General features: G+C 69.4%; 97 protein-coding genes and 2 tRNA genes (2 of these 99 running past the window's edge). 47 read left to right on the forward strand and 52 right to left on the reverse strand.

The window, feature by feature from the left end; translation table 11 throughout:
- The 11 genes from ACMGFH_RS00260 to ACMGFH_RS00310 all read left to right on the forward strand — a co-directional run.
- On the forward strand, positions 1-298 hold the final stretch of the coding sequence (locus ACMGFH_RS00260; protein WP_415380773.1) for a Glu/Leu/Phe/Val family dehydrogenase. The gene continues 959 nt to the left of window position 1, outside the view; only the last 298 of its 1,257 coding nucleotides appear in the window; its start codon lies beyond the left edge, outside the window; the stop codon is at positions 296-298.
- A gap of 274 nt (positions 299-572) precedes the next feature.
- Positions 573-5,108 carry a glutamate synthase large subunit gene (gene gltB, locus ACMGFH_RS00265; RefSeq protein ID WP_415380774.1) on the forward strand — a complete coding sequence of 1,512 codons (4,536 nt, stop codon included), beginning with the start codon at positions 573-575 and terminating at the stop codon, positions 5,106-5,108.
- 215 nt (positions 5,109-5,323) lie between these two features.
- Positions 5,324-6,544 carry a winged helix-turn-helix transcriptional regulator gene (locus ACMGFH_RS00270; protein ID WP_415380775.1) on the forward strand — a complete coding sequence of 407 codons (1,221 nt, stop codon included), beginning with the start codon at positions 5,324-5,326 and terminating at the stop codon, positions 6,542-6,544.
- 311 nt (positions 6,545-6,855) lie between these two features.
- Positions 6,856-7,782, forward strand: a complete 927-nt coding sequence (gene dapA / locus ACMGFH_RS00275) for a 4-hydroxy-tetrahydrodipicolinate synthase (protein WP_415380776.1) — start codon at positions 6,856-6,858, stop codon at positions 7,780-7,782.
- Complete coding sequence (dapB, locus tag ACMGFH_RS00280) at positions 7,779-8,543, forward strand: 4-hydroxy-tetrahydrodipicolinate reductase (RefSeq protein WP_415380777.1); 765 nt, start codon at positions 7,779-7,781, stop codon at positions 8,541-8,543. The genes dapA and dapB overlap by 4 nt, the downstream gene beginning before the upstream one ends.
- A 60-nt stretch (positions 8,544-8,603) precedes the next feature.
- Positions 8,604-9,434 carry a 2,3,4,5-tetrahydropyridine-2,6-dicarboxylate N-succinyltransferase gene (locus ACMGFH_RS00285; RefSeq protein WP_415380778.1) on the forward strand — a complete coding sequence of 277 codons (831 nt, stop codon included), beginning with the start codon at positions 8,604-8,606 and terminating at the stop codon, positions 9,432-9,434.
- Between the two features lie 10 nt (positions 9,435-9,444).
- Complete coding sequence (locus ACMGFH_RS00290; RefSeq protein ID WP_415380779.1) at positions 9,445-10,242, forward strand: hypothetical protein; 798 nt, start codon at positions 9,445-9,447, stop codon at positions 10,240-10,242.
- Between the two features lie 107 nt (positions 10,243-10,349).
- Positions 10,350-11,264, forward strand: coding sequence for an ATP-binding cassette domain-containing protein (locus ACMGFH_RS00295; RefSeq protein ID WP_415380780.1), 915 nt, complete (start codon positions 10,350-10,352; stop codon positions 11,262-11,264).
- Positions 11,261-12,070, forward strand: a complete 810-nt coding sequence (locus tag ACMGFH_RS00300) for an ABC transporter permease (RefSeq protein WP_415380781.1) — start codon at positions 11,261-11,263, stop codon at positions 12,068-12,070. Before ACMGFH_RS00295 ends, ACMGFH_RS00300 begins: the two co-directional genes overlap by 4 nt.
- A complete protein-coding gene (locus ACMGFH_RS00305) occupies positions 12,067-12,885 on the forward strand; it encodes an ABC transporter permease (RefSeq protein ID WP_415380782.1) in 819 nt (272 codons plus the stop codon). Before ACMGFH_RS00300 ends, ACMGFH_RS00305 begins: the two co-directional genes overlap by 4 nt.
- A 285-nt stretch (positions 12,886-13,170) precedes the next feature.
- Positions 13,171-14,847 carry a hypothetical protein gene (locus tag ACMGFH_RS00310; RefSeq protein ID WP_415380783.1) on the forward strand — a complete coding sequence of 559 codons (1,677 nt, stop codon included), beginning with the start codon at positions 13,171-13,173 and terminating at the stop codon, positions 14,845-14,847.
- Positions 14,848-15,016: 169 nt separating this feature from the next.
- Here ACMGFH_RS00310 and ACMGFH_RS00315 read toward each other — a convergent pair whose 3' ends face one another.
- Positions 15,017-16,378 carry an aryl-sulfate sulfotransferase gene (locus ACMGFH_RS00315; RefSeq protein ID WP_415380784.1) on the reverse strand — a complete coding sequence of 454 codons (1,362 nt, stop codon included), beginning with the start codon at positions 16,376-16,378 and terminating at the stop codon, positions 15,017-15,019.
- A gap of 310 nt (positions 16,379-16,688) precedes the next feature.
- Here ACMGFH_RS00315 and ACMGFH_RS00320 point away from each other — a divergent pair, with 310 nt between their 5' ends.
- Together ACMGFH_RS00320 and ACMGFH_RS00325 are read left to right on the forward strand one after the other, a co-directional pair.
- Positions 16,689-17,465 carry a YihY/virulence factor BrkB family protein gene (locus ACMGFH_RS00320; RefSeq protein ID WP_415380785.1) on the forward strand — a complete coding sequence of 259 codons (777 nt, stop codon included), beginning with the start codon at positions 16,689-16,691 and terminating at the stop codon, positions 17,463-17,465.
- A gap of 453 nt (positions 17,466-17,918) precedes the next feature.
- Positions 17,919-19,226: a hypothetical protein gene (locus ACMGFH_RS00325; RefSeq protein WP_415380786.1), complete on the forward strand. Its 1,308-nt coding sequence runs from the start codon at positions 17,919-17,921 to the stop codon at positions 19,224-19,226.
- A gap of 71 nt (positions 19,227-19,297) precedes the next feature.
- Here ACMGFH_RS00325 and proS read toward each other — a convergent pair whose 3' ends face one another.
- Entirely contained in the window at positions 19,298-20,752 is a 1,455-nt protein-coding gene (gene proS / locus ACMGFH_RS00330; protein ID WP_415380787.1) for a proline--tRNA ligase, read from the reverse strand.
- Between the two features lie 466 nt (positions 20,753-21,218).
- Between proS and pdhA the strand changes: the two genes are divergently transcribed.
- Complete coding sequence (pdhA, locus tag ACMGFH_RS00335) at positions 21,219-22,355, forward strand: pyruvate dehydrogenase (acetyl-transferring) E1 component subunit alpha (protein WP_415380788.1); 1,137 nt, start codon at positions 21,219-21,221, stop codon at positions 22,353-22,355.
- Positions 22,356-22,426: 71 nt separating this feature from the next.
- A complete protein-coding gene (locus ACMGFH_RS00340; RefSeq protein ID WP_415380789.1) occupies positions 22,427-23,860 on the forward strand; it encodes a hypothetical protein in 1,434 nt (477 codons plus the stop codon).
- Between the two features lie 25 nt (positions 23,861-23,885).
- Here the strand turns inward: ACMGFH_RS00340 and ACMGFH_RS00345 are convergent, their stop codons facing one another.
- Positions 23,886-24,422, reverse strand: coding sequence for a hypothetical protein (locus tag ACMGFH_RS00345; protein ID WP_415380790.1), 537 nt, complete (start codon positions 24,420-24,422; stop codon positions 23,886-23,888).
- A 247-nt stretch (positions 24,423-24,669) separates the two neighbouring features.
- On the opposite strand from ACMGFH_RS00345, the gene ACMGFH_RS00350 reads away from it, so the two are divergent.
- The 4 genes from ACMGFH_RS00350 to ACMGFH_RS00365 all read left to right on the forward strand — a co-directional run bounded on the left by ACMGFH_RS00350 (position 24,670) and on the right by ACMGFH_RS00365 (position 29,600).
- Positions 24,670-26,589, forward strand: a complete 1,920-nt coding sequence (locus ACMGFH_RS00350; protein ID WP_415380791.1) for a beta-CASP ribonuclease aCPSF1 — start codon at positions 24,670-24,672, stop codon at positions 26,587-26,589.
- 200 nt (positions 26,590-26,789) lie between these two features.
- A complete protein-coding gene (locus ACMGFH_RS00355; RefSeq protein ID WP_415380792.1) occupies positions 26,790-27,209 on the forward strand; it encodes a disulfide bond formation protein B in 420 nt (139 codons plus the stop codon).
- A gap of 64 nt (positions 27,210-27,273) precedes the next feature.
- Positions 27,274-28,260, forward strand: coding sequence for an aldo/keto reductase (locus tag ACMGFH_RS00360; protein WP_415380793.1), 987 nt, complete (start codon positions 27,274-27,276; stop codon positions 28,258-28,260).
- Positions 28,261-28,409: 149 nt separating this feature from the next.
- Positions 28,410-29,600, forward strand: coding sequence for a carboxylate--amine ligase (locus tag ACMGFH_RS00365; protein ID WP_415380794.1), 1,191 nt, complete (start codon positions 28,410-28,412; stop codon positions 29,598-29,600).
- Positions 29,601-29,770: 170 nt separating this feature from the next.
- Here ACMGFH_RS00365 and ACMGFH_RS00370 read toward each other — a convergent pair whose 3' ends face one another.
- From ACMGFH_RS00370 to ACMGFH_RS00390, 5 genes are all read right to left on the reverse strand, one after another.
- Positions 29,771-30,799 carry a hypothetical protein gene (locus ACMGFH_RS00370; RefSeq protein ID WP_415380795.1) on the reverse strand — a complete coding sequence of 343 codons (1,029 nt, stop codon included), beginning with the start codon at positions 30,797-30,799 and terminating at the stop codon, positions 29,771-29,773.
- A gap of 275 nt (positions 30,800-31,074) precedes the next feature.
- Positions 31,075-32,508, reverse strand: coding sequence for a hypothetical protein (locus ACMGFH_RS00375; protein WP_415380796.1), 1,434 nt, complete (start codon positions 32,506-32,508; stop codon positions 31,075-31,077).
- A 113-nt stretch (positions 32,509-32,621) separates the two neighbouring features.
- Positions 32,622-33,854: a glycosyltransferase family 4 protein gene (locus ACMGFH_RS00380; RefSeq protein WP_415380797.1), complete on the reverse strand. Its 1,233-nt coding sequence runs from the start codon at positions 33,852-33,854 to the stop codon at positions 32,622-32,624.
- A 98-nt stretch (positions 33,855-33,952) separates the two neighbouring features.
- On the reverse strand, positions 33,953-35,212 hold the full coding sequence (locus ACMGFH_RS00385; protein WP_415380798.1) for a glycosyltransferase family 4 protein: 1,260 nt from the start codon (positions 35,210-35,212) through the stop codon (positions 33,953-33,955).
- A gap of 168 nt (positions 35,213-35,380) precedes the next feature.
- Complete coding sequence (locus ACMGFH_RS00390) at positions 35,381-36,676, reverse strand: nucleotide sugar dehydrogenase (protein ID WP_415380799.1); 1,296 nt, start codon at positions 36,674-36,676, stop codon at positions 35,381-35,383.
- A gap of 220 nt (positions 36,677-36,896) precedes the next feature.
- On the opposite strand from ACMGFH_RS00390, the gene ACMGFH_RS00395 reads away from it, so the two are divergent.
- From ACMGFH_RS00395 to ACMGFH_RS00405, 3 genes are all read left to right on the forward strand, one after another.
- Positions 36,897-38,408: a right-handed parallel beta-helix repeat-containing protein gene (locus ACMGFH_RS00395; protein ID WP_415380800.1), complete on the forward strand. Its 1,512-nt coding sequence runs from the start codon at positions 36,897-36,899 to the stop codon at positions 38,406-38,408.
- A 413-nt stretch (positions 38,409-38,821) separates the two neighbouring features.
- Complete coding sequence (locus ACMGFH_RS00400; protein ID WP_415380801.1) at positions 38,822-40,861, forward strand: right-handed parallel beta-helix repeat-containing protein; 2,040 nt, start codon at positions 38,822-38,824, stop codon at positions 40,859-40,861.
- A gap of 389 nt (positions 40,862-41,250) precedes the next feature.
- Positions 41,251-42,747, forward strand: a complete 1,497-nt coding sequence (locus ACMGFH_RS00405) for a right-handed parallel beta-helix repeat-containing protein (RefSeq protein ID WP_415380802.1) — start codon at positions 41,251-41,253, stop codon at positions 42,745-42,747.
- A 45-nt stretch (positions 42,748-42,792) separates the two neighbouring features.
- Here the strand turns inward: ACMGFH_RS00405 and ACMGFH_RS00410 are convergent, their stop codons facing one another.
- On the reverse strand, positions 42,793-44,106 hold the full coding sequence (locus ACMGFH_RS00410; protein WP_415380803.1) for a sulfatase: 1,314 nt from the start codon (positions 44,104-44,106) through the stop codon (positions 42,793-42,795).
- 283 nt (positions 44,107-44,389) lie between these two features.
- Between ACMGFH_RS00410 and ACMGFH_RS00415 the strand changes: the two genes are divergently transcribed.
- From ACMGFH_RS00415 to ACMGFH_RS00430, 4 genes are all read left to right on the forward strand, one after another.
- A complete protein-coding gene (locus ACMGFH_RS00415; RefSeq protein WP_415380804.1) occupies positions 44,390-45,814 on the forward strand; it encodes an oligosaccharide flippase family protein in 1,425 nt (474 codons plus the stop codon).
- A gap of 321 nt (positions 45,815-46,135) precedes the next feature.
- Positions 46,136-47,065 (forward strand): glycosyltransferase, encoded by a 930-nt coding sequence (locus ACMGFH_RS00420; RefSeq protein ID WP_415380805.1) that lies wholly within the window; start codon positions 46,136-46,138, stop codon positions 47,063-47,065.
- Entirely contained in the window at positions 47,062-49,092 is a 2,031-nt protein-coding gene (locus ACMGFH_RS00425) for a hypothetical protein (RefSeq protein WP_415380806.1), read from the forward strand. Before ACMGFH_RS00420 ends, ACMGFH_RS00425 begins: the two co-directional genes overlap by 4 nt.
- 4 nt (positions 49,093-49,096) lie before the next feature.
- A complete protein-coding gene (locus ACMGFH_RS00430; protein WP_415380807.1) occupies positions 49,097-50,104 on the forward strand; it encodes a DUF1616 domain-containing protein in 1,008 nt (335 codons plus the stop codon).
- 51 nt (positions 50,105-50,155) lie between these two features.
- Here the strand turns inward: ACMGFH_RS00430 and ACMGFH_RS00435 are convergent, their stop codons facing one another.
- The 3 genes from ACMGFH_RS00435 to ACMGFH_RS00445 form a co-directional block, all read right to left on the reverse strand.
- The gene (locus tag ACMGFH_RS00435) at positions 50,156-51,064 is read right to left on the reverse strand and encodes an endonuclease III domain-containing protein (RefSeq protein WP_415380808.1); all 909 of its coding nucleotides are present in this window, start codon (positions 51,062-51,064) and stop codon (positions 50,156-50,158) included.
- Between the two features lie 71 nt (positions 51,065-51,135).
- Entirely contained in the window at positions 51,136-51,624 is a 489-nt protein-coding gene (locus ACMGFH_RS00440; RefSeq protein WP_415380809.1) for a DUF371 domain-containing protein, read from the reverse strand.
- Positions 51,625-51,732: 108 nt separating this feature from the next.
- Positions 51,733-51,894 carry a hypothetical protein gene (locus ACMGFH_RS00445; protein ID WP_274324071.1) on the reverse strand — a complete coding sequence of 54 codons (162 nt, stop codon included), beginning with the start codon at positions 51,892-51,894 and terminating at the stop codon, positions 51,733-51,735.
- Positions 51,895-52,113: 219 nt separating this feature from the next.
- On the opposite strand from ACMGFH_RS00445, the gene ACMGFH_RS00450 reads away from it, so the two are divergent.
- The 3 genes from ACMGFH_RS00450 to ACMGFH_RS00460 all read left to right on the forward strand — a co-directional run bounded on the left by ACMGFH_RS00450 (position 52,114) and on the right by ACMGFH_RS00460 (position 56,656).
- Complete coding sequence (locus tag ACMGFH_RS00450; protein ID WP_415380810.1) at positions 52,114-53,976, forward strand: hydrolase; 1,863 nt, start codon at positions 52,114-52,116, stop codon at positions 53,974-53,976.
- A gap of 258 nt (positions 53,977-54,234) precedes the next feature.
- Positions 54,235-55,125 (forward strand): coiled-coil protein, encoded by an 891-nt coding sequence (locus ACMGFH_RS00455; protein ID WP_415380811.1) that lies wholly within the window; start codon positions 54,235-54,237, stop codon positions 55,123-55,125.
- A 217-nt stretch (positions 55,126-55,342) separates the two neighbouring features.
- Positions 55,343-56,656, forward strand: a complete 1,314-nt coding sequence (locus ACMGFH_RS00460; RefSeq protein WP_415380812.1) for a PQQ-binding-like beta-propeller repeat protein — start codon at positions 55,343-55,345, stop codon at positions 56,654-56,656.
- Between the two features lie 21 nt (positions 56,657-56,677).
- On the opposite strand, the gene ACMGFH_RS00465 is transcribed toward ACMGFH_RS00460, so the two are convergent.
- The 12 genes from ACMGFH_RS00465 to ACMGFH_RS00520 all read right to left on the reverse strand — a co-directional run bounded on the left by ACMGFH_RS00465 (position 56,678) and on the right by ACMGFH_RS00520 (position 70,602).
- Complete coding sequence (locus ACMGFH_RS00465) at positions 56,678-57,571, reverse strand: CBS domain-containing protein (protein WP_415380813.1); 894 nt, start codon at positions 57,569-57,571, stop codon at positions 56,678-56,680.
- Between the two features lie 328 nt (positions 57,572-57,899).
- On the reverse strand, positions 57,900-59,090 hold the full coding sequence (locus ACMGFH_RS00470) for a DHH family phosphoesterase (protein WP_415380814.1): 1,191 nt from the start codon (positions 59,088-59,090) through the stop codon (positions 57,900-57,902).
- 146 nt (positions 59,091-59,236) lie between these two features.
- Positions 59,237-60,142: an SDR family oxidoreductase gene (locus ACMGFH_RS00475; protein ID WP_415380815.1), complete on the reverse strand. Its 906-nt coding sequence runs from the start codon at positions 60,140-60,142 to the stop codon at positions 59,237-59,239.
- A gap of 1 nt (position 60,143) precedes the next feature.
- Positions 60,144-60,566 (reverse strand): DUF5791 family protein, encoded by a 423-nt coding sequence (locus ACMGFH_RS00480; RefSeq protein ID WP_415380816.1) that lies wholly within the window; start codon positions 60,564-60,566, stop codon positions 60,144-60,146.
- A 20-nt stretch (positions 60,567-60,586) separates the two neighbouring features.
- Positions 60,587-63,835, reverse strand: a complete 3,249-nt coding sequence (locus tag ACMGFH_RS00485) for a hypothetical protein (RefSeq protein ID WP_415380817.1) — start codon at positions 63,833-63,835, stop codon at positions 60,587-60,589.
- A complete protein-coding gene (locus ACMGFH_RS00490; RefSeq protein ID WP_415380818.1) occupies positions 63,832-64,719 on the reverse strand; it encodes a hypothetical protein in 888 nt (295 codons plus the stop codon). The genes ACMGFH_RS00485 and ACMGFH_RS00490 overlap by 4 nt, the downstream gene beginning before the upstream one ends.
- A complete protein-coding gene (locus ACMGFH_RS00495; RefSeq protein ID WP_415380819.1) occupies positions 64,710-65,102 on the reverse strand; it encodes a hypothetical protein in 393 nt (130 codons plus the stop codon). The genes ACMGFH_RS00490 and ACMGFH_RS00495 overlap by 10 nt, the downstream gene beginning before the upstream one ends.
- A complete protein-coding gene (locus ACMGFH_RS00500; protein WP_415380820.1) occupies positions 65,080-65,556 on the reverse strand; it encodes a hypothetical protein in 477 nt (158 codons plus the stop codon). Before ACMGFH_RS00500 ends, ACMGFH_RS00495 begins: the two co-directional genes overlap by 23 nt.
- Before the next feature lie 34 nt (positions 65,557-65,590).
- Positions 65,591-67,372: a type II secretion system protein gene (locus ACMGFH_RS00505; protein ID WP_415380821.1), complete on the reverse strand. Its 1,782-nt coding sequence runs from the start codon at positions 67,370-67,372 to the stop codon at positions 65,591-65,593.
- Positions 67,369-69,303 carry an ATPase, T2SS/T4P/T4SS family gene (locus ACMGFH_RS00510; RefSeq protein WP_415380822.1) on the reverse strand — a complete coding sequence of 645 codons (1,935 nt, stop codon included), beginning with the start codon at positions 69,301-69,303 and terminating at the stop codon, positions 67,369-67,371. The genes ACMGFH_RS00505 and ACMGFH_RS00510 overlap by 4 nt, the downstream gene beginning before the upstream one ends.
- A gap of 27 nt (positions 69,304-69,330) precedes the next feature.
- Positions 69,331-69,867 (reverse strand): hypothetical protein, encoded by a 537-nt coding sequence (locus ACMGFH_RS00515; RefSeq protein WP_415380823.1) that lies wholly within the window; start codon positions 69,865-69,867, stop codon positions 69,331-69,333.
- A 3-nt stretch (positions 69,868-69,870) separates the two neighbouring features.
- Positions 69,871-70,602 (reverse strand): hypothetical protein, encoded by a 732-nt coding sequence (locus ACMGFH_RS00520; protein ID WP_415380824.1) that lies wholly within the window; start codon positions 70,600-70,602, stop codon positions 69,871-69,873.
- A gap of 80 nt (positions 70,603-70,682) precedes the next feature.
- Between ACMGFH_RS00520 and ACMGFH_RS00525 the strand changes: the two genes are divergently transcribed.
- Both ACMGFH_RS00525 and ACMGFH_RS00530 read left to right on the forward strand, forming a co-directional pair.
- Positions 70,683-71,768 (forward strand): tubulin/FtsZ family protein, encoded by a 1,086-nt coding sequence (locus ACMGFH_RS00525; protein WP_415380825.1) that lies wholly within the window; start codon positions 70,683-70,685, stop codon positions 71,766-71,768.
- Between the two features lie 109 nt (positions 71,769-71,877).
- Positions 71,878-72,171 carry a DUF5789 family protein gene (locus ACMGFH_RS00530; protein ID WP_415380826.1) on the forward strand — a complete coding sequence of 98 codons (294 nt, stop codon included), beginning with the start codon at positions 71,878-71,880 and terminating at the stop codon, positions 72,169-72,171.
- A 252-nt stretch (positions 72,172-72,423) separates the two neighbouring features.
- Here the strand turns inward: ACMGFH_RS00530 and ACMGFH_RS00535 are convergent, their stop codons facing one another.
- Together ACMGFH_RS00535 and ACMGFH_RS00540 are read right to left on the reverse strand one after the other, a co-directional pair.
- A complete protein-coding gene (locus tag ACMGFH_RS00535; RefSeq protein WP_415380827.1) occupies positions 72,424-73,566 on the reverse strand; it encodes an acyl-CoA dehydrogenase family protein in 1,143 nt (380 codons plus the stop codon).
- A 65-nt stretch (positions 73,567-73,631) separates the two neighbouring features.
- Positions 73,632-74,522 carry a winged helix-turn-helix domain-containing protein gene (locus tag ACMGFH_RS00540; RefSeq protein ID WP_415380828.1) on the reverse strand — a complete coding sequence of 297 codons (891 nt, stop codon included), beginning with the start codon at positions 74,520-74,522 and terminating at the stop codon, positions 73,632-73,634.
- Between the two features lie 153 nt (positions 74,523-74,675).
- Between ACMGFH_RS00540 and ACMGFH_RS00545 the strand changes: the two genes are divergently transcribed.
- Positions 74,676-75,668 carry an aldo/keto reductase gene (locus ACMGFH_RS00545; protein WP_415380829.1) on the forward strand — a complete coding sequence of 331 codons (993 nt, stop codon included), beginning with the start codon at positions 74,676-74,678 and terminating at the stop codon, positions 75,666-75,668.
- Between the two features lie 270 nt (positions 75,669-75,938).
- On the opposite strand, the gene ACMGFH_RS00550 is transcribed toward ACMGFH_RS00545, so the two are convergent.
- Both ACMGFH_RS00550 and ACMGFH_RS00555 read right to left on the reverse strand, forming a co-directional pair.
- Complete coding sequence (locus ACMGFH_RS00550; protein WP_415380830.1) at positions 75,939-77,288, reverse strand: hypothetical protein; 1,350 nt, start codon at positions 77,286-77,288, stop codon at positions 75,939-75,941.
- Positions 77,289-77,368: 80 nt separating this feature from the next.
- Entirely contained in the window at positions 77,369-78,229 is an 861-nt protein-coding gene (locus tag ACMGFH_RS00555; RefSeq protein WP_415380831.1) for a 3-hydroxyacyl-CoA dehydrogenase family protein, read from the reverse strand.
- Between the two features lie 277 nt (positions 78,230-78,506).
- On the opposite strand from ACMGFH_RS00555, the gene ACMGFH_RS00560 reads away from it, so the two are divergent.
- A complete protein-coding gene (locus ACMGFH_RS00560; protein WP_415380832.1) occupies positions 78,507-79,313 on the forward strand; it encodes a class I fructose-bisphosphate aldolase in 807 nt (268 codons plus the stop codon).
- The gene (locus ACMGFH_RS00565) at positions 79,310-80,197 is read left to right on the forward strand and encodes a class 1 fructose-bisphosphatase (RefSeq protein WP_415380833.1); all 888 of its coding nucleotides are present in this window, start codon (positions 79,310-79,312) and stop codon (positions 80,195-80,197) included. Before ACMGFH_RS00560 ends, ACMGFH_RS00565 begins: the two co-directional genes overlap by 4 nt.
- Before the next feature lie 21 nt (positions 80,198-80,218).
- Here ACMGFH_RS00565 and ACMGFH_RS00570 read toward each other — a convergent pair whose 3' ends face one another.
- On the reverse strand, positions 80,219-82,720 hold the full coding sequence (locus tag ACMGFH_RS00570; protein WP_415380834.1) for a hypothetical protein: 2,502 nt from the start codon (positions 82,718-82,720) through the stop codon (positions 80,219-80,221).
- 174 nt (positions 82,721-82,894) lie between these two features.
- On the opposite strand from ACMGFH_RS00570, the gene ACMGFH_RS00575 reads away from it, so the two are divergent.
- Entirely contained in the window at positions 82,895-84,730 is a 1,836-nt protein-coding gene (locus tag ACMGFH_RS00575) for an acyl-CoA carboxylase subunit beta (RefSeq protein WP_415380835.1), read from the forward strand.
- 184 nt (positions 84,731-84,914) lie between these two features.
- Here ACMGFH_RS00575 and ACMGFH_RS00580 read toward each other — a convergent pair whose 3' ends face one another.
- Together ACMGFH_RS00580 and ACMGFH_RS00585 are read right to left on the reverse strand one after the other, a co-directional pair.
- Positions 84,915-85,196: a hypothetical protein gene (locus ACMGFH_RS00580; RefSeq protein ID WP_415380836.1), complete on the reverse strand. Its 282-nt coding sequence runs from the start codon at positions 85,194-85,196 to the stop codon at positions 84,915-84,917.
- Between the two features lie 427 nt (positions 85,197-85,623).
- A complete protein-coding gene (locus ACMGFH_RS00585) occupies positions 85,624-85,842 on the reverse strand; it encodes a hypothetical protein (RefSeq protein ID WP_415380837.1) in 219 nt (72 codons plus the stop codon).
- Between the two features lie 111 nt (positions 85,843-85,953).
- On the opposite strand from ACMGFH_RS00585, the gene ACMGFH_RS00590 reads away from it, so the two are divergent.
- Entirely contained in the window at positions 85,954-86,901 is a 948-nt protein-coding gene (locus tag ACMGFH_RS00590; RefSeq protein ID WP_415380838.1) for a nucleoside hydrolase, read from the forward strand.
- Positions 86,902-87,099: 198 nt separating this feature from the next.
- On the opposite strand, the gene ACMGFH_RS00595 is transcribed toward ACMGFH_RS00590, so the two are convergent.
- From ACMGFH_RS00595 to ACMGFH_RS00625, 7 genes are all read right to left on the reverse strand, one after another.
- Positions 87,100-87,174: transfer RNA gene (locus tag ACMGFH_RS00595), tRNA-Val, on the reverse strand.
- A 186-nt stretch (positions 87,175-87,360) separates the two neighbouring features.
- A complete protein-coding gene (locus tag ACMGFH_RS00600; protein WP_274324979.1) occupies positions 87,361-87,606 on the reverse strand; it encodes a ribbon-helix-helix protein, CopG family in 246 nt (81 codons plus the stop codon).
- Positions 87,607-87,698: 92 nt separating this feature from the next.
- Positions 87,699-88,340 (reverse strand): hypothetical protein, encoded by a 642-nt coding sequence (locus tag ACMGFH_RS00605; protein ID WP_415380839.1) that lies wholly within the window; start codon positions 88,338-88,340, stop codon positions 87,699-87,701.
- 414 nt (positions 88,341-88,754) lie between these two features.
- Positions 88,755-88,828: transfer RNA gene (locus ACMGFH_RS00610), tRNA-Ile, on the reverse strand.
- Between the two features lie 128 nt (positions 88,829-88,956).
- On the reverse strand, positions 88,957-89,523 hold the full coding sequence (locus tag ACMGFH_RS00615; protein ID WP_415380840.1) for an FxsA family protein: 567 nt from the start codon (positions 89,521-89,523) through the stop codon (positions 88,957-88,959).
- 88 nt (positions 89,524-89,611) lie between these two features.
- Positions 89,612-91,054, reverse strand: coding sequence for a cytochrome P450 (locus ACMGFH_RS00620; RefSeq protein WP_415380841.1), 1,443 nt, complete (start codon positions 91,052-91,054; stop codon positions 89,612-89,614).
- Positions 91,055-91,151: 97 nt separating this feature from the next.
- Positions 91,152-92,291, reverse strand: a complete 1,140-nt coding sequence (locus tag ACMGFH_RS00625; protein ID WP_415380842.1) for a complex I subunit 1/NuoH family protein — start codon at positions 92,289-92,291, stop codon at positions 91,152-91,154.
- Positions 92,292-92,443: 152 nt separating this feature from the next.
- Here ACMGFH_RS00625 and ACMGFH_RS00630 point away from each other — a divergent pair, with 152 nt between their 5' ends.
- The 3 genes from ACMGFH_RS00630 (at position 92,444) to ACMGFH_RS00640 (ending at position 94,711) form a co-directional block, all read left to right on the forward strand.
- The gene (locus ACMGFH_RS00630; RefSeq protein WP_415380843.1) at positions 92,444-93,013 is read left to right on the forward strand and encodes an AAA family ATPase; all 570 of its coding nucleotides are present in this window, start codon (positions 92,444-92,446) and stop codon (positions 93,011-93,013) included.
- Between the two features lie 13 nt (positions 93,014-93,026).
- Entirely contained in the window at positions 93,027-93,446 is a 420-nt protein-coding gene (locus tag ACMGFH_RS00635; protein ID WP_415380844.1) for an RNA-binding domain-containing protein, read from the forward strand.
- Positions 93,447-94,081: 635 nt separating this feature from the next.
- A complete protein-coding gene (locus ACMGFH_RS00640; protein WP_415380845.1) occupies positions 94,082-94,711 on the forward strand; it encodes an HAD family hydrolase in 630 nt (209 codons plus the stop codon).
- A gap of 27 nt (positions 94,712-94,738) precedes the next feature.
- Here ACMGFH_RS00640 and ACMGFH_RS00645 read toward each other — a convergent pair whose 3' ends face one another.
- The 3 genes from ACMGFH_RS00645 to ACMGFH_RS00655 all read right to left on the reverse strand — a co-directional run bounded on the left by ACMGFH_RS00645 (position 94,739) and on the right by ACMGFH_RS00655 (position 98,286).
- The gene (locus tag ACMGFH_RS00645; RefSeq protein WP_415380846.1) at positions 94,739-95,848 is read right to left on the reverse strand and encodes a molybdopterin-dependent oxidoreductase; all 1,110 of its coding nucleotides are present in this window, start codon (positions 95,846-95,848) and stop codon (positions 94,739-94,741) included.
- Between the two features lie 74 nt (positions 95,849-95,922).
- Positions 95,923-97,023: a glycosyl transferase family 2 gene (locus ACMGFH_RS00650; RefSeq protein WP_415380847.1), complete on the reverse strand. Its 1,101-nt coding sequence runs from the start codon at positions 97,021-97,023 to the stop codon at positions 95,923-95,925.
- Positions 97,024-97,110: 87 nt separating this feature from the next.
- Positions 97,111-98,286 (reverse strand): MFS transporter, encoded by a 1,176-nt coding sequence (locus tag ACMGFH_RS00655; RefSeq protein ID WP_415380848.1) that lies wholly within the window; start codon positions 98,284-98,286, stop codon positions 97,111-97,113.
- Between the two features lie 146 nt (positions 98,287-98,432).
- Here ACMGFH_RS00655 and ACMGFH_RS00660 point away from each other — a divergent pair, with 146 nt between their 5' ends.
- Positions 98,433-98,603: an HVO_0758 family zinc finger protein gene (locus tag ACMGFH_RS00660; RefSeq protein WP_274325010.1), complete on the forward strand. Its 171-nt coding sequence runs from the start codon at positions 98,433-98,435 to the stop codon at positions 98,601-98,603.
- Positions 98,604-98,692: 89 nt separating this feature from the next.
- Here the strand turns inward: ACMGFH_RS00660 and ACMGFH_RS00665 are convergent, their stop codons facing one another.
- Positions 98,693-99,784 carry an aldo/keto reductase gene (locus ACMGFH_RS00665; RefSeq protein ID WP_415380849.1) on the reverse strand — a complete coding sequence of 364 codons (1,092 nt, stop codon included), beginning with the start codon at positions 99,782-99,784 and terminating at the stop codon, positions 98,693-98,695.
- A 95-nt stretch (positions 99,785-99,879) separates the two neighbouring features.
- Between ACMGFH_RS00665 and ACMGFH_RS00670 the strand changes: the two genes are divergently transcribed.
- The gene (locus ACMGFH_RS00670; RefSeq protein ID WP_415380850.1) at positions 99,880-101,214 is read left to right on the forward strand and encodes a DUF6298 domain-containing protein; all 1,335 of its coding nucleotides are present in this window, start codon (positions 99,880-99,882) and stop codon (positions 101,212-101,214) included.
- Between the two features lie 31 nt (positions 101,215-101,245).
- On the opposite strand, the gene ACMGFH_RS00675 is transcribed toward ACMGFH_RS00670, so the two are convergent.
- Positions 101,246-101,527 (reverse strand): PadR family transcriptional regulator, encoded by a 282-nt coding sequence (locus ACMGFH_RS00675; RefSeq protein ID WP_415380851.1) that lies wholly within the window; start codon positions 101,525-101,527, stop codon positions 101,246-101,248.
- Between the two features lie 113 nt (positions 101,528-101,640).
- Here ACMGFH_RS00675 and ACMGFH_RS00680 point away from each other — a divergent pair, with 113 nt between their 5' ends.
- Entirely contained in the window at positions 101,641-101,916 is a 276-nt protein-coding gene (locus ACMGFH_RS00680) for a hypothetical protein (protein ID WP_415380852.1), read from the forward strand.
- A 20-nt stretch (positions 101,917-101,936) separates the two neighbouring features.
- Here ACMGFH_RS00680 and ACMGFH_RS00685 read toward each other — a convergent pair whose 3' ends face one another.
- Positions 101,937-102,713 (reverse strand): methionyl-tRNA formyltransferase, encoded by a 777-nt coding sequence (locus tag ACMGFH_RS00685; RefSeq protein ID WP_415380853.1) that lies wholly within the window; start codon positions 102,711-102,713, stop codon positions 101,937-101,939.
- 74 nt (positions 102,714-102,787) lie between these two features.
- Here ACMGFH_RS00685 and ACMGFH_RS00690 point away from each other — a divergent pair, with 74 nt between their 5' ends.
- The 4 genes from ACMGFH_RS00690 (at position 102,788) to ACMGFH_RS00705 (ending at position 105,473) form a co-directional block, all read left to right on the forward strand.
- Entirely contained in the window at positions 102,788-103,381 is a 594-nt protein-coding gene (locus ACMGFH_RS00690) for a hypothetical protein (protein ID WP_415380854.1), read from the forward strand.
- Between the two features lie 132 nt (positions 103,382-103,513).
- Positions 103,514-104,680, forward strand: coding sequence for a thiolase domain-containing protein (locus ACMGFH_RS00695; protein WP_415380855.1), 1,167 nt, complete (start codon positions 103,514-103,516; stop codon positions 104,678-104,680).
- Positions 104,677-105,063 carry a Zn-ribbon domain-containing OB-fold protein gene (locus ACMGFH_RS00700; protein WP_415380856.1) on the forward strand — a complete coding sequence of 129 codons (387 nt, stop codon included), beginning with the start codon at positions 104,677-104,679 and terminating at the stop codon, positions 105,061-105,063. Before ACMGFH_RS00695 ends, ACMGFH_RS00700 begins: the two co-directional genes overlap by 4 nt.
- 71 nt (positions 105,064-105,134) lie before the next feature.
- Positions 105,135-105,473, forward strand: a complete 339-nt coding sequence (locus ACMGFH_RS00705) for a DsrE family protein (protein ID WP_415380857.1) — start codon at positions 105,135-105,137, stop codon at positions 105,471-105,473.
- Position 105,474: 1 nt separating this feature from the next.
- Here ACMGFH_RS00705 and ACMGFH_RS00710 read toward each other — a convergent pair whose 3' ends face one another.
- From ACMGFH_RS00710 to ACMGFH_RS00730, 5 genes are all read right to left on the reverse strand, one after another.
- Positions 105,475-105,693, reverse strand: coding sequence for a hypothetical protein (locus ACMGFH_RS00710; protein ID WP_415380858.1), 219 nt, complete (start codon positions 105,691-105,693; stop codon positions 105,475-105,477).
- Positions 105,694-105,739: 46 nt separating this feature from the next.
- Entirely contained in the window at positions 105,740-107,554 is a 1,815-nt protein-coding gene (locus ACMGFH_RS00715; RefSeq protein WP_415380859.1) for a rhamnogalacturonan lyase, read from the reverse strand.
- A gap of 129 nt (positions 107,555-107,683) precedes the next feature.
- Positions 107,684-108,637 (reverse strand): alpha/beta fold hydrolase, encoded by a 954-nt coding sequence (locus tag ACMGFH_RS00720; RefSeq protein WP_415380860.1) that lies wholly within the window; start codon positions 108,635-108,637, stop codon positions 107,684-107,686.
- 114 nt (positions 108,638-108,751) lie between these two features.
- Positions 108,752-109,924 carry a methylmalonyl Co-A mutase-associated GTPase MeaB gene (gene meaB, locus ACMGFH_RS00725; protein ID WP_415380861.1) on the reverse strand — a complete coding sequence of 391 codons (1,173 nt, stop codon included), beginning with the start codon at positions 109,922-109,924 and terminating at the stop codon, positions 108,752-108,754.
- Entirely contained in the window at positions 109,921-110,340 is a 420-nt protein-coding gene (locus ACMGFH_RS00730; protein WP_415380862.1) for a cobalamin B12-binding domain-containing protein, read from the reverse strand. Before ACMGFH_RS00730 ends, meaB begins: the two co-directional genes overlap by 4 nt.
- 128 nt (positions 110,341-110,468) lie before the next feature.
- On the opposite strand from ACMGFH_RS00730, the gene ACMGFH_RS00735 reads away from it, so the two are divergent.
- Complete coding sequence (locus ACMGFH_RS00735; protein WP_415380863.1) at positions 110,469-111,128, forward strand: DUF420 domain-containing protein; 660 nt, start codon at positions 110,469-110,471, stop codon at positions 111,126-111,128.
- A 342-nt stretch (positions 111,129-111,470) separates the two neighbouring features.
- On the opposite strand, the gene ACMGFH_RS00740 is transcribed toward ACMGFH_RS00735, so the two are convergent.
- The 3 genes from ACMGFH_RS00740 to ACMGFH_RS00750 form a co-directional block, all read right to left on the reverse strand.
- Positions 111,471-112,262 (reverse strand): ABC transporter permease, encoded by a 792-nt coding sequence (locus ACMGFH_RS00740; RefSeq protein WP_415380864.1) that lies wholly within the window; start codon positions 112,260-112,262, stop codon positions 111,471-111,473.
- Positions 112,259-113,200, reverse strand: a complete 942-nt coding sequence (locus ACMGFH_RS00745) for an ABC transporter ATP-binding protein (protein WP_415380865.1) — start codon at positions 113,198-113,200, stop codon at positions 112,259-112,261. The genes ACMGFH_RS00740 and ACMGFH_RS00745 overlap by 4 nt, the downstream gene beginning before the upstream one ends.
- A 310-nt stretch (positions 113,201-113,510) precedes the next feature.
- A protein-coding gene (locus tag ACMGFH_RS00750) for a polymer-forming cytoskeletal protein (RefSeq protein ID WP_415380866.1) crosses the window boundary here: on the reverse strand, positions 113,511-113,904 show its 3' portion. 782 nt of this gene lie beyond the right edge of the window; 394 of the gene's 1,176 nt are visible here — the last part of the coding sequence; the start codon falls outside the window, past its right edge — the gene reads right to left on this strand; its stop codon occupies positions 113,511-113,513.

Consider the following 113,904-nt stretch of genomic DNA (forward strand, 5'->3'; position numbering starts at 1 on the left):
GATCACCCCCAAGGGCGACGACGTGCTCGAAGACAAGGACGTCATCATCGTGCCGGACATCCTCGCCAACGCCGGCGGCGTCACCGTCTCGTACTTCGAGTGGGTCCAGAACCGCCAGCGCTTCTACTGGGACGAGGAGACCGTCAACGAGCGCCTCGAAGACATCACCGTCGAGCAGTTCTGGAACCTCGTCGAGGCCTACGAGGAACACGACCTGCCGAGCCTCCGCGTCGGCGCCTACGTCGTCGCCATCCAGCGCGTCCTCGACGCCGCCGAACAGGCCGGCACCTGGCCGTAGCCCGCGACCGACACTTTCGCGTTCGTCGACTTCGTCCGAGCCGTTTTGTTTTAATCTGCGTTTCCGATCGTTCGGTCGGCATTCTCGCCTCGGAGCTAAGCTTATATCGCATCGGCCCGACTTTCCGATAACTACGATCAGGTACCGTGTCTATCCTGTTCGTTCGTGAGATAATACGTGCCAAAGGGTGTTAATACACCTTAGTGTGGATATAACGGTCATATAGTCTATCAGGCCAAGCGTTTTATCGGGGTGTCGGGTAGCACCCAAGCACATGAGCGGATTCTCTCGTGACGACGGGGACCACCGGCTGGCGGACCCGGCCGACGCGCGGTCCAACTGCGGCGTCGGGGTCGTGATGGACCTCGACGGCGACGGTGGGCACTGGGTCCTCTCCGACGGACTCGAACTGCTGGAGAACCTCGAACACCGCGGCACGACCGGGGCCGAGGAGTCGACGGGCGACGGCGCGGGCGTCATGATCCAGACGCCCCACGACTTCTTCGCCGACGAGGTCGACGCGGGTCTCACTCCCGGCGAGTACGCCGTCGGTTCGTTTTTCCTCCCGAGCGACGACGCCGACGCGCGCGACGAGCTCGAGTCGATCGTCGAGTCGCAGTTCGCCGACGAGGGCCTCGACGTGCTGGCGTGGCGGACGGTCCCGACGGACAACGCCGAACTCGGCCAGACGGCGCTCGACTCCGAACCGGAGGTCGTTCAGGCGTTCGTCGAGTCGGCCGACGGACTGACCGGCGACGAGTTCGACCGGCAGCTCTACACCGCCCGTCGCGTCCTCGAAACGCACGTCGAAGAGACCGAGCCCGCGGGCCACGAGCGCTTCTACGTCGTCTCGCTGGACGCCGACACCGTGGTCTACAAGGGCCTGCTCAAGGGCGAGCAGGTCGCCGACTACTACCCCGATCTGACCGACGAGCGCGTCGACACCACCTTCGCCATGGTCCACGCCCGCTTCTCGACGAACACGCTCGGCGCGTGGCACCTCGCCCACCCCTACCGCGGTATCATCCACAACGGCGAGTTCAACACCATCCAGGGGAACATCAACTGGATGCGCGCGCGGGAAACGGACCTGGACTCTGACGCGTTCTCCGACGTGGACAAGCTCAAACCGATCATCGACGACCCCGAGCAGTCCGACACCGCGAGCGTCGACAACGCGCTCGAACTCCTCATGCTCGAAGGCCGCGACCTGCCCCACGCGCTCCGGATGCTCATCCCCGAGGCCTGGCGCGGCGAGGCCAACGACGTGACCGGTGGCCGCCGCGACTGGTACGACTATCACGCGTCGCTCGTCGAGCCGTGGGACGGCCCCGCGCTCGTGGCCGCCACCGACGGCGACCGCGTCGGCGCCGTCCTCGACCGCAACGGCCTGCGACCCTGCCGCTACGACGTGCTCACCGACAACACGCTCGTCATGGCCTCGGAAGCAGGGGCACTCGACACCGACCCGGCCGAGATCGAAGAGCGCGGACGCCTCCAGCCCGGTCAGCTGTTTCTCGCCGACCCCGACGAGGGCCGGGTCGTCCCCGACGACGAGGTGTTCGAGGACCTCACCGACGAGAAGTACGGCGAGTGGGTCTCGGAGAACCAGATCGACCTCGCCGACATCAACCCCGAGGACGACAACCTACCCGCCCACGAGTTCGACGAGCTGCGGGCCTACCAGGCCCAGTACGGCTACACGTACGACGAGGTCGACCACCTCATCGAGCCGATGGCCGAGAAGGGCAAGGACCCCGTCGGGTCGATGGGCGACGACACGCCCCTCTCGGTCCTCTCGCAGTTCAACCGCCCGCTGTTCACCTACTTCAAGCAGCTGTTCGCGCAGGTGACCAACCCACCGCTGGACTACATCCGCGAGGAACTGGTCACCTCGCTGGAGTCGCGGCTGGGCTACCAGCGCAACCTCCTCGACGAGTCGCCCGAGCACGCCCGCCAGCTGGTCGTCGATTCGCCGATCCTGACCGACCAGCAGACCGAGGCGATCCGCGACCTAGACGAGAACGGCATGTCCTCGGCCATCGTCGACATCAGCTACGACCCCGACGACGTCGACCTGCGCGAGGCCGTCGAGGCGGCCCGCGAGGAAGCGTCGGACGCCGCGACCGAACACGACGTCATCGTCCTCTCGGACCGCGACGGAGGTGCCGACCGCGTCGCCATCCCGAGCCTCCTCGCGGTGGGTGGCATCCATCACCACCTCGTCCGCAACGGCCTGCGCAACCACGTCGGCCTCGTCGTCGAGTCCGGCGATCCGCGGACGGTCCACCACGTGGCGACGCTGGTCGGCTACGGCGCGGGCGCGGTCAACCCCTACCTGGCCTACCAGACCATCGAGGACCTCGTCGCCGGTCCCGACGGCGCAGAACTCTCGATGGCCATCGACGCCTACGTCAACGCGCTGGAGGACGGCCTCCTGAAGACGATGGCGAAGATGGGCATCTCGACCGTCGAGAGCTACCAGGGCGCCCAGATCTTCGAGGCGGTCGGCCTCTCCTCGGACTTCATCGCGGAGTACTTCGAGGGGACGGCCAACCGCACCGAGGGCATCGGCCTCGAAGAGATCGAGGAGGACCTGCTCGACCGCCACGAAGTCGCCTGGGGCGAGGACCCGGACCTGGAACGCCAGGGCGAGTTCGAGAACCGGACGGGCGGCATCCACCACCAGTGGAACCCCGACACCGTCGGCAAGGTCCAGCAGGCGGTCCGCACCGGCGACTACGAGCGCTACAAGGAGTTCGCCGCCGAGATCAACGAGCAGAACGAACAGCTCCAGACGCTGCGCGGCCTGCTGGAGTTCGACTCGGACCGCGAGCCGGTCCCCATCGAGGAGGTCGAACCCGTCGAAGACATCGTGAAGCGCTTCGAGACGGCCGCGATGAGCCTGGGGAGCCTCTCCCCGGAGATGCACGAGAACAACGCCATCGCGATGAACCGGCTGGGCGCCCACGCCAACACCGGCGAGGGCGGCGAACCGCCCGAGCGCTTCGGTACCGAGAAGAACTGCAAGACCAAGCAGGTCGCCTCGGGCCGCTTCGGCGTTACCAGCCACTACCTCTCGGAGGCCGACGAGCTCCAGATCAAGATGGCACAGGGATCCAAGCCCGGTGAGGGCGGGCACCTCCCCGGCAAGAAGGTCAACGAGATGATCGCCCAGATCCGCTACGCGACGCCGGGTGTCGGCCTCATCTCGCCGCCGCCGTTGCACGACATCTACTCCATCGAGGACCTCAAGCAGCTCATCCACGACCTCAAGGCGTCCAACCCGGACGCCGACGTGAACGTCAAACTCGTCGCCGAGGACGGTATCGGTACCATCGCGGCCGGCGTCGCCAAGGCCAACGCCGACAAGGTCCACATCTCGGGCCACGACGGCGGGACCGGTGCGTCGCCCAAGACCTCTATCAAGAACGCGGGTCTGCCGTGGGAGCTCGGCCTCGCCGAGGCCAACCAGATGCTCCGCGCGACGGGCCTGCGCTCGCGCATCGAGGTCACCTCCGACGGCGGCATGAAGACCGGCCGCGACGTGGCCGTCGCCACCCTGCTCGGCGCGGAGGGGTACGCCTTCGGGACCGCGTCGATGGTCACCTCCGGCTGCGTGATGGCCCGCCAGTGCCACGAGAACACCTGTCCGGTCGGCGTCGCCACGCAGAACGAGAAGCTCCGCGACCGCTTCCCCGGCGAGCCCCAGCACGTCATCAACTACATGACGTTCGTCGCCCAGGAACTGCGGGAGATCATGGCCGAACTCGGCTTCGAGACCGTCGACGAGATGGTCGGCCGGCCCGAGGTGCTCGCCCAGCGGACCGACGTGAGCCAGCCCAAGGCGAAGAAGGTCGACCTCTCCGGGGTCATCGCCGAGCCCGCGGGCGACGACGACCGCTACAAGACCCGCGAGCAGACACACGACGTCGCCGACGCGCTGGACTGGGACCTCATCGAGGAGGCCGAGCGGGCGCTCGAATCCGGTGAACCCGTCGCCGTTTCGACGGAAGTAGACAACGTCAACCGCGCGGTCGGCGCGACGCTCTCGAACGAGGTCTCCGCGCGCTACGGCGGCGAGGGGCTGCCGGACGACACCGTCGACGTGCGCCTGGAGGGGACCGCCGGCCAGTCTTTCGGCGCGTTCCTCCAGCACGGGATCACGATGGATCTCGTCGGCACGGCGAACGACTACGTCGGCAAGGGGCTCTCAGGCGGGAAGCTCCTCGTCCGGACGCCCGAGAACGCCAACTACGCGGCCGAGGAGAACGTCGTCATCGGCAACGTCGCCCTCTACGGCGCGACCCAGGGCGAAGCCTACGTCAACGGCATGGCGGGCGAGCGCTTCGCCGTCCGCAACTCCGGCGTCAAGGGCTGCGTCGAGGGCGTCGGCGACCACGGCTGCGAGTACATGACCGGCGGCGCCATCGTCGTACTGGGCGAGACGGGCAAGAACTTCGCGGCCGGGATGTCCGGCGGCGTCGCCTACGTCTACGACCCCGACGGCGGGTTCGCCCGGAAGGCCAACACGGGGATGGTCTCGATCGATCCGACGCTGGACGAACGCGACCGCGAGATGATCACCCGCCTCGTCGAGAACCACGCCGAGTACACCGACTCCGAGCGCGCCCGCGACCTGCTCGACGACTGGGACGCGGAGCTCGCGAACTTCACCAAGGTGCTGCCCGACGCGTACGCCGAGATCATCGAGGAGCGCGAGAGCGCGGACGTCCGCACCGATCTGCCGGCCCCCGCCGCACCGGCCTCGGACACCGGCGTCCCCAGCCACGGCCAGGCCGACGACTGACGATCCAGTCGGTCGCTATTACTTCTCTCCGCTCTGCCGGATCGAACTACGGATTCTCTCGCCACTCCGGGTATACTGTGCTGACGAGTAGGATCTCTACTTTCTCTGGTTCCGGTTAGATGGAGATCGGAATTAATTAGTCCGTAGTCATTTGATGTTTACATATTTACTTGAAACGGAAGTTCTATACGAGAGCGCTAACTGTAGTATAAACAATGAGTAGCGCGGACCGCGGACGCGACCAGCCGCGAGCGATGATTCACAGGCGGATCCTCGACGTCGCGGCCTCTGACCCGGAGGCGTCGCTTGAGGCCATCGCCGACGAGGTCAGCGGCGCGTCGCCGACGCTCGTCGAGCGCGTCCTCGACGAGTACGGCGACCCCGGCAATGAAACCGATTCCACCGGGGGGCACGGCGATGCGGTCGGTTCTCCCGAGTACGACGGCGCCGGCGGCCACGTCACAGCCGACGGCGCGTCGAGCGACGCGAGCGATTCCGACGACACCGCCGCTGCACCGGACGACACCTCCACTGCCACGGGCGAGACCGCTACTACCGCGGACGACACTTCCACCGCCTCGGACGACAGCGCTACTACCACGGACGATACCGCGATGGGCACTGACATCACGACCGAGACCGATGCAGAGACCGCCACTATTGACAACGCTTCGACGGGCGAGACCCTCGCGGACGAAAACACCGACACTGGCGGTGGAGTCGACAACGAGGAACCCGCTACGGACGATGCTGCCATTGCTGGCGACGACACGGCGACCACGGACGACACGGCGACCACGGACGACGATTCGCGCGAATCTGACGCTCCGCCGGAGATCCAGTCGCTGTCGGACAAGCAGCGTCGGACGCTCAGGGCGCTGTACGAGCGCCCGGACGCCTCGCAGGGCGACCTCGCGGAGGAACTCGACGTCACGCGAGCGACGGTCTGTCGCCGGCTCAACGCGATCCCGGGATTCGAGTGGAGCGACAGGCGCGCCTTCGCCGAGTCGGTCTTCGGCGACGAGCAGGTCGCGAGCCGTGAGGAGCAGTCGACGACGCCGGAGAGGGACAAACGAACGGTACCGACCGCCAGCGAGACCGACACGGAGTCGCCGATGTCCGCCGAGTCCACGGGTTGCGACGCGGAGTCGGCGCCGACGCGGGCGGTCGCTCGCCGCGAGTCCGGGCCGGGCGCCGGCGGCGGTGACCCCGGTACCGAGGACGCGGCGCCGGCCGGGACCACCGACCGTCGACTCGCCGCCGTCGAGGACCGGCTGGCGTCGATCGAGTCGCGGCTGGACGACACCGAGGCCGAGGCGGGAGCAGCGCTGTCGCTCTCGCCGGCGCTCGCGCACAAGGTCGTCCACGCCTGTCTGGAGTCCGATCGACTGACCGAAGAGGAGGAACTGGAAGTCCTCCGGTCGCTGATGGAGTGAGCGAGGAGCGCTCGTCCGCAACCACTAAGTCACTCGCTGTCAGTCTCTCGCGTATGTTCCACGCCGGAGTCACGGCCGCAGTCGCCGACGAGCCCGGCGTGTCCGCCGATTCTCCGAAACGCAAACGGTCGTGAGCGGCTCCCGGCGAGCGTGGCGTCCTCGTCGCGGGCCGGCCCCCGGCCGTTCGCACTGCTCGCGGGTCGCGCTTCGCGCTCCCCGCTCACAATCGAGGCGCTCCCTCGCTGGTCGCGCCTCGCACCCGACGACCGATCCCGGGTAGCCTATCACCCACCGACGCGAACTCAACCCCAATGACGACGTTCCAGTTCCGCGGCGTGTACCCCGCGATGTGCACGCCGTTCCACGACGACGGCGGCATCGACTTCGAAACGCACCGACGCGACGCCCAGCGGCTCGAAGCCGCGGGCGTCGACGGCCTCGTCCCCTGCGGCTCGACCGGCGAGTCGGCGACGATGACCCACGACGAACACATCGAGGTCGTCGAAGCGGTCATCGACGCCGTCGACGACGTGCCAGTCATCGCCGGCTCGGGCTCGAACAACACCCGCGAGGCCCTGTCGCTCTCCCGGCGCTCGGCCGAGGCCGGCGCGGACGCGCTCCTCCTCATCTCGCCGTACTACAACAAGCCCGAACAGCGCGGCTTCGTCGACCACTACGAGCGGATCGCCGACGAGGTCGACCTGCCACAGATCGTCTACAACGTCCCCTCGCGCACCGGGCAGAACATCGAGCCCGAGACGGTCGAGGAACTCGCCCAGCATCCGAACATCCAGGGGTACAAGGCGGCCAGCGGCGACATGGGACAGATCAGCGAGATCATCGAACGGACGCGAGACACCGATCTGGACGTGCTCTCGGGCGACGACGGGATGACCCTGCCGATGATCTCGGTGGGTGCGACGGGCGCGATCAGCGTCGCGGCCAACGTCGAACCCGAGCGGACCTGTGCGATGGTCGGCGCGGCGCTCGCAGGTGACTTCGAGCGCGCTCGCGCGATCCACCACCGTCTCGGCCCGCTGTTCCGCGAACTGTTCGTCGAGACCAATCCCATCCCGGTCAAGGAAGCGATGCAGATCCGCGGCTACGGTCCGGCGCGGATGCGCTCGCCGCTGACTCGTCTGTCCGAGGAGTACCGCGACGACCTCGAAGCGGTGCTCGACGACCTGGAAGCCGAAACCTTCGACTACGAGGACGAGTACGCCGAACTAGAGCGATGACGACGGCAATCGCGGTCAACGGCGCGGCGGGACGGATGGGTCGGACGGTCATCGAGACGGCGGCCGAACGCGACGACGTGGAGGTCGTCGTCGGCTTCCACGCGAGCGACGCCGGCGAGGTCGACGGGGTTCCGGTCGTCGGCGCGGCGAGTGTTCCGGACGCGCTCGCCGAGTACGACCCCGACGCGGTCGTGGACTTCTCGACGCCCGAGGCCGCGCTCGGTATCGTCGACGCCTGCGTCGAGGAGGACGTCGCCCTCGTCGTCGGGACGACCGGTTTCGACGCCACGGGGTTCGACGCGCTCGAAGCGGCCAGCGACGAGATTCCCGTGCTGAAGGCCACCAACTTCTCGCGCGGGATCCAGGTACTCCTCCGGACGGTCACGGAAGCCGTCGGCGCGCTGGAGGGGTACGACCTCGAACTGATGGAGACCCACCACAACGGCAAGGTCGACGCGCCTTCCGGGACGGCGAACACCATTCTCGAAACCATCCAGGAGGAGCGGGACGTGGAACCGGTCTACGGGCGCGAGGGCCACGCCCCGCGCGAAGCGGACGAGATCGGCGTCTTCGCCCGCCGCGCGGGGGATGTCCGCGGCGAGCACGAACTCGTCCTCGCCGGCAACGACGAGGTGGTCTCGCTCTCGCACCGCGCCGAGGACCGCGCCGTTTTCGCTGCCGGGGCGCTCGACGCAGCCGTCTGGCTCGCCGACGAGGGCGACGGCTGGCACGAGTTCGACGAGGTCATCGACGCGGACTGACGGAGCCGACCGGACTCCAGACCACGGTCGCTATTACGGCGGAGCGTGAACGGCCGTCCAATGAGTCTGCAAGCCGATATCGAGGACCTCTGGGCGAAGAAGCAGGACGGCCTGACGGCCGCCGACGCGACCGACGACCACCTCGCGACGCTGGAGGCGTTCCTCGCCGCGCTCGAAGCCGGCGAGGTCCGCGCCGCCGAGAAGGGTAGTGATGGATGGGAGGCCAACGAGTGGGTCAAGCAGGGCATCCTCCTGAATTTCGGCCTGCGCGAGACGGAGGCCCGCGAGTACGGCGACGTGACCTACCACGACGTGCTCCCGCTGCGCGAAACGGGCGACCTCGCCGAGCGCGGCACCCGCAACACGCCTGACGGGACGGTCATCCGTCGCGGTGCCTACGTCGGCAGCGACGCCATCCTCATGTCTCCGGCGTTCGTCAACATCGGCGCCCACGTGGGGGACGGCACGCTTGTCGACTCCTGCGACACGGTCGGCTCCTGCGCGCAGATCGGGTCGGACGTGAAACTCGGCGCGAACACGCTCATCGGCGGCGTGCTCGAACCGGTCGAGGACGCGCCTGTCATCGTCGAGGACGGCGTCTCGCTGGGCGCTGGCTGTCGCGTCACCTCGGGGTTCGTCGTCGGCGAGAACTCGGTCGTCGGCGAGAACACCCTGCTCACACCTCGGATCCCGGTCTACGACCTGGTCGAGGAAGAGGTGCTCTACGGCGAACTCCCGCCGGAGCGCCGCGCGTTCACTCGCTTCGTCGAGTCGTCGGTCTCGGACCACGACCTCATCGACGGCGGCGCGTACAAGCCGGCGGTCGTCGCCACGAGCGTCGAGGAAGAGACGTTAGAGGCGACCGAGCGCGAGGACGCGCTGCGGGAGTAGATCGACTCCATTGACTGTCGTCCTCTGCGGTGTCGGCGCCGACACCGGCAACGTCCGGCCCGTTCCCCGGGTGGGCACCGACGGTCGGTTCGAGTACGTTCCCATCCCCGAGAAAGGCGCGACGAGCGAGACGGCCACCTACGGGACCCTCGGCTGTCGACACCGGGACGGGCCGCTCGCGGACCTGCTCGACGGTATCCGCCCGGGGAGCGACGGCGAGTGGATCACCGACCCGGAGGCGATCCGCGACCGGCCGGTCCACCGCGACCCCAACTTCGAGGCGCTCACCTACGGCGAACCCCGGCCGGGCTACGTCGCGGCACTCCGCGCCCTCGAACCGGGCGACGCAGTGGCCTTCTACGGCGGTTTCCCGGGTCCCGACTCCGAGTACAAACACCGCTACCTGTTCGGGTACTTCACCGTCGCCGAGTCGCCCGTGGTCGTCGACCCGGAGGCGGACGACGCGGAGAAAGCGACGCTGCTGGACGAGCACCCCGGAAACGCTCATGCCAAGCGCTTCGCCGAACACGGTGACCTGTACGCTCACGACGTGGATCTCACGGAGCGACCGCGGTCCGTGGTGATCGTCCCGGGACGCGAACCCGGCGGCCTGCTCGACCGGGCGGTCCGACTGAGCGACAGTCGGCACGGCCCGAACTACTACATGGACGAGGCGGTCTCGGAGGTGCTGCGCCCGCAGTCCGGGGGCGACCGGGGCGCTCACCTCGGCGGATTCAAGCCGGCCGTCCGGTGTGACGTCGACAGCCAGACGTTCGCCGCGTTCGCCCGTGGAGAGTCGTCGGTCTGAGCGACGCCGTCCGGGACGGATCGTCGTGCGATGCGGTGAGATCGACGAGTTGCTGGCCCTGAAATTCTTCTCTCGGTATTAATACCCCGGTGGCACAGTACACGGACATGGTAGCTATCGATGCGGACGAGGTAACGAAGCGGTACGGGACGGAGACGGCGCTGGACCGTCTGGACCTGACCGTCGAGGAAGGGGAGACGTTCGGCTTCCTCGGGCCCAACGGCGCCGGCAAGTCGACGTTCATCAACGTCCTCCTCGACTTCGTGAAGCCGACCGAGGGGTCCGCCGAGATATTCGGACACGACTGCCAGGGCGACGGCACCGCGGCGCGCGGGCGGATCGGCGTCCTGCCGGAGGGCTACTCGGTGTTCGAGCGGCTCACCGGCCGCCAGCACATCGAGTACGCGATGCGCACGAAGGACGCGGAGGCCGACCCCAGCGAGATCCTCGATAGGGTCGGGATCCTCGACGACGCCGACCGCGAGGCCAGCGACTACTCGAAAGGGATGGCCCAGCGGCTGGTGCTCGGGATGGCGCTCGTCGGCGAACCGGACCTGCTCCTGCTGGACGAGCCGAGCACGGGGCTGGACCCCAACGGCGCCGCGGAGATGCGACAGATCCTCCGCGAGGAGAACGAGCGCGGCGCGACCATCTTCTTCTCCAGCCACATCCTCGAACAGGTCGAGGCGGTCTGTGACCGCGTCGGCATCCTCCAGGACGGCGAACTCGTCGCCGTCGACACCATCGAGGGCCTCCGGGAGTCGCTGGGCGGCGGGACGAAACTCGTGATCACGCTCGACCGACTGGAGGACGGCGTCCTGGGCAGGATCGAGTCCGTCGCGGGCGTCGAGACCGTGGTCGCACAGGACGAGTCGACGATCGAGGTCACGTGTACGAACGACGCGAAGATGGACATCCTCGTCGAGTTGCACGACGCGGGCGTCGACGTGGTGAACTTCCGGACCGAGGAGGCCTCGCTCGAGGACATGTTCATCGAGTACACCGGGTCCGGTCAGCGATGACGTGGCGTTCCGTCGCCCGCCAGGACGGTGCGCTCACGGTCGGCGCGCAATCGGTCAAGATCCTGCTCGGGCTGGTCGGCTTCGCCGTCGTCCTCGCCGGCTACCTCTACCCGGTGATCGGGACTGAACCGTACACGACCGCGCGGTTCCCGGGGTTCGTGCAGGGGATACTGACGACGCTGGTCCCGTTCGTCGGCATCCTGCTCGGCTACAACGCGGTCGTGAGCGACCGCGAGTCGGGGGCGATCCGGCTCGCGCTGTCGCTCCCGCAGAGCCGCTGGGACGTCGTCCTCGGGAAGTACGTCAGCCGGACCGGCGTCCTGGCCGGGACGCTCGTCGCAGCGCTCGCCGTCGCTGGCGCGCTGGTCGTCTACCCGTTCGGCGAGCTCGCGCTCGGTCGGTTCCTGGTCTTCGTCGCTCTGGCCGTCGCGTACGGCGCTGTCTGGTGCGGGATCGGGGTCGCCGTCTCGCTCGCGGTCGCGACCAAGCGGCGCGCGCTCGTCCTCGGGTTCGCGCTCCTGTTCCTGTTCGTCCTGATGTGGGACACGCTCGAACGGGCGCTCGCGCTCGGACTGAGCGCCGCTGGACTGGCCGATGAGGGCCTGCCAGGCGCCGCGGAGTTCGTCTTCGCGCTCGAACCCGGTCGCGTCTTCACGCGCGCCACGGCCGGGCTCGTCGACCCGAGTCGCAGCGCCGGTGAGGCGTGGTATCTCGGCGAGTGGGTCGCGCTCGCCCTGCTCGCGCTGTGGGTCGTCGGGCCGCTCGGACTCGCGTACGCGCGCTTCGCCGGGAGGGATCTCTCGTGAGCTGGACCGACGTCGCGCGGAAAGACGTCAGCGACGCCGGCCGGTCGAAGACGATCTGGCTGCTGTTCGCGCTGCTGACGGCTCTCTCGGTCGGCTACGCGTTCGGTCACTCCTACCTGGGGGCCGCGTCGTTCCCGGCGTTCCTGAACGGGCTCACCGGCGTGGTCGCCGCGGTCCTGCCCATCGTCGCCCTGCTGCTGGGCTACAAGTCCATCTCCGACGACCGGGACAGCGGGAGGCTGTTCCTCGCGCTGTCGTTCCCCTGTTCTCGGCGGGACCTCGTCGTCGGGACGCTCGTCGGTCGGACCGTGGTCTTGCTCGCGCCGACGCTCGTCGCGCTCACCGCGGCCGGGATCGTCGGCGCGGTCCGCTACGGGACGGACGGGGCGGCGCTGTACCCGTGGTTCCTGTTCGCGTCCGCGCTCTACGGGGTGGCGTTCCTCGGCACCGCGATCGGTCTCTCGATGTCGACGACGGCCGACCGGTGGATCACGTTCGGCGCCTTCGGCGGATACATGCTCGCCGTGAACCTCTGGGGGACCGTCCACTCCGTGGTCATGCTCTTCCTCCACCGGTTCCAGTTCGCCGTCCTGAGCGACATGCCCGACTGGGCGTTGCTGTTCCGGCTGTTCGGTCCCGGCGAGTCGTACGGTCGCCTGATCCGAGCCGGGTTCGACGTCGACCGGTCGGCGCGCTACGTGGCCGACGGCGTTCCCGTCTACGTCGACTGGTGGGCGGCGATCGCGATCCTCGCCCTCTGGACGGCCGTCCCGCTCGCGGTCGGCTACTACCGGTTCAGGGACGACGATTTATAACCCTCGAACCGGACTCCGGCGGAAACGCGGACTTCGCGGACTGTTGACGGCGCATGCGGTTCGCGAAGCGGGTGTCAGAATAGAGGGCTTACGGGAGCAGCGAGACCGATATCGGGGATGGTCCGAGGATGCGTCTCGGTGCGGATCCGCTGGAGGGGTCGCCCGCCCCGTTCTGCGGGAACGGCCGGCTGAAGCGCCAGTTCTATTTTCACACCGATCGCCGCAGGAGGACGTTACTCGACCTCACGGGCCATTAACAATTGGTGATTCGCGCGGCGTTCAACCATGGAACGCGTCGCCTCGCCGCGACTCGCGATGGTCGTACTCCTGAGCGTCGCCGCGCTCGGCGGAGCAGCCGTCGCGACCGGAGCGGTCTCGACGATCGGACTGAGCGGCGACGGAACCGCCGTCTCCGACGGCGGTTCCGCGTCCGCGGACGGCCCGCTGTCCCTGCTCGCCACGGACGAACCCGACGGAGAGGAGGACGAACGGGAAAGAGAGGACGACGAAGACGAAGATGACGAAGACGAGCGCGAGCGCGACGATGACGGGGGCGATGAAGACGACGAAGAGGACGAAGACGAGGAGGAAGAGGAACGGGAAAGAGAGGACGAAGAAGACGAGGACGAGGACAAGGAGGAAGATGAGCGCGAGCGCGACGATGACGGAGACGACGAAGAGGAGGACGAGCGGGACGGTGACGAACGAGATGGCGATGACGATGAGAACGACGAAAGTGGCTGGTGGGACGACGACGAGAGCGACGACGGAAGCGAAGCGACGACGACGGATCCACCGACCGCGACTCCGAACGCCACGATAACGCAGGCCCCCACGGCGACGGCGACTGAGACGCCAACGTCGGTTCCGACTGAGACGCCCACCCCGACTAAGACGCCCACTCCGACTGCCACTCAAACGGCGACGGCAACGCAGACCGCGACGCCGTCGCCGACGGCTACGCGGACACCAACGCCGTCGGAGACGCAGACCGCGACCTCCACTCCGACGGAGACGCGGACTGAGACACCGACCCCGACCTCCACACCGACGGAAACGCAACTGTCGACCCCGTCCCCGACGGAGACGTCAACACCGTCGCCGACGGAGACGCCGGCGGCGACTGACACGCCGACGGTGACGCCGCGAGTAGGCGCCTCCACGGAGGCGGCGACGGCCACTCCGGCCCCCGACGAGACGGCGACGGAGTCGTTCGAGATCGTCCGGACGCGACTCAGCGAGCGGACGGTTACCGCCGACGACTCCGTGGTGGTCGAGGCGCGAGTGACGAATCGGGGCGACCGGGCCGAACGGGAACTCGTCACGCTCCGCGTCGACGGAGAACTCGTAGCGGCGAAGGGGATCAGGCTCGACGCGGGCGAGTCAGACCTGCTCACGTTCGAGCGGTCGTTCGACGGGGTGGGCGACCACGCGCTCGCCGTCGACGGGACGGAGCTCCCGACGGTGACGGTGGTCGAATCTGACGCCGTCAGCGGCTCACCGACGGCTCGGAATCGGACGGCCGTGCCGGCGAGCGGGGAACTCGCCCCCAGGTCCGGGGACGTCGACGTGGTCGCCGCGAGCGGGCTCGCCGACTGGGTGCGTACCGGGTACAACGCGTCCGTCGAGGCCACGCTGGTCAACCGCGGCAACCGGACGGCGCTACACACCCTGTCGGTCGCGGTCGACGGTCGGCCGGTCGCCAACGAGACGGTCCGGGTCCCGCCGGACGCTCGGAGGAACGTCTCCGTCGAGTTCCCGGCGGTGGAGGGAGACGTGACCGTGAACGACGCCGAGGCGGGCTCGCTGACCGTCGGGACAGCGCGTGACGGTGCCACGAAGTCCGAGACGGAATCGACGAGCACCGAGGGGCCCGGCTTCGGGTTCGCTGCGGTCGCGGCGGCGTTCGTCGTCGGTGCGCTGGCCGTCCAGGCGGCTCGCTCGGGCGGTCGGAACGAATGAACTGCCCGTCGATCGGCTCACAGTTCCCGCGATATCGAGAGCTACCGCGGCGTCACTCGGAATCGGTTCCGCCATCGCGCCGGGACTGACCGGTCCGTCGCGTTTCGGCCGTCCCATCCGGAGGATCGGCGCGGGACGAGACCGATGGAAGCGCACTGTCGACCCAGAATTACCGGCTCTCGCGTATCGATATCGGGGATCGAACGACCACGCTGTGTCGTCGGATCCACAGTTCCATGCCCGCCCAGGAGAGGACGAGTCCGAGTATCCCGACGGAGACGACGACGTCGGAGAACGACATCCAGATGGGCTTGACGAACCCGACCGCGCCGTTGATCTCGTGGGGGAGGACGCTCCGTACTCGCTGGGACATCGTCGGCGACTCCGTCCGAGTGATGGAGACCGACTCGAGTCCGAGGGACTTCGCGCTTTCACCGCCGGTGCTCTCGTCGCCGGTCTCGAACCGCTCGGCGTCGTAGACCGACTTCGATTCGATCTGCCAGACGATGTCCCCGGACTGGTTCACTTCGAGGACGCGGCCCCCGTTGGAATCGACGATCAGGGTGTTCCCGTTCGGGAGCCTGTCGGCGTCTCGCGGCCAGTCCGCTTCACCGTCGCTCCACTCCCACGTTTGCTCCCAACCGCCGTCCTCGCGCTGGTACTCGACGATCCGGTCGTTCTCGCTGTCCGCGACGAGAACGGCGGGGCCCCCACGCGATTCGGGGATGTAGTCGGGATTGTGCTGCTCGTAGAGCACGTCGTAGTCGTTCTCGGCCCCGAGCGTCTGGTTCTCCAGCAGCCCGGTCCCCTGCTCCAGGAAGACGACTTGGTCCTGATTACGGAGACTGACCATGAATCGGCCGTCCGGTAAGACCTCGACGTCGTTGACGTGCGTCCAGTCTTCGGGATACGGCCCGCCGCCGCTGATCGGGAAGTCGGTCTGTGCCTCCCACTCCCATTCGATCTCTTCTGTCGTCTCGTTGAGAACGAATACTCGGTCGTAGGCGATGTCCGCGACCAGGAGTCTGTCCTCGTCGATGCGGTCGACGTCGTGGGTGTTGTCCCCCACTCTCCGCGGCGCGACCGACCGGTGCAGTCGCGTGGTCTCCCCCGTCGAGAGGTTCATCTCCTCGATGACGCTGATCGTACACTTCGTGGTGGCGCCGCAGGCGTCCTTCCCGACGTGGTTCGCCGCGACGTACAGGACCGTGTGACTGGTCCCTTCGACGGGGTCGACGTCGTGATACTCGTCGTAGGTGTTGTTGTACCGGAGGAGCGTCCCGTTCGGCCGGAACGCCGTGATCGCGTCGCCCGGCTGATCGCCGAAGCCCTGGCCGGCGACCACGGTGATGTTCTCGGTCGGCGGCGCGATCTGGTCCCGCTCGTCCATCGAGAGGTCGCTCTGGTCCTTTGCAGCGGACGTGGCCGATTCGCCGGCCGTCACGAAACTCGCCCCGAGAAACACGAGTCCCACGACGATGCCCAGAGCAAAGCCGATCCGTACTGTCGAACGCCGGGACAGTTCTGCCATTCGTGTACGCGTGAATCGCTTACCGAAATAAGCCCTCCTATCGGCACTCAGTCATGAGGCCCGAGAGTTCGCCCGTGAGTGTCCGCTCGAACACCGAGCGGCGTTCGAACAGCCCTGTCCGACGAGTCCGTGCCGGCGAACCGACTGAGGGGGGTCGTTTCGTCCGGTCGCGGTCGCCTGTGTGACGGATATCGAACGCGAGGGGGCTTCTACGGCGAATTCATCCGGTTACCCTACGGCTCGCCACCGACAGAGAGACGCTTTCCTGCGCCAGCCTCGGTTTCAACCGAATAGAGCCGCTACGAGAGGTATGTCGACAGTTCGCTCCGTCGTCGAGCTCGCGCGTGACCGAAATCTCACGTTTCTGGCGGCGGGGATCGCGTACTACGGATTCGTGTCGATCATCCCGCTGATCCTGCTCGCCGTCGTCGTCGCGTCGGCCGTCGGGGGTGAGGCGCTGGCCGATCAGGTGACGAGCATGCTCGAACAGCAACTCTCCGCCTCGGGCGCGGAGACGGTGTCGCAGACGCTGACCAACACCACCGGACGCGGGGCCGCATCCGTAGTCGGCCTGGTCACGCTGACGTGGAGCGCCCTGAAGCTCTTCCGCGGTCTCGACCAGGCGTTCGACGAGGTGTACACGGACGAGGTCGAGGCGTCGCTGCTCGAGCAGGTCCGCGACGCCCTCGTCGTCATCGTCGGTATCGCACTCGCCGTCGGATTCGTCGTCGCCGTCGGCGTCGCGCTCTCGGTGCTATCGCTGGAGATCCCGTTCGTCAACGTGCTCGGGACGGTCGTCCTGATCGCCGTGCTCGCGCTGGCGTTCCTGCCGATATACTACGTGCTCCCGCCGGTCGAGGTGTCCGTGAAGGGGGTGCTGCCGGGCGCGGTCGTCGCGGCGGTCGGGTGGGTGCTGCTGCAGATCGGGTTCCGGATCTACGCGTCCGGCGCAGACCGGTTCGCGGCCTACGGCGTGATCGGAGCCGTGCTGCTGTTCGTCACCTGGCTGTACTTCGCCAGCATCGTCGTGCTGGTCGGTGCGGCGGTGAACGCCGTTCGAGGGGGGACGGCGATACGAACGTCGTAATCTCCCCGAAGACGTCCGCGACGGCACCACCGGGATCGAGTCGCCGTCTCCGGGGTGATCAGCCCCTACGACCGCGACGACCATGACGACCGCGACGACCTCACCGCGGTCGCCAACACGGCTTCGCCCGCCGTTCGACGCACGCCCCTGTCGGCCGACGGCACGAACGGCGCTATCGGGACGGCATCCGGGGAGCCGCGCTCGAGTAAGGCGTTTTCCGGGTGGCGCGTCGGATCGGGCGTCAAAACCGCTCAAGCGGTGAATTAGGGAGTGGCGATCGGAGCGTAGATGGTCGTTGTCTGGCCGTATTCCATCCCCTATCGTTCGTCCGTTCCGGTAGTCCGTCAACAACTAACACGGACCCGTGCAATCTGGCGATCACGGCATGGCTAAAACACTGTCAGAGAGAGACGGCCAGCGACGGCGCTCCGATCCACTCCGACGAGACGAGGTATGACGCACGAGATCGCTCCCCCGACGACAGCGTCATCGGTGATCGAGTGTGACGTGACACCGCCCGACCGGCTCCGTCGGTTCTTCACTGGAGAGCGCTTCCGCGTCGAGTACGACGTCGACGTCTCCGACGTGCCACCGTCCATCTCGGTGATCCCGGCGCTCGCGCAGGTCTGTCCGGTGGCGTGGGCGAACGGTGCCGACGTGTCGGTACCGGTCGTGGACGCCCGATTTCTGCGCGCGCTCGAAGAAGTCCGAGACGCGTTGGTCGAGATGTACCCCGCGTTCATGGAGGGCGGAGAGATCCGCGCCGAGAAGGTCGTCGACACGCGGCGAGAGCGCGATCCGGCGTCGTTCGAGGGCGAGGGACTGCTGTTCAGCGGCGGCGTGGACTCGGTGGCGAGTTACGTCCGCACGCGGGACGCCGATCCGACGCTCGTCAGCGTCCAGGGCTGGGTCATCGGCGACGACCAGGACGAGCGCTGGGAGAACGTGCGTGGCCAGATCGCTCGGTTCGCCGACGAACACGGGGTCGAAGACCGGTACGTTCGGTCGAACATGCTGTCGTTCCTGGACACGCGGATGCTCCAGGCGCACTACCAGCGGTACGTCGACGGCGCGTGGTACAGTTCCGTCGGTCACGGACTCGGCCTCCTCGGCCTGACAGCGCCCCTCGCCTACAAACTCGGACTGGGGACCGTCCACATGGCCGCGACCCACACGGAGGAGTTCGCCGAGCCGTGGGGGTCGCACCCGAAGATAGACAATCGGGTCCGCTGGGGGCACACGGAGTGTCACCACGACGGCTACGAGTTGAGCCGACAGGAGAAACTCGAACTCATCGCGGACTACGTCCGTTCGGAAGACGTGGACCTCACCCTCCGGACGTGCACGGAATCGGACGCGGGAGCGAACTGCAACGAGTGCGAGAAGTGCTACCGGACGATGTGTGGACTGCTCCTGGCGGGCCTCGACCCAAACGACTTCGGATACGAGACGTCCCCGGAGACGTTCGAGGCGATCCGCAGCGGGTTCGAGCGCGGGGCGTTCACCATGGGGGCGGACGAGCGGTTCATGTGGCGAGACGTGCAGGGCCACATCGACCTCGATCAGGCGTTCCCCGTCGCGGGCGCGACGGAGTTCTTCCGCTGGCTATCGACGGCGGACGTCGATTCGTTCGTCGCCGACTCGAATCCGCCCGTCCACCACGACGTCCTGCAGGCGCTCGCGCGTAACGTCCCCTATCCCGTGTACGCCGCGCTCGCTCCCGTGTACGAGAAGGGCGCGGCGAAGGCGAGCGGGAACTGACGCCGATCGCCGGAACGGAGTCCGCGTCGGTTCGAACCACGGTGTCCCGAAAACGGACGGACCGGTCGACGTCAGTAGGTCTTTGCCCAGTACGCGGTCTCTTCGGCGTCCTCGCCGCAGATGGCGCACTCGTCGTGGACGGGCTCCTCGTCGCGGTCGAGGGGGACCATCGCGATCTCGGCGGCGATGGCCTCCTTGATGGGCTCCTCGCAGTCCTCGTCGCCGCACCAGCCGGACTTGACGTAGCCACCGTGCTGGCCGATGGTGCCGAGGATCTCCTCGCGGGAGTCGGCCTCGCGGATCTCGCCCTCCAGGGTCTCCTCGGCACTGGCGTACAGCTTCGCGAAGACGGTGTCGAGGTGGTCCTCGACGGTGTCGGCCACGTCCTCGCGGCTCTCGACGACGGTCTCGCCGTCGGGACGGTGGTTCATCGTCAGTTCCTCGTCCTCGACCTCGTTGGGGCCGACCTCGATGCGGAGCGGGACGCCCTTGAGCTCCCACTCGTTGTACTTGAAGCCGGGATTGCGGTTGTCGCGGTCGTCGAGGTGAACGCGGACGCCCTCCTCGTCGAGTTCCGCGGCGACGTCGGCGGCGTACTCGACGACCTCGTCCTGGTTGTCCTCCTGCCAGATGGGCACGATCACGACCTGCTCGGGCGCGAGCGCGGGCGGGAGCACGAGGCCCTGCTCGTCGGAGTGGGTCATGATGAGCGCGCCCATCGAGCGCCACGAGAGGCCCCACGAGGTCGTGTGGGCGGTCTGCTCCTCCTCGTCTTCGTCGCTGTAGGTGATGTCGAACGCCTCGGCGAAGGAGGTGCCGAGGTAGTGGGAGGTCCCGCCCTGGACGGACTTCCCGTCGGGCATCAGCGCCTCGACGGTCGTCGTGGTGTGGGCGCCGGGGAACTTGTCGTGTTCGGGCTTGCGACCCTTCAGCACCGGCATGGCGAGCACGTCCTCGTAGAGTTTCTCGTACTGGTCGAGGCGGGTCATCGTCTCGTCCCAGGCGCCGTCCTCGTCGGCGTGGGCGGTGTGGCCCTCCTGCCAGAGGAACTCCTTGGTGCGGAAGAACGGCTTGGTCTCCGTGGCTTCCCAGCGGACGACAGAACACCACTGGTTGAGTCGCATCGGGAGGTCGCGGTGGCTGCGCACCCAGTCGGCGATGAAGGGGGTGATGATGGACTCGCTGGTCGGGCGGACGGCGAGGCGCTCTTCGAGCTCGTCGTAGCCGCCGTGGGTCACCCACGCCACTTCGGGGTCGAAACCCTCCACGATGTCTTTCTCCCGTTCGAGATAGCTCTCGGGGATAAAGAGGGGGAAGTAGGCGTTCTGGACGCCGGTGTCTTTGAACCAGCCGTCGAGGTGGTCCTGAATGCGTTCCCAGACGGCGTAGCCGCGCGGGCGGGTGACGATGAATCCGCCCATCGGGGCGTAGTCGGCCATCTCCGCCTTCTGCACGACTTCGGCGTACCACTCGCCCGTCGAATGCTCCTTGCTCTCGGTTATCCCGAGCTCTTGCTCGCCGCTCATTACCGGGAAATCGCCGAGCGCGTTCTTGAACCTGACGAAGCCCCGGTTCCCTCTCGCACACCGACCGCCGACCGGACGGTCGAGCGCTCCCGCCACCGGCCACTTCGACCGGCGGTGGCGGTCGCGAAATGCGGACGTTCGTGCGGTGTGGTGCGGAATCTCACACAATTATTAAGTGTAAATGGCGCCTCGCTTCACGTATGTCTTCCGCCAGTGCTGCGCGGACGGCGTCTGCCCCGGCTTCCGAGCGATCCGGTGCGGTTCGCCCGCGGTTCCGTACATGGCTGGCGGATTCTTTCGCAGTTCGACACTCGACAGACCGCTGACGGCCGTCTCAGCGACGCGCCCGGATAGCGCGTCGTCTCGCCCCGCCGCCGAACCGAACCCCGACAGATCGCGTTGCGCCGTGGGGACTCCCATTCGCGCGCTCGCGACCCACGACTGCGGACTCAACGAACGACCCACCATGAGCACGATACGAGACACCGATCTGGTACGGACCAACGATTACGCGGAGGAGACCGGCGAAGTCCGCGTCCTCGACGAGGACGGGCACCTCCTCCCGGACGCGACGGTGCCCGACCTCTCGGACGAATCGCTCGTGACGATGTACGAGGCGATGCGGACCGCCCGCCGCTTCGACGAGCGGGCGGTGAGCTGGCAGCGCCAGGGCCGGCTCGCCACCTACGCGCCGATGAGCGGCCAGGAGGCCGGACAGGTCGCGAGCACGCTCGCGCTCGCCGACGACGACTGGGTGTTCCCCACCTACCGCGAGCACGCGGTCCGGCTGGTCGCCGGGTTCAACCTCCCGGACGTCCTCCGCGGGCTCATGGGCGCCGAACTCCCGAGCGGCTCGGCGGGCGGACCGACCGTCGCGCCCGAGGCCATCCCGATCGCGACGCAGCTCCCGCACGCGACCGGCGCGGCGATGGCCGCTCGCCACCGCGGCGACGAGTCGGTCGCCCTCTCACATTTCGGCGACGGCGCGACCTCGGAGGGCGACTTCCACGAGGCACTCAACTTCGCCGGCGTCTTCGACGCGCCCACGGTCTTCCTCTGTCACAACAACCAGTGGGCCATCTCCGTCCCGCGGGCGCGCCAGACCGCGAGCGCGACGCTCGCCCAGAAGGCTCGCGCCTACGGCTTCGAGGGCGTCCGCGTCGACGGGATGGACCCGCTGGCGGTCTACTCGGTCGTCCGCTACGCCCGCGAGAAGGCGCTCGACCCAGACCCGGAAGACCTCCGCCCGACGCTGATCGAGTCCGTCGAGTACCGCTACGGCGCTCACACCACCTCGGACGACCCGGACGCCTACCGGGACGACGACGAGGTGGACTACTGGCGCGAGCGCGACCCGATCGACCGTCTGGAGACGTTCCTCGTCGACACCGGCCGGCTCGACGAGGAGGAAGTCGCGGCTGTCGGCGACAGGGTCGACGAGCGGGTCGGCGACGCCATCGAGGAAGCCGAGTCGCGCGCCGCGCCCGACGTCGACGACCTCTTCGAGCACGTCCACGACGAGCTCCCGTCACGAATGGCCGACCAGCGCGAGCAGTTGCGTCGGCTCCGGGAGCGCCACGGCGACGCGCTCCTTCGGGAGTAAGCTGCCGGCGGGCGCGCCGCGACCCGCGATCGGGGCAAGACTCTTGTTGAATGGCGAACCAGTCGGCCCGTATGTCGTCCCGTCGGAGGCTCGCTGCCGCGATACTGCTCGTCGCCGGGCTCGCGCTGCTGTCGGGGTGTAGCGGACCGGCCTCCAGGCAGGAAGTCATCTGTCACGGCTGCGTCGATGTCGTCGAGGAGGTCGCCGACGGGTCCGGCGCGACCGCCGTCGAGGAGAGCGCAACGCACGTTCACCTCCGGGCGAGCGGCGACGCGCGGTTCGTCGCCCGGATGACTATCGGCAACCGCGACGGGATCAACGGAACGACCGCCGAGCGAGTCGTCGAGCGGCTGCGAGCGAACGAACGCGACAGCGACCGTTCCAGGGCGGCGTTCGAGCGGCTGGATCTAGAGGCCCGGGTCGAGGGCGACGAGGTCGTCGTCACCTACTGGGTCGAATCGATGACGGAGCGACACTTCGGAGCCGTAGTCGCAGACCGGTTTTTCCGCGCCGGCGGCGAGGCGCGGTCGGACGAGATCGACCGAGCGCCGTTCCGGATCGGGACTGACCGTCTCGTCGTCCACGGCCCCGACGGAACGACGCCGCTCGTCGACGTTCCGGGCGCGGCAGTTCAGGGTGATCGCGTCGTCTGGAACGGCGACGAGATGTCGACGCGCACCTACCTCGTGTTCGGCGACAGCGGCAGTCAGGTCCACGGCCGGGCGGCCGTCGCCGCGACCGTCTTCGGCTGGGCGGGGCCGCAAGCCTTCGACCCGTCGTTCGTTCCGGTCCTCGTTCTGGCGACGCTAGCCACCGCGTTCGCGTACAGCTACCCGCGACGAGTCGAGACCGGCTGGCGTCCGGGCGACGACTGGCTGTTCAAGATGCTCGTGCCGGGAGCGTTCGTGCTCCCGATCGGCGTCGTACTGCTCTGGCTGACACCGTCGCCGGGTCTCACCGTCGCGGTCTTGCTGTCGGCCGTCGCGGGGATCTGGCTGGCGGCGCGGTCGGTTCGGTCGCGATTCGGCACGGACGAAGCCGGGACTCGGGCTGAAGCCGGCGGACAGCCGGCTACTGTGACCGCACGGTCCCAGACGCCGGCCGTCAGGCGCTCGATAGGGCAGCGGATCGCCGACGGCGAGTTCTTCGAGCGCGGCGACGTCTTCGCCGTGATCGCGTCGGTGGCGACCGTCGCCGCGGTCACCGCGGTCGTCGCCGCGGACTTCAGGGGCACCTACGCCGGGTCCGCCAAGATCGCTGCCGCGCTCCTCCCGTTCGTCGCGTTTTCGGCGCTGGGATATCTGGCCGCGGATCGGCGCCGAACCGCCCACCGCGCCGTCGCGGTCGTCGCCGCGGCGGCGGGACCGTGGCTGTTCCAGTTCGCGTCGACCGTTGAGGGGGGCGATCTCCTGACCGGTCTGGCGGCGATGCTACTGCTCCCTCTCGGGTATCCCGTGGGGGCCGTCGTGCTGTTCTACGCCGCTCTGTGGTTCAGTACGCGATAGCTGGCCGGGCGAGCGTTCGAGAGTTTCAGTCCGTGACCGCGAACGGGCTCTCGCTCTCGCGCCACTCCCAGCCGGGGAGTCGCGTCTGGAATCCCGCGGCGAGCGCGGCGTCGAGGTCGTCGAGGCCGGCGGGGTCTCCGTCCCCGCCGCCGGCGGGCGGGTGTTCGTCGTCTTCGACAGCGGCCGGGCCCGCCTCGTCCTCGATTGCCACGTCCGCGTAGTGGAAAGTGGCTTCACCGAGCAGTCGCAGCGGCTGGGTCCCGGCGATCGTCCCCGCGAGTTCGCGGCCGAGGAGTTCGTCGACGACGAAGCCCGGATAGTCGCCCTCGACGTCCAGATCGCGCAGGAGGCCGACGAGCGCGGCGACGTTGACCGCGCGGTCGCCGTCGGCGAACACCTCGTCGACCTCCCGGCGGTACTGTTCGGCGTCGACGCTCGCCACGTCGGTGTCGAAGCGTTCGCCGAGTTCCACCCGTGTCGCGTTGATCAGCGCGACGACGACCGGCGCGCGCTCGCGGACCCACTCGCGCTCGGCGGCGACCACCGCAGGTGTCAGGCGCATACGGGCCGAACGCGTCGGAGCGTCTACTGTTTTGCGAAGGCTTTTATAACACCGGGGGATTAGACCGAGGTAAGCCGGTTTTCCGGACACTTCCGTGTAGGGTCCGGAGTGGACTACGCCAGTAGGAAAACCGACCTATGAATATTGTTTCCAGATCCCGGCAGGCACGCCATGACGATCGGGACGGTGAGCGCTCGAACGCGCACCGAGCCCGGTGGCCGGCCGGTCCGACCCTGTTTTCGCAGCTATGAGTCAAGTAGACAAGCAACTCGACGATATCAGAGCAGAGATCGAACAGGAAGTTCCGAACGAGATCTCCATCACGGAGGTCACCTACGAGGGTCCCGAGCTGGTGGTGTACACCCGCGATCCGAAGACGTTCGCGAGCAACGGCGACCTCATCCGCAGGCTCGCCTCGAAGCTCCGCAAGCGCATCACCGTCCGGCCCGACCCGAGCGAGCTGTCCGAGCCCGACGACGCCCGCGCGACCATCGAGGGGATCATCCCCGAGGACGCGGGCGTGACCGACCTCGACTTCCACCACGACACCGGCGAAGTCGTCGTCGAGGCACAGAAGCCCGGGATGGTCATCGGTCGCCACGGCTCGACGCTCCGGGAGATCACCCAGGAGGTCGGCTGGACGCCCGAAGTCGTCCGCACGCCGCCCATCGAGTCGGCGACGGTCAACAACGTCCGCAACTTCCTCAAGCAGGAACGGGACGAGCGGCGTGACATCCTCGAACGCATCGGCCGCCAGATCCACCGCGAGGAGATGTCCGACGACGAGTGGGTCCGCATCACGACCCTCGGCTGTTGCCGCGAGGTGGGCCGCGCCGCCTTCATCCTCTCGACGCCGGAGACGCGCGTCCTGATCGACTGCGGCGACAAGCCAGGCGCCGAGGACGAGGTCCCGTACCTCCAGGTTCCCGAAGCCCTCGGCTCTGGCCCGAGTTCGCTCGACGCGGTCGTGCTCACGCACGCCCACCTCGACCACTCGGCGTTCATCCCCCTCCTGTTCAAGTACGGCTACGACGGCCCCATCTACTGCACGGAGCCGACGCGTGACCTGATGGGCCTGCTGACGCTGGACTACCTCGACGTCGCCGCCAAGGAGGGCCGCGCCCCGCCCTACGAGTCCGAGATGGTCCGCGAGGCGATCAAACACTGCATCCCGCTGGAGTACGGCGACGTGACCGACATCGCGCCGGACATCAAGCTCACGCTCCACAACTCCGGGCACATCCTCGGGTCGGCCATCGCGCACTTCCACATCGGCGACGGCCTCTACAACGTCGCGTTCTCCGGCGACATCCACTACGACGACACGCGCCTGTTCAACGGCGCCGTCAACGAGTTCCCGCGGGTCGAGACGCTCGTCCTGGAGTCCACCTACGGCGGGCGCAACGACTACCAGACCGACCAGGCCGACTCCGAGCGCAAGCTCACGGAGGTCATCCGCGACACCGTCGAACGCGACGGCAAGGTCCTCATCCCGGCGTTCGCCGTGGGGCGGTCCCAGGAGATCATGCTCGTCCTCGAAGAGGCGATGCGCAACGGCGACATCCCCGAGGTACCGGTCCACCTCGACGGGATGATCTGGGAGGCGACGGCCATCCACACCACCTACCCCGAGTACCTCCGCGACGACCTCCGGGACCGCATCTTCCACGACGACGAGAACCCGTTCCTCGCCGACCAGTTCAACCACATCGACGGCGGCGAGGACGAACGCCAGGACGTCGCCGACGGCGGCCCGTGCATCATCCTCTCGACCTCCGGGATGGTCGAGGGCGGCCCGATCATGTCCTGGCTCCGCCACGTCGGCGGCCAGGATGACGGTACGATGGTCTTCGTCGGCTACCAGGCTCAGGGCACCCTCGGCCGTCGCATCCAGAACGGCTGGGACGAGATCCCCATCAACGACGGCGGCGGCCGCGCCGACACCCTCTCGCTGAACATGGACGTCGAAACCGTCGACGGCTTCTCCGGCCACGCCGACCGCCAGGGCCTCGAGAACTTCGTCCGGACCATGAACCCCCGCCCCGAGAAGGTCCTCTGCGTCCACGGGGACGAGTCCTCGACCCAGGACCTGTCCTCCGCGCTGTACCACGAGTTCAACATGCGCACCTTCGCGCCGAAGAACCTCGAGACGTTCCGCTTCGTCTAACGCCGCCGTCGCTTCTCTCCCCGTCCGACTTTCGTGGTGCATGTTTTCGCGACCGCTCCACCGCCGCACTCGTCGGCACCTGTCTGACCGTCCGTGGGTCGGTCAGCGGGCTGACCTGAGACGGGACGCGGCAGGGACCGCCTGCGCCGCGGTAGCGTCGACTCGGAAGTTCTTTTGAGGCGGCCCGCGAGCCGTCGACCGTGACCCGGCGCGTCATCGAACGGCTCGACCCGCACGCGCTGCTCGCGTTCGGCGCGCTGGTCGCCGCGGTCGCGACGGCCGGGAGCCTGTACTTCTCGCTCGGCATGGGGCTCGTCCCCTGCGACCTGTGCTGGTACCAGCGGGTCCTCATGTACCCCCTCGTCGTCGTGCTCGGCGTCGCGCTCCTCGAACGCCGGACCGGCGTCTACCGGACGGTCCTTCCCCTTTCGGTCGGCGGCGCGGCCCTCGCGGCGTATCACTCCTGGCTGCAGCTATCGTCGGCTGGCCGTTGTGCGTTCGACGGTGGCTGCGCCGCCGTGCAACTGCGCGTCGTCGGCCTGTCGATCCCGAACCTCTCGCTGATCGCGTTCGTCCTGATCACGGCGACCGTCGCGATGCTGTGGGCCGACAGGCGGTGACCGACGGCCGGAAGGCGCTTCCGGGACCCAACCGGTTAACACGCGGCCGTCACACTATGCAACCATGGAGTACGTGCGACTCGGCTCGACTGGACTGCAGGTATCGCCCATCTGTCTCGGGACGTGGCGGTTCGGACTCGAACACGAGGACAGCGGCGTCATGGAGACCGACCGCGAGGAGGCACACGAACTCCTCGACGCGCTGGAGGAGCGCGGCGGCAACTTCATCGACACCGCCAACGGCTACGGCGAGGGCCGCAGCGAGAAGTGGATCGGCGAGTGGCTCGACGAGCGCGACCGCGAGGACTACGTCGTCGCCTCGAAGTGCTACTGGTCGGACGTCTCCCGGTTCCAGGAGAACCTCTCGAAGAAGAACGTCCGCGCGGAGGTCGAGGGGTCGCTGGAGAAACTCGGCACGGACTACCTCGACCTCCTCTACCTGCACCGATTCGACGACGAGACGCCCATCGAGCACACGCTCCGGGCGGTCGACGACCTGATCAGCGAGGGGAAGGTCCACTACGTGGGCATCTCCTCCTGTGACGCCTGGAAGCTCACGAAGGGTCTCTGGCAGGCCGACGTGAACAACTACGAGGCGTTCACGGTCACCCAGCCCCAGTATTCGGCGACCTACCGTGACCCCGTCTCCGAGTACCTGGATGTCTGCGCCGACCAGGACATCGCGGTCTGTCCGTACTCGCCGTTGCACGGTGGCTTCCTCACCGGCAAGTACGAGCGCGTCGGCGACGGCGAGGTGAAGACGCCCGACGGCTCCCGCGGCGACCTCGACGAGCACTTCACGGACTGGTACCTCGACGACCAGGCCTGGGAAGTTCTGGACGAGATCCGCGCGGTCGCCGACGAGGTCGACGCGACGCCCGCCCAGGTGTCGCTGCGCTGGCTCATGGACCACGAGCGGTTCACCTGCGTCCCGATCGTCGGCGCGCGGACCGTCGACCAGCTCGACGAGAACCTCGACGCCATCGAGGTGTCGCTCTCCGACGACCAGTGGTCGCGTATCGACGACGCGACCGAGGCCGACGAGGCCTGACCGGTCCGCCGACCGGAACTCGCCGCTGGATTCGGTGGGAATCGACGCGGGGGTTCGGCGCGAATCGACGCGGATCGGTGCAGTAGGCGAACACTTCTGCCGTTCCAGCGGTCTATACTAACGGCACGGTCGCGTGAATCGGCGAGCAGATGAGTATCGATCCTGCAGACGGGCCGCGGTCGGTTGTCCTGCCGGCTATCGACGCGCCGAGCAGCGTGGCCTGCGTCCGGTCGCTCGGGAAGCGCGGTATCCACACGATCGTCGTCTCCGAGGACGACGACGCCGCGGCCTTCCGCTCGCGCTACGCCGGCGAGACCCTCGTCGTCCCGTCGCCGCACGAGGACCTCGTCGCCTACAAGGACGCCCTGCTCTCCCTCGCGATGCGCCCGGACGTGCTGACGATCCTCCCCGTCCGCGAGGAGGACGTGTACACACTCGCGCGCTACCGCGAGGAGTTCGAACCGCACGTCGAGACCCAGTGGCCGACCCAGGAGGGCCTCGAACAGGTCCAGGACCGCGTTCAGCTGTTCGACATCGCCGAGCGTGCGGGAGTCGCTGTCCCGGACACCCGCCTGCTCGACGACGTCGACGACTGGGACCGCGAGTGGATCGTCAAGGGCCGCTACACGCTGCTGGCCGACGCCTACGTCGACGAGTACCCACCCGAGAAGTCACGCGACCCGCCCTCGACGCAGTACGTCAACGGCGACAGACCCGACGTCGAGACGATCCGCCGCGAGAACGGCCACACGCCCATCGCGCAGGAGTTCCTGCCCACGACCGACGAGTACGCCTTCTTCGCGCTGTACGACGAGGGCGAGCCCGTCTCGACGTTCCAGCACCGGCAGGTCCGTGCGTACAACTTCGCCGGCGGCCCGAGCGCTTTCCGCGAGTCGGTGTCGATCCCCGAACTCGGCGAGTCCGGCCGCGCGCTGCTCGACGAACTCGACTGGCACGGCCTCGCGATGGTGGAGTTCCTGCGTGACGAGGAGACCGGGGAGTTCGAACTGATGGAGATCAACCCGCGCCTGTGGTCGTCGCTGCCGTTCTCCGTGCGCGCCGGTGCGGACTTCCCGTATCACTACTGGCAACTCGCCAGCGGCCGGCGCGAGCAGATCGACGGCGACTACGAGGTCGGTACCGCCGGTCACCTCCTCCGCGGGGAACTGTCGTACCTGCACAGCGTCCTGTTCGACGCGGAGGAACTGGTCGAGCGGCCGGACCGCCGTGAGGCGTTCGCCGCGGTCGTCGAGTCGCTGCGCGAGCATCCACGCTTCGACTACCTCCGGCTCGACGACCCGAAACCGTTCGTCCGCGACGCGCTGAACACGCTCGTCTGAGAACGGGCTTCGAAACCGCCATAGTCGCTTCTCCGCTCTCTGCCCTTCCTCTCCGCCTCTCTACTCTGTTCTTTCCTTTCTGCTCTCTGCTCTCCGCGCTCTACTCGTCGAGTCCGGGACTGGCGAAGTGAGGCGAACGGCGTTCGGAAAATCGACTGTCGATCGAGCGCTCAGTTCATCGAGGGCTCGGCCGCGTCGGGCCGGACGGGCGTCGACTCCTGTTTGCCGGGCTCGTAGGCGCGGCGCACGTCGTCGACGGTCGAGCAGTCGTGTTTCGCGGCGAAGACGAGCACGTCGGCGAACGAGGCCTCGTACTCGGCGGCGAGCGCGCGCAACTGGTCCGAGAAAGACGAGTGAAAGCCTGCGAGCCCGTAGAGCACGTCGTCGACGGCGACGCCGGACTCGCCGGGATACACCGACTCGACGACCTCCTCGATCTCGCGGAGGCGCCGCCAGTCCTCGCGCGGGACGTCCGACGGGTAGCGACCGCAGAGCAGTTCCGTCTGCGTGTTGCCGGCGCTCCGGCCGATCCCCTGGAGCGAGGCGTCGACGTAGCTGGCGCCGCAGTCGATGGCCGCGACCGCGTTGGCGAGGGCGAAGCCGGTGTTGTCGTGACCGTGGTAGCCGACGGCGGCGCCGGTGTCGGTCAGCGACGTCACGTACCTCCCGACGTCCTCCGGCGTGAATCCGCCGGCCGAGTCGACGACGTACACCACTTCGGCGCCGTGTTCGACGCCGAAGTGAGCGGCGTCGATCGCCTCCGCCGGCGAGACCAGGTACGTCTTCAACAGGTTGAGGCTCGTCCGCACGTCCAGGCCCGCGAGTTCCCGGAGGAGCGGGCGCGCGGCGTGGGGGTCGTCTGCGTCGACGCCGACGCGGACGAGGTCGAACGCGTCCTCGTAGGAGGCGATCAGGTCGACCTCGCTCGGGCCGGCGACGCCCGGCAGCAGGAGCGTCGTGAGGCCCGTGTCGTCGGTCGCGTCGGCGACGATGTCGAGGTGGCGGGCGTCGGGCGGCGTGGGCTCCGGCGTCGTCGTGCCGAAGCCGGTCCCCGGCCCCACGTCAAGCAGGTCGACGAACGAGAGGTCGTCGACGCGGCCCGCGAGCGCGGCCAGGTCCGGCGGGTCGAACTGGAAGTCGCTGACGTAACAGCCGTCTCTGACGATCTCTTCGACGACGGTGGCGTCGCCGAGCGTCATCGCTCCACCTGGACGGGACTGCCGCCGAGGGGGCGACTCCGGCGTCGCCGCGCGGGCGAAGCGGTGCGGTTGGCGAGCGACAGTCCGTGAGGGCGAATCGGTCTGCTGCGAGGTGGCACACTCATTGTCTTGGGAGCCGCCCGGGCCGGGCGGCCGTTCGCCAAATGGTTACGGATATGAACCAATTGTTATACGGAGATTGTTGCCGGTACAGGCCGTATACCGGGCCGTTTTCGCACCCCCTCGTGACGGCCCGCTCGGCCGGCTGACTCCGGTCAGTTCCCGGGGAGGTGATTCTGGACCGCGCCGTACAGCGGATAGGCCGCGGCGTAGACGGGATAGGGGGTGTGACGCGCCGCCGTTCGGACGAGGCGCTCGCGCGTCGGGCTGCCGGCTATCGCCTCGAAGTCGGCGTCCTGAAGCCAGCGGAGGAACTCCTCGGACCCGTCCATCGGCAGGTCGTCGCCCGGCGAGAGCCGCGTCTGGAAGTCCTGCCAGTGGTAGGGCGCGTGTTCGTCGTTGAGCCACTCGCCGGCTTCGAACTTCCGGACCGCCCGATGGAAGGTGTCCCGGCCGATGTCGAACCCGTGATCGGCGGGGTCCAGCCCCTCCAGCGCGAGCCCGATGGCCGTCCGGAGGCACTTCTCGCAGCGATCGCAGTTCTCGGCCGCTTCCGACGCCGAACACGAGTAAACCGGGAGGGTCGAGTCGTGTTCTCGGACGTAGTCGGCGACGACCCCGATGCGCCCCTGTCGGTCGAGTTCGAACGCGTCGTGGGCGCCCTCGACGTCGGCCCACGCGATCTCGTCGTCGATGTTCGGGTGCGATCCCCACGGCATCGCGACCCCGTCCCAGTGGTCGAGCACCGGCGGCACCTCGATGCCCTGCCAGACGGAGGCGGCGACGTAGATCCGGCCCATGCCGGTCGCGACGGCCAGCGGCGCACAGAGGCCCAGCAACCCGAGCCCGGACCCGACGGCGCTGTACCAGCCGCCGTCGTGGCGGTCGTGGAAGTGAGCGCTCAGCATCGTCGTGTCGAGGAACTCCAGCATGTTCGACCGGACGAACTGGGCGTCGACGCCGAACCGCTCGGCGAAGCCCTCCGTCCGGTCGCGCATCCGCTGCCACCGGTCGGTGTCGTCGACGCCGACGACCCACCCCTGCACGGTGATCAGCGTCGGCTCCTCCTCGCGGTGGCGGACGTACGTCGTCAGCGAGTCGACCCCGCCGGTGAACAGCATGCCCGCCCCGTCGGTGGCGTCCGACACGTCGCGCGCCGCGGGGTGGTCCTCGGCGCCCGTCGGCGCCCCCTCGCGCTCCTCGTACTCCGGCGCACGCTCGGCGATCACTCGGCCCCCCTCGATGAAGGGGTACATCTCGTAGAGTGCGCGTCCGACCGCTTCCAGCGAGTCGAGGAAGCGGCGGTCGACGACCGGCACGCGCACGTCCGCGCCGACCGTCCAGGCGACGGGGCAGACCTGCGCGAGCACGGGGATCGACAGGATCGACGGCGGCAGGTCCGACACGTCGACGTCGTACTCCACGTAGAAGGGGGACTCGTCGAAGAACGGCCGGAGGTCGTCGCTGTACTCGATCGTCGATTCGATGCGTCCGCCGTCGACGGTGACCGACTCGATAGAGACCGCGGAGGCGTCCCGACCGGCGCCGTCACCTCCTGCACGCGTCGCGATAGACCGAATTGAGTCCACAGCTCGGTTCACACGGGTGGGGACTCCCTCCGGAATATAAAGTATGAGTCGTCTAGGGGGTGAAAATTACCGTTATTGGCGACCTGACCGGTCCGCCGCCGACTTTCGGCAGGTCACGCGGAGACGGGCGCGGCTCGTCGCTGTTCGACGGGGTAGTCGAACAGGACGCGTTCGTGCCTCGCGACGATGACGTCCCAGTCGTGGGCCGCGGCGGTCGCCCGCGCTCCGCGTTCGAGCGACCGCCTGTCGACGGTGCCCTCGACGCACGCGTCGAGCGTCCGGACGAGCTCCTCCGTCGACCCGTCGTAGATGAGCCCGTTCTCCCCGTGGGTCAGCAGTTGCCGGTGAGCCGGGAGGTCGGTCGCGACGACGACCGTCCCGGCAGCCATGTACTCCAGGAGCTTCCCGGGGAAGCTGATCCGGAACGACTCGATGTCGCCCAGCGGCGAGACGGCGACGTCCGTCCCGCCGAGCACGCGCGGGATCTCGTCGTGGGGGACGAGCCCGACAAACTCGACCCGGTCGGTGACACCGAGGTCGCGAGCCCGCGATTTGAGCTGGTCGATGGTGTCGTCGCGCCCGTCGCCGACGATGCGGAACCTGACGTCGTGGTCGCTCTTCGCGACCGCTTCGATGACGTCGCCGATCCCCCGGATCAGCCCGATCGAACCGACGTACGTGACGACGAGGTCCGCGTCGTCGTCGCGATTCCGGGCGTCAGCGCCCCGTCGGGCGCCCTCGGCGAACGTGTCGACGTCGACGCCCATCCCGATCACGAACGCGTCCGAGAGGTCGACGCCGTACTCCTCCTCGGTCACCTGCCGGATCCCCTCCGTCAGGCAGACGACCGCCGTGGCCTGCACGAGGACCGCGCCGAACAGCTCCGCGTAGAGCGACTTCATCGCGACCGAGAGTCGGTCTTTCACGTCGCGACCCGTACCGGACTCGACGAAGTCCCGCTTTTGCCTGACGGGGACGGACACGAGGCCGACGACGAACCGGGATCCCCCGGCCATCGCGGCGACCCAGCCCTGGAGGACGGTCTGCTGGAAGGAATAGACGGCGTCGTACTGGTATCGGAGCCCCAGCGCGGCCCCGTAGAGCAGACACAGCACGTGGAACAGGACCCCCGAAACGACCGGGATCGACCCCGTATCGACGGTGTGATACGTGACGTCCGCCGGTGGGCCGTCCCCGTCTTCCACGTCCCGGCGCCCGTGGCAGAGCACGTGGACTGTCGCCGACGCTGCCATCTTCTTCGAGACGTAGTGTTCGGCGGTCGAACTGTACGACGAGGAGATGTCCCGATGGTGGACGAACAGAACCGAGTTCCGTTCGCCGCTCATGATTCGTGCATCGGCGCCTCGAACTCGTTCGTAGTGGCGTACACAAACTACTGGACCGGCGAGAGAGCCATAAGTACGCGGCGGTTACCCGGATCGGCTCAATCGGTCGGTTCGACGCGGGGGGAATCGGCGCCGTCTTGGCCGGGATTACCGCGGTACGGCGCGGGGGTGTGGCGGTCGTACACGCCGAGCAACTTCTCCCGCTGGCTCTCCCAGTTGAACCGGTCCAGCGCGGCACGGTGCCCGTTCCGTCCGAGCGCCGTCCGGCGGTCGGGGTCGTCGACGAGCGAGACGAGCGTTTCGGCGACGGCGTCGGGGTCCCCCGGTTCGACGGCGACGCCGCAGCCGACGTCCTCGACGAGCGCCCCCCAGCTGCCGATGTCGGAGACGACTACGGGCAGCCCCGCGGACATGTACTGGAAGAGCTTGTTCGAGCGGTGGACCGCGTCGGTCTTGTTCGGGTCGGGATGGAAGCACATCATCCCGATATCGGCCGCGCGGAAGTGGTGGATCATTCCCTCCAGCGACGGGAACCACTCCACGAACTCCACCCGGTCGGAGGCCTCGATGCGGCGCTCGATCCCCGCGCGTTCGTCCTCGGAGTCGTACTTGCCGCCGATCGACAGTTCGACGTCGTATTCGTCGGGGATCCGCTCGACCGCCTCGATCAGCGTGTGGATCCCGCGGCCCTCCGAGAGGAGTCCCCGGTAGACCAGCCTGGTCGGCCCCTCGTCGTCGGGCTCGATGTCCGCGCTCGGGTCCGTCTCCTCGGCCCACCGCCGCTGGGGGTAGTTCGTGACGACCGTCGGGTCCCGGTCGGCGAAGCGCTCGGCGATGTCGGGCGAGGCGGTGACGATCTCGTCGACGACGCGCGAGAGGCCGAGTTCGACGAGGCCGGCCGCTTTCGCGGCGACCGGGCGGATCGGCTCGGGGAAGATCGGCTTGTGTCGCAACGTGTCCTCGACGTTCTCGTGGACGTCGTAGACGACCGTCCCGTCCGTCGCGACCGAGAGGAAGGCTCCCACGGGGAGACACTCCACGTCGTGGAAGTGGTAGACGTCGTAGTCGGTGTCGACGAGGACGCGGGCGACGTCGGCGGCGGCGCGCAGCCGCGCTCCCATAGAGATCATCGACCCCTCCTCGGCGTCGCCGTACGTGACCGTCTCGACCGGCGAGTCGCCGTCGAAGGGCGTGTAGTACGTGACGTCGTGGCCGGCCTCCGCGAGCGAGACCGCCTCGCGGCCGACGACCCGGGAGTCCGTCGCGTCGTGGGCGCTCGTGAAGACGCAGACGCGCAGGCCGTCCGACGCCGGGCCGTCCGTCCGTCGATCCGCCGGCTCGTCAGTACGCTGATCCATCAGCTACCGGGAGGGGCCTCGTGACCGTTAGTAACAGTCCGCTAAACGCGCCGGAGGCCGGTTAGGGGACCGTTTCGGCGGCGGGCCGCCGTCGGCCTTTCGCTGGCGGACCGTCGGCACCGGTTAGCCGTCGGTCAGCCGGTCGGCCGATCCGATCGCCGTCCGCGACTACCAGCTGACCGAGTGGTACTCGGGGACGTCGTCGGCGACCTCGGGGACGGTCCCGACGGGGTCGCAGACGGGCGTGTCGTCGAGCCGGGTCGTCAGTTCGGGGCGCGCGCAGTCGTTGGCGAACACGACGACGTCGGCGCGGTCGAGGAACGAGTCGGGGTCGGCGACGAGGCGGTCGGTCAGGTCCGGCATCGTCTTGTCGAGGTAGTCGCGGTTCGAGCCGACCGCGTCCGAGGGGTCGATGCCGTCCGCGTAGAACAGCACGTCGTCGTCGAGCTGCTTGGCCAGTCGCAGGCCGGGGCTGTTGCGCATGTCCGTCGTGTCGGACTTGAACGCGATGCCGACGATGCCGACGGTCGTCCCTTCGACGGACTCGACGCGGTCGCGGACGCGCTCGATGTGCGTGTCGTTGCTCTCGGGGATGCTGTCGAGCAGGGGCGCGTCGACGCCGTTGTCCGCGGCGATGGTCGCGATCGCGCGGGAGTCCTTGGGTAGGCAGGACCCGCCGAAGGCGAAGCCGGGGTCGAGGTACTGCTCGGAGATGTTGAGCTTCCGGTCGCTCTGGACGAGGTCCATCAGTTCGCGGCCGTCGACGCCGGCCGCGGAGGCGAGCGACCCCACCTCGTTGGCGAAGCAGATCTTCAGCGCGTGGAACGCGTTGTTGACCATCTTGAGCGACTCGGCCTCCTCGGGCGCGACGGTGCGAACGTCGCCGTCGAGGCCGAGCGTCCGGTAGAGGTTCACCAGATCCTCGGCGGCGTCGCCCTCGAAGGTCCCGACGACGACGTACGGCGGGTCGAAGAAGTCGTCCATCGCCGCGCCCTCGCGCAGGAACTCGGGATTGACCGCGAAGTCGACGTCGGTCCCCTCCGCGGTCTTCGCCTCCATGTACTCGCGCAGGCTGCGCGTCGTCGAGGGCGGGACGGTGCTGCGGACGACGACCCGGTGGTCGCCCTTCTCGTCGACCGCCTCGACCATGGAGTCGACGACGTTGTAGAGGTTCGTCGTGCTCAACTGACCCGTGTCGTCCAGCGGCGTGCCGACGGTCAGGAAGGAGACCGACGAGTCCAGCACGGCGGCGGTCGCGTCGGTCGTCGCGTCGATCCGCCCCTCGGCAACGCCCTCGGCGATGGCTTCGCCCACGCCCGGCTCCTCGATCGGTGACTCCCCTCCGGCGACGGTCTCGACTTTCTCCGGGTTCACGTCCACCCCGACGACTTCGTGACCCTCGCTCGCCAGACAGGCGGTCATCACGCAGCCGACGTATCCGAGACCGAACACTGATACCTTCATCGACCGACTCCTCGCTCGATTGGCGCTTTGTTATCCCCGCCTTATCGGCCGTAGAGGGCTCCTGACGGCCTGCGGTCGAGTTCGACCGCGCGCTCTCGGCGAGTCCGACGGTTGGGTCGGCCGTGGATCCGGGATCCCGGTCGCGTCTGCGAGCCGTAGGCGGCGGCTGCGAGCGGTACCAGCGTCATAACAAATAGTCGGAGGAAGGTAGTAACAACGAATGCCTGCTGATGAGCGGACGAGACGCGGCTTCTTGCGCGCCGGTATCGCTGCAGCGGTGGCCGCGGGACTCGCCGGGTGCCGCTCGGACGGCGAGGAGACGGTGGAACCGACACCGCCCGAGACCGAGACGCCGACAGACCCCGCCCCCACCGAGACAGCGCCCCCCACGCCGACCCCGTCGCCCTCCCCGACCCCTGTCCCCGAGATCGTCGAGCGGTACGGCGACCGTTACGACTCGATCGTCAACGTCGCCCAGGCCGCAAGCGGCGACGCGTCGGTCGGCGAGGTGGTCGCGGAGGGTCTCAACACCGACGACACCCTCCTGTACTTCCCGACGGGGGAGTACGAACTCCCGGAGCTGCGCGTGAGGGACGTCCGCAACGTCGGTATCGCCTCCCTGCCCCGAGACGACGCGGTCATCAGGCCCGCGGTCCCGCGGGCGGAGTTCCGAGAGGCGTTCATCGACTTCCGGGACGTCGCGGACGTGCTCCTCGAAGGAGTCACGTTCGACTACACCAAGTCGGGGTTCGGCGGTTCGCTCCGACTGGTCACGCACGGGAACTTCATCGCCAGGGACCTCCGGACGAAGGGGAAGCTGCCCGATACGGACAAGAGTCGCAAGCACGTCGCCTACCGCTTCGACGTCCAGGACGAGGAGGGCATCGGTCTCGTCGAGCGGGTCGTGGCGCGCGACGGCGGCCACGACGGCGGCAACGGCGTCGGTATCTTCGTCGGGAAGGACCACGCCGGGACGGTGACGTTCCGCGACTGCGAGGTCGCGAACTTCCCGAACAACGGCCTGTACGCGTCGGCGCCGGGCGCCAACTACGACGGCTATCGCGGCGCCAACGGGGCGGTCCACGTCCGGGGCGGTCGCTACGAGAACAACAACATCGCGAACATCCGCATCGGGTCGACGGGGTCGACGGTCAGACACGCAACGGTCGTCGTCGACAAGGTCCCGCCGACCATCTCCGAGAGCGATCTGAACGTCCGCGGCATCCGCCTGCGCGCGCGTAACGGGCAGGTAGTCGAGGACTGCGACATCCACATCGGCGAGGACGCCGGCGAGGGGTTCGGCGCCATCTCCTACCACCCCGACCACGGGAGTTCGACGATCAAGGACACCCGAATCCGGGTGGATCGGGACAACTTCAGCGCGATCGACGCGACGCACGCGAACGGGGGCGGGACGGAGGCGCCCCTCGCGTTCGAGAACGTGACGATCACCGGACAGGCGTCGGAGGGTGCGACGGTCGACATCGCCGACCGCCACGGGACGACGTTCCGGAACTGTCAGATCGAGCAGTCCGGCGACGACCGCGAGGGCATCGTCTTCACAAACTCCGAGGACTGCCTCGTCGCCGAGTCCACGATCAAGGTGACCGGCGACCCGATCGAGCTGAACAACTCGACGGTCGACCGGGAGGCCCTCACGTTCGGGACACCGAACGTGTCCGACGACCCGGAGCCGAACGACCTCGGCGGCCCCGGGCAGACTGGGCCGTGACGGCCGGTCCCATCGGCCGACAGGACCGGCTCCCATCTGTTCGGTCGGGGTGACTCCGATCGTTTCCGATCGGTTCCCGTCTCTCCCAGCCGTCGCCACGCCGAGCACGTCTGTGCCGTCAGTCGACCCTACGGTTGCATGTCTGCCGGTGAGGCGGCCGATAACGTGCGCTTACCGCGCTCGTAACGGTCGGCTACCGGATCGCGTCCCTCGACTCGGATGGGGTGTCAACTGGCAGATCGGCGGGGCGCGGCCCCGTGGTATCGCGCATTCACTGCGGCGTTTTCGCGACTGTTCCTCAATCATCTCGCAACTACATTCGGAGTATCTGTGAGTATCTCCGCGCAAACCGCCCGCATCGGACACCGGACGCGCAAGTACCCTTTTAGCGGTAGATACGGCTTACCCGGAACATGGTCAACGGTACCCAGAACGGATCGGGTGGGAAGAACGAACCTACCGAGCGTACGGAGGAGTTACCGACCTCCGATCGCTGGTTCGGTCGGCGCACGTTCCTCAAGGCGGCGGGCGGGGCGGCGGCGCTCCCGCTGCTCGCCCGGCGCGCGAGTAGCGCGCCGACGACGCATCACCTGGAGATCGTCTCCACGGAGGCGACGAGCGAGATCAGTAGCCTCGACGTGACCTACGAGTTCACCGCGACCGGCGAGATCACGCCGGACGCGGACAACGGACGCAACTCCAGCGAGGAGAACGACTCGGTCACGCAGAACAGCGACGGCACGTGGACGGCCACGGGCAAGACCGGCAACGGCTTCGGCGACGCGTTCACCTTCTCGGGGTCGGTCACGGACTTCGCCGCGCAAGGCTCCTACGAGCTTATCCTCGACGGCCAGCCCGTCACGGCCGATGACCTCGTCTCGGACCCCCGCCACCACATCGAGGTGCTGACGACCGAGGACCCCTCGGAGCTGGACTACACGTTCACGACGACCGGCGAGATCGCCCTCGATACGGACAACGGGCGGAACTCCGCGGCCGGCAACGACTCGGTCAGTCAGAACGACGACGGCACGTGGACCGCCGACGGCTACACGGGCAACGGCTACGGCGACGCCTACTACTTCGAGGGCGACCTCGTCGACTTCGGCCCGGTCGAGGACTTCGTCGAGATCTACGTCGACGGGACCCAGATCGACCTCTCGCAGTTCCAGCCCGAGCGCCACCACATCGAGGTGCTGACCACCGAGGACCCCTCGGAGCTGGACTACACGTTCACGACGACCGGGGAGATCACCAAAGACACCGACAACGGCACGAACTCGGCGGCCGGTAACGATTCGGTCAGTCAGAACAGCGACGGCACGTGGACCGCCGACGGCTACACGGGCAACGGCTACGGCGACGCCTACTACTTCTACGGGGAACTGACGGCGTTCGGCCCGGTCGAGGACTTCGTCGAGATTCGCATCGACGGCTCGCGGATCGACGTCAGCCAGTTCGAGAACACGATCGAAGAGACGACGAGCGGCGGTTCGAACGACCACAACCTGGGCGGCGGCGAGGGGTACCCCGACACGGTCCCCCGGTCGGAGGCGGACGTCGTGGTCTCCACGCTCGACGGACTGATGGACGCGTTCGATTCGGCGTCGAGCGGCGACGTCGTCTACGTCGCGGGCGACGCGACCATCGACGCCTCGTCGGTGACGGGCACCGACAACCTGGTCGTCCCCGCGGGCGTGACGCTCGCCTCGGACCGCGGCATCGACGGCGCGCCCGGCGGCGAGATCTCCACGGACGTCATCGACTACTCGCACATGATGTCCGCCGAGCGCAACGCGCGCGTGACGGGCGTTCGGATCACGGGTCCGCTCTGGGAGTACGTCGAGTACAGCAAGCCCGTCTCCAGCGGCCTCACGGTCAACGGCTCCGGCGTCGAGATCGACAACGTGGAAGTGTACGGCTTCAACCACGCCGGCATCAAGCTCAACGCCTCCGCGCACATCCACCACAGCCACGTCCACCACAACTCGATGGACGGCCTGGGCTACGGGATCATGTGCTACGGCGGCCAGGACACACTCGTCGAGCACAACCGCTTCAACTACAACCGCCACTCCGTTGCGAACGAGGGCACCGCCGGCTACGAGGTCCGCTACAACCGCTTCGACGGCAAAGCGATCGCCTATCAGGTCGGCACCCACCGACCCGGCGGGACCACGCTCAGCATCCACCACAACACGTTCGTCCCGACCGAGCACCTCAACGACGGCGTCGACCCGAGCTGTCACGTCACCATCCGTGGCGTCCCGGACGACGTGGCGGACATCCACCACAACTGGTTCCACAACCCGAAGGAACCCCTCGACAGCCCGGACATGTGGACCAACGAGGCCATCGTCCAGGCCCACGTCGACGAGTGGAGCAGTGTCGAGTACGCCAACAACCACTACGGCTCGGACGAACCGTCCGCGGACGTCGGCTGTCCCCGGTAGGCTCGCCGGCCCGTTCTCTGCGGTTCCGCAACGCCTGTCACCCGAGCGGCTGTCGGTTCCGGCGTCCCCGACGCGCCTCGGCCCCGGTGGCGTTGGCCCGTCCTTGCTCGCCGCGCGCACGGTCGTCGACACACCGCGCCCCCGGAGGCGGCCCGCGTGCCGAGACCGGCCGCAAGCGCAGTAATCGCGTCTTACTCGCCGCGAAACCGGTGATTTCCGGCGGCCGTGCGACCCGTCGGACCGCGCCCGCTGAGTAGGACATTCTTACGGAAGCGTGACCCAACCCGCAATCAACCCGGGGATTCCCGCAGGTAAGCGGGCGGAAACCGCGCGTTTCCGGCATCGCTGCCGCAGATACCCTTTTCTTCGAAGCGGAAACTTACCGCGGTGTGGCGCTCAGTAATCAGGACGGAACCGCGGACGACGGATCGCAGACGAAGCATACCCGGACGCAGGCGGCGCGTACCGACGACCGACGCGGTCGAACTGGTGGGTTCGGTCGGCGGTCGTTCCTCGCGGTCGCCGCTTCGGCAGCGGCCGTCCCGCTACTCGGTGGGGGCGCACAGGCGGCCCCGGACGCGCGTCGCGTCGAGATCGTGAGCACCGGGCCGGAGCCTGCGGCCTACGAGTTCACGGTGACCGGGAAGATCGACCTGGTCGAAGGGACTACCGAGCCGAACGACGCCGTCACCGAGAACGCCGACGGGTCGTGGACGGCGTCGGGACAGGTCGCCGACGGTGGACGCGACGCCTTCATCGTCGCGGGGGAGATCACCGACTTCTCGCCGGAGAAGGGGGCGTTCGAACTCCGCGTCGACGGGAGCGCGGTCGACTCGTCAACCATCGGCGGCGAGGACGCGGACAAGACCGACTCCACTCCCACCGGCGGCGAGGGCGAGGGCGAGAGTGAGGGCACGACCGACCTCGAGTCGCCCGAACTGCTCGGCGGCGGCGAGGGCTACCCGAACGCGGTCGCCGAATCCGAGGCCGACGTCGTGGCCTCCACGCTGGACGAACTCGAACAGGCGCTGAACAACGCCGGCAGCGGCGACGTCGTCTACGTCGCGGGCGACGCGACTATCGACGCGACCTCCGCGACCGGGACGGAGCGACTGACCATCCCCTCGGGCGTCACGCTCGCCTCGAACCGCGGTATCGACGGCGCGTCCGGCGGGGAGATCAAGACCACCGTGATCGACTGGGAGTCCATGCTCTGGGCCGAGAGCGACGCGCGCGTGACGGGCGTCCGGATCACGGGTCCGCTCTCGGAGTACGTCGAGTACGAGAAACCGGTCTCCAGCGGCCTCACCGTCGAGGGGTCCGGCGTCGAGATCGACAACGTCGAGGCCTCCGGGTTCAGCCACGCCGCGATCAAGCTCAACGCCTCCGCGCACATCCACCACAGCTTCGTCCACACGAACTCCATGGACGGTCTGGGCTACGGGATCATGTGCTACGGCGGCCAGGACACACTCGTCGAGTACAACCGCTTCGACTTCAACCGTCACTCGGTCGCCAACGAGGGCACCGCCGGCTACGAGGTCCGCTTCAACCGCTTCGAGGGCAGGGCCATCGCCTACCAGGTCGGCACCCACCGCCCGGGCGCGACGACCCTGAAGATCCACCACAACACGTTCATCCCGACGAAGCACGTCAACGACGGCACCGACCCGAGCTGCCACGTCACCATCCGTGGCGTCCCGGACGACGTGGCGGACATCCACCACAATTGGTTCCACAACCCGAAGAAGCCGCTCGACTCGCCCGACATGTGGACCAACGAGGCCATCGTCCAGGCCCACGTCGACGAGTGGAAGAACGTCGAATACAGCGACAACCACTACGGTCCCGACGAGCCGTCCGCCGACGTCGGTTGCCCCCGGTAAGACGGTCTTACTCCTGAGACGCCGCCGGAACCGGCCACTTCGGGATCAGAGATACCCGAGTTCTTCGAGCCGGCTCGTCATGCGCTGTTCGGCTTCCTCCGAGACGTCGTCCTCGCCGAGTTCGCGCTCGCGCGCGACGTGCTCCTCGACCATCTCTTCGAGCCGCGCGGCCACGTCGGGGTAGTCCTCGACCACGTTGTGTCGTTCCTTCGGGTCCGATTCCAGGTCAAACAGCTGGCGGACGTTGCGGTCCCGACCCGTGACGAACTTCCAGCCGTCGTAGCGGACGCCGTCGAGCCAGCGTCCCCGCTCTTGCTCCGAGCCGACGCCGCGCATGTACGCCGGGCGGTGTTCGATGCGGCCGTCGAGCAGGTCCTGTCCCGACACCTCGGAGGGCGAGTCGAGCCCGGCGGCCGACAGCAGCGTCGGGAACACGTCGACCTGTCGGACCTGGTCGCCGACGCTGCGGCCCTCGGGGACGCCGGGGCCGGCGAGGGCGAACGGCACGCGCGTCAGATAGTCGTAGACGTGGTAGCTGTGGCCGACCCGGTGGAAGGCGTTCGGGAAGTCGACGCCGCTGAACCGGCGCAGCGAGTTGTAGAAGTCCTCGAGTTCGATTCCCTTCGCGCGGAGGGCCTCCTCGACGTCGCTGCGGACGTGTCTGGTGCGCTTGCCGACGAGGGGGATCGGGACCTGATTGAGGCCGATCACCGCGGCCTTGTGGCGGAGCGTCCCGTCGTGGATGGTCTCGCCGTGGTCGCCGGTGACCGCGACGATCGTGTTCGAGAGGTCGATATCCTCCAGCAGGCGTTCCAGTTTCTCGGCGACGCCGCGCACGCTGGCGTCGTACTCGATCTCGTCGTCCGTCGCGTCCGGGGGCAGGTCACGGTGGACGTGCGCCTCCCAGAGGTGGAGGTACTCGAACCAGGGGTCGGAGGCGGCTTCAATGTCGGCCCGCAGCTCGTCGAACCAGTCGGTGTAGACCGTCACGTCCCGCGTCCGGTACTCGTAGCTGTCGAAGCCGGCGTCGAGACCCGTGTCGGCGGTGATCGGTCCCGTGACGTGCGCGTTGGTCTCGTAGCCGGCGTCGTCGAACACCTCGGCGAGGGTCGTCACGTCGTCTTCGAGGGTGAAGTCGCGCAGCGAGAGGACGCCGTGGTCGGGCGGGTACGAGCCGGTCATGTAACTCGAGACGCAGGGAGTCGTCGAAGAGGCCGCCGCGATCATCGTGTCGAAGGTCGTCCCCTCCCGGTCGAAAAAGTCGAAGAGGGGCTTCTCGCAGCCGTGCTCTCCAAGCGCGAAGTCGCTCCGGAGCGCGTCGACGCACACGAACAGCACGTTGGGGCGATCAGTCGTCATGTGGAGTCCGACCGGGCTCTCGCAGTTAGATATGAAGCGCATACCGGGGCGGTAACCGCCGGACGCGAGGGTAACAGGTGTTTAACAACAGGGTGTCGACCGAAACGAGGGAGTGATGACTCACGCACACGGACCCCGAGTAGCCACCGGGCGGTGCGCTCGACGCAGCGGCGATCGAGCAGCGACGGTCCATCGATCGGGACCGGGGAGCGCCCCGCGGGATCGTCGCCTCGCGTCGAATCGGCAGCCGACCGGACCGACCGGCGCGCACCTCTGACAGCGAATGGACCTCAGGGATTCGGTCCTCAAGCTGTTCTCGGGGCGCCTCGTCGTCGCAGTGGTCGAGTTCGCGGCGATCGCCGGGTTCACGCAGGCGCTCGGGACGGGCCCGATGGGGTCGTTCTTCGTCTTCCAGGCGGTCATCGGGATGATCGGGGTCCCGGTCGACCTCGGCATCTCGAAGGCCGTCGAGAAACAGCTCTCGGCGGACGAACCGCTCGGCGAGATCCTGACCACGTCGATCGCCGTCAAGGGGCTACTGGCGCTCCCGTGGCTCGTCGCGCTCGTGATCGCGACGCCGCACGTCGAGCGGTACGTCGGCGTCGAGGGCGTCGTCCCGTTCATCGTCGTCGGCCTCGCGGTGACCCAGAGCCGCGCGCTGGGGCTCCGTACCCTGGCCGGACAGCTCCGGGTCGACGAGAACGCCTTCCTGAAGGTGATCGGGAAGCTCGTCTGGGTGGCGAGCGGGGCCGCGCTCATCTACGTCGGGTGGGCGGCGAAGGCGATGATCACGGCCTACATCCTGGGGCGGTTCGCGACGCTCCTCGCGGCGCTCGTCAAGGCGGACCTGGCGGTGAGCGCGCCGAGCGTGGCGCGGGCGCGGAGCCTGATCGACTTCGGCCGGTACGTGTTCGTCGGGAGCGTCAGCGGGTTCGTCTACCAGTGGATGGACGTCGCCATCCTGCGGCTGTTCGTCCCGGTGTCGATGGTCGGCGCCTACGAGATCGCCTGGCGCGTCGCGTCGGTCGCGATGATGCTCACCGAGGCGATCCGCACGTCGCTGTTCCCGCAGATCTCCCAGTGGCACGCCGACGACCGGCTCGACGAGATCGAGTCGGCGTTCCGCCAGTGGCTCCAGATCCCGCTGTACCTGACGATCCCGGCGTTCGCCGGCGCCGTCGTCCTCGGCCGGGAAGTCCTCGGGACGCTGTTCGGGGCCGACGTCGTCCTCGCCTACCCGGTCCTCGTCGTCTTCATGGCCGAGAAGATCCTGCGGTCGGTCCAGCTGGTGCTCGGCCCGTCGCTGTACGCGATGGACAAGCCGGTGCTGGGCTACCGCGGGAGCGTCGCCGCCATCGTCACGAACCTCGTGTTGAACTTCGCGCTCATCCCGCAGTTCGGGATCATCGGCGCCGCCGCCGCGACCACGCTGAGCGCCGCGACGGCCGCCGTCGTCGCGATCACCTACGTCTCGCGGTTCGTCGACATCGTCGTGCCCTGGCGGCGGGTCGCCTGGAGCGTCGCGTCGGCGGTCCTCATGGCCGCCGCCGTCGCGGGACTCAAGCCGTATCTCCCGGGCGGCGTCCCTCGCGTCGCGCTCGGCGTCGCCGCGGGCGCTGCGATCTACTTCGCGCTGCTGTTCGCCAACGAGGGGATCCGCCTGGAGATGCGCGGCGCTATCGAGGACGTCACCGGATCGTCGCCCTGACGTCCGGCGGCCGGTTCGTCTTGAACGGACCTCGCCGAACGACCGAATGTCGCCGCTGTTCCATCCCGCGTTACGCCTTCTATTCGCCGCAGTCGGTCCCGAACGACTGGATCCCGCCGGGTGCGCGAATCGGTAGATCCGGCGATTACCGCGCGTAGCCGCATCATTACAATAGGAGATTGCGGGGTGGATAGGGGTGTGAACGGGTACGATATCAGATCGCGATCGAGGGGTTCGAATCACTCGGTCGGGCGGGACCCCGCCCGGCCGCGCGCAGCGATACGCGCCGCGCTGTCGGCGGTACTGCCGGTGGTGCGCTAGATGGTTCGAACGCTGCAGCTGGTCACGTCCCGCAGGCCCTTTTTCGAACAGCAGGTGGAGGTGCTCGAACGCAACGGGGTCTCCTGCACGGTCGTCCCGGTGCCGGGCGGCACCCGCGAGCGGTCGCTCGCGGACTACGTCCGCTTCTACGCCCGGGTCCTCGAGGCGGCCTCGGGCCCCGACTTCGACCTGGTCCACGCCAACTACGGCCTGACCGCGCCCGCGGCGCTGGCTCAGCCCATCCGGCCGGTCGTCCTCTCGCTGTGGGGCTCGGACCTGCTCGGTCGCTACGGAACCGTCAGCGAACAGTGCGCGCGCCTGGCCGACGCGACCGTCGTCATGTCCGAGGAGATGGCGACCGACCTCGACGGCGACTACACGGTCGTTCCCCACGGGATCGACACCGACCGCTTCGCGCCCGAACCGCAGGACGATGCGCTCGAAGCCGTCGGCTGGGACCCAGCGGCCAGCCACGTCCTCTTCCCCTACGACCCCTCGCGGGAGGAGAAGAACTACCCGCGCGCCGAGCGGGTGGTCGAGCGAGCGAGCGAGGCTGTCGACGACGAGGTCGAGTTACACGCGGTGTCGGGCGTCCCCCACGAGGACGTCCCGACGTACATGAACGCCGCGGACGCCATGATCCTGCCCTCCGAGCGGGAGGGGTCGCCGAACGCGGTCAAGGAAGCGCTCTCGTGTAACCTGCCGGTCGTCGCGACGCCGGTCGGCGACGTGCCGACGATTCTCGACGGCGCCGACGGCTCGCACGTCGGCGACACCGACGAGGGGCTCGCAGACGCGCTCGCCGAGGTTCTCACCGCGACGGACTCGCCGAACGGCCGCGAGCGGGCGCGGGAGTTCGGCCTCGACCGGATGGGGCGTGACCTCCTCGGCGTCTACGACAGCGTCCTCGACGGGGGGGCAGCGACGTGAACACGCACCCGACGACGTGGCTTCGGACGGGCCGTCTCGATGCCGTGATCGCCGCGCTCGGTCTCGTCGTCGCGCTCGGCTTGCTTCCGCTGGCGTTCCTCTCCTCGGAGGCGTACGTCCGGTCGGTCCCGGTCGTCCTCGGCCTGGGCTGCCTGCTGTACCTGGTCTCGATCCGCCGCGACGTCTCCGCCGACCGCGCCAGATGGACGGTCGGGGGGAGCGGCGTCGCCGCCGCGGAGCTGACCGGGATCGGACTCGTCGCCATCACGGTCGCCGCGGCGCTGGCCGGGACGCGCACCCTTCGGGTGATCCTCCTGGCCGGCGCCGTGGGGGCGTTCATCCTCCTGCAGATCGTCTTCCTCTCTGACGACGCCCTCGACGAGCGACTCGTGCTCGTCCAGATACTCGCCCACGCGTTCGTGGTGCGGTTCACCGGCCTGTTCACGACCGCGGGATTCATCGGCGTCGACAGCTGGGAGCACGTCACCCAGTTCGCGGCGTCGGTGCAGGAGGCTGGCTCGCTCGCACCCCTCGCGGGCGGGAAGTACTACTTCGCGCCGCTCCACCACCTGGCGAACGTCGTCGGGTCGGAGCTGCTGGGCGTGTCGCTCCGGACGAGCCTCTACCTCGTCCTCGGGAGCGTCCTCGTCCTCTCGGTCCTGCTGGTGTACGGAACGGCGAGGTACTTCGTGGACGTCCGCTGGGCGCTGTTCGCGACCGGCGCGTTCGCGATGACCGACCAGGCCGTCCGCTGGGGGATGCACATCATCCCGACGAGCCTCGGCCTCGTCCTCTTCCTGGGGATCGTGTTCGCCGTGACGCGGCTGCTCCACGCGGAGACGACTCGCGCCGACTGGGCGGTGCTCCTCGGACTCATCGTCGCGATCACGCTCACGCACCAGGTGTCGGCGTTCGTCTCGCTCGTCTTCGTGGGGTCGGCCGTCCTCGCGCAGGTGCTGGTCAACCGCGTCGATTGGATCACGCCGGCCGACCAGTACGCCGGCGGCGGCGACCTCGGGTCGACCTCGCTGGAGACTGGCGAGTCGGCCGACCCGGTCACCGACGGCGCGTCTCGCTCGCTCGCCGACACCGTCCCGCTGCACGGCGCGTTCGCGTTCCACCTCGTGTTCACCGGCGCGATCTGGGCGATCACTCCCTGGAGCGCCGGTGAGCGCTTCCTACCTCGCATGATCGGCCTGGTCTGGTACACGCTCCAGACGTCGGCGGGCTTCCTGAACCTCGTTCCGTCGGGCAGCAGCGCGAGCGGAGGAGGCGGTGGCGGGGGATCGTCGGCGCTAGCGGCTCAGGTGGCACCCTACGTCGACGCGCTCGGCTTCCTCGTCCTCCTGTTCGCGGCGATCCTCGGCAGCCTCGCGCTGGTCCGGCGCCACCGCTCGCCCCAGGCGTCGCACACGATCGTCATCGCGATCGGCGTGATGCTGTTCTTCTCGCTGGGGCTACCGCTGTTCGGGATCCGGACGTTCCTGCCCGGCCGGTGGTACGCCTTCGCCTACGCGCTGATGGCCGTCGTCGGCGCCGCCGGGCTCCGCTACATGGGGACGCAGTTCTCCACCCGCGCGGTCGCCGCGCTGCTCGTCGTTCTCATGCTCGCGTTCCCGTTCGCGATGATCGCCGGCAAGAAGGCCACCCTGGACGACCCGACGTTCGACGAGCAGTGGCCGAAGTACTCCTACACGGAGTCGGAGATCGCCGCGATGGGGACGATCGGCGAGACGACGCCCGGGACCGAGGACGCGATCTACACGGACCACCCCTACCAGACGGCGTTCAAGAGCAGCGGCGCCTTCTTCGGGTTGCCGATAAACCTCACCAGCATCAGCGAGGCGGGCCCGCCCCACGACCGGACCGTCTACCGGACGTATCAGTCCACGGGCGCGCCCCAGTTCACCACCGAGGACGGAGTCGTCGTGACCCGGCAGATGAGCCGGGAGCAGATCTGTCCCGAGGCGAGCAGTCGCGTCTACGACAACCAGGAAGCGGAGCTGTGTACCCGACCGGGGGCCTGAACCGATGAGCTACGAGACAGACACCGGACGATACGGCGTCGGCGACCTCGCCGCGGTCGTCGCGCTGGTCGTCGTCTTCGACGCAGTCGTCGCACTGTCGCTCGACCTCCCGGCGCTCCGGTTGGCGCTCGGCCTGCCGGTGCTCCTGCTGGCGCCCGGCTGGGCCGTCGTCGCCGCGCTCTACCCGCGGGGCGGCGACGGCGACGACCCGAACCGGACGCGCGCGTCGTCCACGCCGAGTCGCGGCGCGTCGACCGACCCGATCAGCGACGTCGTGCGGTTCGTGCTCGCGGTCGTCGCGAGCGTCGCCGTCGTCGTCGCCGTCGCCCTGGGGGTCAACGCCAGCCCGTGGCCGATCCGCCCGCTTCCGATGCTGGTCGGGATCACCCTGGCGACCGTTCTCGCCGCGGCCGTCGCGGCCTACCGCCGGCTCTCGCTGCCCGAGATGATGCGGTACCGTCCGTCGGTCCCGTGGCGACCGGTCGCCCGCGCCGCCCGCCCGCGGCTCTCGGCGACGTTCTTCCTCGGGCTCGTCCTCGTCGCCAGCGTCGTCGGCGCGACGGCCGTCCTCGCGACGAGCGACGCCGTCCGGGCCGGCACCGACGACCAGTTCACCGAGTTCGCGGCGCTGACCGCCAACGGATCCGGCGAGTACGTCACCGCGAACTTCACCGACACCGTCGAGGCCAACGGGTCGCTGTACTTCGAACTCGCCAACGACGAGGGCGCCCGGACCGACTACACGCTCGTGTTCGTCCGGGAGACCGTCGCCGTCGAGAACAACGAGACCGTCGTCCAGTCGACGACCGAGCGGGACCGGCGCTCGGTGACGGTCGACGCCGGCGACACGCGGCGGGTCGAGTTCGAACCCCGGCCGTCCGGCGAGAACAGCACCGTCCGCCTGCGGGCGTACCTCTATCGCGGCGACGCGCCTGAGGATCCCTCGCCCGCCTCGGCCTACCGGTCGGTGCGGATCTGGTACGACGAGACGCCGCTCGACCCCGCCGAGTAACGCGGTCGCCGGACGCCCCGCTGGCGCTTCGCGATTTCTGCGTTCAGCCGCTCATTCTCCGACCGATTCCGCCGGATCGACGACGTCGCCGGTCGCCGGCGTGACGCCGACCTGATCGCACAGGTCGACGAGCGGACAGGCCTCTGGGTCGTCGAGACACGCGGGCTTGCGCGCCTTGCAGTACTCGCGGCCGAACTGGATCATCGCCGTGTGACCGAACCCACATTTCTCGGCGGGGACCTCGCGCTCCAGCGCCTCGCGGACGCCCTCGTGATCGGCGTCGGCGGGCGCCAGCCCCATCCGGCGGGCGATGCGGTGGACGTGCGTGTCGACGGGGAAGACGCCGCCGCGTCCGCCCGAGAACAGGAGCACGCAGTCTGCCGTCTTCGGCCCGACGCCGTTCATGTCCAGCAGCGCCGACCGGACCTCCTCGGGGTCGCCCGTCTTGACGAACTCGTCGAATCCCGCGGCGCCGCCGTACTCCTCGCAGATCCGCTCGGCCAGCGCGACGATGCGTTCGGACTTCTGGTTGTACAGCCCCGCCGCGGAGATGGTCTCGGCGAGGCGCTGCTGGTCGGCGGCGGCGAGCGATTCGGCCAGGTCGGGTCCGCCGACTCGCGGGTCGCTCTGCTCCCCGCTCGTTCGTTCCGAGGCGCTACGCGCCTCGTCCTCCCCGCCGGGCCCGTAGCGCTCCATCAGAGAATCGTGGGCCGGTTGGCTCGCCACGTCGGAGGTGTTCTGGCTCAGCACTGTGCGGACGAGACACTCGAAGCCGTCGCGGCCGCCGTAGGCCTTCTGCCAGTACAGCTCGCCGAGGCGGTCGACGACGGCCTCGGCGCGGCTTTCGGCCTCGGCGGGTTCGAAGACCGCCGCTTCGCCGCCGCCCGCCGCGCCGCCGCTGATGTTCTCCTCGGGTTCAGGGTCGTCCGTCGCGCCCGCGTCCCCTGCGTCGTCGCTCATGTCTGCTCGTCGGGACCGAGTCCCCATAACCGTCCCGCGTCACTCGTTCGGCGGTGTGTCGGATCGACAGCTCAGGCCGGATCGACACGCAGGGTGAGCGTCGCGTCGGCGCCGTCGGCGAGCGCGGCGACAAGGTCGCGGTCGACGTCGGCGGCCGCGCCGGACGCGCCGACCATCACGGTCCGGTCGTCGACGTAGTCGCTCGTCCGGATCACGTGGCTGCGCTCGTTCTCGAAGGAGAAGTCGGGGTGGCCCCGGCCGGTCACCTCGTGGGTGTGACCGTCGGCTTCGATGATCGCCGTGATCGTCGCACCGTGGGCCTGACAGGCGTCGAGAAATGCGTCGGAGAAGTCCGCGGGGACGCGGTCGGCCTCGACGGCGAGGATGCAGTCGCCGGCGGGAGTGAGGAAGTCGTCGCTCGTGAACTCCAGGGTGCTGACGTGCTCGGCGGTGACGTTCTCGTGGCCGTGCGCGCGGACCACCTCGACGAGTTCGTCGGCCGAATCGTCGCGGGATCCGTCGGCGCTGGCCGGTTCGGCTCCGTCGCTGGCGTCGTTCATGTCCGCCGATTCGGGCGCGCGCACTTCAGGGAGTCGAAGTCGGCCGTGCGCCGCTCGTCGAGTGTGACTCGGCCGCGCGACGCGTCCGCGTGTCGTCGACCGGGCCGCTCACTCGTCGGGCGCGGCGACGGTGACCGTGACGTGGCCGCACTCGCACTCGTAGGCGCGGCGTTCGCCCCCCTCGGTGCGGAAGACGAGCATGCACGAGCCGTCGGTGAGCTTCCGCGAACAGTTCGCCGCCTCGCACCGGCAGACTATCTCGCTCAACATACTCGGCCGTTCGCCCCGGTCACATATGAACCCGAGCCGTACCCTGAGTGAAAGTATAATCGACAGACTGCGGCGGGGTACCTGTCCCCGTCTGGCGGTTCCGTGAGCGGAAGTGGTCGTCGGGGTATCAGGTCCGAGCCGAGGGGATCGGCCGCCCGGCCGACACGTCCGCGACCGTCCGACGTAAAGGATATACCACCGGGGAACGCGCACGTTGGTATGCCGAGTGAGTGGAGCGGTGCGGCGGTCGACCCCGGCGGCGGCAAGCCCGAACCCAGGGACTGGCAGGACGTCGACGTCCCGGGGCGGCCCGCCGCGTTCGCCGGCGAGGACCGGGTCGCCTACCGGACCGTCTTCGACGACCCGCGCGACCCCGACGACGCACTGGCCCTGCTCGGACTCCGCGGGCTGTACGCCAACGCCGAGGTCTGGCTCAACGACGAGCTAGTCGCCGAGTCAGACGCCGTCTTCGACCCCGTTCGGGTGCCGTTCGAACCCGACGAGGAGAACGAACTCGTCGTCGAGTGCTGGGCCCCCGAGGACCGCTTCGGCGGCATCCACGACACCGACCGGATCCCGGCGAGTGAGTCCGTGCCGGGGATCTGGTGGGGCGTCGACGTGACCGGCCAGCCCGACCCGTTCGTCGTGGACGTGGACCTGACGTCGCGACGGACCGACGGCGGCGCGGCCATCGACGCGGCCGTGGAGGTCTACGGGTCCGAACCGCTCGACGACCGGCTCACGCTGACGACGAAGCCCGCCGGCGACCGCCGCGGCCGCGGGATGATGGACCGCGCGAGCGTGACCGCGGCCGCGGGCGAGCGAGGCGTCGCGGAGAAGGCCATCGACGTGCGCGACCCGTCGCTGTGGTGGCCCCGCGGGATGGGCGCCCAGCACCGCTACGAGGTGCGCGCGAAGCTCGACGACGCCGTCCGGACGGAGACGACCGGGATCGCGACCGTCGAACAGGCAGAGGACGGTGGGATCCGCGTCAACGGCGAAGACGTGCCCGTCCGCGGGGTCGCGCTGCAGGACGCGACGGTCCAGGACGCCGAGCGGGCCGTCGAGGTGAACGCGAACCTCGTGCGCGCCCACGCCCACGTGCTGTCCGAGGACGTCTACGAGGCCTGTGACGAGGCGGGACTGCTCGTCTGGCAGGACATGCCGCTGACGGGGGCGGGCGTGTTCGACATCGCGCGCGGGCAGGAACTGGCCGAGCGGCTGGCGCGCACCTACGCCCACCACCCGAGCCTCGCGGCGGTGGGGATCCACGACGAGCCGACCGAGACGTTCGCCAGTCGCGTCGGGTCCGGGCTGGTCGACCGGCTGCGATTCCGCTGGCGGGTCTGGCGGAGCGACTACGACCGCGGCGCCGCCGAGGAGGTGGCCGAGGCCGTCCCCGACGGGCTGGCCGTGTTCCCCGTCGTCGGCGAACCGGGGACCGAGCCGGACGCCGCCGCGCTGTACCCCGGCTGGGACTACGGCGGCGTCGACGACCTCGACTGGGTCACCGAGCGCTACGACCTCGGCGGGGTCGTCGGGGAATTCGGCGCCGGGTCGATCCCCGAGGGAGTCGATCCGGCGGACGACGGGTTCGAGCCCGCCGGGTTCGACGCGGCGAAACACGACGCCGCGGTCGGGAGCGACGACCCCGAGGCCTCGCAGGCGTACCAGGCGGAACTGGTCCGCGGTATCGCCGAGCGGTTGCGAACCGACGGCGCGCCGGTCGTCGTCGCGAACGGGCTCAGGGACGCCGGCGCCGCGGGCATGGGCGTCTACGCGCGCGACGGGACGCGGAAAGACGCGGCCGACAGCCTCGCGACGGCGTTCGAACCGGTCCAGGCGTTTCTGGTCGGGGCGTCGCCGGGCGAGTGCGAGGTCGTCGTCGCCAACGACGCGCCCGAATCGGTTTCGGGGACGGTCACCTGGACCGTCGGCGACAAGCGCGGCGAGACCGACGTGACCGTCGACGCGGGCGATCGGGCGGTCGTCGAGTCCGTCTCCGTCCCGGATTCCGCGTCGTCGGTCGATCTCGCGCTCACTGTCGGCGACGCGACTGTCGAGAACACGTACCGTTTATAAGCGATCCGTACTGTGTGGTAACGTCCCACGTACCGTTCTCGTCCCGTTCTCGGGCGCCTGGGGGTGTGAAGCGGGGGCACGGTTCACCGGAATATTTAAACCAGGGGAAGCGCAAGGGTTTGATACCAGAACGTCTCCGGCGTTCCGGCTGTATCGCACTTCGACCAGCATGACAGGACACCCTTGTTGTCGGCGTCAGCCACTCCGTAGCGGTGAGCCTGTCTCTCGCCGGAGCGGGTATGGCATAGAGGTACAATTATGGCAGACTCGATAGACGAATCCAAGAACGTATCGGTAACAGACGACGATCTCGAAACCAAGTCCAAGGGCGAGCTCATCAAGCTCGCGGGACAGCTTCGAGACCGACGAAACGACCTCAACCAGATGGCCTCCGAGCGGGCCTCCAGCCGCGACGACCTCAACGCGAAGACCCGAGAGAAGGTCGACGAGGCCCAGGAGCACCGCGAGAAGCGCGACGAGCTCAACCAGCAGGTCCAGGAGCACAAGGAGAAGCGCAACGAGCTCAACGCCGAGGCCAACGAGCTCTTCGACGAGGTCGAGGAGCAGCGCGACGAACTCGAACTCGACGAGGGCAAGGACATCGAGCAGCTCGAGTCCGAGATCGAGGATCTCGAGTTCAAGCAGCAGACCGAGGTCCTCTCGGCCGAGGACGAACGCGAACTCATCGAGAAGATCGAGGAGAAGCGCGAGAAGCTCGCCGAGAAGAAGGAGAAGCTCAACCAGGGCGGCGACCTCGAAGAGATCAAGGCCGAAGCCGAGGAGATCCGCTCTGAGGCCTCCAAGCACCACCAGAAGGTGACGGAGCTGGCCGACGAGGCCCAGGAGCACCACAACCAGATGATCGAGGCCTACCGCGAGGCGGACGACATCCGCGACGAGGCCGACGAGATGCACGAGAAGTTCGTGGAGGCCCAGGAAGCGGCCGACCAGCACCACGAGGACTTCGTGCGCGTCCAGAAGCGCCTGCGCGAACTGGACAAGAAGGAAGAAGAGGAAGAGCGCGAGGCGCGCCAGGAGAAAGAGGAGGCCGCCCGCGAGGAGGCCGAGGAGATCTACCAGAAGTTCAAGGAAGGCGAGACCCTCGACACCGAGGACCTCATGAAGCTCCAGAAGACCGGCCTGCTGTAAGTTCTGCGACGCTACTTTCTGCGTTTTCCACGGCCGCGTAGCCGCCGCCGTGGCGGCTGACTCGTCGCTGCCGTATCCTGTCGCGCCGCCGCGACTCTCCATCGCGTCGCACACGCCGCGGTCGGCCCCCTCCTTTTTGCTGCCAGGTGGCGAGTCACTTCCCATGGAGCGGGAAGCGGGAGGGGACTCCGGACGCGGGCGCCCGTCGCGGAGGGCTGTGCTGCGGCGCGGAATCGTCGCCGGCGTCGGCGCGCTCGCCGGCTGCTCGCTGTTCGACGGGCCCGCGACAGACGAACCCGAGCGGACGGCCGATCCCCCCGACGCGACGCCGACGACTGCGGGGACCGTCGGGCCGACTCCGACTGGGACGGGGACGGACGCGCCCGGAACCGACGCGGGGGACCGTGAGTCGACACCGACGGATCGAGCGCCATCGACCACTCCCGGCGCGCAGTCGCCCACTGGGGAGTGGCGGGTCGTCCAGGCGGACGACGCTCACACCGGCTGGAAACGCGAGACGGTCGGGCCCGAGCCGCCGGTCGAGGTGACGTGGTCCGTCGGCCTGGGCGGGGGCGTCCAGCGGTCGGTCACGGTCGCGGACGGGCTCGCGTACGCGGGGAGCGCGGCCGGATCGGTGACCGCCGTCGAGACGGTCGACGGCGCGGAGCGATGGACGCACGAGCGGCGCAGCGAGGTTCGAGCGACGCCGACGGTCACGGACGGGACGGTGTACTGCGGCGACGAGAACGGGGACCTGACCGCCGTCGACGCCGCCAGCGGGAGCGAACAGTGGTCGTTCGCGGCCGAGGGCGACCGACCGGGGCCGACCGCGGTACGGAGCGGACCGGTCGTCGCGGACGAGACGGTCTACGTCGGGGCGACCGACGGTCGCGTGTACGCGGTCGACGACGGCGGGAGCGAACGGTGGTCGTTCGACGCCGGTGGCTTTCTCGGCGTCGTCGCCCCCGTTGCGCTGGCGGGTGGCCGGGTGTTTGCCGGCAGCGACGCCGGCCGGTTGTACGCCGTCGACGCCGCGGACGGGGAGGAGTTCTGGCGCTACGCGGGGACGGGCGAGACCCGCGCGTGGTCGGGTCCAACGGTCGCCGACGGCGTCGTCTACGCCGGTGGAGTCCCCGGCGGCGTCTTCGCGATCGACGCGGTGGGCGGGACCGAGCGGTGGCGCCTCGAGACCGACCGGCCGGTGTTCTCCTCGCCGGCGGTCGCCGACGGGACCGTCTACGTCGGCACCGACGGCGGCCTGGTGCTGGCGCTCGCGACCGAGGGGGGGAGCGAGCGGTGGCGGTTCGAGACGGACGGCGCGGTGAAGTCGTCGCCGGCGGTCGTCGACGGGACGGTCGTCTTCGGGACGACCGCGGGCGCCGTCGTGGCACTCGACACCGAAGCGGGGACCGAGCGGTGGCGGTTCGAGACGGACGGCGCCGTGACGGGATCGCCCGCGGTCGTCGACGGGACCCTCTACGTCGGCGACACCGCCGGACGATTGTACGCGCTCGGGACCAGCGGGCAGTGAGTCGGGTCGACGGGAGCCGGCTCAGGCGGTCTCCGGGACCGGGTCGGCGATGACGACGGCCTCGCCGTCGATGACGGTCTCGTCGTCGCTGTCGGTCACGGTCGTGGTGAGCCGGTAGCGGTCGTCGCCTAGCTTCTCGACCACTTCGCACTCGGCGGTGACGCGCTCGCCGACGTCCACGGGGCCGAGGTAACTGACCTGCTGGGAGAGGTAGACGATCAGACCCGGCAGTCGCGCGAGCGCGGCGCTGACGACGCCGGCGACGAGCGTGCCGTGGACGATGCGCCGGCCGAAGCGCGTCCCCCTGGCGTACTCGTCGTCGAGGTGGAGACGGTTGGTGTCGCCGCTGGCGTCGGCGAACTCCTCGACCTCGGTCTCGTCGAGTGACTTCGAGAAGCGAACGACGTCGCCGACGTCGATGTGGCCCTGGTGGCCGACGTACTCGAACTCCCAGTCGGCCTTCTCGTAGGCGGTGTCGGCGCGGTCGGTCTGGCGGACGACATCTTCGGCGGCGTCCACGTCGCGCGCCGGCCTGCGGACGTGCGGGATGTGCTGCGAGAGCAGGCTTGCGGTGATGATACCGACGAGTTCGCCGTCGTCGAGCACCGGCAGCGAGCCGATGCCGTGAGTCCGTAGTCGCTCGGCGGCCGCGACGATCGATTCGTTCGCGTCGACCGTGTGGACCGGGCTCGACATCACGTCGGCGGCGACGAGGGCGTCCGGGTCGCGGTCGTCGACGAGCAGCGCGACGGCGTCCGACTGGGCGACGATACCGACGAGTTCGCCGTCTTCGACCACGACGACCGACTCGACGTCGGGGTCGTCGAGCGTGCGCGCGACCGCGAACGCGTCCGCGTCCGGCGCGACCCTCTCGGCCGTCTCCATGAGTTCCGTGACTGCGGGAGGACGAAGCATCGTGTCGACCGTTCGAGGGGACGGGCCTTGAGAATAGGGGCGCTACGAGGTGCCGACGGTCACTCGTCGGTCGCGCTCAATTCAGGGGGGTAGTGATCGAAGTGAGGCGACCGTCGTGAGAGCTTGCTCTCCCGGAACACGTACCGCAGGAACGAGCGAAGCGAGCGACGAGGAGCGCAGTACGTCCCTCGACCGGAGCGGGTCGAGGGCTTTCGTCGCTCGCTGTCGTCTGCCGGGGAGTTCGCGTCTAGCGAGCGGGTCGAGATCAGACACGGGTCAAAACGGACGAGAGCCGGTGCACCAGCGAACACACAGACAGGGAGAGCAGCTAGATGTCGCCGGCCATGGCGTCGAACAGGCGGTCGACGAACTCCTGACGGTCGAGGCCGTCGCCGGGGCCGAGACCCTCCATGTGTTCGACGGAGAGCTGGCCGCCGCCCATGCGGGCGTGGCCGCCGGCGTTGGCCATGGGAATTTCCTCGACGACCGCCCGCAACGTCTTGCCCATGTGGACGCGGTCGTCGCGCGATCGACCCGAGAGATGCAGCGTGTCGCCCTTTTGCCCCATCACGACGACGGCGGTCACCCCCTCCAGTCGGGTGAGCTCGTCGGCGGCCTGGGGGATGGCGTCGGCGTTGGACACCTCGCCGACGTCGCTGACGGCGAAGGCGTTGCGCACGGAGCGCCTGTCGATGGCGCGGGCCTTGACGTCGAGGACCTCGGCGTCGACCTGTGGGTTGGCGATGCGGTCGAGGCGGTCCTCGTCGATGCCGTCGTAGAGGTAGGCGCTGGCGGCGAACTCCGCGGCGGAGCAGCCCTTGGTGAGATGTTTGGTGTCCGACTGGATGCCGTAGAGGAGGCCGGTGGCGGTGTCGGAGTCGAGGACGCGGTCGGCGTCGCCGTTGATCGCCTCGGCCTCCTCGGGGGAGAGCGCGTCCCAGTTCTGTTGCTCGAAGTACTCGGCGAAGATGCTGGCGCAGGCGCCGTGGTCGGGGCGGACGTCGGTGAACTCCGAGCCGGTGCCGTCGCCGGGGTGATGATCGACGACCGCGACGGGGTCGACGCCCTCGGCGCCGGCGAACCCGCGGGGTTCGTTGTGGTCGACGAGGACGACGTTCTCCGAGAGCAGGTCGCTGGCGGTGTCGATCTGGTCGAAGTCGAGGTCGAGGACGGTCTCGAACGCCCGGTTCTCCTGGTGGCGGATCTGACCCGGGTACTGCAGCGAGGTGTCGACGCCGACCTCCTCGGCGAGTTCGGCGACGGCCAGGGCCGAGGCCATGGCGTCGGGGTCGGGGTTGGGGTGCATGAGGACGGAGACGTCCTCGTAGGCCGCGAGCTGACTGGCGAACCGCTCGCCGGGCGTCCGGCGGAGGCGTCTGATCCCCCACCAGAGCGCGACGAGGACCGCGAGCAAGCCGACGACGGCGGCCGCGAGGACCAGCGGGTCCTGCTCTGCGACCGCCGACGCGGCGTCGGAGGGCGCGGCAACGCCGACGCCACCCGCGGCTGCGTGTGGCATATCCGGGCTGTCGCCTTCGAGGGTCAAGTAGTTTCTCACTGTTCCGCACGACAGTATTTCACCCGGAAGCCATCCGCTCGACCGTCGTTTCCGCCGATTCACTGCAATGCGTCGCGGGACGTGACGATCCGAGCGCGACCGACTGCTTACCGGTCCCGACCGTCGCCGTCTCCGAGATACGCGTCGACGGCGGCCCGGTACCCCTCCCGGAACGTGGGATACTCGAACTCGTATCCCAGCTCCCGCAGTCGGTCGTTCGCCACGCGCTTGCTCGTCCGCAAGCGCCGTTCGACCGTCTCCGAGAGGTCCTCGGCGGCGAGTCGGTCTTCGATAGTCCGCTTGGGCGGTTCGGGCTCGCCGCACTGTTCGGCGAGCCAGTCGGCGAAGGTCCACTTGTCGACCGGTTCGTCGTCGACGACGTTGACCGCCTGCCCGCGAGCGCGATTCGATTCGAGCAGGTAGCGGACCGCCCCCGCAGCATCGTCGCGGTGGACCATGTTGAGATACCCCTCTGTCACCGGCCCGTCGACGTAGCGCGACAGGCGGTAACGGTCCGGGCCGTACAGTCCCGCGTAGCGCGCAACCGTCCCGACGCAGTCGTACTCCGCGGGGCGCTCGACGGCGATCCGCTCGGCCTCGGCGAGCACCTCCGTCTTGGGGGTCGTCGGCTCGATTGGCGTCGACTCGTCGACCCAGTCGCCGCCGTGGTCACCGTATACGCCTGTGCTCGACGTATACACGACGCGGTCCGGCGGGTCGGCGCGTCGGCAGAAGTGATCGATGGCGGTCGAGAGCCCGTCGACGTACACCTCGCGGGCGGCGTCGGCGCCGCGGCCGCCGCTGCTCGCCGCGAAGACCACGGCGTCGGCGTCGGGGACCGCTTCGAGCGCATCGGCGTCGGTGACGTCCGCCTGGACGCCCGAGAACCCAGCCGCTTCGATGCGCTCGACGCCCTCCGTCGACCGGCGGACGCCAACCACGTCGTGGTCGGCCGCGAGCTGCCGGCCGAGTTCCAGACCGACGTAGCCGCAGCCGAGGATAGCGATGCGCATGTTATCGCGATTCGAGGAAGTGGTGGACCGCCGCGTATTCGGCGAGAGTGATCGGGTAGCGCCCCTCGACTTTCTGCTGGATCTCCTTGGGATCCATCTCGTCGTCCAGTCCGGTCGCGACGGCGTCGACGTCGACGACTGCGGTCGTCATCCCCATCAGTAGCATGTCGAGGGCGTCCATCTTCAGGGTCTCCCCGTCTGGTCGTTCCGGGTCCGTCGAGAGGATAGCCGCCGCGGCCTCGAGGGTCAGTTCGGGCTCGTCGCGGGCCGCGACCGCCTCGACGACGTCACGGTCGACGCCCGAGCGCTCGACGACGGTGTCGACGCCGACCGCCTCCACCGTGTCCGCCAGCGTCTCGCCGTACGCAGTGCGCAACTCCTCGGGTGACAGTTCGCCCGCCGACTCGAACTCGCCTCTGAGCATACTCGCCCTTGGCCGTCGGCCTACAAGTCACTGTCACTCTCGTCCCGGCACTCGTGGTCCGATGGCGCCGTCCCGTGACGAAAGCCGGTGACACCGGCTCGATACTCTCCGGTTTCGCAGTCCTTGCTCGACCCGTTGACGGACAGCGGGTACTCCTCGCCGGTCCACGGCCGCTCCCGGTCGACGGGGCCGGGGACGGCCCACCCCTTCGATTCCTCGATCGCCTTGCCGTCGATGTCGCCGACGCCGGTCCCCCCGGCCGGGACGACGACCACGACGGAGGTCCGGGTCGTGAACGCCACGCGCGAGGCCCGACCCAGTACGTCCCCTTCGCCGTCGCCGTCGATATCGAGCGTCGCGTTCGAGCCGTCGCGGACGTAGTTCAGCGAGGCGTCGCCCGCACCGGGCGTCCGCCGCGGCGTCTCGACGGCGAATCGGGCGTACTGCCCGCGCACCGTCACCGACCAGACGTTCATCGTCGCGACCCAGTTGCCCAGCGGCGGCGCCAGGGGGATCCCCGCTGGGACCTCGCTGACCGACTCGTTGAACTGCTTCTCCAGCACGCCCGACACCTCCGACTTCACGCGCTTTCTGACCGCGGCCTTGACGTGTTCGGTCGCGGCCGTCACCGCCGGCCCCGACACCTTCCCGCGCTTGCGCTCCAGTGAGTCGTACAGCGCCGTCCGGAGGCGGAGCCGCACTCGGTCTCGCTCTCGGGTCGTCCAGCCGTCGTCGGTCGTCCGGTCCTCGGCGGCCGCGACGGTCGGTTCGATCACGGACCCGTTCGACAGCGCGAGCGCTCGCTCGTCGAGCGTCTCCCATCGCGAGAGCCCGTCGTCGACGATCTGGGCCCGCTGTACGGAACTGTTGCCGACATCTAGGGATCGTAACTCCCGTCGCAAGTCGGTCCGGATCGCGTCGACGGTCGAGTCGAGTTTCACGCGCAGTCGGTCGCGCCGTTCCCTGACCGTCGCGTTCGGCCGGTGGTCGAGCGTCTCGTTGGCCGCCCGGAGCGCCCGGGCGGCAGTCACGAGCCGTCGCTCACGGCTCGACCCGCCCGGCATGAGCGCCGTCAGCACCGCGTCGGTCGCGTCGCCGTACGGGACCGTGACGTAGTTGACATTCCGGGCGGTGAGCGGGTGTGTCGGCGAATCCTCCTCGCTGACCGCCGCGACGTCCTCGTGCGTTACTTCGGTCAGCGTCAGGTACGGCGGTGCGCCGTCGACGTGCATGTCGAGACCGGTGACGGGATCGGTTCCCGGCCCGCCGACGCCCCCGTCGGACCCCGGTCCAGCCCCGCGGTCGTCGGCGCGCGCGGCGTCGTACTCTGTTCGGAGTCGCGAGAGCGACGGGCCTCCGACGCTGTCGAGCGCGTCGGCGAGCGCGTCCTCGCGCTGGGAGTGTTCGTCGGCTCGCTCGTCCAGCCGGGAAGCCACGAGGCCGAGATACCGGCCACGGACAGCAACGCGGGCCTTCGCCGCGACGTGTGGATAGGTGACCGGCGCGTCGACGAGAGAGGCCCGTCGCTCGCGCAGGTGCGCTGCGAGCTCCGCGGCGGGATTGACCTCGTGGGTGCCCATCTTCCCGCGCGAGACCGACACCGACGCGTTCCGGACGGTCCGCCGCAGGTCGACGAGCCCGGCGTAGATCCACGGCGACACGTCGCCCGGCCACTCGCCGTCGACGGATCTGGGGCCCGTGTCGAGCGCGCCCCGGGCGGCCCGTCCGGCGAGCGCGTCCGGACCACCTGCGCCACCGACGACCGCTTCTCGGACTCGCTCGGGTACGTCGGCGAGGTTCGGGCCGTCGAAGGGGCCACCCCGTTCGTGGACTGTCGCGATCGGGTTGTCGGGCGCGTGCGGCGTGACGGCGTGGTCGCCGACGACCGACACGGTCACCCGCTTCGTCTCGGTGCTCGTCCGCGTCGTCGCGTTGACCGACCCGTTGTGATACCAGACGGCTCGGCGCTCGTGACGGAGCCGAACCGTGCGGACGTACGTCTCTAGCCGGTGATACCCAGACGGGCGCGAAACGCTCGGCCCACGCGTCGCGTTCGAGACGTCTATCACGTCCGTCTCGGTCGTCTCGGCCCTGAACTCCCAGCGGTCCGGATCCGCGGGCGGGCCCGGTCGATCCGGTTTCCCGCCGCCGATCCGCTCGGTCGCCGCGAGCGTCCGGACACGGGCACCGTACACCGAGTCGATGGTCCCGTTGATCGCCTCCTCGTAGAGCAACTCGCGGAACGCCCGGTCCGCGGTGAGGCCGACAGACACGTCGATGGTCTCGTTGGGCGACGGCGCGTCCGTCCCGCCCGACGCCAGCCCGGGGACGCCCGCGCTCTCGGCCGGCGTCGTCGCCGACCGCAGTTGCTGCTGGAGGAGTTTGTTGACGCCCGGGTCAGCGGGACCGCGCGCCGATACGAGGTCCTGTAAGCCGACCGCCGCCATCGCCCCCGTGAGCGCCTGCCGCCCGTCGGGGTCGCTTCGGCCGAAGGTCGACCGCTGGACGTCCAGAACGGCGCCGTTGGCCACGAGTTCGACGTGACGATTGGCGACGACGTTGTCGATCGGTGCGCCTCCGTATTGGGCGTAGCCTCGCGCCCACGCCACGGCGTAGAGCCGAGTCGTCAACCGCTGTCCGAACCCCGGCTTGGCGACCCCGGCCTTCAGCCGCTTCTCGTACGTCTCGACCCGGTCGTGGACGGCCAGTATCGGAGTCGCGACCACCACGGAGAACGACACCCTTTCGGTGCCGAGGACGCGGCCACCGTTCGTGGCCTGCACGGTAACGTTCGAGAGCGTGACCCGGAGGCTCGTTCCGTCCGGCCCCGCCCGTTCGACCGCGACCCGCTCGATCGCCTCGTCGAGCGCTTTGGGCGTCGGCGTCGGCGCCAGCGTCGCGTTCGCCCGGACGCCGCGGTGAGTGCGCGTGACGGACCCGAGCCGCTCGCGCGCGGCGAGGTAGATCCGCGCCCGCAGGGCGTCCCTGAACGCCGTCTCCGGGTCGAGCACGTCGCCCCACTCGTTGTTCGCGGGCGTCAGCACCGGGTCGGTTGCGGCGGTGACGCTCGCGTCGGCGACGGCGCTCCGGACGGCCGCCCGCGCGTCCGCCGTCGCCCGCTCGACGGCCAGGTCGACAGCCGGTTCGGGCGTCGGTTGCGGCCGGTCCACGGCGCTGGCGAACAGCGCGCTGGAGAGGACAAGGAGGACGCCGACCAGCGCGAACGGGACGCGGCCGCGCGTCCCGAGTTCGAACCCGCGCCGGCTCACGGCGACCACGTCCTGACGACGAGTCGCACCCGGTGAGACCTGACCGCGCGCGCTGCCGCCTCCGGTGTCTCGAACTGCTGTCGCAGGTCCGCTCGCAACCGGGTCGCGAGCGCGCGGGCGAGCTTCCGATTGGCCCGTTCGACGGTCTGCGGGTGCGACAGACCAGGGTCTTCGACACCCAGCGCGTTCGCTGCCCGGCGGTAGCGGTGGGCGGTCAACGCCCGGTCCGGCCCCTCGCTGTAGAGCGCTGCTCGCATCTCTGGCGGGGGAAAGAGACCGTCGACGACCGACCCCGCGACGACTGTCGCGATGCCGCCGTACCCGCTCTTCCGAGCCGCCCGCCTGGCCTCGGTGGATACCTCGGGGAGACCACTCGAAACCGTCGCCGTCGCGACGGACACGTCGGCGTCTCGCGGCGGCCCGTCGCCGACGGCGAACGACGACCCGAGCGTCGCGTTGGGATACGGTCGCCAGGTGACGATCACCTGGACGTTCGCTTCGCGCGTGTGGAGTACCCGTTCGGCTGCGTCGCGGCTCTCCTCCCGGAGTTCACCGCCGGTGCCGACCAGCGACGTTCCTCCGAGCGAGGGTGTCGACACCGCCGCGGCGGCGAGCAACTGCGCGTGCGTGCCGCGAGCGCTCCGCGTGACGCCGACCGTTCGGTGCTCGTCGTCGCCGAGGAGCGACGACGATTCCACGGTCACAGACCGCGTGTACGTCACCTCCGCCGTGCTCGTCGCGAGCACGTCGGCGGTCTCCTGCGCGACGCGGTCCCCGTCGACGTCGCCCCGCGCGTCGATGCCGGCGAGGACGCCGACGGCGACGCCGACGAGGAGGACGAAGATCACGGTGTCGAACGCCGTGCTCGACGCTCTCACGTCCATACCCGCACCTCCAGCCGACCGGGAGCGACACGCCCGCCACCGACGCGGACGCTGACCCGTCGACTCGCGCTGTCGCCTGTCGACGGGGCGGCCGGGCCGGCGTGCTCGGTCACGTTGCCGACGGTCAGCGTCGCGTTCGCCTCGTACCCGGAAGGCGCGCGGTCGAGTGCGTCGGCCAGCCGTCCCGGCCGGGCGACGCCGCCGACGGTCACCGCCCGTTCCACGCGGTCTGCGGCGGCCTCGGCGTGGTCGCGGTCGACCGGTCCCGGGAAATTGGCCTCGAACGCGCCGGCGTAGAGCGCCAGCGCCAGCGCGACCACGACCACGGCGACCAGCGCTGCGACCGGTTCGGTCTGGCCACTACGCGCCGACGAGCGTCGCATTGACCTCCCCCCATGTGACGCGACGGACGACCAGCCGTTCGGGCGCCGGCTGCCACGACGGATCGCGCGTCCGCGATCGATCGAGCGCCCGCTCGAACCGCTGTTTACTCGCGAACGCGCGGCCCGGCGGCACCCCCTGCAGAACCGCGCCGAGGCGGTCACCGTCGCCGCCCGTCGCGGGCACGACCGGACCGTAGGCGAACGACGCGTGGGCGTCCCCGCCGGGACCGCGGAGACTGAGTCGGTGCGAGCCGAGCTGCATCTGGCGAGCGTCGACGGGGTGGCTGCCGGTCGCTTCGTGCGGGCTCGACGCGACGCTGTCGACGGTGCGGGCGACACCGGTCGCGTCCGGAGGCGGCGCCGTCGGAACGCGGAGCGCTAGCCCGAGGACGCCCGCGCCGACGACCGCGAGTGCCAGCCAGACGTACGTCGATTCCACGGCGGTGTCGAACATGGGTCGGCCTGGTCGCCCGACCGGATTTAAACCTTCAGACGAGCCACCCCGTGCCGACGAGGCCGGCGACGAAGACGACGCTGGCGAGACAGAGCGCGCGTCCCACTCGATAGCCCACGAGCGATCGGTCGAGCCCCCGTTCCAGGCCGGTCGCGAGCACCGTCAGGATCACCGCGAGCGCCGCGACGTAGATGCCGACAGCGATCCCGAGCGCGTCCGGCGAAACCGCGGCGGTGAGCGGCCCGTCCGAACTCATCTGCTCGGCGAGCGTGACGGTGGCGCCTCCGACGAGCGGACCGAACACCGCGGCCGTGTGTGCGAGCGTCGAGGTGACCCGCTCCAGGTCCCGCCTGATCTCCCGCTCGACGCCGCGGAGGTCGTCGAGGTGGGCCGCCATCGCGACGATGGCCGGTCCCGCCGGCTGGCCCTCCGAGGCGGCGACCGCGAGCAGTTCGGCGGTGCTCCGGGCGCGCTCGCTCGGGACGGCGGCGAGCGCGCCGTGTTCGCCGATGAACGACTCGCGGACGCCCGCGCGGACCTGGCGCTGCTGACGGGCGGCGTCGGCGAACACCTCGCCGGTCGCCGACTCCAGCAGCTCGACGGCGTCGTCGATCGCCGCTTCGACCGCGCGGCCGCGGCCGACCTCGCGACCCACGAGGTACAGCGCGTCGGGCAGCCCCGCTTCCACGGCCTCAACCCAGTCGCGGACGGCGGTCATCGGCCGATACGCGACGAGGAGCGCGACGCCCAGCCCCACCATGGGGGCCGTCACGAACGCGGTCCACGGCGCGGCGACGCGCCCGACGACCCGCCAGGCGCCCGCCGCTGCCGCCAGTCCCGCGACCGGCGCGGGCCACCGTCGGTCGGGCACGTCGGGGTGGGCGCGCGTGATCGGGGTCGGAGGGAACGCGACGGGACGACGCGAGAGCAACCACGCGCTCGCCGCGATCAGCGCCGCGGGGAGGAAGATGTCGTAGCCGAGCACGACCGCCGCGAGGGGGACTTCGACGCCCACCGTTCCGGCGGTCGGAAGCAACGCGACGAGCGCGAGCGGCAGCAACACGCCGAAGGCGTAGAGGGCCGTCGCGGGCCCCTGGACGGACGCCGCGAACTCGGCCATCGCCTCGCGAGTCCCGTCCAGCGTCACGTCGAGCGCGGCGTCGAGCGCCCGCTCGCGCTCCTCCGCCGGCGCCGACCCCGCCGACTCCACGAGCGTGAGCGCGCGTCGGAGCGCCGGGAACCACTCCGCCCACTCGTCCGCGAACGACGACAGTCCCGACTGCCCGGTTCCGCGCGCCCGCCGGACGTGCTGAGCGAGACTTCCAGCCAGCCGTCCCCCGCCGGTGTCGGCCGCGAACGCGGCGGCGGTCTCCGGCGTCGGCGTCAGCCGCATCCGCAAGACCGCGCTGCTGACGAGTTCGGGCGCCGTCCCGAGCGCACGAGTCCGTCGCGCGGTCGCCAGGACGTGAGGCAGGTATCGTGCGACGGCCGCGACCGCCGTCCCGACGAGCAGTCCGGCGGCGAGGGCCACCGACGGCGCACCGAACAGGGCGATCAGCGGCACCACGATGGCGACCGCGGCGACGACGGCCGCACCGTCGCCCGCTCGCAGCACCGTCTCGGGATCGAGGTCGTCGTCGAGGAAGGCGACCGCCCGTGTGATCTCCGGATCGGTCTCCGGCGTCCACGGGGGAACCGACGCGAGCGCCTCGACGGCAGCGACGAGCCGCGACGGTGCGCCCTGGCCGTTCCCGCCGGCGAGTCTGGGCGTCCGAGACGAGCCGTCCGCCGCCCCGGTTCGACCGTCGGGCGTCACGATTTCACCCGCTCGACGCGGGCCGGTTCGACTGTCTCGGGACCCGTGCGCCCCGTCGAAGCGAGGCCGTCGATCCACGCTCTCCGGGCCGCCAGTTCCTCGCGGAGGTCGGCGTAGGTCTCAGCCGGGCCCGTCAGCGACTCGACGAGCCGGCTGTTGCCGCGCTCGACCCGATCGGTGGAGGCGAGTCCATCGACCCCGCGCTCGAACAGCGCCGCGAATCCGACGGTGTCAGGCCCGCCTCCATCTCCGTGTCCTCCGGCGTGTGACGCCATCGCACCCGTGGAGTGGACTTCTTCGATCGAACCGACCCGCCGCTGCGTCCCCTCGTCCGTCTCGGTTGCTTCGAGCGTGACCAGGAAGTCCGTCGCGGCGAACGACGACGGAGCGACCCCGAGGTCGGAGACGACGCGCTCGCGGACGTCTGCACCGCCGTCGCCGTGAATCGTCCCGAGCACCGCGCCGTCGTTCGCGCCGACGCGCATCGCTTCGTAGAGCGTCTCGGCCTCCTCGCCGCGGATCTCGCCGACGACCAGCGCACCGCTCCCGAGGCGGAGCGCCGTGCGCAACGCGTCGGTCGGACTGGTCCCCGCCCCGCCGAGCGAGCTCCGGAGCGCCTGGACGTCACGGCCGCCCGACTGGAGCGCCTCCACCGGGAGTTCGGGGGTGTCCTCGATGACGACGCTCCGGGTCTCGGGCGGGACTTCCCAGAGGAGGGCGCCCAGGCAGGTCGTCTTCCCGGCACCGCGCGGGCCGGCGACGAGGCCCGCCGCGCCGCGCTCGACGGCGACCGAGAGGAGCGCGGCCGCCTCGGCCGTCATCGTGTCGTTCGCGACGAGCGCGGGCAGCGTCCAGGGCTCGCGGTCGCCCGCGCGGAAGGCGAAGGCGATGCCGTCGCTCACCGGGTCGGTCACCGCGGCGACGCGGACGCGCCGGCCGCCCGTCGCGACCGCCGCGTCGAGCGTCGGGTCCGCGCCGGAGAACGCCCGCCCGCTCTCGCGGCGGAAGCGCGAGGCCAGTGCTTCGGCGCCGTCGCGGGTGAGTCGAACGTTCGTCCGCATCGTCTCGCCCTCTACTCGGATCCGCAGGCGCGTCGAGGTGACCGGTGCGGTTGCGAACACGTCGGAGACGCGCTCGTCGGCGAAGAGGTCCGCGACGGCGCCGTAGCCGCGCGCGTGCTTCCGGAGCACCGCCGCGATGTCCTCGACGGGGTCGTCCTCCGCGGCGACGCTCCGCACCGCTCGCCCGGGCGCGCGTTCGGCGCCCGTGACCACGCCGTCAGCCAGCCGCTCGTAGGCGGCCGCGAGCGTCGCGGTCGCCGACGCGTCGAAGCGCGCCTCGACCGGTTCGAGGTGGTACGTCCGGACGGCCTCGTCGGGCCGGTCGTAGACGCGGACGACCGCGCCGGACCCGAGCTCTCGCCGCGACACGAGCCGCGCGTCGACGGGCGGCCGAGCGGCGACCCGAGAGCGGCTCACCGTCGGGCCCACGAACGGGCGGAGCGCGTCCTCGTAGTCCCGCGCTCGGTCGGCCCCTTCCGCCAGGCCCGTCTCGGCGGCGATCCGGTTCACGGGACCGGCCCGGCCCGTCGCTTCCCGGGCCGCCGCGAGCGGATCGCGGGGCGCCAGCCCGGCCAGCCGCTCGTCGCGGAACCCGACGGCGTCGGCGAACCGACCGGCCGCGACGAGAAACGCCGCGGCGTCGCCCTCGTAGGCACGAACGACGCCGTCCGCGCGGGTCGTGACCGTCGTCGCGTCGCGCTCGGTGAGACGGTCGACGACCGTCTCGCGACAGGCCTCCGACGACTCGAGTCGGCCCGCCTCGGGGCAGTCGTTCGCGTCGACGGCGAGCCGGTCGCCCTCGAACTCGGGCCGGCACCGACACCGTCCGGCCTCCTCGTCCCCGCGGAGTCGTGACAGCAGCGCGTGCATGGCGGCGGCTGGTCGCGGGTTCGTACTTCAACCTTCGCGCCGAGCACGGACGACGGCCGTCCCGTCCTCGTCGACGAGTCGGAGCTCCAGCCGCGCCTCTCCACCGGACAGCCGGAGGGGTCGGCCGTCGCGCGGTCGAATCCGCACGTCGTCCGTGACGACGGTGTGTTCGGTGCCGCCCGAGACGCGCCACGTGAACCGTGTCGCGTCCTCGCCGGTCGCATCCTCGCCGGTCGCGTCTCTCTCGGTTCCGTCCGCACTCTCAGTTTCGCTCGACGCGGGCGTCGCGGCGTCTGCCCTCGGCGGTCCGATCGAGAAGTGCTCGACGCCGGCGCTGGCGAACCCCTCCGTCGGAAGGCCGAGCGCGACGGATCGGCGCGCGGGGCCCGCGTCGCTCGGGAGCGCGTCGTTGCCGGCCGCCAGGGCTCGCGCTTCCCCGACGAGTCGCTCGACGGCGTCCCGGACCGCGGTGTCACTGCGCTGGACGCCCGCGTACTCCGTCGCCGGCACGACGACGCCTGCCACGGCGACGAGGAGCGCGACGGTGAACGCGACCCTGACCACGGGTCACAGTGCGTCCCTGACGCGTTCGATGAACTGCTCGGTCTGGCTCTCGGCCTCGGCCGGTCCCGGTTCGTCGCTCCCCGCGTCGTCGGCTCCGGACCGAGACCGCTGTGGTCGGCTCCGCCCGCCTCCCCTGGCCTGCCGACCGGAGTGCGGCGCTCCCTCGTCCCGCGGTGCTGGGGCGCTCCCCGGTGGGATCTGGCCGTCCCCGTCGCGGTCTCCACCGGCCCCCGAGTGACCCACGTCTCCTCCAGACCCGGCGTTGACCCCGTCGAGATCTGTCGAGTCCGCCGGCGATCGGCGGGCGCTCGCGGGCGAGTCGACGGAATCGCCGGCGTTCCCGGGCGACCCGGCGGGCCGTTCGCCGTTCGGAGCGGGCGCGGCAGGCCGCTCTCGCGCCCGCCCCCCTGCGCCCGGGGGAGCGACGGTCGGTTCGACGGGCGAACCGCCGTCTTCGACGGTGGATTCGAGGGCCTCGGCCTTCGCGAGCGCGGCGCTGGCGCGGCGCTCGACCTCGCGGTTGACCGCGCGGACGTTCCCGGCGTAGCCGCGGACGGCCTGCAACCCCGCTTCGAGTTCGTCGACGCGGGATTCGAGGGCCGCGACCCGCGCCTCCAGGTCGCTCGCCTCGCCGACCGCGTCGGCGGTCTCCCGGAGGTCGGTCAGGTCGGTGTCGTCGTCGGTCAGCGCGCGCTCGACGGCCTCGAGTCGCGCTTCGAGGTCTCGCTCGGACATGGGCGACCCTCGTCCCGTCACCGCACTTGAACCTTCGCGCGGTCCCAACGTTCAATAACCATTGCGCCGAGGGTAGGGGTATGAAGGTCGTCCTGATTGGTGTCGGCCAGGCCGGGGGGAAGGTCACCCAGCGGCTGGCCGAGTACGATTACGACATGGGGTTCGGCGCCGTCCAGGGCGCCATGGCGGTCAACACCGCCGAAGCTGATCTCCAGAGTCTGGACATCGACACGATGCTCATCGGTCGCGACCGCGTCAAGGGTCACGGCGTCGGGGGGGACAACGAACTCGGCGCCGAGATCATGCAAGACGAGGCGACGGAGGTGATGGACGGCCTCGACGCGAAGCTCTCCACGGAAGCCGAGGCCGTCGTCATCGTCGCCGGCCTCGGCGGCGGCACCGGCAGCGGGGGCGCCCCCGCGCTCGCCCGCGAGCTCAAGCGTATCCACGACATCCCCGTCTACGTGGTCGGCGTCCTCCCCGGCCGTGACGAGGGCGCGATCTACCAGGCCAACGCCGGCCGCTCGCTCAAGACCGTGGCACGCGAGGCCGACTCCCTGCTGCTCATCGACAACGACGCCTGGCGGACAGCCGGCGAGAGCATGGAGGAAGGCTACAAGGAGATAAACGACAACATCGCCCAGCGGCTCGGCCTCCTCTTCGCGTCGGGGGAGATCGAGGCCGTCGACGACATCGCCGAGAGCGTCGTCGACTCCTCGGAGATCATCAACACGCTCCGCCCCGGCGGGATGGCCGTCCTGGGCTACGCGAGCGCCGCCGCAAGCGAGGACGCCGGCGAGAACGTCAACGCGATCACGTCGACGACCCGCAACGCCCTCCTGACCGGGACGAGCGTCCCCAACGTCGTCGAGGCGGAGACGGGCCTGCTCGTCGTCGCCGGTCAGCCCGAACGCATCTCGCGGAAGGGCGTCGAGCGCGCCCGCTCGTGGATCGAAGAGGAGACCGGGAGCATGCAGGTCCGCGGCGGCGACTTCCCGCTGGACTCAGAGCGCATCGCGACGCTCGTGCTCCTGGGCGGCGTCGAGCGCTCCAACCGCATCGACGAGTTCATGCAACGCGCCCGGGAGGCGAGCGAGTCCAAACAGCAACACGAGAGCGAGGCCAAAGAGGCGTTCGTCAACGAGGAGCTCGACGACCTGTTCTGAACCGACCGCCCCGGGGCCACTGCCACTGTCGGGTCCCCGGCGCCGTCGTCCGCGCTGCCCGCCGTCTGGAAGCGAAAGCTCTAATCGCCGGGGAGGAAAAGGGAGAGACATGGCTGACGACGAGTCCGACGAGGAGGAGGCACCCGCGGTCGAACTCGGCGAGGGCGAACCGGTCGAGGGCGCGCCCCTCGCCCGCGTCGCCTCGCGACTGAACTGGGGGATGGCCCACAGCGAGATCGTCGACCGCGAGGGCGACGCCACGATCCGGACCCCCGACGGCCCCCAGCAGCTGGCCGGCGTGATGGACGACGTCGACGTCCCCTACTTCGAGAGCCGCCGGGAGTTCACCGACGCCGTCCGCGAGGTCACCGGGACCGGCCCGATCCCCACTGCCGACGAGTGAGCGGTTCGCCCAACCCTCTCGCTGACCATCTCGATTACCCGTCGAAGGCCGTGCGAAGCGCAACGGACGGGTTCCGGACGTCACATCGTCTGCTGTTCGGTTCGATTACGTGTATACTGTCTGACCTGTAGTGATCCTCCTCAATACGCACGTTCTAGTAGCGTTCGCCCGAACGTGCAGTCGGGAGGCCGACCCCTCTGACACGTCCGCCCGGAGACGGATTCTCCGCCGTCGGGCGTCGCACACCTCCCGCTACTCAAGTAACTGGTCAGCGATGGTGTTCCGGAGCACTTCGCTCGTCCCCTCGTAGATCTCGTTCAGCTTCGCGTCGCGGTAGTACCGCTCGACGTCGAAATCCGTGGTGTAGCCGTAGCCGCCGTAGATCTGGACGGCCTCGTTGGTCACCTCACGGGAGATCTCCGAGGCGTAGAGCTTCGCTTGCGCGGCTTCCTTGACGTAGCGCTCGCCGCGCATCTTCCTGTCCGCCGCCGCGTGCATCAGGTAGCGGGCCGCCCGGATCTTCGTGTCCATGTCGGCCAGTTTGTGCTGGATGGCCTGGAACTCCGAGATGGGCCGGTCGAACTGCTCGCGGTCCTGGGCGTACGCCAGCGCGTCGTCCAGCGCGGCCTGCGCGAGGCCGATCGATCTGGCGGCGATCGTGATCCGACCGCCGTTGAGCGTCTTGAGCGCCTGGACGAGCCCCTCGCCCTCCTCGCCGAGTCGCCGGTCGGCGGGGATCTCCATCCCGTCGAAGCGCAACTCGGCGGTGGGACAGCCCTTGTCGCCGAGCTTGTGCTCGGTGCCCTCGACGTGGAACCCGTCGTCCTCGCCGGGGCGGACGACGAACGACGAGATGCCCTTGCCCCCGGCCTCGGGATCGGTCTTGGCGAAGACGACGACGGTGTCGGCGACGGACCCGTTCGAGATCCAAAGCTTCCCGCCCTCGATCGTGTAGGTGTCTCCCGAGCGCTCCGCCGTGGTCTCCATCGCGGGCACGTCGCTTCCTGCGCCCGGTTCCGAGAGTGCGAACGCGCCGATCTCCCGGCCCTCGGCCATCGGGGTCAGGTACCGCTCGCGCTGGTCCTCGTCGCCGAACTCGTAGACCATGTTGCAGGCCAGCGAGACGTGGGCGGCGACGATGGTACCGAGCCCGCCGCTCCCCCGTGATATCTCGACCAGCGCCTCCGGATAGGCGTGGTAGTCGAGTCCGGCGCCGCCGTACTCCTCGGGGATGGGCATGCCCATCAGACCGAGTTCGGCCATCTGGTCGACCAGGTCGGCTGGGAACTCGTCGGTCTCGTCGATCTCGGCCGCGCGCGGGACGACCTCGTCGTCGACGAACTCCGCGACCATGTCGCGGATCTGGCGCTGTTCCTGCGTGAGGGCGAAGTCCATGGAGGCATTACCCGCGCTCGTCCCTTGATTGTTCGGCAGGCACGGGGGCGCTCGAGCCGGCCGTTTCAGGAGCGCGACGCCTCGACCGACACGTCCTCGTCGACGACGAGTTCGAGCGTCTCGCCGTCGCGTTCGACCTCCAGTGCTACTTCCCAGGGGTCGGTGTCGCGGACGGTCAGGGACTCGTCGGTCATCGCCCACGCGAGTTCCCAGTGGGGGCGGCTGGTCACGTCGACTCCGTGGTCGTGGAAGAACGCGACGACGGCGGGGTGGTACAGCACCGCGAGACCGACGGACATGTAGTGGCGGGCGCCGCAGTGGTCGCACTCGCTGCCGACGAACACGTCGAATCGCTCGCTCCCCTCGGACCAGACGTCCTCGCCGCGGACGAACTCGGTGTCGAGTGGGCTCACGCAGGTCGGACAGACGCCACGGGCGTACGCGAGCATCTCGTGGCGGTTGTACTGGTCGACGCGTTCGAGGAGGTTCTGGACGTCGCCGGTCTCGACGGTGCTGGGCGGGAGCTGGGCGTGCGAGTACACGTGGTCACAGCCCGGACAGCGCAGTTCGAACGTCCCGTCCTCGTACTCCCCCTCGACCGGAGCGCCGCAGAAGTAACAGTCGAGCCCGATCTCGAACGGCTCGACGGCCGCCCGCCGGTTGAACGTCCCGGCGCGGATCTGTCGGTAGAGCGCGAGCCCCTCCGACCTGAGCGTGTACCCGTCGTCGTCGCGGTCGACGAACTGCCCGACGAGCTGCGAGAGGTGGTAGTTGAACTGCCCGCTGTCCATCTCGGCGTCGACGCGGGACCGGAGGTCGGAGAAGGAGACGCCCTCGTGGGGCGTCTCGCCGAGCGCGCGGAGGATCGCCGCTCGCGTCTCGTTGCCGATGAGCGCGAAGGCGTCCTCCGGGTCGGCGCCGGCCCCCGCGGACGCGGTGTCGGTGTCGTCTGGCACGTCCTGACGTTCCCGATTCACGTCGAAATAGGTTGGGGAGCCGCGGCGGCGGTCCGACGTGACCGACCGCCGTGCGGTCCGGATCGACCGCGAAACGAGGAAGCACGGGCCGGATTACCCACCTTTTTCGCGGCACAGTCCCTCTGTTCGGTCATGGACACACGAGAGTTCGGTTCGACGGGGTACGACGTCACGGAGATCGGCCTGGGGACGTGGAACGTCGGCCCGAGCTGGGGCGACGTGACCGACGAGCAGGCCAGGGAGTCCATCCGCACTGCGCTGGACGACGGCGTGAACTTCCTCGATACCGCCGAGGTGTACGGCGACGGCCGCGCCGAGCGGCTCATCGGCGAGGTCCTCGACGAGCGCGACCCCGACCGGCGCATCTACGTCGCGACGAAGGCCGCGCCGGACGAGGACGAAGGTCACTCCGAGGAGGGGCTGCGCGCCTCCGTCGAGGGCTCGCTCGACCGCCTCGGCGTCGACTCCCTGGATCTGGTCCAGCTGCACTGCCCGGAGACCGAGGCGTTCTACGACCCCGAGAACTTCCGAGTGCTCGAAGCCCTCCGCGAGGAGGGGAAGATCGAACACGCCGGCGTCAGCGTCGAGAAGGTCGAGGAGGCGTCGAAGGCCATCGAGTACGACGTCGTCGAGACGGTCCAGATCATCTTCAACCCGCTCCGCCAGCGCCCGGCCGAGCGGTTCTTCGAGCGAGCGGCGAACGAGGACGTCGGGATCATCGTGCGCGTCCCGCTCGCCTCCGGCCTGCTCGCGGACGTCTTCGGGGGCGTCGACGACTTCGGCGAGGGCGACCACCGCCGCACGGCCGCCGAAGAGGGCGTCGAAGCCGGCGTGGGTCGGAAGGGCGGCGAGACGTTCGCCGGCGTCCCCTTCGAGGACGGCCTGCGCGCCGTCGACGACCTGCGCCCGTTCGTCCCCGAGGACGCGACGATGGCGCAGTTCACGCTCCGCTGGATCCTCGACCACGACGCCGTCTCCACGGTGATCCCGGGGTCGACGACGCCCGAGCACGTCGGCGAGAACGACGCCGCCGCCGCTCTCGACCCGCTTTCCCACCAGACTCACGGCGCCGTCCGCGACATCTACGAGGAGCACGTCGCCGACTACGTCCACCATCGCTGGTGAGGGGCCGACGGCGGCCAGACGAGCAGAAGCCCGCCGCGAGCGCGGACCGCCGATCCGCTCGGGACCGAAACGTTCATACCGTTCCCAGGAGCCGTGGTCTCCAGCCCGCAGGGTGGCGGCAGGGGCCGTCTCGAAGGTGTGTTTCGACAGGAGCGATTCTCCGAGAAGCGCCGGCGCCGTCGAGCGATTCTCCACTCGAAACCAAAGGGTTGATTAGGGGCACTAAGTTCCGCCGCGTCTGACGCTCGTCCGACGAGTCTGGGGTCCTGCTCACACCGACGGGTCGCGCGTCGCGGGGTCCGTCCCGTCGGTCGGCCTCGCCTCGAGGTCGAGTCCCCGACCGAGCAGGTACAGCGGGAAGCCGAAGCAGACGGTCGCAGCGGCCCACGGGACCGTCGTCAGGAGGGACAGGAGCAGTCCCAGCAGTGGCGACGAGATCGGCGCGTAGAGGAGAGCGGCTCCGAAGGGTGCGACCAGCAGCGTGAGCACGACGAACGCGGACACTCGCCGGTCGCGGCCGTGCGCGCGGCCGAACGGGAGCCAGAGCACTGCGGGGATCGACAGCAGCGCAGTCCGGACGGCGTCGATCGACATCGGACTCACGATCACGGCGACGGCCAGCGCCGCGCCGAGCGTCCACGCGAGCGTGGTTCGCGCCGTGGGGTGGACGGTGGTGAGCGCGAAGCCGCCGACGAGCGCGTACAACGAGGCGAACGTGAATGCCGCTTCGGCGACGGCGGGCGCGATCAGGTCGAGGCCGGCTAGCGACCCGACTGCGACCGCGGCGACGACGGCGCCGCCGCCGGCGATCGCTTTCCCGAGTCGAGACGGATCGACGGTCGGGAGTTCGCCGCCCCAGCGTCCCACTACCAGAAACAGGACACCGAGCGCGAGAGCGGGCGCGACGCCGAGAACGAGAGTGCTCGGCTCCGCGAGTCCGACACCGAAGGCGACGAACCCGAGGGTTGTCAGCGCGCGCGCCGACGGGTCGTTCGAGGGCGCGAACGCCAAGCGCGTGTCACCCCACAGCCCCGGATCGACGTCCTCGGACCGCCAGACGACCGCCCCGCCGTCGACGGTCCCGCTGGCCGGCGCACGGCTCACGACCGTCCCGTTTGGTCCCTCGATCCGGAGTTCGTCCGCCTCGAGATCGAGTCCACTCCGGCGGGTTCGCGGGTCGAGCAGGTCGACGAAGACGACGCCCCCGAGGCCCTCGTGGGCCACGTCGGCCGCGTCGAAGTCGACGACGAGCGTGTCGTTCTCGACGGAAGTCCGCAGGTTCCGCGGGTCGTCGACCACCGTGCGTCGGTCGAGGCTCGCGCGGACGACCTGCTCCCGGAGCGTCTCGTTCGCCTCCAGCCGACCGGCGGCGTCGCCGTCGATCCGGACGCGCGCGTGCCAGTGACCCGTCCCGTTCCCGCGGACGTCGATGGTCGCAGCGCCGCGCTCGACGGTCAGCGGAACCCCCGCATCGGCGGCGGCGGATTCGAAGCCGTCGCCACAGACGCCGCAGACCGCTTCCGGCGGCGGCGCCCCGGTCGCGGGACCGACGGAGACAGCCGCACCGAGCGAGCAGACGAGGAGGAGGGCGACGAGGAGGACGGGACGACGGGCTGTCATTACCCGTTCGTCTCGGCCGTGTATCAAGTCGGTTCCGGAGGATCAGACCGTGATTTGAGTCTCGATGGTCGCTCAGGAGGTCAGTCGTAGTCGTAGAAGCCGCGGCCCGACTTCTTCCCCAGGTCACCGGCCTCGACCTTCCGCTTGAGCAGGTAGGCGGGCTGGTAGCGGTCGCCGAGTTCCTCGCGGAGGGTCTCCGAGGCGTGCAGACAGACGTCGAGCCCGATGTGGTCGGCCAGTTCGAGCGGTCCCATCGGGACGTTCGTGCCGAGTTCCATCCCGCGGTCGATGTCGTCCTTCGAGGCCACGCCCTCGTCGAACGCGCGGATCCCCTCGTTGATCCACGGCATGAGGATGCGGTTCGTCACGAACCCCGGCTTGTCGTCGGCCTCCCAGGTCTCCTTCCCGAGGACCTCGGCGAAGCCGTGGGCGAACTCCGTGACGTCCGGGGCGGTCTTCTCGCCGACGACGACCTCGACACCCGTCATGACCGGCACGGGATTCATGAAGTGCAGCCCGACGACCTGTTCCGGGCGCTCTGTGGCGCTGGCGATGGTCGTGATCGAGAGCGTGCTCGTGTTGGTCGCCAGCACGACGTCGTCGTCGGTCACCGCGTCGAGGTCGGCGAACACCTCCCGCTTCACGTCCATCTCCTCGACGACCGCCTCGATCACCACGTCCGCAGCGGCTAGGTCGGACAGGTCGGTCGTCCCGTCGACGCGCTCGCGCATCGCGTCGGCCTCGTCGGCCGTGATCTCGCCCTTGTCGGCGAGGCGGTCGAGGCCGCCCGAGAGCGTCTCGATCCCCTGCTCGACGAGGTGGTCGGCCACGTCGCGGAGGACGACGTCGTACCCCGACTGCGTGGCGACCTGAGCGATCCCGCTTCCCATAGTGCCGGCGCCGACGACGCCGACGGTGTCGATGGCATCGAGTCCGCGCATGCCTCACGCTCCGGCCGCATCCGGCGTAAGCCTGCTGGCGCCCGCGCTCGCCGAGGCCGCCGTGGCCGCCGAGGCAGTCCCCGACGAGGGTCCCCTTCCGAAAATACCCACAGAGCTGATATTTCGTTCCCAGGTAGTTGCCGGTTTCGTGCGAACCGGTGATTTCGGCGCCGAGAGTCCGTGCGGGTGCGTCGCACGCCTCAATCGTTTACTCGGCCAGTAGTAAATAGTGTCAGAAAGAAGATATATAACGCCGCTCCGTGTACGACTGTTCGTAATGCGACCCATCGACGACGCTCCGGTCACGCGGGACGGGAAAGTACTCGTTTTGGCGTACGATCACGGTATCGAGCACGGGCCGGTCGACTTCGACCCCCAGCCCGAGAGCGCGAACCCGGAACACGTCTTCGAGGTCGCCACACACCCGGCGGTCACGTCGCTCGCGGTCGGCAAAGGCGTCGCCGAGGCCTACTACCCCTCCTACGAGGACGACGTGTCGCTGCTCGCCAAGCTCAACGGCACCTCGAACCTCTGGATGGGCGAACCCGACAGCGCGATCAACTGCTCCGTCGAGTACGCCGCGGAGGAACTGGGCGCCGAGTCCATCGGCTTCACGGTCTACCCCGGCACGAACTGCGAGGTCGAGATGTTCGAGGAGTTCCGCGAGGTCCAGGAGACGGCCCGCGAGTACGGCCTCCCCGTCGTGATGTGGTCGTACGCCCGCGGCCAGGGCGTCAAGAACGACACCAAGGACGACGTCATCGCCTACGCCGCGCGGCTCGGTCTCGAACTCGGCGCCGACGTGGCGAAGGTCAAGTACCCCGGGAGCCGGGAGTCCATGGAACGGGTCAACCGGATGGCCGGGCCGACCAAGGTGATCATGTCCGGCGGGTCGAAGAAGAACGACCGCGAGTTCCTCGAGAACGTCAAGAGCGTCATCGACGCCGGCGGCGCCGGCCTCGCCGTCGGCCGCAACGTCTGGCAGCGTGAGAACCCGCGGCGCATCCTCGACGCGCTGGAGAAGGTCATCTACGAGGAGGCCTCCGTCGACGAGGCGCTCCAGGCCGCCCCGGCCAAGGCATGAGCCGGTCGGCGCCGTCCGCGACCGAGTGGACCGGCGACGAGGGGGTCGACGCCGTCTTCGACGTGGTCCGCGCGACCGCCGTGGAGGTCCGCGAAGCCCTCCCCGAGCGCCGCGCATACGTCGACGGCGAGAACCCCAGCGGCGAGCGCGTCAGCGCCGCCGACGAGTACGCCGACGAACTGTTCTGCGAGCGCCTGCTCGACCTCGACGTCGTCGCCGCCTACGCCTCCGAAGAACGGGAGGAGCAGCAGCGCGCCGACTCCGGCGGAAAGTACCACCTCGCGCTCGACCCGCTCGACGGCTCCTCGAACCTCCGGTCGAACAACCCGATGGGCACCATCGTCGGCGTCTACGACGAACCGCTCCCGACGAGCGGTTCGGATCTCGTCGCCGCCGCGTTCGTCCTCTACGGGCCGAACACGACCATGGTCGTCTGCGACGGCGAGACGGTCGACGAGTACCTGATCGAGGGCGGCGACCGCAAGTCCCTCCGCGAGGACTTCGCACTCCCCGCGGACTCGACGGTCTACGCCTTCGGCGGTCGCCGACCGGACTGGACGCCCGGCGTCACGGCCGCCGTCGAGGACTTCGAGGAGGATCGGTTGAAACTCCGCTACGGCGGCGCGTTCATCGCCGACGTGATGCAGGTGCTCACCCACGGCGGGGTCTTCGCCTACCCCGAACTCGACGACGCCCCGGAGGGGAAACTCCGCTACTGCTTCGAGTGCGCGCCGGTCGGGCTGGTCGTCGACGCCGCCGGCGGGCGGGTCTCCGACGGGGACGGCGACCTGCTCGACGCCGACCCCGGCGAACTCCACGAGCGCAGCCCGGTCTACCTCGGCAACACGGATCTGGTCGATCGGGTCGAAACCGAACTGTCGTAAGCGCGTCTCGACTCGCTGTTTTCACCCGCTCGCGCTGTCCCCGCCTCCGCCGACTTTCCCGAGAACGAACCGCAGGAGGACGAGCACGAGCAGCAGTCCGAGAATCCCGCCGAGCGCCATGCCGATGAGCCGGAGCGGCAGGATGGAGAGGAACGAGAAGAACGAGAGGAACGAGAACAGACCGCCGCCGCTCCCGACCACGACGGGACCGGCCTGGGTGCCGTTGACCATCACGGTGTGGTTCCCCTCCGTCGCGAACTGCGTCGTGAACCCGACCGCCCGTTCTTCGCCCGCGGGCACCGCGACCGACTCCGTGTCGACGAACGAGACGTTCATGCCCTGGAGCGTCTGGAGCCCGGCCGTGTACGTCCCGTCTCCCTCGCCCTTGTTCGCCAGGGTGACGTTGACCGCGACGGACTCGTTGACGGCGACCGCGGTCCGGTTGACTGTGACGTTACTGACGATGATCTGCGCCGGGGGGCTCGGCTCGTCCGCGCCGTCGCCGCCCGTCTCGCCCGATGCCGTCCCGTTTCCGGCGGTGCCGTTGCCCACCGTCGCGTTCCCGGCGGTCCCGTTCCCGAGCGTTCCGTTGCCCGCGGTACCGTTCCCGTCGGCGTTCGCGGGCGCGGGTTCGGTCGCCAGCGAGAACACGGAGAGGCCGGGCGAGTCCACCGCGTAGCGGGCGTGCGTCTCGTTGGACTCGACCAGTTCCGTCCCGATGGCCGACCAGTTCCCGCCCGACCGGCGGTAGACCGAGAGGTTCGACGGGTCGAGACCGTGGGCGTCGAGGTACGCCCGGCGGACGGCGAGGTCGAGAGTGACGCCGGCGACCGCGTCCCCGGCGACGGAGTGCTGGACGGTGACAGTCGCGGCGGGGCTCGCGCCGTCGGGCGCGCCGAGCGGTGACCCCGATCGCTCCCGGGCGACGACGGTCGCGGTGACGTTAGCGTCGGACGCGAGGTCGATCGAGAGCGCGTCGACGGACACGTTCGCCGTCGCCGCGACGGCGCTCGGCCCGTCGGCGCCGGGGATCGAGACGGTCGTTCCAGCGGCGCCGCCGCGGACGGTCACCGCCGAACTCGCCGTGCCCGCGCGGCCGTCCTGAAGCGGTTGGACCGTCACGCGCGGCCAGTCGTCGGTGTCGCCGTCGTCGCCCTCGTCGACGAACGTCTCTCGCGTGTGGCCGTCGACGACGAAGCGTTCGGTGTGTTCGACTCCCTCGACGTCGGTCGCGCGGACGATCACGTCGGTCCGATTGGCGGCGATCGCGACCTCGCGGTCGAACTCGACCCGTTCGCTGCGCGACCCCGAGTGGACGACCTGGTAGTCGAGCGTCTCGCCCGTGTCGGCGCGGCGCGTCTCGACGACCAGTCGCTCGGTGACGCCCTCGAAGGCGACGCCGCTGAGGAACAGCCGCTCGGCGCCGATCACGACGGTCCTGTCGCGGTCGATTTCTATCTCGGGCGCCACGTCGCGTTCCTCGTGGGGTTTGCGCTCGATCGTGACCGTTCGCGTGGTCTGCTTGCCGGTGAGGTCGGTGGCCGTGATGGTCGCCTCGTAGGTGCCGGGATAGAGCGTGTAAACGGATTCCTCGAACGACGTCGAGAGCCGATCGGGGTCGAGTCGACGCGTGCGGCGGTCGGCGATCGACTCCGTGTCGGTGACGTTGCCGTCGATCCCGGTGACCGTCAGGTTCGCTTCCCTGATGCCGACCTCGTCCTCCACGGTGCCGGCGAGGGTGATGCGGTTGCTCGTCGTTCCGTTAGGGAACGGTTCGAGTGAGATCTGCGGGGCGCGGTCGTCGACGACGTCTATGGAGAAGTCGTAGAGACGGGTGTTGTCGTACTCGTCGGTGACGGTGATCCGGAAGTCGTTGGACCAGCTCGCGTTCTCGCCGGTGTAGCCGAGCGTCATCTCGACGGAGAAGTTCTCGCCCACGTCGCGCACGACGCGCGTCGACCGATCGCCGTCGAAGGTCCGGGTGATCCGGAGCTTCTCGACCGACGTGGCCTCGATGACGTTGCCGGCGATCGTGGCGCGCGACCGGTTGGTCGTGCCGTCGGCGATCGGCTTCCACGGGGCCGACTGGTACGGGCTGGTCAGATACACGTGGGGCGCTTCGCTGTCTTTCCGCACCGTGAACGCGGTGGAGTTGACGTTCCCCGCGTCGTCGGTGACGATGATCCTGAGGGAGTTGTCCCCGTTGGACAGATCCGGCTGCACCCGTTCGGAGACCGAACTGCCGTTGACCGCGATGGACCGAGCGTGCTCGCCGTTGACCCGGACGACTATCTCCGAGAGCTCGGTGTCGGCGGCCGCGTCGGCACCCACCGAGGCGTTGATCGCGAGCGTCACGTCGTCGCCGGTCTCGTAGGTGTCGCCGTCGGCCATCGACGTCGACCCGATGGAGACCGCGACTGCTGGCGTCTCACCGGCCGACGCGCCGGTCGATCCGCCGGCGACGGCGGGCGCGGCGACGGAACTCGCGAGGAGCAAGACCAGACAGAGCGACCGGAGGCGCATTGGCGCGAAATTGGCCGTTCACCTACTTAACCGGTCGCCCGGGGCTATCAACTTTGAAAGCCGCGCGCCCGGATCCGCGGGCCGCAGGCGGCCCGGAGGGGACGCGGACCGCAGAGGATCGTCGACCGCGCGACGGGGCGGCATATTTTACCGCTAGCGTGCGACGTGGAGGACATGCGAGTTCGAATCGCCCAGGAGGCGAGCGTCGACGAGGCGGAAGCGATCGCCTCCGCGCTGGAGCGGCACGTTCCCGGCGACGGCCACGTCGAGGTGTACATCGGCGACGCCGACGACCCCGCCGTCGTCCACGACCTCGACGACGCGCCCGACGACCGAGACCGCGAGTCCCCGCCCGCCGACGAGGACCTCGGCCCGACGGCCCGCGAACGCGCGCTGCGCGAGGAGATCGCCGACATCCGCGAGGGCGGCCCGGAGAAGTACCGCCGCCGCCTCGCCGAGCAGGGGAAGCTGTTCGTGCGCGACCGCCTCGAACTCTGGTTCGGCGACACCGACCCTGTTCCGGGCGAGCGCAAGGCCGACGACGGCGCCGCGACCGCCGGCGAGGGCCCGTCGGGACTCCGCTTCGAGGACGGGACGTTCGCCAACTTCGACGCCTGGCACGCCGACTCGCCGGAGGCGGACGGGGAGTCGGACGACCGCCTCCCCGCGGACGGCCTCATCACGGGCGCCGCCGAGTTCGAGGGCCGGGACCTCCACTTCATGGCCAACGACTTCACCGTGAAGGCGGGGTCGATGGCCGAGCACGGCGTCGAGAAGTTCCTCCGGATGCAACAGCGCGCGCTCAAGACCGGTCGCCCGGTGCTCTACCTGATGGACTCCTCGGGCGGACGCATCGACCAGCAGACCGGCTTCTTCGCCAACCGCGAGGGGATCGGGAAGTACTACTACAACCACTCGATGCTCTCCGGGCGCGTTCCGCAGATCTGCGTCCTCTACGGCCCGTGCATCGCCGGCGCGGCGTACACTCCCGTCTTCGCCGACTTCACCGTCATGGTCGAGGACATGTCCGCGATGGCGATCGCGAGCCCGCGGATGGTCGAGATGGTCACCGGCGAACAGATCGACCTCGACGACCTGGGCGGCCCCGAGATACACGCTCGCCACTCCGGGTCGGCGGATCTCGTCGCCGAGGACGAACACCACGCCCGCGATCTGGTCGCGCAACTGGTCTCCTACCTCCCCGACAACAGCGACGAGAAACCGCCACAGACCGAGGGCCGAACGCCCGCGAAGTCGCCCGACGGGATCGACGGCGTCGTCCCGCAGGAACCCAACAGGGGCTACGACATGGAACGGGTGATCGAGCGGGTCGTCGACGCGGACTCCTTCTTCGAGCTCCAGCCCGAGTACGGTGCAGAGATCCTGACGGGGTTCGCCCGCATCGACGGCCGACCCGTCGGCGTCGTCGCCAACCAGCCGGCCAAGCGGGCGGGCGCGATCTTCCCCGACGCCGCCCGCAAGGCCGCCGAGTTCGTCTGGAAGTGCGACGCGTTCGACGTCCCGCTCCTCTACCTCTGCGACACGCCGGGGTTCATGGCCGGCTCCGGCGTCGAGAAGGAGGGCATCCTCGAAGCGGGCAAGAAGATGATCTACGCAACCTCCGCGGCCACGGTCCCGAAACAGTGCGTGGTCGTGCGGAAGGCCTACGGCGCCGGCATCTACGCCATGTCCGGCCCCGCCTACGACCCCGAGTCGACGCTCGGCCTCCCGTCGGGGGAGATCGCGATCATGGGTCCCGAAGCGGCCATCAACGCCGTCTACGCGAACAAGCTCTCCGAGATCGACGACCCCGACGAGCGCGAGCGCCGCGAGCGGGAGCTCCGCGAGGCCTACCGCGAGGACATCGACGTCCACCGGATGGCCAGCGAGGTCGTCATCGACGAGATCGTCCCGCCCTCCGACCTGCGCGAGGAACTCGCCGCGCGCTTCGCCTTCTACGAGACCGTCGAGAAAGAGCGCCCGGACAAGAAACACGGGACGGTGCTCTGACCCGCCGAGTCGCCGCGGTGTGCGAGCGGCTCAGCGCCGGGCGTCTCGACGACGTTGCCGGTGGCCGCAGCGGCGACACTCGTAGAGCCGCCGCGGGGCGGCGGCGTCGTTCAACACGCGCCAGTCGCGGTCCTCGCCGAGGAGGTCGCCGCGGGTCCGGCAGTTCCGACAGCGCATCGGCACGTCAGGGTTCTCCCTCGCCGCGTCCGGGCGCGGTATCGCCGTCGACGCGGGCGGTGTCGAGCGCGGCCGACAGCGGGGCCGGTCGGCCCGCGTCCGCGACCACCCCGCCGCTCATCGCGCGGTGGTGACGGATCGCCTTCCAGCACAGCGCCGCTCCGAGCGGCGCGCCGACCACGCTCAGGACGAGCAACGCCCCGAGGACGCCCCAGACGAACCGGCCGCGACGGTTGGGCGCCGGACGGGTGTCGAACCCGCGGGCTCGACAGACCGCCGTCGCCGGCACGCGCCGTCCGCAGTGACGACACGGACCGATCGCTGTCGTCACGTGCCGGTCACCCCCGGACGTTCGACGGTGGCCGGGACCGATAGCGCCGCTACTCGTGCCGAAGCCGCCGTGGGATCGCGTGTGGCTGACATAGTCGTTTCCGAGGCGCCGGCGGCGCCCGTTCCCGAACTCGTCAGCCACCCAAATGAAGGGAGGAAGCCCTCAATCCCGATTAACCGGGATTTAGCCGGTTTATCGCCCGCTGACGGTAGTCACTCCCGAGCGGGACGAGGTCGTGACGCCACGACTCGAAACGGCCTTCTGCCGTCACGACTCGGACCGGCGGTCCGCCGCGACGGCTCGAACGGCGCATCGAACGGGGGCGCGACACGGACCGCGGTCGCGTTCCACTGTCCCAGAGCGGGTCAGCAAATCGTCGCCGCGGTCAGTCGTCGGCGTCGTCGAGCAGGCCGAGGTCCTCGACGACCAGATCCCGGACCTGGTCGGCGAGCGCGGGGTCGACCTGTGCCACCTGTTCGCCGTCGTGGAGCCGGTCGTTGTGTCGTTCGACCGCCTCCGCGACGTCGTCGAGCGCGATATCGGTCTCGGTCTCGCACTCCGCGCAGATCACCGGCACCGTCGGGTCGTCGCTGTCGTCTGCCATCGATTCTCGCTCGTCCGTTCGACGGCCCGGGTAAAACATCTCTCGGCTTCCACCGGCCCCCTCGGCACGCTCGACCCCGAACGGCTTATGGCCGGAGCGCCTACGCCGAGTATGCGACGCGTCATCGTCGATACGGACACGGCGGGCGACGACACACAGGCGCTCGCCCTCGCCGTGCTCTCCGATCGGCTCTCCGTCGAGGCCGTCACCGTCGTCGCCGGCAACGTCCGGTTCGACCGCCAGGTCGAGAACGCCAAGTACACCCTCTCGCTCGTCGACGCCGAGGACGTCCCCGTCTACGAGGGCGCTCGGCGCCCGCTCCTGAAGGACCACGAGCACAGCACCGAGATCCACGGCGAAGGGGGACTCGGAGGCGACCTTCACCCGGAGACCGGGATCGACTCCGCCGAGAGGTTCGGCCCCGACGAGATCGTTCGGCGATGCCGGGAGTCGCCGGGCGAAGTCACGCTGCTCTGCATCGGCCCCCTCACGAATCTCGCGCTCGCGCACGCCCGCGAAGAGTCGCTCCCGGACCTCGTCGACGAGGTGTGGGTGATGGGCGGCGCTGTCAACTGCCGGGGGAACGTCACCCCTGCCGCCGAGTTCAACTTCTGGGCCGATCCCGACGCCGCCTCCCGCGTGATCGATGCCTTCGAGGTGACGCTCGTCGACTGGGGCCTCTGCCTGCGGACCTCGCTCGGCACCGACGCGCTCGACGCCGTCGCCGACGTGGACACCGACCTCGCCGAGTTCTTCCTCGAAGTCACCAAGACCGTCCGCGCCCGCGGGGAAGCCGACGGCCTCGACGGCATCACCCAGCCCGACGGACTGACGACCGCCCTCCTCGCCTACCCGGAGCTCCGCGAACGCGTCGAGACCTACCCCGTCACCGTGGACGAACGCGAGGGGCTCACGCGCGGCTACACCAGCGTCGACGTCGACGGGAGCACCGACGAACCCGCCGAGACTCACGTCGTCGAGACTGCCGATTCGGAGCGGTTCACCGACGTGATCCTGTCGATGCTACGTGACCGCGACCCCGACGCCAGCGTGGAATAGCATTTCCTTCTGACCGAATTCCGGACCGGTCCGCTCGCATCGCTCGTCAGTTTGCGCCGTCAGAAATGGGCTGGGGCGGATTTGAACCAGATGAAGACTCACTTCGTTCGCCTTCCAGGGTTCAAATCCGCCGAACCGGGTTACTTGGAGCGGCTGCGAGAGCCAAAGTTGGCTCTCGCGGTATTGCTCCAGTAGAGATGGGTTGGGGCGGATTTGAACCGCCGGCCTCCTCCATGTCAAGGAGGTGTCATAACCAACCTAGACCACCAACCCTCGCGTGCTTGCCTGCTACACTTTCGAGTTGAGGACAGGGCTAATTGAAGGTTTCGAAGACGGACCGTAAGTGACGGGAGAACTGGGAGAATGTCCCCGACGGCATCGGGGTCCCGAAAGCGCCGGTCCCACGAGCGCACGACTGGTCGAGGCGACGAGCGAACGCGATCTGCGCCCGTGCGATAGTCAGAACGAGAAGTCGTCGTCTTCCTCGCGCATCCCCGGGTCCTCGGCGGTGTCCCACATGTCGTCGGCGAACTCGTCGGCCATGTCGGTCTCCGCAACTTCCTCGCCGGTGTCACGCGTGTACGCGTCGAGACCCATCGAGAGCAGTTCCTCGACGGCGGCCTCGCGACTGACGAACTCCTCTTCGGTCATCCGTTCGAGTTTCGTGTAAACGTCTTCCGGCAGTGAGACTTCGACTGTGGGCATGAGTTGTCGGTTTACACTCGGAGGTGAAGTGTTTTGAGTATTTGGGCTGTCGGCGGACCGCACCTCCGCGACGCGCCGCCGGCGATCGGTCGCTACTGCCCGGCCGTGATCTGCAACTCGACGGTCGCCGTCCCCCCGCTGCCCGACGAACCGCCGGACGAGTCCGTCGACGAGTCCGCTTCCGTGTCGGCGGCCGTCGAGTCGGTGGCCATCGCGTCGGTCGACTCCTCGTCGGACGCCGGCGTCGGCGTGGGTTCGGGCGTCGGCGGCTGGGCCTTCGCCATCTCGGAGTTGTCGAAGACGAGGTGGTAGCTCCCGGAGCTGATATCGGCCGACGAGCTGGCCTCCTTGCTCTTCTGGACGCTGTGGGCCGAGTTGTAGTTCACCTCGTGGCCATCCGTGAAGTAGCCGTACTCGCCGTCACGGATCAGCAACACGTCGATGGCCGGCCCGCTCGTGACGGTGAAGTTGTACTTGAGCGCACCGCCGTTCTCGAACTCGATCTCGTAGCCGGTGAACTTCCCGGCCGGGATCTCGATCGTTTCGTCCTTGGTGAAGAATTCGTCCGTGACATCGGTGTGTTCGGGGAACGGCCCGGAGTTCCCGCCTCCGCCACCTCCGTCGCCGCCGCCGTCTCCGCCGTCGGAGTCGCCGTTTCCACCGCCCAGACACCCTGCGACCGCTGAAAGGCTTGCAGCACCCATCGCCAGCACGGCACGACGTGTTCGAACCATGGGGCCAGGTACCGCCTTCCACTACAAATAGGTGTCGACGACTAGTACATCTTCCCGTCCACCAATACCGAACGATAGAGTCGCTCTCGGCGCAGAATCTTCCCTTCGGAACCGAGTACTACAAGTGCGTTTTTTTATACAGAACAGTGGGTCGACGCGGATTGTACTCCAGCGGGAGACGGTCCCGCTCACTCCGTTCACTGCGCGCGCTACGAGTGGCAGGGCGCAAATCCGCTCGGGATACGAACCACTGGTCGCCAATTGATCGCAGTAAAACAGTGGGCCAACGCGGATTTGAACCGGAGGAAGACAGTCCTGCTCGCTCACTGCGCTCGCTCCGCGGGCTGTGACTTCCAGGGTTCAAATCCGCTCGGGACACGCTTCGCTCGTCACGTCTGTTCCTCGCAGAAGCGATGGGCCAACGCGGATTTGAACCGCGGACCTCCCGGTTATCAGCCGAGCGCTCAACCTAACTGAGCTATTGGCCCTCGACATCAGTTGCTTTTGGACGGGGCACTTTAACAGTTACCCTTTGGGCCCGATTCCGACGCCGTCTGGCGGTTCTATGGTACCGTGCCACAGGGTCGGCGGCCCGTCGGAGCGCCCGACCCGCTTGTCACTCGACACCGGGGCGCCGATCGCTATCGTCGTCCTCGAAGTCGATATCGTAGGCGTCCTCGTCCAAATCGTACGAATCGCCGGACTGGCCGGGGCCCGGACCACCGGCACCGGGGCCGCCAGCGCCGGGGCCCTGGCCCGCCTGATCGAAGGGGAACCCGCCGATGTAGACGTTGCCGGTGGCGAATCCGCCGCTTTTCTTGTCCATGTAGGGGACGATGACTTTCTCGCGGACGGCCCAGCGGATGGGCGCGCGCGTCACCGGCACGACGAGCAGGATGCCGAGCGCGTCGGTGACCAGGCCGGGGGTGATCGTCAGCGCGCCCGCGACCAGCAGGAACGCGCCGTCGAGCAGTTCGTTCGTCGGGAGTTCGCCGGCGGCGAGCTTTCGCTGTATCTCCCGGATGGTGTGGCGACTCTCGGCGCGGACGAGCAACAGCCCCAGGAGGGCGGTCAGCACGACGAGGAGGACCGTCAGGGGCGCGCCGATCTGGGTCGCCACGAAGACGAGAAACAGCGAGTCCAACAGCGGGATCAGCAACAGCAACCCCAGATACCGGAGCATACTTCGTCTTGTCACCGACGACTCAAACACTTTTCGAGGGGATCACGGGCGTCGGGTCGTCCGCGCTCTCTTCCGTTCTCCCCGTGGCCTACCGCTCCCGGAGGCCGACCTCGATCGGATCGTCGGGCTGGAGGGTGATCTGCATAGACAGGTCGAGCGGGGGCTCGGTGACGGGGTCGAACGCGAACCGCCGGGCGAGCGTCGCCAGCACGAGCTTTGTCTCCATGAGCGCGAATCGCATCCCGATGCAGTGGCGCGGGCCGCCGCCGAAGGGGAAGTACGCGTACTCGGGCAACCCCTCGCGGAACTCGTCCGTCCAGCGCTCGGGACGGAATGCGTCGGGGTCGTCGTACCATCGCTCGTCGCGGTGGATAACCCACTGCGGCATCGAGATTGTCGACCCCGCTGGAATCTCGTAGCCGCCGATCTCCACGTCGCGGGTGGGTTCACGGAAGACCGTGTACGCCGGCGGGTAGAGCCGCAGCGCCTCGTCGACGACGCGGTCGAGGTACTCCACGTCGAACAGGTCCGCGGCGGTCGGGCGCGGGCCATCCGCGGCGCTTCCATCCGTTCCGTCGCCGAGCACGTTGTCGAGTTCCTCGTGCAGGCGCGCTTGGCGCTCGGCGTCGTTCGCGAGCAGGAAGATCGCGTACGAGAGCGTGAGCGCCGTCGTCTCGTGGCCCGCGAAGAGGAAGGTGAAGAGGTGGTCGCGGATCTGTTGTTCGGATAGTCCATCGTTCCCCTCGTCGTCTGACTTTCCGTCCACGTCGAGGGCGAGCAGGATCGAGAGCAGGTCGTCGAACTCGCCGTCGCTGGCGCGGCGGTCGGCGACGATGTCGGCGATGGCGTCGTCGAACTCCGCGACGGCGCGCCGACAGCGTCGGTTCGCCGGCGTCGGCACCCACAGCGGCAGCAGCGAGGAGAGCGACCCGACGTCGAACCGCTCGGAGATGGCCGCCGCGGCGTCGCGGATGGCCGACTCCCGGCCGCGGATATCCACGTCGAGCAGCGTCTTCGCGAGGATTTCGAGGGTGAGCGTCCGCATCTCCTCGCTCACCGCGACGGTCGACCGCCCCGTCCACTCGTCGGCGCGCCCCTCCGCGAACTCGGCCATCATATCCGCGTAGGTCTCGATGCGCTCGCGGTAGAACGACGGCTGGAGCGCGGTCCGGTGGGCCTGCCAGGCCTCGCCCTCCATGAGGAAGAGGCCGCCGTCGGCGATCTGGCCGAGCGCGTCCCTGATGACCGACGCGCGGCGAAAATCGGCGTGGTCGGTGACGAGCACGCGCTCGACGTCGTCGGGGTGAGTGAGCATGTACCCGTCGCTCCAGGCGACCCGGTAGCTGACCACGTCGTCGTCGATAGCACGGCAGCGGTCGTAGAACCCCAGCGGGTCACGGAGGAACTCGACGGTGTTCCCGGCCAGCGGCAGCCCGTCCGGTCCGGGCGGCCGCTCGCCCGGCGTCGACTGCCGCACCGCCTCGGCCGCCGGTCCCTCCGACCCTTCCGTCGACGCGTCGTGGGTTGCCATCGTCTGACGCTACGCACCCCAGTGGTAATGCAGTTGGGCCGAGTACGCTCGACCGTTTACGTACCCGCCTGTCCGGGGCGCAGGCCGCCCTATTTCCTCAGGTGGCCAACACGCCGACGATGACGGCGGTGAGGACGAGGTTGCCGAAGGCGCAGACGAGCATCCCCTTCCAGCCGACCTGGATGATCTGGTCGATCCGGAACCGCGGAATCGAGTAGCGCGCCCACTGGGTGAACGCGAAGAAGGCCCACATCTTGGCGGTGAACCAGACGATCCCTGGCAAGACGGGGCCGGCCGGGCCACCCAGGAAGATCGTCGTGATGATGGCGCCGCTGAGGAAGATGTGGAGGAACTCGCCGAGGTAGAGGAGGACGAAGTACACCGAGGAGTACTCGGTCTGGATGCCGGCGACGATCTCCGTGGGCGCCTCGGGCGTGTCGAAGGGGTTGCGCCCGACCTCCGCGAGCGAGGCGACGACGAACAGCGCGAACGCGAAGGGATTGACGAACGCGTACCACGAGGGGATCGCCACCCCACCGAGAGTGACGAGCGTCTCGGCCTGCGCGTCGACGATGGTCGAGAGGCGCAGCGACCCGGCGAAGAGGACGACCGACGCGCCGGTGACGACCAGCGGGATCTCGTAGGCGATGTTCGTCGCGATCGCGCGCAGCCCGCCCAGCATCGAGAACTTGTTGTCCGAGGCGTAGCCGGCCATCGCCACCCCGAGCGTCGCCAGCGACGCGACCGCGAACACGTACGCCAGCCCGCTCTCCGGGTCGGCCAGCTGGAGCCCGTCACCGAGGGGAATCACGGCGAACCCGAGGAGCGCCGAGACGGGCACGAGCAACGGCCCCACGTCCCAGGCCGGCCGGTCCACCTGCTCGGGGACGATCAGCTCCTTCGAGACGAGCCGGACCACGTGCGAGACGATGATGAGCAGTCCCCACGGCCCGTGACGGTTCGGACCGTGACGGTCGGTGAAGTCCGCGTAGAGCTTCACCTTCGCCCAGGGCCCCGTGACCGCCGCCAGCCCGAGCAGGAACGAACACACCAGCGTCGCCCCGACGAGTCCAGCCAGAAACTCCACCGCCGGACCCGATCCGACGCCGAGCGTCCGCTCGATCCGCGTCGGAAGCGTCTGCGCGACCGGCGTCGCCGTCACCCGCCCCAGAACCGGTCCCGTCGCCGACGCGACCGTTGCGATCCCACCTGCCGCTCCGCGTAGCGCGGTCTGCATACGTACTCCTGCGACCGGACCGCTCCCAAGCCTGCTGCCGGGTTACTTCGGCGATTTAAGAACTCCCCCGGTCCGGTGGGTCCGCGACGCGGCGGTCCGTCGCCACGGCCGACAACGCAGTCCTTATGCGCGGCGTGGCAGTAGGACCGTCGATGACAGTCATCGGGATCGTCGGACTGCCAGGCAGCGGGAAGAGCGAGGCCGCCGCCGTCGCGCGCGAGGCGGGCGTCCCCGTCGTGACGATGGGCGACGTGATCCGCCAGGCCTGCCGCGACCGCGGACTCGACCCAGCCACCCACCACGGCGAGATGGCGCGCACCCTCCGCGAGGAGAACGGACCGGGCGCCATCGCCGAGGCGTCGCTCCCCATGATCGAGGACCATCTCGACGGCGCCGACACCGTCGTCGTCGACGGCATCCGCTCGGACGTCGAGGTCGAACGCTTCGTCGCGGCCTTCGGCGACGGCTTCACCCTCGTCGAGGTCCACGCCCCCAAAGACCTGCGTGCCGAGCGCCTCGACCTCCGCGGCCGCGACGCCTCCGCCGAGGAGGGCGGCGAGTCCATGGAGGAGCGCGACGAGCGCGAACTCGGTTTCGGGATGGGCGAGGCCATGGCCATGGCCGACCTCACCGTCGAGAACGACGCCAGCCTGGAGGCGTTCCAGTCGACCGTCCGCCGCCTGCTCTCCGACGGCCCCGACGCCATCGCGGACGAGCAATGAGGACCGATCACCCATGAGTACAGTCTACTCCGTCGATATCCAGATCACCGCACCGGTCAACGACACCGAGGTCACCGACAGAGTCGCCGACGCCGTCACGAACCTCTTCCCCGGCGCCGACGTCGACCACCAGCACGGCGAACTCGTCGCCACCGCCCACGACATGGAGCACTTCTCCGAGTGCCTCCACCGTCAGGAGATCCTCGACACCGCTCGCGGCGCCTTCTTCGAGGACCTCCGCGGCGACACCTTCTCGTTCGAGCTGAAGAAACAGGCAGCGTTCCAGGAGGTCGTCAACTTCGCCGTCGGCGAACCCGACGAACTCGGGGAAATTCACGTTCGCGTGCGCGTGAACGACCCCGACGCCGAGTCCTACATCGACCACGTCGCCCCGCCCACGAAAGAGGGAAAACCCATCGATCCCGGCGAGTAGGCGTTCGCGACAAAGTCGGCGCGGCTCCGGCCGTGCGACGAACTGGCCGTATTTTTCAGGTGGCGCGCGCTGTCGCGAGTTTTATCTCGCGACGGAATTGCGCGAGGGATGAGCAGCGCAGCGGAGCGAGCAGCGCAATCGGCTGGGGAGGTATGTGGCTGTGGTGCGGTAGTCGTCGGGTGGGAATGAAAGGGGCCGGGCGCTGGCCGGTAGCTGACGACGCAAGCACCGGAGCGAAGCGAGGAGCGCAGCGAGTCAGGACCGGTCAGCGCCCGGGGGCTTTCTATTCCTCTAAATGCGGACACCGTTGTGCTGAAAGCCCCGAGCCGTTCGACGGCTGCGACTCGTTGCGCGCTTCGCTCACTGCGTTCGCTCCAGTGCTTGCGTCGTCTCGCTCATCGAACGGTTCGCCCCTTTCAGTCCCACTCGCAACACAGCACCGCGCCACACGCCTCCCCAGCCGACTGCGTTGCTCGGGACTCGCTTGCGCTCGCCCTGCGCTACTCATCCCTCGCACGGCATCGTCGCGGCACAGAGACCGCGACAGCGCGCGCCACAGCGGGGAACAGTTTATCCGTGCCACCGAATCACACCCCTCGATCACCTTTTTCACGAAGTCCCGCAACCACGAAGCCATGGCAGCGATCTTCTTCGACGTGGACGGGACGCTGGTCAGGTGGGCGGGCGACTACGGCGAAATCATCGCCGACGCGTTCGACCGAGCGGAGACCACACCCACCGACGACTGGCTGGCCCACTACAACGAGCGGTTCTTCCACCACTTCGGCGCGTTCGCCGACGAGCCGTACCATCGAGCGTTCGCGGACCTCTGCGACGAGTATCCCGTCGACGCCGGCCCCCGAAAACTCGCGGACGCACTCGTCGCTGCGGAGCTCGACGCCGTCGAACCGGTCCCCGGCGTCGAGACGACCGTCGAGAAACTCGCGGAAGACCACACGCTCGGGATCCTGACCAACGGGATCCCCGACGTCCAGTTCGGCAAGGTCGAGGATGTCGGTCTGCTCGATTACTTCGACGCGCGCGTCGCCTCGCACGACCCGGACATCGAGGCGACGAAACCCGATGGAGACATCTTCGACGCCGCGAAGGCCCGCGTCGACGCCGACACATACGTGATGGTCGGCGACGACCGCGAGCCGGACATCGACGGCGCCCGCGAGCACGGCTTCGAGACGGTCCACGTCGACTCGACCGCCGCAGACCTCAGCACTCCCGACTTCCGGACGCTCGCGACGCTGCTCTGACCCAGGTTCGGCGCCCGCCTACAGCGCTCACCCGTCCACACCGCTGACGAAGACGGCGAGCCACTCGCCCAGTTCGCGCCGGCGGGTCACGCGGACGGATTCGACCCACTTGACCCACTGGAAGCCGCGACGGCCGGGCGCGACCAGTCGCATCGGCGCGCCGTGACCGTGCGAGAGGCGCTGGCCGTCGACGCGGGTCGCGAGCAGCGCGTCCCGCGCCTCGTCGAGCGGGAGACTCCAGCGATAGCCGGTCACCGAGCGGAACTGCACCCAGGCCGCGCCTGATTCCGGTCCCGCGGCGTCGAGCAGGTCACCGACGCGGACGCCCTGCCAGTCGTGCTCGGAATACCACCCGCTCGTGCAGTCCAGCAGCGCGCGCGTCTCCGTCTGGTCGGGCGCTGTGCCGCTGGTATCGGCCACCGCGTTCCCCTCACCGCCAGGTCGGTCCTCGACCGACAGCTCCAGCGGCTCCCCGACCATTCCGTCGACGGTCAGCGACCACGACGACCGATCGACGGGGTCCGGGTCGTCGGCGACCCACGAGGTGACGGGGAAGCGGTTGCCGTCGTCGCTCCCCTCCTCGCGCGACCCGGTGAACCGTCGCTTCGCGCCTTTCGTCCCGAGAACGGCGTTCGTCGCCTCCTGCGCGCGCCAGGCTATCGCCCCTGATCCCACGAGCGCGGCGTACCGCAGCGCGTTCCGGCGGTCCGCGACCGACCGGCGCGTCGGCAGCGCGAACCGCTGACGGAGGTGGAGCGCGAGCAGTATCGGGACGGTCAGCCCCAGTCCGATGTGGAGGTTCAGGAGCCCCCACGGTCCGAGGTCGAGACTGCCGCCGAACACCCACCAGATGCCCGTCGCCAGCGCGGCGCTCGCCACGATCCCCAACAGCGCAGACAGCAGCCGCGTCGCGTCCAGCGCGTCCGGGGCCAGCCGGTGGCGCACCCGCCGGAGTTTCCACGCCAGCAGGGCGACGGTCGCCAGCCCCGCGACCGCGTGCACGTCGAACACCCAGGCGCCTGCGGGCCGCCCGGAGACGAGACTCACCGCGCCCGTCGCGAGCAGGACGACCACCGCCGCCAGCAGGGAGGCGTCGACGACCCGCGGCGGCGGCTCGATCTGCGGCAGTCGGCCCATTACCCGACGTTCGGACTCGACGGGCTTGACTGACAGGGTCGACTCGATTTGCGTTCAGTTCTCTCGGCCGATCCTCACTCTTCGGTCACGCCGTCGAGCGCGCGCTGGGAGGCGTCGAAGAGTTCGTCGGGGTCCAGCCCCGTCTCGGTCCAGGCGGGGAGTCGGTCGTCGCCCTCCGGTGGGCGGATCGACTCGGCGTAGGCGTCGACCTGCTCGCGCTCGTCGGCGCGGTCGAACTCCAGCCCGTTGAACGCGGCGTCGGCCGCGTACTGGTCGACGAGTCGTCGGGCGGTCGTCCGGTAGCGCTCGCGGAGGTCGTCGTGGTCGACGGCGACCCCGTGGTCGGCGAGCGCACGGAACAACGCGGCGGCCACCTCGTCGGCCATGTCCGAGAGCCCGCCGCGACCGCTGACGGCGCGGTGGTCGTGCTCGTGGATGCCCAGGTCGACCTGCGCGGTGCCCTCGAACCCGGCCTCGCGGAAGGCGTCGCCGAGGGTCGCGACCTCCAGCCCCCAGCCGCGGGGTGGGCGGAGTCGGCGGACGAGGTCGCTTGTGGCGGCGAACTCGCCGGCGAGCGCGTAGCGGAACGCGCCGAGGTAGTCGACGATCGGGTCGTCGCGCGACTCGGCGAGCGCGGCGACGACGGGTTCGTAGAGGAGACGACAGAGCCGACCGTAGAGGCGGCGGTTCTCGACGCGGGCGTAGTAGCCCTTGACGAACGAGTAGTCGTTGGCGAGCGGGAAGAGCAGGCGAGGGACGTGGTCGGGGCCGTATGTCGTCGCGTCGGCGTCGTGGACGGCGACGAACTCGCTCCGGGCGGCGGCGACCCCGAGCGCGAGCCACACGTCGCGGCCCTTCCCGGCCCCGTCGGCGAGACCGTGCTCGCCGAGCAGCGACCGGACGGCCGGCGCGTTACACCACAGCAGGTCGGCGTCGACGTCGATCGAGGCGACCCACTCGCGGACCGCGTCGACGTTCCCATCGCCGGCGCGGAGGGCGACGAGGACCGACTGCGGGTCGACGTCGCCGAGCGTGGAGAGCACCTGCTCGGCGGCGAGGCTGGCGTGGTCGCGGTCGGTCAGGGGCACGACGACAGTGGCGCGGTCGACGGGGGCGTCGGGGCTCGCGTCGCCGAAGTCGTGCAGCGTCGCCACGCGCTCCTGGACGTACTCCATCGACGCCCGCTAACGCCTCGATTCCCATATAGTTCGCTGTTTCGACGGGCGACCGTCGGCCGATGACTGCGGGCCGGCGCGGTGGATTCATGCGCGCGCACCGCTGGGGAGTCGCCCGGTCCGCTGGGCGACGACGAGGGCGGCGAGGACGAGGACCAGTCCGCCGGCGAACGTCCGGAATATCAGGTCGAAGGCCACGTCGGCGTCGCGGAGGAAGCCGACTGCGTAGGAGCCGCCGGCCTGGACGAACATCATCGTCCCCGAGTAGGCGGCGTAGGCGCTCGCGCGGTGGCGATCCGGGAGCGATCCGAGCAGGTAGGTGTCTATCGCCGGGAAGAGGCTGTGGGTGACGTAGCCGAGCGCGAGGCTTATGCCGACCACCGCGAGGAGCCCCGATACCGCAGTCAGCGCGAGCAGGACGGCCACGAACCCGCCGAGCAGCGCGAGGAGGTACCGGACCACGTCGAGGCGGTCGGCGAGCCGGCCGGAGAGGAACATGGCCGGGACGCCGGCGCCGAAGACGACCGAGAGGACCGTCCGCGCGGTCGACTCGGTCAGCGACTTCGTCTCCGCGAGGTAGGTGGGGTAGAAGTTGAACACGCCCTGCCAGACGAACCCCGTCGCGCCGAGCATGACGACGGCGGCGAGGACGAGGCGCCACTGGGCGCGGACGGCGACGAGCAGTTGCTGGTCCTCGCTGCCGGCTTCGGGCAGATCAGTGCGCCAGGCCGCGACGGTGAACGCGACCGTCGCGACGGCCGTCCCGACGGCCATCACCCGAAAGGTGGTCGGCCACCGCCCGGCGTCGAGGACGGCGGTGACGAACAGCGGGGCGCCGACGGCGGCGACCTGCGCGGCCGTGCCGTGGACGCCGAGCGCGGTGCCGACGCGGGAGGGGTAGAGTTCGCTGACCAGCGGATTGGCGGCGATGAAGTACGCGCCGCCGGCCGCCCCCATGAGGAACGCCGCGGCCTGGAGCGCGCGGATACCCGGCGCGACCGAGGCGAGCGCGGTGGCCGCGGTCAGCGTCGCCCCGGTCGCGAAGACGACGGCGTGGCGCGGGACGCGGGTCAGGAGGTATCCGGTCGGGATGCGCGGGACGGCGCTGCCGACCCAGACCAGCGAGGCGAGCAGGCCGACGGCGGAGGCGTCGACGGCGAGCGCCGCCCGGAGCGGGTCGAGCAGCGGCGCGAACACGACCCGACCGAGGTTGACGACGAACACCATCCCGCACAGCGAGCCGAAGAGGTGGCGGCGGGTCACACCCCGGGGTTAGTGCGCGGCCGTTCAAGCGTTGCGACTGCGACCGGCGATCCGACCGCCGTTCCGGCGTATCGCCGGACCGCGAGGACCTCGGTGCGTCAGATCTATGCATGGGGTTTTTGAGAGTCCGTGTCGTACCCCCGCCCATGAAATCGGTCCGGAAGGGGCTCCGTTCGGGCGAGATCGAGAAAGACGTCTACGAGCGACTCGCCTGCAGCGAGTGCGGCGAGGAGCTCGGGACGGAGAACGACCCCGACGAGATCGGGACCGTCCGGGTCTGTCCCGAATGCGGCAACAAGTGGAAGAAAGTGGGATAGACGCGTTCCCGCCGTCGAACGCCCCCCAGACAGCAGCCCGTTTCTCTCGGTCGTCCGTTCCGTAGGCCCCTACAGCCTGGCATCGCCGGTCACTCGAAGACCGCGTCGAACGAGTCCGCGCCCAGCGGCGGGTGCGTCCCCGCCGCGACGTTCTCGGCGACGTGTTCGGGAGACCCCATTCCGACCAGCGAACAGGTGACACCCGGCGCGCTCCGGGCGAAGTTGATCGCCTTCTGGGCGCTCGTCTCGCCCGCCACCCGCTCGGCGACGTCTTCGGGGAGCCCCGCCGAGGCGAGCCGTCCCTGCGCGAGCGACGCGCTGGTGAAGACGTTCAGGCCCGCGTCGTGGGCGAACCACAGCGTCGACTGCGTGCCGTCGCTGCCCTCCTGGGCCTCCACGGTGAACGCGTCGGCCATCACGACGTTGAACGGTAACTGGACCGCCCGGAAGTGCGTCGCCGCGTTGTTCGCGCGCTTGGCCGCTTCCCGCGCCCGCGAGACGACCTCCGCCAGCGAGAGGTAGCTGTCGTCGTCGGCCGGCACCCGGAACGCCTCCCACGTCGCGACGCCGTACTGCCGGATGTCCCCGTCGGCGGCCCGCTCTTCCAGTCGCGTGAACGTGTCTTCGAGTTGGTCGTACACTTCGTCGGGCGAGCGCTCGGCCAGTTGCGTCTCCGGGTTGTGGACGTAGTACAGATCGATGGTATCGAGGCCGAGGTTCTCCAGCGACCGGTCGAGCTGGTCGTCGATGTATCCGGGCGCGATGCAGTGCTGTCCCGCCACGAGGTCATCCGTGTCCACGATGCCGGTGTCGACGTACTCCCGATGGATCCACTGGCCCGGATCGTCGGGTCGCTCGCCGTCGAACGGGACGAACCCGCCCTTGGTCGCGACGAGTGCGGCCTCCCGATCGATATCGGCCTCCTCGATAGCTCGGCCGACGACGCGCTCGCTGCGCTGGTTGCGGTAGTTGATGGCGGTGTCGACGACGCTGACGCCGTTTTCGAGCGCTTCGACGATTGCCTCACGGTAGGCGTCGTCGGCCTCGTCGGTCGGGTCGCCGAGGTAGGTGCCCACGCCGATACTGGAGACGACGCCCTCGCCGAACCGTCGGAAGTAGGTCCGGGCGAACCGGTCGCCGAACTCGTCGCGGTACGCCCACGTCGCGTCCCTGGTGACCATACCGGCGGTTCGGCCCCGGCGGGGAAAAGCGTGCCATCTCGACCGTACTGTGAGCCAGCGGGCGATTTATTGTTGCCTCCCGCAACGAACCGCGTATGACCGAGCGAATCAGGCCGTCCTCCGAGAACCCGTGGTACTGGTCGGACGGCGACGAGCCGATCGTCCTCCTCGGCGGGACGGACAAGGACAACCTCTTCCAGTGGACCGGCGCGCGACTGGAGGACCACCTCGACGACCTCGTCGAAGCCGGCGGGAACTTCGTCCGCAACACGATGTCGGACCGCAAGGACGGGGACGTCCCGCCGTTCGCACGAAACGAGGACGGGACGTACGACCTCGAACGCTGGAACGACGACTACTGGGATCGGCTCGCCGCGTTCCTCGACGCGACTGCCGAGCGCGACGTCGTCGTCGAGCTGACGCTCTGGGACCAGCACGACCTGGCCGGGTCCAGGTGGGACGAGCACGCCTGGAACCCGGTCAACAACGACACCCTCCCCGAGGACTCGCTGCCCGTGACGGGCGGCGACCACTGGCAGGACCGCATCGCCTTCTTCAGAACCGTCGAGGAGGACAACGAGCCCGTGCTCACCCACCAGGAACGGTTCGTCGACCGGGTCCTCGAGCACACGCTCGACTACGGGAACGTCATCTACAACGTCACCAACGAGGGGTGGGCCGGGATCGAGTGGGAACTGCACTGGGCCGAACACGTGTCGGACCGGGCCGAGGAGCGCGGGGTCCACGTCGAGGTCGCCAACATGAACATGAACCCGGGCGAGTCAGTCGAGAAGGTCGTTGACCATCCCGACGCGTTCTCATACGTCGAGGTGTCCCAGCACAACCAGCACTTCGCGGGCGCGAGCGGGCAGGACCACTGGGACACCCTCCAGGCGTGGCGCACGAATGTCGAGGACGCCGTCGGGGCGCGCCCGTTCAACAACGTGAAGATCTACGGCGGCTTCGACGGCGGGAAAGACGCCGCCGGGGACGCCGACCAGGCGGTCCGGTGGTTCTGGCGGAACGTCCTCGGCGGGTGCGCCGCGTGCCGGTTCCACAGACAGGTCGCGGGCGGCGACGAGGGCTGGGGGATCGGCGGGAGCGAGCGAGCGCTGACGCAGATCCGGTCGGTTCGAGCGATCGAGCAGGTCGTCGACTTCCCCGCCCTGACGCCGCGGGAGGACCTGCTGGCCGCCGCGGCTCCCGACGAAGCCTACTGTGTCGCCGACCCGGGGGATGCTTACGTCGTCTACTTCCCCGACGGCGGCGACGCCACGCTCGACGTCGAAGCGGGGTCGTATCGACTCCGGAATCTCGACGCCGAAGCGGCCGCGTGGACGGACGAGGAGACGGTCGAGGTCACGTCTGAACTCTCGGTGAACCCCCCGGAACGGCCCAATCAGGTCGTCGTCCTCACCGCCGAACCGTGACCGGCGACCGGGTGGACCGTGCAGGGGCGAGCTACTCTCCGTCGACGTGCTCGGCCATCCACGCGAACTGCTCCTCGACCATCCGGCGGCCGGCGTCGGTGAGCGCGTACTCGTCGTGGATGCCCGCCTCCCGGAGTTCGAGGTGGCCGTTGTCCACGAGCGTGTCGAGCGCGCCGTAGAACGAGCGCGGTTCGATCCGCTCGTCGTAGTGGGATTCGAGCCGCGACTTGAGCGCCTGGCCGTGGAGCGGCCCCTCCCCGGCGAGGATGATCGTCAGGTCCCGGCGGCGCCCGCTCTGGAGCCACTTGGTCATACACGCCCGTGTGTCCGGCCACGGTTCGACTCTTGCGGTTGCCGGCCGAACAGTCCTCGGCAGGGCCGGCGGAGATCGAAGCCTACGACTACCGGCGGTCCCGAGAAACGACAATGACCGACGCGACCGCGGCGAGCGACGGGATCACGGCCCGCTACGAGGAGACCGACACCGAACGGCTGCTGACCTTCGAGCGCGACGGCCGGACGGCGGCGGTCGCCCAGAACGTCGAGGGCTACGCCATGCTGAAAGTCCGGCCGAGCGCTGACGGCGACGAACTGGAGCGCTACTACGGGTTCGACATGGCGCTGGACCACGCCGCCGAACTGCTCGGCGTCGAGCCCCACGATCTGCCGGTCCCCGACGCGGCGGCTGACATGGGGATGTAAACCGAGCGGCGGACGGAGACCTACAGGAACTCGTTGCCCCGTCGCCGGAACTCGCGCCGCTCTGGGGGCGTCGGAAGCGTGTGGTAGTCGTCCGGCTCCGTGAGGTTCGGGCGCGTCTCGAACCCCTTCGGGTACCGGTCGAGGAGGGCGACGGCCAGCGGTCCGCCGGTGGCGGCGATCTTCAGCGAGAGGTCGTGCATCGAGTCGTCTGGCTCGATCGGGAACGGACGCTGCTCGACGATGGGACCGGCGTCGAACGACTCGGTCATCAGGTGGGCGGTGACGCCGGACTCCTCGTCGCCGTAGTACAGCGGCCAGAACGCCGTCGCGCGCCCCCGGTACTTCGGCAGGAGCGACCCGTGGACGTTGACGGCCTCGTCCGGGACGTCGAGGACGGCCGCGGGCAACCGCTGCCCGCAGATAACCGAGAGAGCGACGTCCGGGTCGACCTCGCGGAACCACTCCAGGAAAGCCGTGTCGGCGGTGTCCGGGGCTCGCCTGACCGGGACGCCGTGGTCGCACGCGAGGGACGCGACGCCGTGGTAGCGGCCGGTCGCGGTTCGCTGGAGTGCCGGCGAGAGCGTATCGAGGAGTTTCCCGCGGGCGAAGCGCAGGCCCACCCGTGGGAACGCCCCGGGGCCGAACGTCCGCAGGTAGTTCAGCACCTGCTCGTGGCGCGGTTGTCGGGGCGGCGCGAGGACGACGGCGGCGATCGACTCGGCGTGGGAGCGCAGGACCGGGCGGAGGTATCGCGGGAGGTAGAGCGGTTCCTCCGAGGTGAACAGGACGACGCGCACGGCGGGACCAGGGCGGCCGCCGACATAGCTGTCACGCCACAAGACATATGCCGGGCTCCCGAGCGGTAGCGAATATGACACGTTGGTCCGCCCGCGCCCTCCTGCTGACTGCGGTCGGCCTGCTCGCGGTCCCGGTCGTCGTCGCCTGGAACCGGCTCGTCACCACTCGCGCCCCCGTGCCGCCTGCCGGTCAGTCGACGGGCGGTCAGTCGGCGACCGATCCGCCGGCGACCGACCCGGTCGTGACCGAACACGAGCGGTCCTGGCCCGACTACCTCCGCGGGTTCGACGCCCACCACGGCCCAGACGGATCGCCCGACGCCGACCCGGAAGACGGCTCGCTCTTCCGGGGCGTCCGGCTGTGGGTCGAATCGGACTTCCTCCGGGGGTACACGCTCGGAAACGACGTGTACGTCCCGCCGCGTGCACCGACCGTCGTCAGGGTCCATCAGGCCGGCCACACTCCCGAGTTCGGCGCCGTGTTCGACCCGCTGGCCGGTGACCCCCGGAGCGACGGGGGGTTACCGGACGAACCGCTGCGCACGGCCGACGTGATGCTGCCCGGCGGGTTTCCGCACACGTTCGTCCGGCTGCGCGACCCGCGGGGGCTCCGCGGCGCGTACCGGGCGTGGCTCCATAATGGGCATCTCCAGCGCGTCGCGGAGTGACCGACCCAGAGAGCGAGAGGCCACGACCGTGCGTCGGACAGTCGCGGAGACTGCGAGACCGGGAACCGATCGTGCGATCGGTTCACGGACGAACGCGCGCCTTTTACGGACTGGGGTCCCTAGAAGTAGTCGATGACTCACCCACGCGTTTCCGGCGTCGGGTTGACCCCCTTCGGGGAGCACTCCGAGCGGACGGGTCGGGACCTGTTTGCGGAGGCCGGCCTGGCCGCGCTGGACGACTCGGGGGTCGACCCCGCCGACGTCGAGGCCCTGTTCTACGGCAACTTCATGGGCGAACTCGCGGAACACCAGGGCCACCAGGCCCCGCTGATGGCCGAAGCCGTCGGGCTCGACGTCCCGGCCACGCGGTTCGAGGCCGCCTGCGCCTCCAGCGGCGCCGCGGTCCGCGAAGCCGTCAAACACCTGCGCAGCGGCGAAGCCGACGTGATCCTCGTCGGGGGGAGCGAGCGCATGACCAACATCGGCACCGCGGGCGCGACGGACGCGCTCTCCATCGCCGCGGACGACCTCTACGAGATCCGCGCCGGGATGACCTTCCCCGGCGCCTACGCGCTGATGGCCCGCGCGTACTTCCGGGAGTACGGCGGCACTCGCGAAGACCTGGCTCACGTCGCCGTGAAGAACCACGACCACGCGATGCCCAACGAGTACGCACAGCTCAGGAAGGAGATCACGGTCGACGACGCGTTGGGGGCGCCGATGGTCGCCGAACCGCTCGGACTCTACGACGCCTGTCCGATCACCGACGGCGCCAGCGCGGCCGTCCTGACCAGCGCCGAATACGCCGAGGAACACGACCTCGACGCCTCGGTCGCGATCACCGGCACCGGCCAGGGCGGCGACCGGATGGCCCTGCACGACCGCGAGCACCTGGCGCAGTCGCCGGCCGCGAACAAGGCGGCCGACGAGGCGTACGCCGACGCCGGCGTCGGCCCCGACGACGTGGACGTCGCCGAGGTCCACGACTGCTTCACGATCGCCGAGGTGCTCGCGATCGAGTCGCTGGGCCTCTACGAACCCGGTGAGGGGATCACCGCCGCGCGCGAGGGCGAGACGTACGCCACCGGCGAGACGCCGGTCAACCTCTCCGGCGGCCTGAAGGCGAAGGGCCACCCGGTCGGCGCGACCGGCGTCGCGCAGATCGCCTCGATCGCGAAGGTTCTCGAGGGCGAGTCCTCGTGGTCCGACGACGTGGGAGACGCGCGGGTCGGCGTCGCCCACAACGCCGGCGGCACCGTCGCGAGTGCGACCGTTCACGTGCTGGAGGTACAAGAATGAGCGACAAAGCCAGAGACGGGCAGTACGACGACCTGCTCGACGCCATCGAGTCGGGCGAGGGATACTACATGGAGTGCGCGAACGGCCACGGCTGGCTCCCGCCGCGGCGAGTGTGTCCGGACTGTCGCAGCCGCGAGCTGACCGAGACGCCGCTTCCCGAATCCGGCGAGGTGGCGACGTACACGACGGTGTCGGTCGCGACGCCGCAGTTCAGCGCCGACACGCCGTACGTCACGGCCATCGTCGACTACGGCCCCGTCCGCGTGACCGGGCTGCTCCGCGGCGTCGACCCCGAGGACATCGAGGTCGGGATGCCCGTCGGCGTCGAGGTCGGCGAGCGCCAGACGACGGGCGACCGCGCTATCGTCTTCCGTCCGCGGTAGCGCTGGGCGGCCGACCTCCGGCCGTCTATCGCAAGCACGAGACGCTCCCATGCGCGAGCCCGAACGGGGGCATGCGATCTGTACTCCACCTCGTTTCCGGTGACGAGAGCGAACAAGAGACGACGCTCACCATCGCGAAGAACCTCCTCGAAGACGAGTCCGGCGACATCGACGACGTCGCCGTCGTCGCGCAGGCCGGCGGTATCGTGGCGCTTACGAGCGACGGCGGCTTCGCGGAGGAGGTCGAATCGCTTGCCGAGGGCGGTGCCTCGTTCAAAGCCTGCGCCAACACACTGGAGACGAAGGGCATCGACGAGTCCGAACTCCTCGGGAACGCCGAGCCCGTCCCGGAGGGCGCGGTCGAAGTGACGCGGCTGGAAAACGATGGATACGCCTACATGCGGCCCTGAATCAGGACGTGACGAATCCGAGCACGACCATCACGAATCCGAGCGCGGCGATGGTCACGCCGACGCCGTAGGCCCAGATCCGCTGGTAGCGTTCCGCTCGCTCGGGGTCTTCCTTCCACGTCCGCGCCGAGACGAAACTCCGGAGGTAGTTCGGGAACCCGATCGCGAACACGCCCAGCCCGATCAACACGACACCGAGAAAGACGACGGCTGGGTCCATACTCTCCGTTCGTCCGCCGCTCTCAAGGCGGTTTTGTTCCGGGCGGCTACGCCCCGGTCGCGTCTTCGCCGATTAGTTCGATGTCGCGATCGGGCGGGTCGTCCATACCGACGCCGAGGAAGAAACTCGGGTGCGGCGGCTGGTTGTAGGCGACGTTCTGCCAGGCGACCGCCGTCCGGTACATCGGGTCGTGCATCAGCGTGGGGATCCGATGGTCCGTCTCGTGGGTCGTCGCGTACAGCCGCAGCGCCTCGCTGCCCTCGGTCCGCCAGATCACCTCCTCGCGCCAGTCGCCGAGGACATCGGCGGAGAGACAGGGGTTGCCTTTCGTCCAGTTGTTCGACCGGGTGCCGTCGAAGCTGACCAGCGTCTCCAGTTCCGCGGCCTCGTGGTCCCAGCGGTCGATCTTTCCGACGCCGATGCCCGCGTCGCCGTCCCAGTCGTGGTCGAGCAGTTCGCGTCGCAGGTCGCCTGTCCACCAGATCCCGAAGTTGTAGGACTGGGGGATCTCGTCGTCGATCTTCTCGCCGTCGGCGGTCCACAGGCCGACGCCGGCGGGCGCCCAGGCTTCCGCGCCGGGGTGGCTCGGATCGATGTCCGCGATCATCCCGCGGCCGGTGTCGGTGCCGGTGTACTCGCCCCAGATGAGGTCGCCCGTGCCCGCCTCGCGCATCGACGCGCCGTGCTCGGCGTCGGCCTCCTCGTGGACCTGGTACACCTCCAGGCCGTCGCGCGACGGGTCGAAGTCACCGACGTGGAGCGCGTCGCCGTGGCCCCAGCCCGTCGAGTACAGGCCGGTGCCGTCGTGGTCGACGACGCAGGCGCCGTAGACGATCTCGTCCTTTCCGTCGTCGTCGACGTCGGCGACGCTCAACTGGTGGTTGCCCTGACCCTCGTAGGCCTCGTTGCCGGGGTCGGTGCTGTCGAAGGTCCAGCGGTGGGTCAACTCGCCGTCGCGGAAGTCGAACGCGGCGAGCATCGTCTTCTCGTAGTAGCCGCGGGCCTGCACGATGCTCGGGTGCTCGCCGTCGAGGTAGGCGACGCCGGCGAGGTACCGGTCGCCCCGGTTGCCGTAGTCGTCGCCCCAGTCGGCGATGTCCCCGCGAGCCGGCTCGAAGTCCACGGTCTCCAGGGCTTCGCCGGTCTCGCCGTCGAAGACGGTGAGATACTCCGGTCCCTCGATGATCCGCCCGGTCTCGTCAGGGTACAGGGCGTCGGGGTCGCCGATGACGGTGCCCGCGGCGTCGACCGTCCCGTCGGCCGTCCGGCAGACCAGTTCGGCCCGCCCGTCGCCGTCGAAGTCGTAGACGAGGAACTGCGTGTAGTGGGCGCCTGCACGGACGTTCCGTCCGAGTTCGATCCGCCAGTGGCGGGTGCCGTCGAGCGCGTACGCGTCGAGGAGAACCTGGTTGGTGTGGCCCTCGTGGGCGTTGTCCTTCGCGTTCGAGGGTTCCCACTTGAGGACGATGTCGTACTCGCCGTTACCGGTGAGGTCGCCGACGCTCGCGTCGTTGGCGTGGTAGCCGACCGACGACCCGTCCTCGGGGTGTTCGACGTCCGCCGGCTTGTCCAGCGGGACCTCCAGATACTCCTGGTCCCAGACCTCGACTGACTTCGAGCGCTCGCCCTCGTCGCCGTCGACGACCGGCGCGACGGCGTAGGTCGACTCGGTCGTCCCGTCTGGGTCGCGGTAGTCCGTGCTCCCGGTGATCGGCTCGTCGGTCACGCGGTCGCCGTCGCGGTAGAGCGCGAACGCGACGCCGTCGGGGTCGGTCCCGAACAGCCGCCAGCGGACGTACACGCCGTCCTCGACCGGCACTGCGACGAGTCCTCTGTCCAGCGATTCCATCTCGCGGCTCATGGTGGAGTCACTCGCTGCCACGGTCGCGCTGTCGGCCCTTGATACTACCCCTCGCGGAGAGGACGTGCGGTTCTCGCGCCGCCTGGGACCGGGCCGGGATGTGTCGAAAACAGTCCGCGACGAGTTCGGCTACTCGTCCGACTCGGTGATCTCGGGATACTCGGTCGCCTCACCGCGGACGACGCGGAGGAACTCGGTCGGGTGTTCGACGTGGGGGAGCAGCGCCGACTCGCCGATGGAGACCAGTTCGACGTCGGCGACCGTCGCGAGCGTCCGCCCGTCCGACAGCGGCGGCATGTCGCTCTCGCGACCCCACACCAGCGTGACGGGGACGCCCAGGTCACCCAGCACCTCGCTCAGGTCGATATCCGGGTCGAGGTGGCCGCTGACGAACGAGGCGGGCGCGAAGCGCGCGCCCGGCTGATGGGCCGTCTGCCACTCGTACTCGACGGTCTCGTCGTCGAGATTCGAGACGTCGTGGTACCCGTGGTCGTCGTGGAAGTAGCGGATCGACCGCTCGCTCCCGATGGCGTTGTAGATCGCCTGGCCGACGACCGGCGCCCGGACGAGCGAGCGGAGCCACACCCGTCGCCCGGGAACGGTGTCGGCCGTCGGGCAGATCAGGACGAGCCGTGAGATGTCCAGATCCCGGGCGGCGTCGGCGGCGTACGCGCCCGTGAGCGACGAGGCGACGAGGACAGCGTCGTCGCTCGTGTCGGTCACGAAGTCGCGGACGAACGTCGTGTACAGCGACGCGGAGTAGGTCAGCGGCGGCCGGTCGGACAGCCCGAATCCCGGCAGATCCGGCGCGATCACGTGGTAGTCCTCGGCCAGCTCCTCGAAGACCTCCCGCCACTCGTGGCTCGTCGCCGCGGCGTTGATGCCGTGGAGGAGAACCAGATCCGGATCGTCGGGGTCGCCCGCCTCGGTGTAGGCCACGTCGAACCCGCGCCAGCGGTAGGTGTCGGACTTGCCCCGCAGCGGCGGCCCCAGCTCGCCCGCTCGACGGCCGAGCGCGCGGTTGGTCACGGCGGCCGCACCGACGGCTCCGAACGTCGCTCCGACGAGAGTCCGCAGTTTCATGGCCGGACGTAGGGGCCTCTGCCGCTTATAAGTGATGCCCGGCACACAGGATGAACTCGAACTGGAAGCGGCGCTGGGTGCGGTGCTGTAGCGGCTCGACGCTGCGCCGCGCTCTCATTCCCGGCGGTCGGCGACGCAGTCGGCCAGCGGTTCGAGTATCTCCTCGGCGACGGTGTAGGGGTCGGTCTCCCGGCGGAGCACCGCCTCGACGCGCTCGTCGAGGCCGCCTCTCGCCTCGATCTCCTCGGCTAGGAGCCCCCGGACGTCCTCGCGCAGGAGCGTCCGTATCTCCTCGGCGTAGCGCGTTCGCGCCTTCGATTCGAGGCGACCCGACGCCGCGAGGTACGAGCGGTGGGCGTCGAGCGCGTCGATGAAGTCGTCGACCCCCTCGCCCCGGTTGGCGACCGTCTCGACGATCGGCGGGTCCCAGGGCTCGACTGCATCGGCGTCGTCCACCGCTGCGCCGTCGACTGCCGAGTCCCCGCCCCCGCCTCCGCTTCCGCCCTTGCCCCCGCCCCCGCCTCCGACGTCGACGGTCGTCTCCTCGAAGCCGTGGTGACCTCCGCCCACCTGCACGTCGCCGTCGCGCAACTGGAGCATCTCCCGGAGTTCCTGCACGGTTCGGTCGGCGCCCTCCAGGTCGGCCTTGTTGACGACGAAGAGGTCGGCGATCTCCAGGATGCCGGCCTTGAGCATCTGGACGTCGTCGCCGCTGCTCGGCGGGACGAGCACGGCCACGGTGTCCGCGGTGCGGACGATGTCGACCTCGTTCTGGCCGGCGCCGACGGTCTCGACGAGTATCTTGTCCTTCCCGAAGGCGTCGAGCGCTTTCACGGCGTCTGTCGTCGCCGTCGAGAGTCCGCCGAGCGTGCCGCGGGCGGACATCGACCGGAAGAACACGTCCATGTCGCCGACGTTCGAGGCCATGCGGATGCGGTCGCCCAGGACCGCGCCGCCGGTGAACGGCGAGGCCGGGTCGATGGCGATGACGCCCACCGTTAGCCCCCGGTCGCGGTAGGCCTTCGCGAGCTTGTCGACGAGCGTCGACTTGCCGGCGCCGGGACTGCCGGTGATCCCGATCACGTCGGCGTCGCCGGTGTGGGCGTGTAGCTGCGAGACCAGCTCGCGGTAGCCCGGCGAGCGGTTCTCGATCCTCGTGATCGTCCGGGCGAGCGCGCGGTGCCTCCCGTCGAGCAGGTCGGCGATGAGGGGATCGACGTCGGCGTCTGACCCGGCGTCGGCGGCCTCGGCGTCGTCTCCACAGCCGTCCGGGCCCCCCTCGGTCATCGTCGCTCGGGCGAGTGCTCCCGGATGTAGTCGATCATCTCGTCCATCGACGCGCCGGGGCCGAATATCTCGGCGACGCCCTCGTCGTAGAGGTACTCCTTGTCGTCGTCCGGGATGATCCCGCCGACGAGCACCAGCGTGTCCTCGCGGGCGCCGTACTCCTCCAGCCCGCTCATGATCTTGGGGACGAGCGTGTTGTGAGCGCCCGAGAGGATGGAGATGCCGAGAACGTCCACGTCCTCCTGGACGGCCGCCTGGACGACCTCGTCGGGCGAGCGGTGGAGCCCGGAGTAGATGACCTCGAAGCCCGCGTCGCGCAGCGCCCGCGCGATGACGTGCGCGCCGCGGTCGTGCCCGTCGAGGCCGACCTTGGCGACGAGACAGCGGATCTGGCGTTGTCCCTGCTCTGCGCTCATGGCCGTCAGTTGGTCCGGTTCCGGTTTCACGTTTGCGGTGATTTTTGCGAGGTGCGCGGGTCAAAGCCGGTCGCGTCCCGCATCCTCGATTCCGAAGCGGGTATACCGACGGCGTCCACAGGATCGGTATGGCAGTCGCCGACTCCCTCCAGTCCCGGGCGCGGGCGAACCCGCGGCGCGTGACGGCCGTGCTCTCGGCTATCGGGTACGTGCTCGTCATCGGCGCGTTCACGCCCTACGCGCCGTTCCCGTCGATCAGCGACGACGCCGTCATCCTGCTCGGCGACGCGATCGCCGTCGTCAACTCGCTGGCGCTGGTCTCGATCCTGATCGGCGTCCGGTACATCAAACGCGGCGAGGTGGCGAAACACCGGGCGGCGATGCTGACGGCGTTCGCGCTCATCCTCGTCTTCCTCGTCATGTACCTGCTGAAGGTCGGCGGCGGGTTCGAGAAGTCGATCCTCGCCTCCGGCGTCGTCTACTACGCCTACCTCGCCATGCTCGCCGTCCACATCCTCCTCTCGGCGCTGGCGGTACCGGTCGTTCTCCACGCCGTGGTGCTCGGGCTGACCCACAGCCCGTCCGAGTTGCGCGACACCTCTCACGCGCGCGTCGGCCGGATCGCGGTCGCCGCGTGGTCGCTCAGTCTCTTCCTCGGCATCGTGACCTACCTCCTGCTCAACCACGTCTACATGTGGGAGAAACGGGGTCACGCCGCGTTGCTGCTGCTCGCCGTCGGGCCGTCGATCCGGGCGTTCGTCGCTGGCGGCGTCGACGACGACGACTGAGCGCAGTAGGGCGCTGCCGGCACGCGCGTCGCGCTCCTTTTCTCACAGTGCAGGTTGCGGATTCACAGGGCGGGGCAGCCGATCGCGTCCGCCGAGGATCCGCCGGCCGGAACGGACGCCGCCCGGCGGTCGGCCCGCCACGGCGGACGAAGCTAGCCCGCAGCGGAGACCGGTCGCTGTGACTTCTGCCGGCTCCCGATCCCGGAGGAGCCGGTCGCGCCCGACTACGGGCGTGAACGGTACGCCTACCGCTGTGAATCTTGCCGGGACGTCTCCCGGGACCACGAGAACGTGTCCCCAGTACTACGGCTTCCGGAGGGCGCCGTCGAGGTCGGGCGCGGTTCAGTCCGTCCGCGGGAGCGCGCGGGCGCCGAGGGCGACGAAGACGACCGCCAGCGCGGCGAGGACGAGGAGGTAGCCCAGTTCCGGCGAGAGCGGGCCGATCGGGACCACCTCGCCCCCGTCGGTCGTCGCGCGGACGCCGCGGGCGAAGTAGGTGAGCGGCGACAGCGCGGTCGCGGGGCGGAACCACGCGGGGAGCATGTCCAGCGGGACGAACGTCTCCGAGAGGAAGAGCAGGGGGAGCGCGACGGTGTTGCTCGTCGCGATGACGCCGTCCTGTGAGTCGGCCAGCGAGCCGATGAGCGCGCCGATCCCGCAGAACAGCGTCACCCCGAGGACGACGTAGCCGACCAGCAGTCCGACGACGGGGACCGAGAGCGCGATATCGGCCCCGGTCAGCCCGACGACGAGCGCGAGGAGCATGAGCGCGGCGAGCCCGATGACGACGACGTTGACGAGCGTCTGGGCGAGCAGCCACTCGGTCCGCGACAGCGGCGTCGTCGCGAGCTTCTCGAAGCGGTTGCCGTCGCGGTGGCGCGCCACCTCGCTCCCGACGCGCGAGAGCGGCGTGAACAGGACGACCACGGCGAGGTAGCCGGGGACGTAGTAGACCGCGGGCTCGGTGAACAGCCCGCCGCCCCCGCCGGCGGTCGGCTGCGTCTGCACGAGGACGCCGAAGATGACGACGATCAGCAGCGGGAAGAAGAACGTGAAGAAGACGGCCGTCCGCCGGCGGAGGAACGAATGCCAGCCCGCGCGGACCGAGGCCGCGACGCGTCCGGTCCGGGTCATCGCTCGCCCTCCGCGGGCGTCGCGGCTGCCCGCTCGCTGTCTCGGTAGCCGTACTCGCCCTCGCTGTCGCCGGCGAGGCGGAGGTAGACGTCTTCGAGGTCGGGTTCGCTCCAGGAGAAGGCGTCGTAGCTCGCCCCCGCGGCGTCGAGCGCGTCGACCACGTCGCCGATGGCCTCGGGCGGGACGTCCGAGACGACCAGCGCGTCGCCCGAGCGCTCGACCGGATAGGACAGGTCGAGCGCCGCGGGGTCGGCGTCGGTCTCGACGACGAGTCGGCTCTCGCCGCCGTACTCCGCGACGAGCGCGTCGGGTTCGTCCACGGCGACGAGGCGTCCGTCGGCGAGCAGGCCGACGCGGTCGGCCAGCCGGTGGGCCTCGGCCATGTCGTGGGTGGTCAGGAAGATGGTCGTCCCGCCCGCGGCGAGCGATTCGAGGAGGTCCCACAGCGACCGGCGGCCCGCGGGGTCGATGCCGGTCGTCGGTTCGTCGAGGAAGAGCAGATCGGGGTCGTTGACCAGCGACGCGCCGACGCAGGTCCGACGCTGCTGGCCGCCGGAGAGGTTCTCGTACCACGTATCGGCGGCGTCGGTCAGTCCCACGTCTGCGAGGACCGCGTCGACGTCCCGGCTGTCGTCGTAGAGACCGGCGTAGTAGGTGAGGAGTTCGCGCGCGGTGAGTCGCTCGGGCGGGTCGAACGCCTGGGGGAGGAGGCCGATGCGTTCGCGGTCGACCTCGCGGGGGTCGGTGTCGAAGACGGCGACCGAGCCCTCGGCGTCGGTCGTCCCCGTGAGCGCGCGGACGAGCGTGGTCTTGCCCGCGCCGTTCGGGCCGACCAGCGCGAACACCTCGCCCGCGTCGACCGAGAGCGAGACGCCGTCGAGCGCGACCGTGTCGCCGTAGGTCCGCCGCACGTCCTCGGCGACGAGCGTCGCTGTCATAGCCGGACGGAGCACTGGAGGTCGCAAAGGCGGTTCGGTTCGCCGGCGGCGAGCGGCGGAAACGGGAGACAGTATGACACCGGAGGGCGCGTCGGCGGAGGACCGAAGCGAGCGTCAGCGGGGTGGTGCCGGGGCGTCGGCGTCCGTGGAGGGAAGGCGTCAGTGGGAGCGGAGGGAAGGCGTCAGCGGGAGCGGAGGGAAGGCGTCAGCGGGAGCGGAGGGAAGGCGTCAGCGGGAGCGGAGGGAAGGCGCCAGCGGGGTGGCGTGGGGACGAGCGTCGGCACGGGAGACCGTCCGAGAGACGACGGTGTCAGGCCGTCCGCGGGGCGGGATCGGGGGGCGGCGTTTCGACGCCGTCGTCGCCGTCGCCGCGCCAGCGGGCGGCGACGACGAGCGCACCGGCGCCGAGTCCGAGGAGGAAGACGGCGAACGTGACCAGGTCACCGAGATACGGGACGAAGCCGAGCGCTTCGACGCCGACGACGCCGACGAGGAGCGCCGCCCAGCGGCTGTCGACGCCCGCGGAGGTCAGCGCGAACCGACCGACGAGGTACTCGCCGTAGACGATCGCCGCCCAGACGGCCAGCCCGAAGAGGGCGCCGCCGGCCAGCGCCAGCGGGATGCCGATGATCGTCAGCGACACCGCGACCAGCAGGACCGGAACGGCGAACAGCGCCGCCAGCCCGGCCGCGCCGGTCCGCGCG

The sequence above is a fragment of the Halosimplex rarum genome (genome assembly GCF_047715405.1).
Taxonomy (GTDB): Archaea; Halobacteriota; Halobacteria; order Halobacteriales; family Haloarculaceae; genus Halosimplex; species Halosimplex rarum.

What these genes read in the sequence shown, in the direction of transcription:
- ACMGFH_RS00360 (WP_415380793.1), top strand. Translation starts at nt 27,274, where the DNA reads ATGGAGTACGTGCGACTCGGCTCGACTGGACTGCAGGTATCGCCCATC.
- ACMGFH_RS00410 (WP_415380803.1), bottom strand. Translation starts at nt 44,106, where the DNA reads ATGACGACTGATCGCCCCAACGTGCTGTTCGTGTGCGTCGACGCGCTC.
- ACMGFH_RS00535 (WP_415380827.1), bottom strand. Translation starts at nt 73,566, where the DNA reads ATGGACTTCGCCCTCACGCAGGAACAGCGCCAGATCCGCGACATGGTC.
- ACMGFH_RS00625 (WP_415380842.1), bottom strand. Translation starts at nt 92,291, where the DNA reads ATGCAGACCGCGCTACGCGGAGCGGCAGGTGGGATCGCAACGGTCGCG.
- ACMGFH_RS00630 (WP_415380843.1), top strand. Translation starts at nt 92,444, where the DNA reads ATGACAGTCATCGGGATCGTCGGACTGCCAGGCAGCGGGAAGAGCGAG.
- ACMGFH_RS00455 (WP_415380811.1), top strand. Translation starts at nt 54,235, where the DNA reads ATGGCAGACTCGATAGACGAATCCAAGAACGTATCGGTAACAGACGAC.
- ACMGFH_RS00680 (WP_415380852.1), top strand. Translation starts at nt 101,641, where the DNA reads ATGACCGACGCGACCGCGGCGAGCGACGGGATCACGGCCCGCTACGAG.
- ACMGFH_RS00720 (WP_415380860.1), bottom strand. Translation starts at nt 108,637, where the DNA reads ATGAAACTGCGGACTCTCGTCGGAGCGACGTTCGGAGCCGTCGGTGCG.
- ACMGFH_RS00635 (WP_415380844.1), top strand. Translation starts at nt 93,027, where the DNA reads ATGAGTACAGTCTACTCCGTCGATATCCAGATCACCGCACCGGTCAAC.
- ACMGFH_RS00440 (WP_415380809.1), bottom strand. Translation starts at nt 51,624, where the DNA reads ATGAACGACGCCAGCGACGGAGCCGAACCGGCCAGCGCCGACGGATCC.
- ACMGFH_RS00645 (WP_415380846.1), bottom strand. Translation starts at nt 95,848, where the DNA reads ATGGGCCGACTGCCGCAGATCGAGCCGCCGCCGCGGGTCGTCGACGCC.
- meaB (WP_415380861.1), bottom strand. Translation starts at nt 109,924, where the DNA reads ATGACCGAGGGGGGCCCGGACGGCTGTGGAGACGACGCCGAGGCCGCC.
- ACMGFH_RS00620 (WP_415380841.1), bottom strand. Translation starts at nt 91,054, where the DNA reads ATGGCAACCCACGACGCGTCGACGGAAGGGTCGGAGGGACCGGCGGCC.
- ACMGFH_RS00365 (WP_415380794.1), top strand. Translation starts at nt 28,410, where the DNA reads ATGAGTATCGATCCTGCAGACGGGCCGCGGTCGGTTGTCCTGCCGGCT.
- ACMGFH_RS00745 (WP_415380865.1), bottom strand. Translation starts at nt 113,200, where the DNA reads ATGACAGCGACGCTCGTCGCCGAGGACGTGCGGCGGACCTACGGCGAC.
- ACMGFH_RS00550 (WP_415380830.1), bottom strand. Translation starts at nt 77,288, where the DNA reads ATGACAGCCCGTCGTCCCGTCCTCCTCGTCGCCCTCCTCCTCGTCTGC.
- ACMGFH_RS00615 (WP_415380840.1), bottom strand. Translation starts at nt 89,523, where the DNA reads ATGCTCCGGTATCTGGGGTTGCTGTTGCTGATCCCGCTGTTGGACTCG.
- ACMGFH_RS00345 (WP_415380790.1), bottom strand. Translation starts at nt 24,422, where the DNA reads ATGCGCCTGACACCTGCGGTGGTCGCCGCCGAGCGCGAGTGGGTCCGC.
- ACMGFH_RS00555 (WP_415380831.1), bottom strand. Translation starts at nt 78,229, where the DNA reads ATGCGCGGACTCGATGCCATCGACACCGTCGGCGTCGTCGGCGCCGGC.
- ACMGFH_RS00470 (WP_415380814.1), bottom strand. Translation starts at nt 59,090, where the DNA reads ATGCCACACGCAGCCGCGGGTGGCGTCGGCGTTGCCGCGCCCTCCGAC.
- ACMGFH_RS00570 (WP_415380834.1), bottom strand. Translation starts at nt 82,720, where the DNA reads ATGCGCCTCCGGTCGCTCTGTCTGGTCTTGCTCCTCGCGAGTTCCGTC.
- ACMGFH_RS00390 (WP_415380799.1), bottom strand. Translation starts at nt 36,676, where the DNA reads ATGAAGGTATCAGTGTTCGGTCTCGGATACGTCGGCTGCGTGATGACC.
- ACMGFH_RS00270 (WP_415380775.1), top strand. Translation starts at nt 5,324, where the DNA reads ATGAGTAGCGCGGACCGCGGACGCGACCAGCCGCGAGCGATGATTCAC.
- ACMGFH_RS00420 (WP_415380805.1), top strand. Translation starts at nt 46,136, where the DNA reads ATGGTTCGAACGCTGCAGCTGGTCACGTCCCGCAGGCCCTTTTTCGAA.
- ACMGFH_RS00310 (WP_415380783.1), top strand. Translation starts at nt 13,171, where the DNA reads ATGGAACGCGTCGCCTCGCCGCGACTCGCGATGGTCGTACTCCTGAGC.
- ACMGFH_RS00500 (WP_415380820.1), bottom strand. Translation starts at nt 65,556, where the DNA reads ATGTTCGACACCGCCGTGGAATCGACGTACGTCTGGCTGGCACTCGCG.
- ACMGFH_RS00690 (WP_415380854.1), top strand. Translation starts at nt 102,788, where the DNA reads ATGACACGTTGGTCCGCCCGCGCCCTCCTGCTGACTGCGGTCGGCCTG.
- gltB (WP_415380774.1), top strand. Translation starts at nt 573, where the DNA reads ATGAGCGGATTCTCTCGTGACGACGGGGACCACCGGCTGGCGGACCCG.
- ACMGFH_RS00325 (WP_415380786.1), top strand. Translation starts at nt 17,919, where the DNA reads ATGACGCACGAGATCGCTCCCCCGACGACAGCGTCATCGGTGATCGAG.
- proS (WP_415380787.1), bottom strand. Translation starts at nt 20,752, where the DNA reads ATGAGCGGCGAGCAAGAGCTCGGGATAACCGAGAGCAAGGAGCATTCG.
- ACMGFH_RS00395 (WP_415380800.1), top strand. Translation starts at nt 36,897, where the DNA reads ATGCCTGCTGATGAGCGGACGAGACGCGGCTTCTTGCGCGCCGGTATC.
- ACMGFH_RS00480 (WP_415380816.1), bottom strand. Translation starts at nt 60,566, where the DNA reads ATGCTCAGAGGCGAGTTCGAGTCGGCGGGCGAACTGTCACCCGAGGAG.
- ACMGFH_RS00370 (WP_415380795.1), bottom strand. Translation starts at nt 30,799, where the DNA reads ATGACGCTCGGCGACGCCACCGTCGTCGAAGAGATCGTCAGAGACGGC.
- ACMGFH_RS00430 (WP_415380807.1), top strand. Translation starts at nt 49,097, where the DNA reads ATGAGCTACGAGACAGACACCGGACGATACGGCGTCGGCGACCTCGCC.
- ACMGFH_RS00475 (WP_415380815.1), bottom strand. Translation starts at nt 60,142, where the DNA reads ATGCGCATCGCTATCCTCGGCTGCGGCTACGTCGGTCTGGAACTCGGC.
- ACMGFH_RS00560 (WP_415380832.1), top strand. Translation starts at nt 78,507, where the DNA reads ATGCGACCCATCGACGACGCTCCGGTCACGCGGGACGGGAAAGTACTC.
- ACMGFH_RS00295 (WP_415380780.1), top strand. Translation starts at nt 10,350, where the DNA reads ATGGTAGCTATCGATGCGGACGAGGTAACGAAGCGGTACGGGACGGAG.
- ACMGFH_RS00450 (WP_415380810.1), top strand. Translation starts at nt 52,114, where the DNA reads ATGCCGAGTGAGTGGAGCGGTGCGGCGGTCGACCCCGGCGGCGGCAAG.
- ACMGFH_RS00640 (WP_415380845.1), top strand. Translation starts at nt 94,082, where the DNA reads ATGGCAGCGATCTTCTTCGACGTGGACGGGACGCTGGTCAGGTGGGCG.
- ACMGFH_RS00695 (WP_415380855.1), top strand. Translation starts at nt 103,514, where the DNA reads ATGACTCACCCACGCGTTTCCGGCGTCGGGTTGACCCCCTTCGGGGAG.
- ACMGFH_RS00525 (WP_415380825.1), top strand. Translation starts at nt 70,683, where the DNA reads ATGAAGGTCGTCCTGATTGGTGTCGGCCAGGCCGGGGGGAAGGTCACC.
- ACMGFH_RS00710 (WP_415380858.1), bottom strand. Translation starts at nt 105,693, where the DNA reads ATGGACCCAGCCGTCGTCTTTCTCGGTGTCGTGTTGATCGGGCTGGGC.
- ACMGFH_RS00730 (WP_415380862.1), bottom strand. Translation starts at nt 110,340, where the DNA reads ATGAGCGCAGAGCAGGGACAACGCCAGATCCGCTGTCTCGTCGCCAAG.
- ACMGFH_RS00530 (WP_415380826.1), top strand. Translation starts at nt 71,878, where the DNA reads ATGGCTGACGACGAGTCCGACGAGGAGGAGGCACCCGCGGTCGAACTC.
- ACMGFH_RS00660 (WP_274325010.1), top strand. Translation starts at nt 98,433, where the DNA reads ATGAAATCGGTCCGGAAGGGGCTCCGTTCGGGCGAGATCGAGAAAGAC.
- ACMGFH_RS00705 (WP_415380857.1), top strand. Translation starts at nt 105,135, where the DNA reads ATGCGATCTGTACTCCACCTCGTTTCCGGTGACGAGAGCGAACAAGAG.
- ACMGFH_RS00670 (WP_415380850.1), top strand. Translation starts at nt 99,880, where the DNA reads ATGACCGAGCGAATCAGGCCGTCCTCCGAGAACCCGTGGTACTGGTCG.
- ACMGFH_RS00700 (WP_415380856.1), top strand. Translation starts at nt 104,677, where the DNA reads ATGAGCGACAAAGCCAGAGACGGGCAGTACGACGACCTGCTCGACGCC.
- ACMGFH_RS00340 (WP_415380789.1), top strand. Translation starts at nt 22,427, where the DNA reads ATGTCGTCCCGTCGGAGGCTCGCTGCCGCGATACTGCTCGTCGCCGGG.
- ACMGFH_RS00510 (WP_415380822.1), bottom strand. Translation starts at nt 69,303, where the DNA reads ATGCACGCGCTGCTGTCACGACTCCGCGGGGACGAGGAGGCCGGACGG.
- dapA (WP_415380776.1), top strand. Translation starts at nt 6,856, where the DNA reads ATGACGACGTTCCAGTTCCGCGGCGTGTACCCCGCGATGTGCACGCCG.
- ACMGFH_RS00520 (WP_415380824.1), bottom strand. Translation starts at nt 70,602, where the DNA reads ATGTCCGAGCGAGACCTCGAAGCGCGACTCGAGGCCGTCGAGCGCGCG.
- ACMGFH_RS00495 (WP_415380819.1), bottom strand. Translation starts at nt 65,102, where the DNA reads ATGCGACGCTCGTCGGCGCGTAGTGGCCAGACCGAACCGGTCGCAGCG.
- ACMGFH_RS00735 (WP_415380863.1), top strand. Translation starts at nt 110,469, where the DNA reads ATGGCAGTCGCCGACTCCCTCCAGTCCCGGGCGCGGGCGAACCCGCGG.
- ACMGFH_RS00320 (WP_415380785.1), top strand. Translation starts at nt 16,689, where the DNA reads ATGTCGACAGTTCGCTCCGTCGTCGAGCTCGCGCGTGACCGAAATCTC.
- ACMGFH_RS00565 (WP_415380833.1), top strand. Translation starts at nt 79,310, where the DNA reads ATGAGCCGGTCGGCGCCGTCCGCGACCGAGTGGACCGGCGACGAGGGG.
- ACMGFH_RS00350 (WP_415380791.1), top strand. Translation starts at nt 24,670, where the DNA reads ATGAGTCAAGTAGACAAGCAACTCGACGATATCAGAGCAGAGATCGAA.
- ACMGFH_RS00605 (WP_415380839.1), bottom strand. Translation starts at nt 88,340, where the DNA reads ATGGTTCGAACACGTCGTGCCGTGCTGGCGATGGGTGCTGCAAGCCTT.
- ACMGFH_RS00445 (WP_274324071.1), bottom strand. Translation starts at nt 51,894, where the DNA reads ATGTTGAGCGAGATAGTCTGCCGGTGCGAGGCGGCGAACTGTTCGCGG.
- ACMGFH_RS00545 (WP_415380829.1), top strand. Translation starts at nt 74,676, where the DNA reads ATGGACACACGAGAGTTCGGTTCGACGGGGTACGACGTCACGGAGATC.
- ACMGFH_RS00585 (WP_415380837.1), bottom strand. Translation starts at nt 85,842, where the DNA reads ATGGCAGACGACAGCGACGACCCGACGGTGCCGGTGATCTGCGCGGAG.
- ACMGFH_RS00575 (WP_415380835.1), top strand. Translation starts at nt 82,895, where the DNA reads ATGCGAGTTCGAATCGCCCAGGAGGCGAGCGTCGACGAGGCGGAAGCG.
- ACMGFH_RS00465 (WP_415380813.1), bottom strand. Translation starts at nt 57,571, where the DNA reads ATGCTTCGTCCTCCCGCAGTCACGGAACTCATGGAGACGGCCGAGAGG.
- ACMGFH_RS00600 (WP_274324979.1), bottom strand. Translation starts at nt 87,606, where the DNA reads ATGCCCACAGTCGAAGTCTCACTGCCGGAAGACGTTTACACGAAACTC.
- ACMGFH_RS00400 (WP_415380801.1), top strand. Translation starts at nt 38,822, where the DNA reads ATGGTCAACGGTACCCAGAACGGATCGGGTGGGAAGAACGAACCTACC.
- ACMGFH_RS00435 (WP_415380808.1), bottom strand. Translation starts at nt 51,064, where the DNA reads ATGAGCGACGACGCAGGGGACGCGGGCGCGACGGACGACCCTGAACCC.
- ACMGFH_RS00415 (WP_415380804.1), top strand. Translation starts at nt 44,390, where the DNA reads ATGGACCTCAGGGATTCGGTCCTCAAGCTGTTCTCGGGGCGCCTCGTC.
- ACMGFH_RS00285 (WP_415380778.1), top strand. Translation starts at nt 8,604, where the DNA reads ATGAGTCTGCAAGCCGATATCGAGGACCTCTGGGCGAAGAAGCAGGAC.
- ACMGFH_RS00675 (WP_415380851.1), bottom strand. Translation starts at nt 101,527, where the DNA reads ATGACCAAGTGGCTCCAGAGCGGGCGCCGCCGGGACCTGACGATCATC.
- ACMGFH_RS00300 (WP_415380781.1), top strand. Translation starts at nt 11,261, where the DNA reads ATGACGTGGCGTTCCGTCGCCCGCCAGGACGGTGCGCTCACGGTCGGC.
- ACMGFH_RS00715 (WP_415380859.1), bottom strand. Translation starts at nt 107,554, where the DNA reads ATGAGCCGCGAGATGGAATCGCTGGACAGAGGACTCGTCGCAGTGCCG.
- ACMGFH_RS00650 (WP_415380847.1), bottom strand. Translation starts at nt 97,023, where the DNA reads ATGGAGTACGTCCAGGAGCGCGTGGCGACGCTGCACGACTTCGGCGAC.
- pdhA (WP_415380788.1), top strand. Translation starts at nt 21,219, where the DNA reads ATGAGCACGATACGAGACACCGATCTGGTACGGACCAACGATTACGCG.
- ACMGFH_RS00385 (WP_415380798.1), bottom strand. Translation starts at nt 35,212, where the DNA reads ATGGATCAGCGTACTGACGAGCCGGCGGATCGACGGACGGACGGCCCG.
- ACMGFH_RS00665 (WP_415380849.1), bottom strand. Translation starts at nt 99,784, where the DNA reads ATGGTCACCAGGGACGCGACGTGGGCGTACCGCGACGAGTTCGGCGAC.
- ACMGFH_RS00315 (WP_415380784.1), bottom strand. Translation starts at nt 16,378, where the DNA reads ATGGCAGAACTGTCCCGGCGTTCGACAGTACGGATCGGCTTTGCTCTG.
- ACMGFH_RS00590 (WP_415380838.1), top strand. Translation starts at nt 85,954, where the DNA reads ATGCGACGCGTCATCGTCGATACGGACACGGCGGGCGACGACACACAG.
- ACMGFH_RS00740 (WP_415380864.1), bottom strand. Translation starts at nt 112,262, where the DNA reads ATGACCCGGACCGGACGCGTCGCGGCCTCGGTCCGCGCGGGCTGGCAT.
- ACMGFH_RS00490 (WP_415380818.1), bottom strand. Translation starts at nt 64,719, where the DNA reads ATGGACGTGAGAGCGTCGAGCACGGCGTTCGACACCGTGATCTTCGTC.
- dapB (WP_415380777.1), top strand. Translation starts at nt 7,779, where the DNA reads ATGACGACGGCAATCGCGGTCAACGGCGCGGCGGGACGGATGGGTCGG.
- ACMGFH_RS00380 (WP_415380797.1), bottom strand. Translation starts at nt 33,854, where the DNA reads ATGAGCGGCGAACGGAACTCGGTTCTGTTCGTCCACCATCGGGACATC.